This is a genomic window from Pontibacter mucosus, from assembly GCF_003054055.1.
Classification (GTDB): domain Bacteria; phylum Bacteroidota; class Bacteroidia; order Cytophagales; family Hymenobacteraceae; genus Pontibacter; species Pontibacter mucosus.
This window is the reverse complement of the sequence record NZ_QBKI01000001.1, coordinates 574,594-689,936: the sequence shown is the minus strand read 5'-3', so window position 1 is coordinate 689,936 and position 115,343 is coordinate 574,594. Positions and strand designations below refer to the sequence as shown.

General features: G+C 53.7%; 99 protein-coding genes and 1 tRNA gene (1 of these 100 running past the window's edge). 54 read left to right on the top strand and 46 right to left on the bottom strand.

Features of this window, described 5'->3' with window-relative positions; all coding sequences use genetic code 11:
- Nucleotides 1-70: 70 nt before the first annotated feature.
- Nucleotides 71-532: a GatB/YqeY domain-containing protein gene (locus C8N40_RS03110; RefSeq protein WP_108210301.1), complete on the bottom strand. Its 462-nt coding sequence runs from the start codon at nucleotides 530-532 to the stop codon at nucleotides 71-73.
- A 161-nt stretch (nucleotides 533-693) separates the two neighbouring features.
- Here C8N40_RS03110 and C8N40_RS03105 point away from each other — a divergent pair, with 161 nt between their 5' ends.
- The 6 genes from C8N40_RS03105 to C8N40_RS03080 all read left to right on the top strand — a co-directional run bounded on the left by C8N40_RS03105 (nucleotide 694) and on the right by C8N40_RS03080 (nucleotide 5,903).
- Nucleotides 694-1,407 (top strand): pyridoxine 5'-phosphate synthase, encoded by a 714-nt coding sequence (locus C8N40_RS03105; protein ID WP_092104932.1) that lies wholly within the window; start codon nucleotides 694-696, stop codon nucleotides 1,405-1,407.
- Nucleotides 1,408-2,436: a tRNA 2-selenouridine(34) synthase MnmH gene (gene mnmH, locus C8N40_RS03100; protein WP_108210300.1), complete on the top strand. Its 1,029-nt coding sequence runs from the start codon at nucleotides 1,408-1,410 to the stop codon at nucleotides 2,434-2,436.
- 2 nt (nucleotides 2,437-2,438) lie between these two features.
- Nucleotides 2,439-3,491 (top strand): selenide, water dikinase SelD, encoded by a 1,053-nt coding sequence (gene selD, locus C8N40_RS03095; protein WP_108210299.1) that lies wholly within the window; start codon nucleotides 2,439-2,441, stop codon nucleotides 3,489-3,491.
- Between the two features lie 8 nt (nucleotides 3,492-3,499).
- Nucleotides 3,500-4,150, top strand: a complete 651-nt coding sequence (locus tag C8N40_RS03090) for a hypothetical protein (protein WP_108210298.1) — start codon at nucleotides 3,500-3,502, stop codon at nucleotides 4,148-4,150.
- Between the two features lie 49 nt (nucleotides 4,151-4,199).
- A complete protein-coding gene (locus C8N40_RS03085; RefSeq protein ID WP_108210297.1) occupies nucleotides 4,200-4,970 on the top strand; it encodes an alpha/beta fold hydrolase in 771 nt (256 codons plus the stop codon).
- Nucleotides 4,971-5,186: 216 nt separating this feature from the next.
- Complete coding sequence (locus C8N40_RS03080) at nucleotides 5,187-5,903, top strand: SAM-dependent methyltransferase (protein ID WP_108210296.1); 717 nt, start codon at nucleotides 5,187-5,189, stop codon at nucleotides 5,901-5,903.
- A 182-nt stretch (nucleotides 5,904-6,085) separates the two neighbouring features.
- On the opposite strand, the gene C8N40_RS03075 is transcribed toward C8N40_RS03080, so the two are convergent.
- The 7 genes from C8N40_RS03075 to C8N40_RS03045 all read right to left on the bottom strand — a co-directional run bounded on the left by C8N40_RS03075 (nucleotide 6,086) and on the right by C8N40_RS03045 (nucleotide 22,117).
- The gene (locus C8N40_RS03075; RefSeq protein WP_170114005.1) at nucleotides 6,086-7,552 is read right to left on the bottom strand and encodes a SusD/RagB family nutrient-binding outer membrane lipoprotein; all 1,467 of its coding nucleotides are present in this window, start codon (nucleotides 7,550-7,552) and stop codon (nucleotides 6,086-6,088) included.
- 34 nt (nucleotides 7,553-7,586) lie between these two features.
- A complete protein-coding gene (locus C8N40_RS03070) occupies nucleotides 7,587-10,859 on the bottom strand; it encodes a SusC/RagA family TonB-linked outer membrane protein (protein ID WP_108210294.1) in 3,273 nt (1,090 codons plus the stop codon).
- Between the two features lie 828 nt (nucleotides 10,860-11,687).
- Nucleotides 11,688-13,124, bottom strand: a complete 1,437-nt coding sequence (locus tag C8N40_RS03065) for a SusD/RagB family nutrient-binding outer membrane lipoprotein (RefSeq protein WP_108210293.1) — start codon at nucleotides 13,122-13,124, stop codon at nucleotides 11,688-11,690.
- 10 nt (nucleotides 13,125-13,134) lie between these two features.
- Nucleotides 13,135-16,380 carry a SusC/RagA family TonB-linked outer membrane protein gene (locus tag C8N40_RS03060; RefSeq protein ID WP_170114004.1) on the bottom strand — a complete coding sequence of 1,082 codons (3,246 nt, stop codon included), beginning with the start codon at nucleotides 16,378-16,380 and terminating at the stop codon, nucleotides 13,135-13,137.
- Between the two features lie 704 nt (nucleotides 16,381-17,084).
- Nucleotides 17,085-19,238: a ferrous iron transport protein B gene (gene feoB, locus C8N40_RS03055; RefSeq protein ID WP_108210292.1), complete on the bottom strand. Its 2,154-nt coding sequence runs from the start codon at nucleotides 19,236-19,238 to the stop codon at nucleotides 17,085-17,087.
- 8 nt (nucleotides 19,239-19,246) lie between these two features.
- On the bottom strand, nucleotides 19,247-19,450 hold the full coding sequence (locus C8N40_RS03050; protein WP_092105016.1) for a FeoA family protein: 204 nt from the start codon (nucleotides 19,448-19,450) through the stop codon (nucleotides 19,247-19,249).
- Nucleotides 19,451-19,660: 210 nt separating this feature from the next.
- Nucleotides 19,661-22,117, bottom strand: coding sequence for a bifunctional UDP-N-acetylmuramoyl-tripeptide:D-alanyl-D-alanine ligase/alanine racemase (locus tag C8N40_RS03045; protein WP_108210291.1), 2,457 nt, complete (start codon nucleotides 22,115-22,117; stop codon nucleotides 19,661-19,663).
- Between the two features lie 336 nt (nucleotides 22,118-22,453).
- Between C8N40_RS03045 and C8N40_RS03040 the strand changes: the two genes are divergently transcribed.
- Nucleotides 22,454-23,401: an EamA family transporter gene (locus C8N40_RS03040; protein WP_108210290.1), complete on the top strand. Its 948-nt coding sequence runs from the start codon at nucleotides 22,454-22,456 to the stop codon at nucleotides 23,399-23,401.
- A gap of 759 nt (nucleotides 23,402-24,160) precedes the next feature.
- Here C8N40_RS03040 and C8N40_RS03030 read toward each other — a convergent pair.
- The 3 genes from C8N40_RS03030 to C8N40_RS03020 form a co-directional block, all read right to left on the bottom strand.
- Entirely contained in the window at nucleotides 24,161-24,475 is a 315-nt protein-coding gene (locus C8N40_RS03030) for a hypothetical protein (protein ID WP_108210288.1), read from the bottom strand.
- Nucleotides 24,476-24,560: 85 nt separating this feature from the next.
- A complete protein-coding gene (locus C8N40_RS03025; RefSeq protein ID WP_108210287.1) occupies nucleotides 24,561-27,152 on the bottom strand; it encodes a DUF5686 and carboxypeptidase regulatory-like domain-containing protein in 2,592 nt (863 codons plus the stop codon).
- A 106-nt stretch (nucleotides 27,153-27,258) separates the two neighbouring features.
- Nucleotides 27,259-28,137 (bottom strand): DMT family transporter, encoded by an 879-nt coding sequence (locus tag C8N40_RS03020; RefSeq protein WP_245904971.1) that lies wholly within the window; start codon nucleotides 28,135-28,137, stop codon nucleotides 27,259-27,261.
- Nucleotides 28,138-28,437: 300 nt separating this feature from the next.
- Between C8N40_RS03020 and C8N40_RS03010 the strand changes: the two genes are divergently transcribed.
- Both C8N40_RS03010 and C8N40_RS03005 read left to right on the top strand, forming a co-directional pair.
- On the top strand, nucleotides 28,438-28,923 hold the full coding sequence (locus C8N40_RS03010) for a regulatory protein RecX (protein ID WP_108210284.1): 486 nt from the start codon (nucleotides 28,438-28,440) through the stop codon (nucleotides 28,921-28,923).
- A 379-nt stretch (nucleotides 28,924-29,302) separates the two neighbouring features.
- Complete coding sequence (locus C8N40_RS03005; protein ID WP_108210283.1) at nucleotides 29,303-29,770, top strand: hypothetical protein; 468 nt, start codon at nucleotides 29,303-29,305, stop codon at nucleotides 29,768-29,770.
- 88 nt (nucleotides 29,771-29,858) lie between these two features.
- Here the strand turns inward: C8N40_RS03005 and C8N40_RS03000 are convergent, their stop codons facing one another.
- From C8N40_RS03000 to carB, 5 genes are all read right to left on the bottom strand, one after another.
- The gene (locus C8N40_RS03000; RefSeq protein ID WP_108210282.1) at nucleotides 29,859-30,494 is read right to left on the bottom strand and encodes a DUF4230 domain-containing protein; all 636 of its coding nucleotides are present in this window, start codon (nucleotides 30,492-30,494) and stop codon (nucleotides 29,859-29,861) included.
- A gap of 64 nt (nucleotides 30,495-30,558) precedes the next feature.
- A complete protein-coding gene (locus tag C8N40_RS02995) occupies nucleotides 30,559-31,461 on the bottom strand; it encodes a 1-aminocyclopropane-1-carboxylate deaminase/D-cysteine desulfhydrase (RefSeq protein WP_108210281.1) in 903 nt (300 codons plus the stop codon).
- Nucleotides 31,462-31,784: 323 nt separating this feature from the next.
- Nucleotides 31,785-34,241 carry a YfhO family protein gene (locus tag C8N40_RS02990; protein ID WP_108210280.1) on the bottom strand — a complete coding sequence of 819 codons (2,457 nt, stop codon included), beginning with the start codon at nucleotides 34,239-34,241 and terminating at the stop codon, nucleotides 31,785-31,787.
- Nucleotides 34,242-34,283: 42 nt separating this feature from the next.
- A complete protein-coding gene (locus C8N40_RS02985; RefSeq protein WP_108210279.1) occupies nucleotides 34,284-34,562 on the bottom strand; it encodes a DUF4834 family protein in 279 nt (92 codons plus the stop codon).
- A gap of 1,183 nt (nucleotides 34,563-35,745) precedes the next feature.
- A complete protein-coding gene (gene carB / locus C8N40_RS02980) occupies nucleotides 35,746-38,559 on the bottom strand; it encodes a carbamoyl-phosphate synthase large subunit (RefSeq protein ID WP_108210278.1) in 2,814 nt (937 codons plus the stop codon).
- A 268-nt stretch (nucleotides 38,560-38,827) separates the two neighbouring features.
- Between carB and C8N40_RS02975 the strand changes: the two genes are divergently transcribed.
- Together C8N40_RS02975 and C8N40_RS02970 are read left to right on the top strand one after the other, a co-directional pair.
- Nucleotides 38,828-39,064: a hypothetical protein gene (locus C8N40_RS02975; protein ID WP_108210277.1), complete on the top strand. Its 237-nt coding sequence runs from the start codon at nucleotides 38,828-38,830 to the stop codon at nucleotides 39,062-39,064.
- A 185-nt stretch (nucleotides 39,065-39,249) separates the two neighbouring features.
- Nucleotides 39,250-39,654 carry a hypothetical protein gene (locus C8N40_RS02970; protein ID WP_108210276.1) on the top strand — a complete coding sequence of 135 codons (405 nt, stop codon included), beginning with the start codon at nucleotides 39,250-39,252 and terminating at the stop codon, nucleotides 39,652-39,654.
- Nucleotides 39,655-39,667: 13 nt separating this feature from the next.
- Here C8N40_RS02970 and C8N40_RS02965 read toward each other — a convergent pair whose 3' ends face one another.
- On the bottom strand, nucleotides 39,668-40,300 hold the full coding sequence (locus C8N40_RS02965; RefSeq protein WP_108210275.1) for a DsbA family protein: 633 nt from the start codon (nucleotides 40,298-40,300) through the stop codon (nucleotides 39,668-39,670).
- Between the two features lie 228 nt (nucleotides 40,301-40,528).
- Between C8N40_RS02965 and C8N40_RS02960 the strand changes: the two genes are divergently transcribed.
- The 3 genes from C8N40_RS02960 (at nucleotide 40,529) to C8N40_RS02950 (ending at nucleotide 43,010) form a co-directional block, all read left to right on the top strand.
- Nucleotides 40,529-41,026 carry a hypothetical protein gene (locus C8N40_RS02960; RefSeq protein WP_211318030.1) on the top strand — a complete coding sequence of 166 codons (498 nt, stop codon included), beginning with the start codon at nucleotides 40,529-40,531 and terminating at the stop codon, nucleotides 41,024-41,026.
- A 66-nt stretch (nucleotides 41,027-41,092) separates the two neighbouring features.
- Complete coding sequence (locus C8N40_RS02955) at nucleotides 41,093-42,631, top strand: HTTM domain-containing protein (protein WP_245904970.1); 1,539 nt, start codon at nucleotides 41,093-41,095, stop codon at nucleotides 42,629-42,631.
- A gap of 85 nt (nucleotides 42,632-42,716) precedes the next feature.
- Nucleotides 42,717-43,010 carry a hypothetical protein gene (locus C8N40_RS02950; RefSeq protein WP_108210273.1) on the top strand — a complete coding sequence of 98 codons (294 nt, stop codon included), beginning with the start codon at nucleotides 42,717-42,719 and terminating at the stop codon, nucleotides 43,008-43,010.
- 85 nt (nucleotides 43,011-43,095) lie between these two features.
- On the opposite strand, the gene C8N40_RS02945 is transcribed toward C8N40_RS02950, so the two are convergent.
- Together C8N40_RS02945 and C8N40_RS02940 are read right to left on the bottom strand one after the other, a co-directional pair.
- Nucleotides 43,096-43,557 carry a hypothetical protein gene (locus C8N40_RS02945; RefSeq protein ID WP_108210441.1) on the bottom strand — a complete coding sequence of 154 codons (462 nt, stop codon included), beginning with the start codon at nucleotides 43,555-43,557 and terminating at the stop codon, nucleotides 43,096-43,098.
- Between the two features lie 72 nt (nucleotides 43,558-43,629).
- A complete protein-coding gene (locus tag C8N40_RS02940) occupies nucleotides 43,630-44,715 on the bottom strand; it encodes a DUF3616 domain-containing protein (protein ID WP_108210272.1) in 1,086 nt (361 codons plus the stop codon).
- A gap of 89 nt (nucleotides 44,716-44,804) precedes the next feature.
- Between C8N40_RS02940 and msrA the strand changes: the two genes are divergently transcribed.
- On the top strand, nucleotides 44,805-45,305 hold the full coding sequence (msrA, locus tag C8N40_RS02935; RefSeq protein ID WP_108210271.1) for a peptide-methionine (S)-S-oxide reductase MsrA: 501 nt from the start codon (nucleotides 44,805-44,807) through the stop codon (nucleotides 45,303-45,305).
- A gap of 73 nt (nucleotides 45,306-45,378) precedes the next feature.
- Here msrA and C8N40_RS02930 read toward each other — a convergent pair whose 3' ends face one another.
- The 3 genes from C8N40_RS02930 to C8N40_RS02920 all read right to left on the bottom strand — a co-directional run bounded on the left by C8N40_RS02930 (nucleotide 45,379) and on the right by C8N40_RS02920 (nucleotide 48,222).
- The gene (locus C8N40_RS02930; protein WP_108210270.1) at nucleotides 45,379-45,882 is read right to left on the bottom strand and encodes a hypothetical protein; all 504 of its coding nucleotides are present in this window, start codon (nucleotides 45,880-45,882) and stop codon (nucleotides 45,379-45,381) included.
- A gap of 231 nt (nucleotides 45,883-46,113) precedes the next feature.
- A complete protein-coding gene (locus C8N40_RS02925; RefSeq protein ID WP_108210269.1) occupies nucleotides 46,114-47,385 on the bottom strand; it encodes a zinc dependent phospholipase C family protein in 1,272 nt (423 codons plus the stop codon).
- 45 nt (nucleotides 47,386-47,430) lie between these two features.
- Complete coding sequence (locus C8N40_RS02920; protein WP_108210268.1) at nucleotides 47,431-48,222, bottom strand: phosphatase PAP2 family protein; 792 nt, start codon at nucleotides 48,220-48,222, stop codon at nucleotides 47,431-47,433.
- Nucleotides 48,223-48,359: 137 nt separating this feature from the next.
- On the opposite strand from C8N40_RS02920, the gene C8N40_RS02915 reads away from it, so the two are divergent.
- The 4 genes from C8N40_RS02915 to C8N40_RS02900 all read left to right on the top strand — a co-directional run bounded on the left by C8N40_RS02915 (nucleotide 48,360) and on the right by C8N40_RS02900 (nucleotide 51,130).
- A complete protein-coding gene (locus tag C8N40_RS02915; protein ID WP_108210267.1) occupies nucleotides 48,360-48,920 on the top strand; it encodes a DUF4864 domain-containing protein in 561 nt (186 codons plus the stop codon).
- 87 nt (nucleotides 48,921-49,007) lie between these two features.
- Complete coding sequence (locus tag C8N40_RS02910) at nucleotides 49,008-50,024, top strand: dipeptidase (protein ID WP_108210266.1); 1,017 nt, start codon at nucleotides 49,008-49,010, stop codon at nucleotides 50,022-50,024.
- A 144-nt stretch (nucleotides 50,025-50,168) separates the two neighbouring features.
- Nucleotides 50,169-50,354, top strand: coding sequence for a hypothetical protein (locus C8N40_RS02905; RefSeq protein WP_108210265.1), 186 nt, complete (start codon nucleotides 50,169-50,171; stop codon nucleotides 50,352-50,354).
- 116 nt (nucleotides 50,355-50,470) lie between these two features.
- On the top strand, nucleotides 50,471-51,130 hold the full coding sequence (locus tag C8N40_RS02900) for a hypothetical protein (RefSeq protein ID WP_108210264.1): 660 nt from the start codon (nucleotides 50,471-50,473) through the stop codon (nucleotides 51,128-51,130).
- A gap of 10 nt (nucleotides 51,131-51,140) precedes the next feature.
- Here C8N40_RS02900 and C8N40_RS02895 read toward each other — a convergent pair whose 3' ends face one another.
- From C8N40_RS02895 to C8N40_RS02885, 3 genes are all read right to left on the bottom strand, one after another.
- Entirely contained in the window at nucleotides 51,141-53,471 is a 2,331-nt protein-coding gene (locus C8N40_RS02895; protein WP_245904967.1) for a M20/M25/M40 family metallo-hydrolase, read from the bottom strand.
- Nucleotides 53,472-53,582: 111 nt separating this feature from the next.
- A complete protein-coding gene (locus C8N40_RS02890) occupies nucleotides 53,583-54,368 on the bottom strand; it encodes a TerC family protein (protein ID WP_108210262.1) in 786 nt (261 codons plus the stop codon).
- A 189-nt stretch (nucleotides 54,369-54,557) separates the two neighbouring features.
- Nucleotides 54,558-55,055, bottom strand: a complete 498-nt coding sequence (locus C8N40_RS02885; RefSeq protein ID WP_108210261.1) for a YajQ family cyclic di-GMP-binding protein — start codon at nucleotides 55,053-55,055, stop codon at nucleotides 54,558-54,560.
- 547 nt (nucleotides 55,056-55,602) lie between these two features.
- Between C8N40_RS02885 and C8N40_RS02880 the strand changes: the two genes are divergently transcribed.
- The 12 genes from C8N40_RS02880 to C8N40_RS02820 all read left to right on the top strand — a co-directional run bounded on the left by C8N40_RS02880 (nucleotide 55,603) and on the right by C8N40_RS02820 (nucleotide 61,856).
- Entirely contained in the window at nucleotides 55,603-56,034 is a 432-nt protein-coding gene (locus C8N40_RS02880; RefSeq protein WP_108210260.1) for a GNAT family N-acetyltransferase, read from the top strand.
- Between the two features lie 5 nt (nucleotides 56,035-56,039).
- On the top strand, nucleotides 56,040-56,594 hold the full coding sequence (locus C8N40_RS02875) for a lipocalin family protein (protein WP_108210440.1): 555 nt from the start codon (nucleotides 56,040-56,042) through the stop codon (nucleotides 56,592-56,594).
- A gap of 182 nt (nucleotides 56,595-56,776) precedes the next feature.
- Complete coding sequence (locus C8N40_RS02870; protein WP_108210259.1) at nucleotides 56,777-56,989, top strand: hypothetical protein; 213 nt, start codon at nucleotides 56,777-56,779, stop codon at nucleotides 56,987-56,989.
- Between the two features lie 318 nt (nucleotides 56,990-57,307).
- Nucleotides 57,308-57,937 carry a DoxX family membrane protein gene (locus C8N40_RS02860; RefSeq protein WP_108210257.1) on the top strand — a complete coding sequence of 210 codons (630 nt, stop codon included), beginning with the start codon at nucleotides 57,308-57,310 and terminating at the stop codon, nucleotides 57,935-57,937.
- Nucleotides 57,938-57,966: 29 nt separating this feature from the next.
- The gene (locus C8N40_RS02855) at nucleotides 57,967-58,236 is read left to right on the top strand and encodes a DUF2306 domain-containing protein (protein WP_108210256.1); all 270 of its coding nucleotides are present in this window, start codon (nucleotides 57,967-57,969) and stop codon (nucleotides 58,234-58,236) included.
- 14 nt (nucleotides 58,237-58,250) lie between these two features.
- Nucleotides 58,251-58,511, top strand: coding sequence for a hypothetical protein (locus C8N40_RS02850; RefSeq protein WP_146173499.1), 261 nt, complete (start codon nucleotides 58,251-58,253; stop codon nucleotides 58,509-58,511).
- A gap of 58 nt (nucleotides 58,512-58,569) precedes the next feature.
- Nucleotides 58,570-58,944, top strand: a complete 375-nt coding sequence (locus C8N40_RS02845; protein ID WP_108210254.1) for a hypothetical protein — start codon at nucleotides 58,570-58,572, stop codon at nucleotides 58,942-58,944.
- A 107-nt stretch (nucleotides 58,945-59,051) separates the two neighbouring features.
- Complete coding sequence (locus C8N40_RS02840; RefSeq protein WP_108210253.1) at nucleotides 59,052-59,480, top strand: nuclear transport factor 2 family protein; 429 nt, start codon at nucleotides 59,052-59,054, stop codon at nucleotides 59,478-59,480.
- Between the two features lie 150 nt (nucleotides 59,481-59,630).
- Nucleotides 59,631-60,077, top strand: coding sequence for a GNAT family N-acetyltransferase (locus tag C8N40_RS02835; protein ID WP_211318029.1), 447 nt, complete (start codon nucleotides 59,631-59,633; stop codon nucleotides 60,075-60,077).
- Nucleotides 60,078-60,208: 131 nt separating this feature from the next.
- Entirely contained in the window at nucleotides 60,209-60,655 is a 447-nt protein-coding gene (locus C8N40_RS02830) for a GNAT family N-acetyltransferase (RefSeq protein WP_108210252.1), read from the top strand.
- 26 nt (nucleotides 60,656-60,681) lie between these two features.
- On the top strand, nucleotides 60,682-61,149 hold the full coding sequence (locus tag C8N40_RS02825; protein WP_211318028.1) for a hypothetical protein: 468 nt from the start codon (nucleotides 60,682-60,684) through the stop codon (nucleotides 61,147-61,149).
- A 71-nt stretch (nucleotides 61,150-61,220) separates the two neighbouring features.
- Entirely contained in the window at nucleotides 61,221-61,856 is a 636-nt protein-coding gene (locus tag C8N40_RS02820; protein WP_108210251.1) for a hypothetical protein, read from the top strand.
- Nucleotides 61,857-61,943: 87 nt separating this feature from the next.
- Here C8N40_RS02820 and C8N40_RS02815 read toward each other — a convergent pair whose 3' ends face one another.
- Nucleotides 61,944-62,906 carry a sterol desaturase family protein gene (locus C8N40_RS02815; RefSeq protein ID WP_211318027.1) on the bottom strand — a complete coding sequence of 321 codons (963 nt, stop codon included), beginning with the start codon at nucleotides 62,904-62,906 and terminating at the stop codon, nucleotides 61,944-61,946.
- Between the two features lie 215 nt (nucleotides 62,907-63,121).
- Here C8N40_RS02815 and C8N40_RS02810 point away from each other — a divergent pair, with 215 nt between their 5' ends.
- Nucleotides 63,122-64,048, top strand: coding sequence for a glutamate--tRNA ligase family protein (locus C8N40_RS02810; RefSeq protein ID WP_108210250.1), 927 nt, complete (start codon nucleotides 63,122-63,124; stop codon nucleotides 64,046-64,048).
- A gap of 599 nt (nucleotides 64,049-64,647) precedes the next feature.
- On the opposite strand, the gene C8N40_RS02805 is transcribed toward C8N40_RS02810, so the two are convergent.
- From C8N40_RS02805 to C8N40_RS02795, 3 genes are read right to left on the bottom strand one after another with little or no spacing between them, the layout of a single operon-like run.
- Nucleotides 64,648-65,145: a GDYXXLXY domain-containing protein gene (locus C8N40_RS02805; protein ID WP_108210249.1), complete on the bottom strand. Its 498-nt coding sequence runs from the start codon at nucleotides 65,143-65,145 to the stop codon at nucleotides 64,648-64,650.
- Complete coding sequence (locus C8N40_RS02800; protein WP_108210248.1) at nucleotides 65,135-66,211, bottom strand: DUF4401 domain-containing protein; 1,077 nt, start codon at nucleotides 66,209-66,211, stop codon at nucleotides 65,135-65,137. Before C8N40_RS02800 ends, C8N40_RS02805 begins: the two co-directional genes overlap by 11 nt.
- The gene (locus C8N40_RS02795) at nucleotides 66,204-67,175 is read right to left on the bottom strand and encodes a DUF2157 domain-containing protein (RefSeq protein WP_108210247.1); all 972 of its coding nucleotides are present in this window, start codon (nucleotides 67,173-67,175) and stop codon (nucleotides 66,204-66,206) included. Before C8N40_RS02795 ends, C8N40_RS02800 begins: the two co-directional genes overlap by 8 nt.
- Nucleotides 67,176-67,715: 540 nt before the next feature.
- On the opposite strand from C8N40_RS02795, the gene C8N40_RS22385 reads away from it, so the two are divergent.
- Nucleotides 67,716-67,925: a hypothetical protein gene (locus C8N40_RS22385; protein ID WP_146173498.1), complete on the top strand. Its 210-nt coding sequence runs from the start codon at nucleotides 67,716-67,718 to the stop codon at nucleotides 67,923-67,925.
- A gap of 64 nt (nucleotides 67,926-67,989) precedes the next feature.
- On the opposite strand, the gene C8N40_RS02790 is transcribed toward C8N40_RS22385, so the two are convergent.
- Nucleotides 67,990-68,514, bottom strand: a complete 525-nt coding sequence (locus C8N40_RS02790; protein ID WP_245904966.1) for a DUF2911 domain-containing protein — start codon at nucleotides 68,512-68,514, stop codon at nucleotides 67,990-67,992.
- A 169-nt stretch (nucleotides 68,515-68,683) separates the two neighbouring features.
- On the opposite strand from C8N40_RS02790, the gene C8N40_RS02785 reads away from it, so the two are divergent.
- The 4 genes from C8N40_RS02785 (at nucleotide 68,684) to C8N40_RS02770 (ending at nucleotide 73,750) form a co-directional block, all read left to right on the top strand.
- Nucleotides 68,684-70,075 carry a mechanosensitive ion channel family protein gene (locus C8N40_RS02785; protein WP_108210246.1) on the top strand — a complete coding sequence of 464 codons (1,392 nt, stop codon included), beginning with the start codon at nucleotides 68,684-68,686 and terminating at the stop codon, nucleotides 70,073-70,075.
- A gap of 101 nt (nucleotides 70,076-70,176) precedes the next feature.
- Nucleotides 70,177-70,623, top strand: coding sequence for a PepSY-like domain-containing protein (locus tag C8N40_RS02780; protein WP_108210245.1), 447 nt, complete (start codon nucleotides 70,177-70,179; stop codon nucleotides 70,621-70,623).
- Between the two features lie 188 nt (nucleotides 70,624-70,811).
- Nucleotides 70,812-72,569: an ABC transporter ATP-binding protein gene (locus C8N40_RS02775; protein WP_108210244.1), complete on the top strand. Its 1,758-nt coding sequence runs from the start codon at nucleotides 70,812-70,814 to the stop codon at nucleotides 72,567-72,569.
- Between the two features lie 122 nt (nucleotides 72,570-72,691).
- Nucleotides 72,692-73,750: a coiled-coil domain-containing protein gene (locus C8N40_RS02770; protein ID WP_108210243.1), complete on the top strand. Its 1,059-nt coding sequence runs from the start codon at nucleotides 72,692-72,694 to the stop codon at nucleotides 73,748-73,750.
- 3 nt (nucleotides 73,751-73,753) lie between these two features.
- Here C8N40_RS02770 and C8N40_RS02765 read toward each other — a convergent pair whose 3' ends face one another.
- On the bottom strand, nucleotides 73,754-74,296 hold the full coding sequence (locus C8N40_RS02765; protein ID WP_108210242.1) for a transposase: 543 nt from the start codon (nucleotides 74,294-74,296) through the stop codon (nucleotides 73,754-73,756).
- A gap of 1,101 nt (nucleotides 74,297-75,397) precedes the next feature.
- Between C8N40_RS02765 and mfd the strand changes: the two genes are divergently transcribed.
- The 5 genes from mfd (at nucleotide 75,398) to C8N40_RS02735 (ending at nucleotide 82,741) form a co-directional block, all read left to right on the top strand.
- Nucleotides 75,398-78,775, top strand: coding sequence for a transcription-repair coupling factor (gene mfd, locus C8N40_RS02755; protein WP_108210240.1), 3,378 nt, complete (start codon nucleotides 75,398-75,400; stop codon nucleotides 78,773-78,775).
- Nucleotides 78,776-78,914: 139 nt separating this feature from the next.
- Entirely contained in the window at nucleotides 78,915-80,531 is a 1,617-nt protein-coding gene (locus tag C8N40_RS02750; RefSeq protein WP_108210239.1) for a PAS domain-containing protein, read from the top strand.
- A gap of 214 nt (nucleotides 80,532-80,745) precedes the next feature.
- The gene (locus C8N40_RS02745; RefSeq protein ID WP_108210238.1) at nucleotides 80,746-81,153 is read left to right on the top strand and encodes a response regulator; all 408 of its coding nucleotides are present in this window, start codon (nucleotides 80,746-80,748) and stop codon (nucleotides 81,151-81,153) included.
- A 160-nt stretch (nucleotides 81,154-81,313) separates the two neighbouring features.
- Entirely contained in the window at nucleotides 81,314-82,126 is an 813-nt protein-coding gene (locus C8N40_RS02740) for a hypothetical protein (RefSeq protein ID WP_108210237.1), read from the top strand.
- Nucleotides 82,127-82,324: 198 nt separating this feature from the next.
- Entirely contained in the window at nucleotides 82,325-82,741 is a 417-nt protein-coding gene (locus C8N40_RS02735) for a hypothetical protein (RefSeq protein ID WP_108210236.1), read from the top strand.
- 76 nt (nucleotides 82,742-82,817) lie between these two features.
- On the opposite strand, the gene C8N40_RS02730 is transcribed toward C8N40_RS02735, so the two are convergent.
- Nucleotides 82,818-83,402, bottom strand: coding sequence for a hypothetical protein (locus C8N40_RS02730; protein ID WP_108210235.1), 585 nt, complete (start codon nucleotides 83,400-83,402; stop codon nucleotides 82,818-82,820).
- A 139-nt stretch (nucleotides 83,403-83,541) separates the two neighbouring features.
- Between C8N40_RS02730 and C8N40_RS02725 the strand changes: the two genes are divergently transcribed.
- The 3 genes from C8N40_RS02725 (at nucleotide 83,542) to C8N40_RS02715 (ending at nucleotide 86,218) form a co-directional block, all read left to right on the top strand.
- Entirely contained in the window at nucleotides 83,542-84,120 is a 579-nt protein-coding gene (locus C8N40_RS02725) for a uracil-DNA glycosylase family protein (protein ID WP_108210234.1), read from the top strand.
- A 61-nt stretch (nucleotides 84,121-84,181) separates the two neighbouring features.
- Nucleotides 84,182-85,330, top strand: a complete 1,149-nt coding sequence (locus tag C8N40_RS02720; RefSeq protein WP_108210233.1) for a methionine aminotransferase — start codon at nucleotides 84,182-84,184, stop codon at nucleotides 85,328-85,330.
- Between the two features lie 111 nt (nucleotides 85,331-85,441).
- On the top strand, nucleotides 85,442-86,218 hold the full coding sequence (locus C8N40_RS02715) for an amidohydrolase (protein ID WP_108210232.1): 777 nt from the start codon (nucleotides 85,442-85,444) through the stop codon (nucleotides 86,216-86,218).
- Between the two features lie 867 nt (nucleotides 86,219-87,085).
- Here the strand turns inward: C8N40_RS02715 and C8N40_RS02705 are convergent.
- Complete coding sequence (locus C8N40_RS02705; protein WP_108210230.1) at nucleotides 87,086-88,282, bottom strand: PepSY-associated TM helix domain-containing protein; 1,197 nt, start codon at nucleotides 88,280-88,282, stop codon at nucleotides 87,086-87,088.
- Nucleotides 88,283-88,364: 82 nt separating this feature from the next.
- Complete coding sequence (locus C8N40_RS02700; RefSeq protein ID WP_108210229.1) at nucleotides 88,365-90,800, bottom strand: TonB-dependent receptor; 2,436 nt, start codon at nucleotides 90,798-90,800, stop codon at nucleotides 88,365-88,367.
- A gap of 238 nt (nucleotides 90,801-91,038) precedes the next feature.
- Between C8N40_RS02700 and C8N40_RS02695 the strand changes: the two genes are divergently transcribed.
- The gene (locus C8N40_RS02695) at nucleotides 91,039-91,596 is read left to right on the top strand and encodes a type 1 glutamine amidotransferase domain-containing protein (RefSeq protein WP_108210228.1); all 558 of its coding nucleotides are present in this window, start codon (nucleotides 91,039-91,041) and stop codon (nucleotides 91,594-91,596) included.
- A 344-nt stretch (nucleotides 91,597-91,940) separates the two neighbouring features.
- Here C8N40_RS02695 and C8N40_RS02690 read toward each other — a convergent pair whose 3' ends face one another.
- From C8N40_RS02690 to C8N40_RS02680, 3 genes are all read right to left on the bottom strand, one after another.
- Nucleotides 91,941-92,477, bottom strand: a complete 537-nt coding sequence (locus tag C8N40_RS02690; RefSeq protein ID WP_108210227.1) for a DUF6992 family protein — start codon at nucleotides 92,475-92,477, stop codon at nucleotides 91,941-91,943.
- 121 nt (nucleotides 92,478-92,598) lie between these two features.
- Nucleotides 92,599-93,312, bottom strand: coding sequence for a YceI family protein (locus tag C8N40_RS02685; RefSeq protein WP_108210226.1), 714 nt, complete (start codon nucleotides 93,310-93,312; stop codon nucleotides 92,599-92,601).
- Between the two features lie 120 nt (nucleotides 93,313-93,432).
- Nucleotides 93,433-94,056, bottom strand: coding sequence for a porin family protein (locus C8N40_RS02680; RefSeq protein WP_108210225.1), 624 nt, complete (start codon nucleotides 94,054-94,056; stop codon nucleotides 93,433-93,435).
- A gap of 527 nt (nucleotides 94,057-94,583) precedes the next feature.
- Here C8N40_RS02680 and C8N40_RS02675 point away from each other — a divergent pair.
- Nucleotides 94,584-95,486 (top strand): histone deacetylase family protein, encoded by a 903-nt coding sequence (locus C8N40_RS02675; RefSeq protein WP_108210224.1) that lies wholly within the window; start codon nucleotides 94,584-94,586, stop codon nucleotides 95,484-95,486.
- Between the two features lie 99 nt (nucleotides 95,487-95,585).
- Here C8N40_RS02675 and C8N40_RS02670 read toward each other — a convergent pair whose 3' ends face one another.
- The 5 genes from C8N40_RS02670 to C8N40_RS02650 form a co-directional block, all read right to left on the bottom strand.
- Entirely contained in the window at nucleotides 95,586-95,792 is a 207-nt protein-coding gene (locus C8N40_RS02670) for a hypothetical protein (protein WP_108210223.1), read from the bottom strand.
- A 21-nt stretch (nucleotides 95,793-95,813) separates the two neighbouring features.
- Nucleotides 95,814-95,993 (bottom strand): hypothetical protein, encoded by a 180-nt coding sequence (locus C8N40_RS02665; RefSeq protein WP_108210222.1) that lies wholly within the window; start codon nucleotides 95,991-95,993, stop codon nucleotides 95,814-95,816.
- A 48-nt stretch (nucleotides 95,994-96,041) separates the two neighbouring features.
- Nucleotides 96,042-96,743 carry a methyltransferase domain-containing protein gene (locus tag C8N40_RS02660; RefSeq protein ID WP_108210221.1) on the bottom strand — a complete coding sequence of 234 codons (702 nt, stop codon included), beginning with the start codon at nucleotides 96,741-96,743 and terminating at the stop codon, nucleotides 96,042-96,044.
- Nucleotides 96,724-97,851: a type III polyketide synthase gene (locus C8N40_RS02655; protein WP_108210435.1), complete on the bottom strand. Its 1,128-nt coding sequence runs from the start codon at nucleotides 97,849-97,851 to the stop codon at nucleotides 96,724-96,726. The genes C8N40_RS02660 and C8N40_RS02655 overlap by 20 nt, the downstream gene beginning before the upstream one ends.
- A 141-nt stretch (nucleotides 97,852-97,992) precedes the next feature.
- On the bottom strand, nucleotides 97,993-99,108 hold the full coding sequence (locus C8N40_RS02650; protein ID WP_108210220.1) for an NAD(P)/FAD-dependent oxidoreductase: 1,116 nt from the start codon (nucleotides 99,106-99,108) through the stop codon (nucleotides 97,993-97,995).
- Between the two features lie 174 nt (nucleotides 99,109-99,282).
- Between C8N40_RS02650 and C8N40_RS02645 the strand changes: the two genes are divergently transcribed.
- A complete protein-coding gene (locus C8N40_RS02645) occupies nucleotides 99,283-99,642 on the top strand; it encodes a T9SS type A sorting domain-containing protein (protein WP_108210219.1) in 360 nt (119 codons plus the stop codon).
- Between the two features lie 65 nt (nucleotides 99,643-99,707).
- Here the strand turns inward: C8N40_RS02645 and C8N40_RS02640 are convergent, their stop codons facing one another.
- Nucleotides 99,708-100,055 carry a hypothetical protein gene (locus tag C8N40_RS02640; RefSeq protein WP_108210218.1) on the bottom strand — a complete coding sequence of 116 codons (348 nt, stop codon included), beginning with the start codon at nucleotides 100,053-100,055 and terminating at the stop codon, nucleotides 99,708-99,710.
- Nucleotides 100,056-100,450: 395 nt separating this feature from the next.
- Between C8N40_RS02640 and C8N40_RS02630 the strand changes: the two genes are divergently transcribed.
- The 4 genes from C8N40_RS02630 to C8N40_RS02615 all read left to right on the top strand — a co-directional run bounded on the left by C8N40_RS02630 (nucleotide 100,451) and on the right by C8N40_RS02615 (nucleotide 107,561).
- Nucleotides 100,451-100,855 (top strand): hypothetical protein, encoded by a 405-nt coding sequence (locus tag C8N40_RS02630; protein WP_108210216.1) that lies wholly within the window; start codon nucleotides 100,451-100,453, stop codon nucleotides 100,853-100,855.
- A gap of 463 nt (nucleotides 100,856-101,318) precedes the next feature.
- Nucleotides 101,319-104,441 carry a SusC/RagA family TonB-linked outer membrane protein gene (locus C8N40_RS02625; RefSeq protein ID WP_245904964.1) on the top strand — a complete coding sequence of 1,041 codons (3,123 nt, stop codon included), beginning with the start codon at nucleotides 101,319-101,321 and terminating at the stop codon, nucleotides 104,439-104,441.
- Nucleotides 104,442-104,511: 70 nt separating this feature from the next.
- Nucleotides 104,512-105,954 (top strand): SusD/RagB family nutrient-binding outer membrane lipoprotein, encoded by a 1,443-nt coding sequence (locus C8N40_RS02620; RefSeq protein WP_108210214.1) that lies wholly within the window; start codon nucleotides 104,512-104,514, stop codon nucleotides 105,952-105,954.
- An 89-nt stretch (nucleotides 105,955-106,043) separates the two neighbouring features.
- Nucleotides 106,044-107,561 carry a calcineurin-like phosphoesterase C-terminal domain-containing protein gene (locus C8N40_RS02615; protein ID WP_108210213.1) on the top strand — a complete coding sequence of 506 codons (1,518 nt, stop codon included), beginning with the start codon at nucleotides 106,044-106,046 and terminating at the stop codon, nucleotides 107,559-107,561.
- Nucleotides 107,562-107,715: 154 nt separating this feature from the next.
- Here the strand turns inward: C8N40_RS02615 and C8N40_RS02610 are convergent.
- Both C8N40_RS02610 and C8N40_RS02605 read right to left on the bottom strand, forming a co-directional pair.
- Nucleotides 107,716-107,787: transfer RNA gene (locus tag C8N40_RS02610), tRNA-Arg, on the bottom strand.
- Between the two features lie 62 nt (nucleotides 107,788-107,849).
- Entirely contained in the window at nucleotides 107,850-109,055 is a 1,206-nt protein-coding gene (locus C8N40_RS02605; RefSeq protein WP_108210434.1) for a Pycsar system effector family protein, read from the bottom strand.
- A 364-nt stretch (nucleotides 109,056-109,419) separates the two neighbouring features.
- On the opposite strand from C8N40_RS02605, the gene C8N40_RS02600 reads away from it, so the two are divergent.
- Nucleotides 109,420-113,238 (top strand): BamA/TamA family outer membrane protein, encoded by a 3,819-nt coding sequence (locus C8N40_RS02600; RefSeq protein WP_108210212.1) that lies wholly within the window; start codon nucleotides 109,420-109,422, stop codon nucleotides 113,236-113,238.
- Nucleotides 113,239-113,311: 73 nt separating this feature from the next.
- The gene (locus C8N40_RS02595) at nucleotides 113,312-114,331 is read left to right on the top strand and encodes a DUF6268 family outer membrane beta-barrel protein (protein ID WP_146173497.1); all 1,020 of its coding nucleotides are present in this window, start codon (nucleotides 113,312-113,314) and stop codon (nucleotides 114,329-114,331) included.
- Nucleotides 114,332-114,441: 110 nt separating this feature from the next.
- Here the strand turns inward: C8N40_RS02595 and ppk1 are convergent, their stop codons facing one another.
- A protein-coding gene (gene ppk1 / locus C8N40_RS02590; RefSeq protein ID WP_108210210.1) for a polyphosphate kinase 1 crosses the window boundary here: on the bottom strand, nucleotides 114,442-115,343 show its end. The gene runs 1,213 nt beyond the window's last position; the window shows 902 of its 2,115 coding nt (coding positions 1,214-2,115); its start codon lies off the right edge, out of view — the gene reads right to left on this strand; the stop codon is at nucleotides 114,442-114,444.

Sequence of the window (115,343 nt, the reverse complement as noted above, 5' to 3'; positions counted from 1 at the left end):
CATACTTTGCCCGAAAGCTACAGTTGTTGCCGCCCTGGAAGAATGGCGGCAACAACTGCAAATTTATACTTTAAAAATCGGTATTATTCAGCAGGTCGCTTACTGCCTGAGAAATGGCGCGTCCGTCAGCCTGGCCGGCCAGCTCTTTGGAGGCTACGCCCATCACTTTGCCCAGGTCGGAGGGGCCGGTGGCGCCCACCCGCTGGATAATCTCTACTAGGCGTATGCGCAGGTCGCCCTCGTCCAGTTGCTTGGGCAGGTACTCTTCAATCACGGCCAGCTCAGCCATTTCTATCTGCTCCAGGTCGGCGCGGCCCTGCTGGGCGTACAGTTCTGCCGATTCGCGGCGTTGTTTGGCGGCTTTGGTCAGCAGCTTGAGCTCGGTGGCCTGATCGATGCCTTCGGTGCCGCCCTTCTCGGTTTCGGCCAGCATAATCAGCGACTTTATACCTCTGAGCGCCTGCAAGCGGGCTTTATCCTTGGCCAACATTGCCTGTTTGATGTCCGCATCGATGCGTTGTTTTAGCGTCATAGTTTTTGGTTTTATACTTTATCTGATTGAGATGCTATTGCTTACGTGGCTACCAGCTCCAAAGGCCATATCCGCCTACTGTCATCTTACATAAAATTCCACTAATTTAGTCATTCTAAACTCGTATGATAACAACAGGGCTGCGGCCCGAAAAAAGAGCCATGACAAAGCTGAGTGTAAATATAAACAAAATTGCCACGCTGCGGAATGCCCGCGGCGGCGACAGGCCAAATGTAGTGCAGGCGGCCAAGGACTGCGAGCGCTTCGGAGCACAAGGCATCACGGTGCACCCACGCCCCGACGAGCGCCACATCCGCTACCGCGACGTGTACGACCTGAAGGAGGTAGTCACCACCGAGTTCAACATCGAAGGCAACCCCACACCGGAGTTTCTGAAGCTGGTGAAGGAGATTAAGCCCGCGCAGGCCACGCTCGTGCCCGACGCCCCGGATGCCATCACCTCCAACGCCGGCTGGGATACCCTCAAGCACAAGGACTTTCTGACCGATGTGATCCTGGAGCTGAAAGAACTCGGCATCCGCACGTCTATTTTCGTGGATCCGGTGGAAAGTATCATCGAGGGAGCCGCCCTGGTGGAGACGGACCGCGTGGAGCTATACACCGAGGCCTATGCGGTTAATTACCACAAGAACCGTGAAGAGGCCATCGCGCCATACCTGAAGGCTGCCCTGAAGGCGCAGGAGTACGGCATCGGCCTGAATGCTGGCCACGACCTGGACCTGGACAACCTCAAGTACCTGCATGATACGCTGCCCGGCCTGCTGGAAGTTAGCATCGGCCACGCCCTGATTTGCGATGCGCTATACTTAGGGCTGGAGAATACGATCCAGCTCTACCTCCGCCAGCTCAAGTAGATGGTCCACAGCATCGGCATACAGGAGTTTCTGCAGAGGGCAAAACAGCTGCCTGTGCTGGACGTGCGCGCTCCCAAAGAGTATGCGGCCGGTCATATTCCTGCGGCACACTCCTTCCCTATTTTTGATGATGCCCAGCGCGCCAAGGTAGGCACCGCCTATAAACAACAGGGCCACGACCCGGCGGTACTGATTGGCCTGGATTTATTTGGTCCGCGTATGTCAGGCTTTGTGAAGGAGGCGGGCAAGCTGGCTAAAAACAAAGAGGTGCTGGTGCATTGCTGGCGTGGCGGCATGCGCAGCGGGGCGATGGCCTGGCTGCTGGGTTTTTCGGGGTTTGAGGTATACTTGCTGAAGGGAGGCTACAAAGCTTTTCGCCGCTTGGTGCAGGCCGAGTTCGAGAAGCCCCGCCGGTTGGTTATACTTAGCGGCCACACAGGTAGCGGCAAAACCGATCTCCTGCCATACTTGCACCAGCATGGCCAGCAAAGTATAGACCTGGAAAAGCTTGCCAGCCACAAAGGATCCGCCTTCGGAAGTATAGGCATGCCCCTTCAGCCTTCCACCGAGCACTTCGAGAACCTGCTGGGCACAGAGCTGCTGCAGCTGGATGCCCAGCTACCGCTGTGGCTGGAGGATGAAAGCATCACCATCGGCAAAGTACAGTTGCCCAAACCGCTCTTCGACCAGATGCAGGCCGCGCCGACCATTATGCTGCAGGTGCCCCATAAGCTCCGGGTACAGAAACTGGCCCAGGAGTATTGCCGTACCGACGAAGCCATACTTGCCACCGCCATCCTGAAAATCAAAAAGCGCCTGGGCGGCTTGGCTACCAAAGAAGCCCTGGCTGCCATCTCGGATGGGGATATGGAGAAGATGGTGGAAATCGCCCTGACGTATTACGACAAAGCCTATACTTATGACCTGGCCAAAAAGCAGCACGTGCTGCCGCTGGAGCTGCCTGGTATAGACCCCGAAGAAAACGCTGCCCTGGTGGTAGCCTTTGCCAAAAAACATAACCTGCTTTAACCATGGAAGAAACATCCACCGAAAGTATAAGACTGACCCAGTACAGCCACGGCGCTGGCTGCGGCTGCAAAATATCCCCCAAAGTACTCGATGCTATCCTGCATTCTGACATCACCTACCCCGAGGAGAAGAATTTGCTGGTGGGAAACAGCTCCCGCGACGATGCCGCTGTGTACGACATCGGCCAGGGCCGCGCCGTTATCAGCACCACCGATTTCTTCATGCCGATTGTGGATGATGCCTATGATTTCGGAAGGATTGCCTCGGCCAACGCCATTTCGGACGTGTATGCCATGGGCGGCACGCCTATGATGGCTATCGCAGTGCTGGGCTGGCCCATCGACAAGCTGGCCCCGGAAGTAGCCAAGCGCGTGATAGAAGGTAGCCGCAGCATCTGCCACGAGGCAGGTATTCCGCTGGCCGGTGGCCACAGCATCGACAGCCCCGAGCCCATCTTCGGACTGGCCGTGACCGGCATGGTGGATATCCAAAATCTGAAGCGCAACGACACGGCCACTGCTGGCTGCGAGCTATACTTAACCAAACCACTGGGCGTGGGCATCCTTTCTACCGCCCAGAAGAAAGCCATCTTAAAACCCGAGCACGCGCAGCTGGCTCCGCAGCAGATGATGCAGCTCAACAAGATTGGGGCAGAACTGGGGCAGCTGCCGCAGGTAAAAGCCATGACCGACGTCACCGGTTTCGGTTTGATGGGCCACCTTTCGGAGATGTGCGAGGGCAGTAACCTGAGCGCTGAAGTATACTTTGATAAAGTGCCCGTTATTCCGGAGGCGCTGGAGTACCTGGCGCAGAAAGCCATCCCCGGCGGCACCCACCGCAACTTCGACAGCTACGGTCATAAGCTAGCCGCCCTCACCCCAGACCAAAAGCACCTGCTCTGCGACCCGCAAACCAGCGGCGGCCTACTAGTGGCGGTTGACCCGGTAGGCCGCGAGGAAGTACTGGCAATTTTTGAAAAGTATAACCTGCAACTGGAGCCACTGGGCGTGCTAACCGAGCGGAAGAATGGCGGGAAGTTGATAAGAGTCGTGTAAGTATAAAAATGAGCAGAGGCAAGTATAAGAAGCTATACTATGTACCGGGGCTAATTAGCTTGGTCCTGTTGCCTTTGCTGTTGGTTTATTTCGGGAGGAAGGAAATTCAGAAGCTGGATTTAAGAGTTATTGAGATTAATTTCTGGAATCCAAGTTTTAGTAGTCACTGGCATTTCCCCGAACGGAATTATGAACAAGTTATACTTACAGGCAATGTAATTAAAGATAATGTTGCACTCGAGAATGCTAAGCTGTTTATCAAAAAATTATATGCTTCAGAAGATACGCTTAACGGCATTCAATTTACATTTCAAGACTCTGCTTCATATGGCTCATTTGTAGGTCTAATAAATTACTTCAAAAAAGAAGACATTAGAAGTGTTTTACCATATGGGAATAACCTTTGGGTATCTTATCCTGCTCCACCCAAGCGAGTTATGGAGGAAATTCCTATACCCACTGAATGCCTTTTATGTGATGATGTTATAGTTGTGCCGCCCGCTGCAAAACAACTAACTATTTTTGAGCAATTTCAAAACACGCTCCATACTTATAGTACAGGCATACAAAAACTTTGGCCAACTATAGCGCTTTTAGCTATCCTAATAACTTTAACTATAACTCAAATTACCAGACGACCCATAGCAACTATAGACTAATCTTACCACTTATACTTTCGTAAGCATTACCTATATTAACTACAACGAAATGAAATTACACTATAAAGAAATGGGCCACGGCCAGCCGCTGCTGATTCTGCATGGCTTGTTTGGCACATTGGATAACTGGGCTACCTTGGCCAAACGACTGGCAGAACACTACAACGTATTTCTGGTAGACCTGCGCAACCACGGCCGTTCGCCGCACAACGAGGAACACAACTACGACGTGATGGCCGACGACGTGCTGCGCCTGGTGGACGAATTAGGCATCCCTACTCCGGCTATCATGGGCCACTCCATGGGCGGCAAGGTAGCCATGCAATATGCGCTCAAGTATCCTACCCGCATTACCAAACTGATTGTGGTAGACATTGCCCCCAAGGCCTACCCGCCGCACCACGACGAGATCATCAACGCCCTGCAGTCGGTGGACCTGAGCACGGCCACCAGCCGGGGCGAGATAGATAAGCAGCTGGCGCAAAGTATAAAGGAAGAGGATGTGCGCCTTTTCCTGATGAAAAACCTCTACCGCAAAGAGGACAATACCTTTGGCTGGCGCATGAACCTGGATGCCATCTGTAACAACTACGACCATATCGCCGCTGCCATCACCTCTGATACGCCTTTTAAAAAGAACGCCCTGTTCATAAAAGGGGGCCGCTCGGGCTACATCAAGCAGGAAGACATCTACGGCAATATCGAGCACCTCTTTACGCTGGTAGAAGTAGAAACTATTCCGGGTGTTGGCCACTGGGTGCATGCCGAGGCGCCAGACGAAGTATACAACCTGGTTACCAGGTTCTTAGAAACCAACTAGGACTAAGATTTATGGGATTTAAGGATGCTAAGGATTAAAGTATAAAGCTAGATTAAAGTACAGCATCTAAGTTATACTTTGCTCACTATCCTGTTAATCTTCTAATCCTAAAGTCCGGATCCGGATAAAACTGCCACTGCCCCAAAGCGGTGGCAGTTTTACTTTGCAGCTTCTCCCAGCGATTTAGCATTCCAACAATGTAGTTACCTTTGTACTATGAAAAAGACCGGAACTTTATACTTAATCCCGACCATACTGGCAGAGGATACGCAGGACCAGGTAATCTCGCCGCAGGTAAAGGACACGGTGCAGCACCTGACCTACTTTATTGTGGAGAACCTGCGCACGGCCCGCCGCTATGTGAAAAGCATTTGCCCGGAATTGGTGATTGAGCAGCTAACATTCGTACAGGTGGACAAGGATGCCATGCCGGCCCAGGTGCAGGCTTCTTTAAAGCCACTGCTGGAGCAAGGGGTGGATGCCGGCATTATCTCGGAGGCGGGCTGCCCCGGCATTGCCGACCCCGGAGCCGAAGTAGTAAAGTATGCCCACCAGAAAAGTATAAAAGTAGTGCCCTTTGCCGGTCCTTCGGCTATACTTCTGAGTTTAATGGCCAGCGGCTTTAACGGCCAGCAGTTCTGTTTCCATGGGTACCTGCCCATCGAAAAGCGCGACAGGCTGCAGGCGCTGCGTCAGTTGGAAAAGGAAATGCAGCAGCGCAACCAGACGCAGATTTTCATGGAGACGCCCTACCGCAACAACAAGCTGCTCGAAGACCTGCTCGTCACCCTGCATCCCGACACCAAACTCTGCATCGCCGCCAACATCACCTCACCGGAGCACGAGTTTATCCAAACCAAAAGTATAAACCAGTGGCGCGGCAAGCTCCCGGACATCCACAAGCAGCCGGCGGTATTTTTGATTTACAAATAAGCAATAAGAAAGTATAGCGGGAAGAGTCCCAGAGAAAGTATAAAAATGTAAGTACAGCAAGCTCCATTGCTGAGAAAAAGAAAAGGCCCCCGGAAACCGAGGGCCTTTTTCCAATGAAGAAGACTACTACCTAGTATCTTGAATTATCTGTTTGATGTTCATGTCAGCCTGTTTAGCTCCTACTAATCAACATCCCACCACACTCTGGAGGTGTTTTTATCGGTTGCAGGCTTGAGGCCTGTGATGCCTGCATTAAAGCTTGTGGCATTAAGGGTGCGCTCGTCAATCGGGTACAGGTATCTTCTAACAATACCGCCATCGTTGAGGTAGTGCGTGGCCGGTTTAAGATTAGGATATCCTGTTCTTCTCCACTCTGCCCAGGCATCAAAGCCCTGCGGGAACAGTGTCTTCCATTTTTCTTCCCCAATTACCTGAAGCATCCCCACTCTCAAGGCATCAGCCAGACGTGCAGCAGTATAAACATTTGCATCTTCTGCAATATCTACCTCTTTGCGAGTGTCCAGGGATTCGAAGGACAGCTTGATGCCTTTTGTCAGCATCTCTACTGCAACCTCTTCTGTCCAGCCTCTTTCAGCTGCCTCAGCCCTGTTCAGGTAAGTATAAGAAGCTGTCATTAATGGTAAAGGAGCTGTCGCGGACCAAAAGTGCGTAGGAGACACCTGGTTCTTACCAGAGCCGCTGGCATCGTTAAATCCATAGGGCACTCCTTCTAATGCAGGATTCTTAGAATATACTTCAATCCTGGCATCATAGGTTTTGCTAGAAGTAGGGTTATACTCCCCACCATCTCCCTGAAATGCATCCACAAACTCAGCAGACAAGAAATAGTCAGCCTTTCTGTTTGGGTTGAAAGGGTTCTGGTATTCTGCGATGGCATCGAACTTGTACCACGCCTCATCACTCACATCCTCAATCACGCCCGCCGGGTCTGCCAGGGCAGCTCTGAACTCTTCTGCCGGGTTAATTTTTGAGGAGCTAACTTCTGATAGTTGCAGGGAAGCCTGCAGAAGCACAGAGTTCGCCAGCTTTTTCCACTTAGCCACGTCTCCGCCATAGATAAGGTCCCCTTTCGGCCCGCTAGCAGACTCATCTAACATGTCGCGGCCGGCTTTCAGGTCATCGATCAATTGGCGGTAAATGTCCTCTTGCTTGTCATAAGCCGGTGTAAGGTTCTTCAAGCCCTGCACAGCTTCTGAGAAAGGGACATCGCCCCAGGTGTCGGTCAGCCTCTTGAGCACAATGGCTCTGTAGATCATGGCCACACCCGCCTGGTTCATAGGATCACCCTGCGCCAGCAGGTTAGGGTCCAATTGGTTGTCCTCATCCATGTTATAGGAGATAACCTGGTTCAGGGCAGGCAGAATCCGGGCGTAATAGGTGTTCCAGGATGACGGCGTCTCCGCATACAGCATCTCGTCGGTATACGTTACCTGAGACTGGTACTGTACGTACAGGGTTGGTTTCAGGAAAGGATCTCTACCGGTCATGGTGGAGAACGTTTCGATAGCCCCGGCCAGCAGACCAGCCGGGTATACTTCCTTAGGACCGTTCACGTTTTCGTTCGTGTCACCAAAGTCCACAGTTTCGCAGGCAGTGAAGCTTTGTGCCAGCACAAGCCCTAATGCCATATATAAAAGTTTTTTCTTCATCTCTCAAGTAATTTTAGAATGTCAACCTAACATTTACACCATAGCTTCTTGTACCTGGCAACTGGCTGTTCTCCCCGAAGGTGTTGGAAAGCTCAGACGGGTCCCAACGGTGTCTGTTATCATCAGATACAGACATCAGCCACAGGTTTCTGCCTACCACGCCAATTGAAGCACCTTTGATCACATTGTTTTTCAGCAGGTTGTTCTTTAAAGCATTCGTAAGGTCATAAGACAGGCTCACGTCTCTGAGTTTAATGAAGCTGGCATCGTGAATGAACGGCTCTGCAATGGTATTGGCCTGGAACTGCATGTTGTAGTCCATCGCATCTACATACATGTCTACCGGCGCACCGTCAGCGGCCACACCCACTACGTGTACACCGCCACCGTCCGCAACAGCATCGCGCACGTTGTTGCCTTTATCGTTCAGCTCGGCTGTCTCCTCTGTCAGACCGGAGTACCGTCCCCATTGCTCTGTGAGGGAGAAGAATTTACCACCTTTCTGGAAGTCTACGGCGGCAACCAGCGTAAGCCCCTTAAAGCTCATCCTGTTTACCACACCACCGGTAAAGTCTGGCAGAACGCTGCCAAAGTATTGGTTCGAAACGGTTTCGTGCAAGCCTGTCTCAGGGTTCAGGATGAACCTGCCCTGATCGTCTCTTGCAAAGCCTTTGCCTCTCAGCTGGCCCCAGTTGTTGCCCAACTCATGCACTACCGTCACGAAAGCCCAATCATCGCTGCCACCAGGAGCATTGATCGCATCCAGGCCTTCGGGGAGAGCATCTACAGTAGTTCTGTTTCTGGCATAGTTCACGAGCAGGTTCCAGTTAAATCCGCTCTCTGACTTGAAGATATCACCGTCTACAGCGATTTCCACGCCTCTTCTTGAGGATTCACCGGCATTTGTGAGGTATGTTTGATAACCTGAGGCACTTGAAATACTTACCGGGATAATTTCATTCTTTCTGTTCTCATCATAATAAGTGAAGCTTGCCCCAACCCTGTTATTAATAAACCTTACATCAAAACCTGCTTCAAACGAGGTATTAGTTGCCGGCTCGATATTTGGGTCTACTAATTCGGTTGGCGTATAAACCAGCAGGTTGGAACCCTGGAACGGCTGAGGACCCAGGCCATAGATTGGGTTGATACGGAGGGCTGCCACGTCGTTACCTACCTGCGCCCAGCCAGCTCTTAACTTACCAAAAGAAAGCGGCTCGAAGTCCAGTACCTCTGAGAAGATAAAGCTCGCGCCAATACCTGGGTACTTATAGCCATTCTTATCGGAAGGCAGGGCAGAGCTCCAGTCTTGTCTGAGGCTGGCATCTAAGTATAACATGTCCTTATATCCCAGGGAAGCGTTACCGTAGATACTGTTCACCTGCTTCTCATAGATATAAGTCTGTGGTGTCGGCACGATGCCTGCGTTCGGGAAGGTATACACATCCGGGATAATCAATCCGCCTGTGTTAGCGTCAGCCGTCATTTGAGCAGAGAAGCGGCTATACTTATCCTTTCTAATGTTACCACCGATAAAGGCGCTCACATCGAAATCACCGAAGCGGTTCTCATAGCGCAGGAAGGAGCTGAAGTTATTCTCAGACTGGTTGAACTCATACCTGCCGAAGCTATTGATCCATGGGTTGTAAAGGTCCGGTGCGGCTGAGTTGGCCAGGAAAGAAGGGAAGTAGTTTTCGTACTTGTAATCAGTAACATTCCTGGAGGCTGTTGCTGACAGAGACCAGTGGTCGGTGAAGTTGTACGTAGCCGTCATGCTACCTGTCAGGTTGTCGTTAGATCTGATCTGCTTGTAACGGTCGAGGAAAGTATACGGGTTGAACCAGAAGGCAGGCTTTTTAAAGCCACCACCATAGTAAGCATAGTAGTCAGGGCCCCACCAGTTCCAGGAAGCAGAATAGCCATCCGGCGTAGTCAGGTCTTTTAACTCCCGCATGATATCCGTGTTTACCTCTCTGGCAAACCAGGAGTTAAAGGAACCGGTTGTCTGGTTAGAATAACCATCCTCTTGGTCACCGTTGATCTCCGAGGTAGTATAGCGAATGTTAGCATCTACGTGGAGTTTTTCTGTGGCGTTGAAACCGAAGTTAGCGTTAACGAAATGCTTCTTCAGGTCTGTGAAAGGCGTGATGCCCTTCTGATCCAGATTTGTATAGGACAAGCGGGCGTTATACTTCTCACCGCCGCCGCTGATGGCAACGGAGTTTTTCAGCGTTACGCCAGTATCGTAGAAGTTTTTAATGTTGTCAGGCTGTGCCTCATACTTGGCTGTTTTACCGAAATATGGGTTAGGGTTTTCTGCGGTTCCAGGCCACCAGGCATACCATGGCACATACTCCTGTCCGTCGAATTTTGGTCCCCAGCTTTCGTCAGCATAGTTATTGTCCCACAGGAAGTGACGCTTTCCATTGAATACCTGCCACTCGGCTGGGTGCGCTTCTGGGTCGAACTCAAATGGCCCAAAAGAGGCGTCCCCTTCATAGCCTCTGCCGTACAGGTTCTGGTATTTAGGCAGGTAGCCCACCTTGTCCCAGGTGGTGGAGTTGGTAAGTTCCACGGATAGTGCTCCGGAGCCTTTCTTGGTGGTGATAACAATCACACCTGCCTCTGCACGCTGGCCGTAGAGCGAGGTGGCGTTCGGCCCCTTCAGCACGTTCACAGACTCTACGTTGTTCATGTCGATGTCGTTCGGGTCCGGCGTAGGCACACCATCCACGATGTAGAGCGGATCGCTATCGCTGGTCAGCGATATGGCTCCCCTGATACGGATCTTACCGAACTGACCGAGTTTGGAACCAGCCTGACCGTTAATCTGTACGCCCGCTACCTTACCAGCAAGGGCATCTTTTACGTTGATACCCTGCGTGATATTCAGGTCTTCAGCCTCAACCTGTTGCGTGGCATACGTAACAGTCCGTTCTTCTCTTTTGATACCCAAGGCAGTTACCACAACCTCCTGTAACTGCTCAGAGTCAGTTGCAAGAGCAACGTTAACTGTGCTAGCATTGCCAATGGGCCGCTCTACGGTGCTATAACCGATAAAGCGGAAAACCAGGGTATTGCTTCCTTCAGGCACATTGATGGTATAAGATCCGTCTACACCAGACGTCGTACCTACTGAAGTACCCTTAACGATAACAGCCACGCCTGGCAGCGGCTGACTGGTAGCGGCATCCGTCACCCTACCGGTAATAGCCCTTACCTGTGCCATGGCCTGGTGCAACAGGGCCGTCACAAGCAAGAGGCTCAGAAATAGAATTTTCTTCATTGTGTTTTAGTTTAAAGTGAGAGTTAAAGTTTGATATAAGTCAAAACAGGGCTGCGGAAGCTTCATAGGATAGCCTAAGGGCAAGGCTACGCCACGCTAACTACAAAAGCATTGGTAACCTTTGCAGCAGCCGCATGCCAGCAACTCCGAAACAGGCGCAAACTCCCCTACACGCGAATATGCGGGGCAGCAGCTACACTTTTTTCAGGAGGCAGCGATTATGACGTTTTTAATAGAATGGATGGAGGTTGCCCAAAGCACCGCGAGGGTGGGGCAAGAATGAGTAAAGTGTTAATCATAAAAATTTTGTTTAGGTGAGATGATTCAACAAGTTTATTAAAAAGCAACTATAATCACAAAACTATTATTTACTTTTTTCAATATTCTATCCCTGCATTTATACTTATTGAAGCGTAAAAACCAAAACATCTGGCTGATTGTCAAGAAACAACAAGACGTGTGTTTTAGTAATTATTTGATAACACTATAACTATTCAGTTCCGGGGAGCAGCATCTTGGCAGAGTATGGCCTGTACCTGTCGCACCTCAGGACTTAGTCTACGCAGAAACTGAAGTTTGGATAACTTAAATATTTAACTATCTAATATAAACTATAAATGTGCAGCGCAGTTGCGTGTCAAATCATTAGAGACCTGCCGGTTATAATTTTAAAACAAGTACATCACAGCTCCAGATTTTTCTGCAGTGCGTTATGCTGGAAGGCAGCTCGCTTTCCCTCTGGGCTATTGCCATAAAAAAGGCTCCCGGGTGACGGGAGCCTTTCCTCAATGAAGAAGCCTATTACTTCTCTTCAACCAATCTATCCTGTTACTGAACGTCCCAGAAAAGTCGGGTACTTGCCTCATCTCCACCAATGGCAGAGGCTGCAGCGGAACGGTTCTCAGGATTAAGCGTTTGCTCATTGATAGGGTAGATCAGTCGCTTTGGAATTGTCAGAGCAGCGGCTCCCGAAATAGCCGGAGGCTGTAAGTCCGGCGCATCCAATCTTCGCCATTCCAGCCAGGCATCAAAACCACGGTTATAGAGCGCGATCCACTTCTGTGTTCCAATCTTCTGCCGCCAGTCGCCAGGAGCTGAAGTATAGCTTACCCCAGGCTGAGCCAGGTAAGCATCGGCTTCTGCCTCTGACCGGCCCCAGTAAGTAATGGACGCGGTTATAGCGCTATTATAGTGCTCCTCTGCTGTTCCTGGCACACTAAAGCCTCTCTCCACGGCCTCTGCCAGCAAGAACTCAACTTCTGAATAGTCCAGCAGCAGTGACTCAAAAGTGGGGTCGGCAATCTTCTCGCTCACCGTCGAGAAGTCCGTGTAGACGTTTTCGAAGCCGTACACCCCGCCAATAAACTCGCCGTCCACATCAGTAAAGTACTCCGGCCTTCTGGGGTCATCGAGCGCGTTCATGACGTCAACCAGCGTGTTGGCGGCGACATAATCCTCCCTGGATGTAAAGGGGCCCAGCACGTTGTCAGAGATAGGGTTATTGTTGGGGGGCGCACTCAGATAAGGGAAAACGGCGTTGTCATCGTTGCTCGTAAACACGTTGGGCGCCGCCTCTTCCACAAGCGTTCTGGCTTGTCCCGGATCCACATCGGCTATCACCATGCCCATTTTCAGCTTCAGCGAATTGCCAAACTTTAGCCACTGGTCCATATCTCCGTTGTAAAAAACGTCCCCTGCCTGGAATCCCGAAGCTGCAGGGTCTACATGCCCGATGGCGGTGTTAAGGCGAGAGATAAGGTCGTTGAATATTGCCTGGTCATCATCATAAGCGGGCAAAGCGTTCGTCGGATCTAGCGCCTCTGTATAAGGGACATCTCCCCAGGTGGTCACTATCACAAACCAGGTATACACCTCCATCATCTCTATTTGCGCCAGCTGGTTATTCTTCTCCTCGGCTTCCAGGAACTGGTCCTCGGTTACCAGCCTTTTGGCCTCCTTAAGGTCTGCCAGCACATCCCTGTACAGCTCCTGCCACATGTTCTGCGGGATCAGGCGGGAAGTCATGTTGTACCTTGGCTCATCCAGGTACTGGGTAGACGTCCAGTGCTGCACATAGAATCTGTAGTTGTTGAAGTTCACGTTAGGCGTGGTCAACGCATCCGACAGGCTCAGAACCGCATTGGTGAACAGCGTGGCAGGTGGTGCCTCTGACGTTCGCTTCGGGTCTACGTTATAATCATCTAAATCATCTACGCATGATGCTACCAGCACCATGGAGAGCAGGCATATAAGAATCTTTTTCATCTTCCGTTGCTTAAAAACTTAATCTCACATTAAATCCGTAGGTTTTGATGGCCGGGTAGGCACCACTCTGATAGCCCCTGCCTGCGTTTCCGGAACTAATACCCTCTTCCGGATCAGAGTACTTCATGTTCTTGTGGATGATCCACAGGTTACGGCCAATCAGCTGCAGGTCTACTCCCTTAATAAAGCCGATATTCTCGACCAGCGCCTGGGGCAGGGCATAGGATAGGGCCAGCTCCCTCAGCTTCACAAAGCTTCCGTCGAACACGTACCAGGAACGTGGTGCTCCCGCATAGTTATTGGCCGCATAGCCGAAGGGGGTCAAGCCGTTACCGTCCTGGTTCTCTGCATACACGTCATTGGGGCTGCCATCTTCCTTCACCCCCGACAGGAGTATACCACCGCCCTGCGCCACAGGCAGTCGCGACGGGTTACCTTTGTCGTTGAGGCCCGCTGTATGCGGATACAAGCCGGTGGCCTCTCCGTACCACTGGTCCAGCGAGAAGATATCGCCGCCTTGGCGGATATCAACCAGGAAAGCCAGTGTTATCCCCTTTACAGTAAGGGAGTTGTTCACCCCTCCCAGCCAATCGGGGTTCGGGTCGCCAATAATGTTGTTGGCCCCGGGCGTAGTCAGGTAGTAACCGTTTGAGTTAACTGTTCTCTGCCCGTTTGTATAGACAAAGTCGTTGCCTCGGATAATGCCATAGGGCTCCCCTACGGCAGCATTGAGCGAAACACCACCCTGGAAGTTTTGCAGCGGGATGTTCTGCACGTCCTCAAACAGGCTCAACACCTCGTTTCTGTTGCGCGAGAAGTTGAGGTTCACGGTCCAGGTGATATCCGGGGTATTGACAGGCGTTACAAACGCCGCCACCTCGATACCTTTGTTCTCCACTTCACCGGCATTCACAAAGCGTTGGGTGTAGCCGGATGCCGCAGTAGTGCTCACAGGTATGATCTGATCCACCGTTTTGGAAGTATACCAGGTAAAGTCGAACCCGAACAACCCGTTGAAGAACTCCGCCTCCAGACCTGCTTCAAAGCTCTTCGACCTCTCGGGCTTCAGGTTTTCGTTGTTCTTGATATCCGGGAGCGAGAAGAGCGGAATATTTCCGTAGCCAGTGGGTTTGTCGTATACATCCCGCACACTCAGCGCCGGTGCGTCGTTACCCACCTCGGCATAGTTGGCCCGGATTTTACCGTGTGTCAGCCACTCCAGCTCGAGTAAGTTCGAGAAAACAACGTTTGCCGCTATGGCTGGGTAGAAGAAAGAGTTGTCTCCTTCGGGCAGGGTAGTCGATTTGTCCCTACGGCCTGAGAGCTCCACAAACACCATTTCCTTATAACCAACGTTCGCGCTGGCAAAAATACCATCAACCCCAATGCGCTCACCTTCCTCATAAGGAGGGGTAGGTGGGTTAGCCGAGTTCGACAAGGCATACAAACGGGGCACCACCAGGCCACCGTTCGTGGTTGCCCTGATAGAGCTCATGCGGCTCCTGCGCAGGTTGGCACCCAAAAGACCCGTAAAGCTGATATCCTCTGAGAAGTTCTTGTTGAAGTTTGCCAGCAGGTCGAAGTTAGACTCGTTGAAGTCCCGGTTAAACCTGGCGTACTGGCTCACATCGGCACTGCCTATAGCCACGCGTTCTTCCTGTAAGTCCGTTGTTGTGTTAAAAGCGGCCCTGCCCACCAGGTTAAACCAGTCTGTAAACTTATAGGTGGCTGTAACATAGCCAAAGAAGTTGTCCCGGCTGTCGTTCGAGTAGTTCTCGTACCGTGACCAGTAAGGGTTATCGGTGTAGATAGGGCCCGTGTTGCTGCTGTTCCAGTTCCAGGTGATGTTCTGGCGGTTTCTGAAGTAAGCGTCCCGCTGCTCATCAATATCCACGTTGGTTTGCCACCACTGCCTGAAGGCCTGGTTGGGGTTACGGCCGTTATAGCCTGTGCCATACCTACCCACCGCTACTGTGCGCGAATAGTTAGCGGAGGCACCCACAATCAGCTTATCCGTAGCGTCATAGGACCCGTTGAAGTTGAACAAATCTTTATCGATGGTACTGTTTGGCAGGTTACCCTTGATATCGTTGCGGGTATAGCCCAGGTTAAAGGTAGTCCGGTCGCCGCCGCCGCTTACTACTATACTTTGGTTGGAGTTAACGCCTGTCTCGTAGAAGCTGCTCGGGTCATTTTCAGCCGCCACCCAGGGTCTTGTTTGGCCAAAGTTTGGATGGAAAGGGTCAATGGCGTCCCACTGGTATACTTGCAGGTTAGGGTCGAAGCGGGGACCATAGGAAGCGTCGTCCTGGAACCTGACAACCGGAGCTTCTCCGCTACCCAGGTCCTGTGGGGTACGGAAGCCCTGAAAATAGCCGGCGCCGTACTCTTTCTGGTAGCGGATGAAGGTACTTTTATCTATCTCACTCCATGTAACACCGCTGTTCACAACAATGTTCAGGCTGTTTTTGCGGCCCTTCTTGGTGGTAATCATGATTACGCCGTTAGCCGCACGGGAGCCATACAAGGCCGTTGCCGCCGCGCCTTTCAGCACGTTCACCGATTCGATGTTATCGGGGTTAAGGTCCGCTGCAGCGTTGCCCCAGTCGGTACCGACACCGCCAGCCTGCTGGTTGCCAAAGTCAGGGTTCTGCTGAGCTGTTCGGACGTTTGTGTTGTTGTTGGCATTGCTTACCGGCACGCCGTCTATTACAAACAGCGCCTGGTTGTTACCAGTAATAGAGGAGTAACCTCGGATCACCACGTTGGTAGAGCCGCCCATGGTGTTGTTCGATCTAATATCGAGGCCAGCCACCTTGCCTGAGAGCGTGTTTACGAAGTCGGCAGACCTTGTTCGGGTAATCTGCGCACCGCTAACCTCTTGCGCTGAATAGGCCAGCTCGTTTCTGGTGCGCTCAATACCCAAGGCGGTTACCACCACCTCCTGCAGTTGCTCTGCATCTGTAGCCAGGGCCACGTCAATGGTAGAGGCGTTGCCAATAGTGCGATCTACACTTTGGTATCCAATAAAACTGAAACTCAGAGTGTTGCTGCCTTCGGGCACGTTCAGGGAATAGGTACCGTCTCCGGAGGTAGCCGTACCCACGGTGGTACCCTTCACCAAAACAGTAACGCCCGGCAGCGGCTGGTTGGTAGCAGCGTCCGTTACCCTACCGGTAACAGTTCTTCCCTGCGCCAGGCCCTGGTGTAGCAAGACCGTCATGAGCAGGAAAGTCAGTAATATAATTTTCTTCATTGTGTTAGTACTTTAGGTTTAGTGAGAGTTCAGTGCTTAAGACTGAGTGACAGAAGAATACACAAGACAGAGAAGCAACTGCAGAACGCCATGCTAGGCCAAGGCTTATTAAAAAGGTATAGGCGGACTGGATTACAGAAAGGTGGCAGTGGCAAAAGCAGGCATCACCTCTTGCGGCAGCACAAACACCCTGTGTTACATGCTTCCGAGCTTAATCCTTATATATGGTTATACTTTTACTTTATTACTTTATGGAATTGAACCGGTAGAACCCGGGCTCAGTCGTAATGGAGCGTAAAATTCAGTATCATAACAACTGTAGCTTAAATAAAATATTATAATAGTACAAAAACATAACAACCAAAATTATCTCCCGCCTAAAGGCCGGTAACGGGGTGTCCAATGCGCCGGAAGCCACAATATTAACTATATGATAATCAATATCTTAAAATACATTCATCTGCAAATAAAGGTCATATTTCTTTGCAGAGGCATTTTCCTCCAGAGCACCATTAAATTGGCAAAATCATATAAATATTATACGAAAACGAAGAAATATCAGGTAACAATGGGTAGATATTAAAGCAGCTGCAGAGGCATGAACTGACGGAAGGCAAACAATCTATATTGAAAAAGTATAAAAGCAGCGAAGCCTGGAAGAATATCCCCCAGGCTTCGCTGCTTTTATACTTTTGTGCGTAAGGCTAACGCAGTAGTTGGTAGGTGATAAAGGCCATCACATAGGCCAGGCCGCTCATGTAAACCAGTTGCGCTGCAGGCCAGGTCCAGCTCTTGGTTTCGCGGCGCACAATGGCCAGGGTGCTTACGCACTGCATCGCGAACAGGTAGAAGATCATGAGCGAGAAACTCCGTGCCGGAGAGAAGAAAGGCTCCCCGTTATCATCCTTCACCGTGGCGAGCTTCTCTTTGATGGTGGTTACGTTTTCTTCCTCGCCTATACTATAGATGGTGGACATGGTACCCACAAACACCTCGCGGGCCGCAAAAGAGGTAAGCAGCGCAATGCCAATCTTCCAGTCGTAGCCCAGGGGCTTTATAACAGGCTCTATAGCCTGCCCGAACCTGCCGGCGTAGGACATCTCCAGTTGGTGCGAGGCTATTCTGACTTCGGTCTCTTCCTCGGTTAGGCCCTCATTCTGTGCCTCCACAAGCGCTTGCTGCTCGGCACGCTCGAAGCTATCGCCCGGGCCGTAGGAGGCCAGTACCCAAAGTATAATGGAGATGGCCACGATGATTTTACCGGCCTCAAACACAAAGGCCTTTACTTTCTCCACTATCGTCAGGCCCACATTCTTCCAGCGCGGCATTTTGTAGGTCGGGAACTCCATGATGAAGTAGCTGCGCTCGCGGGCTTTGAGGATAACCTTCAGGAGCCAGGCAGAAAGTACTGCCGCCACAAAGCCAATCAGGTAAAGCGCCATGAGCACAAGGCCCTGCAGGTTCAGGAACCCGAAGTAGTATACTTCCGGCACCACCAGCGCAATCAGCACCGTGTACACCGGGATACGGGCCGAGCAGCTCATCAGCGGTGTCACGAAGATGGTAATCATCCGGTCCTTCCAGTTCTCAATGGTCCGCGCAGACATCACAGCCGGCACAGCACAGGCTACCCCTGAGATCAGCGGCACCACACTTTTACCGTTCAGACCGAACTTGCGCATCACCTTGTCCATCATAAAGGTTACGCGGGCCATGTAGCCGGTCTCCTCCAGGATGGCGATAAAGGCGAAAAGGATGGCAATCTGCGGTATAAATATCAGCACGCCGCCCAGTCCGGCAATAACGCCTTCGGTTAGCAGGTTGATAAGCGGCCCCTCAAAGTTGCTCTGGATCAGCGCATTCAGGTTGGCAATACCCAGGTCTATGAGATCCATCGGGTAGCTGGCCCAGGCAAAGATGGCCTGGAAGATAAGGAAGAGCAAGCCGAAGAAAATGAGGTAGCCGTACACCTTGTGCGTCAGGATCTGGTCGAGGCGGTTGCTGAACTTCTCGTCCTTGTCGGCTTTCTCCACGCGCACCACATCCAGCAGGAGCTCGTTGATGCGGGTATAGCGGGCAATCGTTTCCTCTGCCTGGCGGGTGTTCGATTTAAAGCCTGCGCTCTCCAGTTGTTCGCCCATCCAGGCCACGTCCTCTTCCTTCAGGAATTTAAGGCTCTTGTAAAGGTGCGCGTACTGCAAGGCCAGGTAATCGTTGCTAAGGCCGAAGCGGGACTTTATACTTTGGAGCAGCGGCTGAAGGTCGGAAGGCAAAGTATAGAAAGCCTTCTGCGGCGCAGTCAGCTGCTGCGTCATCACAATCTTCAGGGCCGCCACGCCGGCTCCTTTTCGGGCGTTCATCGGGATAACGGGCACCCCCAGCTCGCGCTGCAGCGCCTCCATGTCAATCTTTACGCCTTCCTGCTCGGCCACGTCCACCATGTTCAGGGCCAGCACCGCCGGCAGCTGCAGGTCGGCCAGCTGCGTGAACAGCAGCAGGTTTCGCTTCAGGTTAGAGGCGTCTGCGGTAACAACAATCAGGTCAGGAGATTGCTTGGAGGCTGGATCATGGAGCAAGTCAGTTATCACCCGCTCATCCAGCGACTTGGGGTAAAGGCTGTAAGATCCCGGCAGATCTATGATTTCGGCCCTGATGGAAGGCGTAAGCTGTATAAAGCCCGATTTCTTATCTACTGTAACCCCCGGAAAGTTGCCAACCTTTTGGTTAAGGCCGGTAAGCTGATTGAACAACGATGTCTTGCCGGAGTTAGGATTACCAATAAGGGCAATTTTCACTTCTGCCGGCTTGGCGATCTTCCGCCCTGCCGGTTTAATCTCAGGTTGGGTAGCTACAGTCATGTTAAGGTCTACGGCTTGAGTAAAATAGTCTCTGCTTCATCTAGGCGCAGGGAGAGCGTATAGTCGTTCACGATGATGGTGATCGGGTCGCCGAGAGGGGCACGGCTGTTCATTTTGATTTCTGCACCGGGTATACAACCCATTTCAAGCAGTTTCAGGCCCATTTCAGGGTCATTCAGGCTAGAGATCACGCCACGCTCGCCTATCTCCATGTCGCGCACCGATCTGCGCACCGCTTGTTTTTCTGCCTTATGTTCCACCTCTATTCGCTCTTTATTTAGACTGTTTATAAACAACTGCAAGTTACGAGGTGTTCAACTTTAAAGCAAAAGAAATAGGAATTTGAGCCGTCCGCAAAGCTAAATTCTGAAAATGAGGCAGTTATTTCCTGAAAGCGTTCAGGTGCAAAGTGATGTCCTGGCTTATTCCGAGTAGAAAATCCGCTTTACCCGGGTGCTCACGTTGGTGAGCAGTTCGTACGGGATAGTGCCGATGCGCTGCGCCAGCTCCACCAGCGTCAGCTCCGGGCCGAACACGGTAACAGCGTCCCCAGGCCTTACCGGCACGCCCGTCACGTCTACCATGCACATGTCCATGCACACGTTGCCGATGATGGGACAGCGCCGGCCATTGATCAGCACCTCCCCCACCCCGTTGCTGAAGCGGCGGTCGTAGCCGTCGGCATAACCAACGGCAATAGTAGCCGTGATTTTGTCCACATCCGCAATCCCTTTGCGGCTGTAGCCCACCGTATCGCCCTGTTTTATACTTTTCACCTGGGAGACTGTGGTCTTGAGCGTACTCACCGGCCGCAGCGCCTCCTGCTCCGAGCCCGTGGCCTCCACCCCGTACAGGCCAATGCCCAGGCGCACCATGTCCAGCTGGTGCTCCGGAAAGCGCACAATGCCCGCCGAGTTGAGGATGTGTTTGATGATTTTATACTTTAGCCGCTCCTCCAGCGCCGTGGCCATACTTCTGAAACGGGAAATCTGCAGTTGCGAGAAATCGTTGTGGATGGCCTCATCGGCCCCGGCCAGATGTGAGAAGGTGCTGGCCACCTGCACCTGCGGGTGCTGCGCCAGCAAGGCGAACAAGGCCTCAAAATCCTCGTTTTCAAAGCCCAGCCGGTGCATGCCGGTATCGAGCTTCAGGTGGATTTTATACTTTGCCTCCGGCTCCAGCGAGGCGACAAAGGCCTGCAGCTGCTCCAGTGCGTAGATTTCGGGTTCCAGGCTGTACTGCCGCAGTTTGGGGAAACTGTCGGGTGAGGGGTTCATGACCATGATTGGCAGCGTGATGCCGTTCTCGCGCAGGGCCACGCCTTCGTCCACATAAGCCACGGCCAGGTAATCCACCCGGTGGAACTGCAGCAGGTTGGCCACCTCGAAGCTGCCGCTGCCATAGGCGAAGGCCTTGACCATCACCATCAGCCTGGTGTCCGGGGTGAGTTTGGCGCGGTAATAGTTGAGGTTATGCACCAGCGCGTCCAGGTTCACCTCCAACACCGTGCCGTGCACCTTCTGTTGAAAAGCCTGCACAATCCGTTCAAACCCGAACACCCGCGCCCCTTTCACCAGAATCACCTCGTTGCGGAAGGCATCCGGGTTAAACGCCTTCAGAAAATCTGTCGTGGAAGTATAAAAATCCCCCTTCGGAAACAGGTGGCTATACTTACGGATAGTAGGCCCGATGCCGATGAGCCGCTGCACCTGGTGTGCCTGCACCAGCTCGGCCACCTTCCGGTACAGCTCCGCCTCGGGCAAACCCGACTCCAGCACATCGGAAAGTATAAGCGTGTGCTGCCCCCGCTGCGGTTGGCTGGCCTGCAGGTTCAGGGCGATGGTGAGACCGGCCAGGTCGTTGTTGTAGGTATCGTCGATGAGGTAGCAGCCGTTGATGGCCTCCTTCATCTCCAGGCGCATGGCCACGGGGTGCAGGCGGTCCAGCCGGTCCTGAATCTCGGAGAGCGGCAGGCGGCGGTGCAAAAGTATAGCCAGGCAATGCAGCGCGTTCTCTACCGAGGCCTCATCAGTGAAAGGCAAGGCCAGGCGCTGCTTCTCCCTCGCGAAAGTATAAACTACGATGGTTCTGTGGCCGGCGGTGGTGGTGGCGTTGATGTAGAGGTTGGCCTCCGGATGCTGGCGGCTCCAGGTAAAGGAGTTTATACTTTGAAGAAGTACAGCTTGGTGCAGCAACTCGAAATCGGAGCAGTAAAAGAGCAGCTCTACCTCCTTAAACAGCTTCAGCTTTTCCTGCACCTTCTGCTCGCGGGAGGCAAAGCCCTCATCGTGGGCCGTGCCGATGTTGGTAAAAATGCCGAGGGTAGGCCGGATGATGGGCTGCAGTTTCTCCATCTCGCCGGGCTGCGAGATGCCCGCCTCAAAAATGCCCAAGGTATGGTTGGGTTGCAGTTGCCACACACTCAGCGGCACCCCCAGCTGGGAGTTGTAGCTGCGCGGGCTCTTCACCACCAGTTCGTCCGTGCTCAAAAGCTGCGAGAGCCATTCTTTTACAATCGTCTTGCCGTTACTGCCTGTTATCCCGATTACGGGTATGGCGAACTGCGCCCGGTGCCAGGCCGCCAGCTTCTGCAGCGCCTCCAGGCTGTTTCTGACCAGCAGGATGTTGGCCTCCGGGTACAAGCGTTTCAGCTCCTCCGGCTCGCCCTGCTCCAGCACAAAGGCCCTCACCCCTTGCGTGTACAGCTGCGGCAGGTAGGTATGGCCGTCGTTATACTTTCCGTGGATGGCGAAAAACACGGAGCCCGCTGGTTGTGAAAGCTTGCGGCTGTCAGTGAGCAGGTGTACGATGGGCAGTGGCCGCACAAATTGTACTTCCTTGCCCTGGGTTATACTTTGTAGTTGCTGAAACGTGAGCATGTGCAAAGTTAGAAAGTTGGGAAGTTAAAAAGTTAGAAAGTTGGGGAAGTTTGGGAGTTTAGGAGTTAGAGAGTTTGGGAGTTAAAAATTTGTAGGGGCAGGTCGCGACCCGTCTACTGAGGACAGCAGCTATAGCACTTATACTTCTGCATCAGTAACCACCCCTAGCCCCTCCTTGGCCAAGGAGGGGTTAGGGGTAGTTGGACCCGGTACCACAATCCTGTTCATCCTTCCATCCTGCAAATCCTGATTCAGATAATTTACCCACCCACCAATAAGCAATTAACAGCCAACAATTCTATACCTTTGCTCGCTTGACCCTTTTTCCGGCTTTTCATGGAAACAACGAATACAAAACCCTATTATGCGGCAGGCCTGGCAGCATTTATTATCTGGGGCTTTATCCCCTTTCCGCTCAAGGCGCTTGCAGAGTACCCCAGTGGCCAGATTTTATACTTTCGCGTGGCGATGTCGGTAGGGTTGCTGCTGCTGATCTCACTACTTTTCCGCCGCAAGCAGCTGCTGGCAACGCTATCACAGGTGAAGAACTCCAGGGCCCGCGAGAAGCGCCTGTTTATACTTTATACTTTCCTAGGTGGCGTACTGCTCACCACCAACTGGCTCTCGTTTATCTACGTGGTCAACCACATCGATATCCAGACTGGCTCTTTTTCTTACCTGCTCTGCCCTATACTTACGGCGGTGCTCGGGTTTTTATTGCTGAAGGAGAAACTTCGGATAAATCAATGGCTGGCCATCGGGCTGAGTGCCCTGAGCTGCGCCCTGATTGGCAGCGGAGAGCTGTCGAGCCTGCTCTTTAGCTTGCTGATTGCCCTGAGCTACGCCTTTTACCTCATCACGCAGCGCCTCATGAAGGCCTATGATAAGATTGTGCTCCTGAAACTGCAGTTGCTGCTGGCTTTCGCGTTCATCGGGCCGTTTTATACTTTCTTTACCGGCGGCAATGCCCGGCTAGACGCGCACTTTTTTATGCATGTAGGTTTGCTTAGCGCGGTGTTTACGGTGCTTCCGCTATTCCTGAACCTGTTCGCTCTTAAAGAGCTTACTTCAGGCACCATCGGCATCCTGATGTACATCAACCCGATCATCAACTTTTTGATGGCCTTTCTATACTTTGGCGAGCACACTACGGGCACCAAAGTAGCGGCCTACATCCTGATTTTCATATCCGTCATCATTTATAATATTAACCTGAAGGGCCGCAAGAAGCGGGGCGATGGGCTGGTGATACCCCCGGTTGGCACTACGGCGGTAGTGAAGTGAGGAGAGCCACAAGGTTGTAGGGGCGCAGGTTACTACCTGTTTCTGCTATACTTCATAGCTATTACTGGCGCAAGCGTCCGCTTCTGCCCTTTTATTCTTTAGCTATACTTTTATACTTACTGTATTGCCGCTGTTCCGGACATCCTTGTCCGGAACTTCTCTGCTGCGGACTTCCGAGTCCGCGTAAGCCATACTTTTATACTTCTGCTATACTTTTATACTTAATCTTGCGCAAGCATCCGCTTGTGCCGCTATTAGCCGCTGTTTCCTGCAACTTGAACCAAGCTATTCTTGCTAGTCTCCGTTCATCCTCCAGACTTACATAAGCTACTGTTGCATCTCCTGCTTTGGCTCCCTCCCAGGCCGGGAGGCCTCGTTTTCCTGCTCGGCGCTGTGTTCCCTCCTGCCTTCGCTGCGCTCCGGCTGCCCTTGACGGGCACCGGATCTCACAAGGCGCCTCCCAGAAAAACTGGGAAGCTTTCGATAGCCGAAGCCTTTGCTATGCAACATGTACAAACTGTCCCCTTGAGGGGACTACAGGGGTGTAACAACCAGTATCACTTACTACAGTGCGTAAAATCCAGCCACAGCAGTTACAGGCTCCCCGCCTTAGATAAGGAGGGGCAGGGGTGGTTGGACCCGGTGCTGCAATAACTCCCTCCCCTGTTTTTAGAGGAGGGTTGGGGAGGGGTAACTCGCCCAAAAACAAAAGCTCCTCACCAACTATCGCCAGTGAGGAGCTTTTCATACTTTTTATACTTAATTCGTGGTGGTGCCGCGTTGCTGCTGCTGTCGCTGCTTATCCAGCTGTTGCATTTCGCGGGCGGCAGTGTCTACGTTGGGCGGCAAGTCGCCGAACTGGTCGGCTTGCTCACCGGTTACGGCTGTGTCGCCAATAGGGGCCGGACGCGGGTTGTTTAAGTTCGCAGCGGCGTCATTCCCCTCTACAACCGCCTCCGAGGTGCCTATGTCGCGCTCCTCTTGCTCGGTGGTGGCGCTATTTCCACAGCCAAAGCCTACGACACTCGCAAAAGCCAGGGCCAAACTTGATTTCAATATATCCGATGTCTTCATGATTCTTGTTCGTTAGTTCACTGGCTTTTTTAACGGCCCTGGCACTTATTTGGTTATCCAGCAGCAATTACGCTGGTTCACTGCCTCAAAACCCAAAGCCCACCAGCACCCCTGTTCTGGCTTTGTTGCCTTCCTGGAAAGAGGTCACGAAATCCACCCGGAATACCTTGAAAATATGCTCTATGCCCAGCCCCAGCTCCAGGTAGTGCCGCGACTCCTGCGTGTTCAGGTAATTCAGACTCACCACCTCCTGCCACTTCAGCTTGCGGAACAGCGGTATCTTATTGAACAAAAAGCCATTGAAATGATGCTCGTAGTGCGCCTCCAGGTAGCGGTTGTTGGTGCTGTAGCGGTAGTAGTCGAGCAGCTGGAAGCCTTCGTAAGTGCCTGCGATAAAGGTGCGGTTGCCGTTGAAGTGCTTGTAATCCAGCAGGCGCATATCTTCCTTGCCCCAGAACACAGCCCCGAGTACGCTGTACTTGCTGCGCCCCAGCAGGCCGAAGCTAACATCGTCGGCTATACTTAAGCCCGCCGTATTATACTTCACATCGCCTCCCAAGGCCTGAAAACCGCCACGGTAGCTCAGGGTAAAGGTGGGGTACTTAGAGGGCAGGTTGATTTTGTTATCGGGGCGGGAGATATAGCGCTGGCCCGGCCGTATACTTAGCGCAGCCATAAAAGTCAGGGCCTGGTGCGGCGTGAAGGAGGCATCCTCCAGTTCGACGTTTACCGGCACGTTAGAGGTGAAGCGGCTCGGCTCATCAGTGCCGCGGTCCCTGAAGCTGAAGTCGGTGGTGTTCTCCAAGGGCATGCGGTGCGCGTAGTTCAGGGATGTGCTCAGCCTCCAGCCGTTCCAGAGCTCGCTGCGGTAGCTCACCTGCCCAAAGTCGCGCTCGTAGAGTTTGAGGTAGTTGCGCTCGGCAAACAACGTATAAAGCGTATTGACGAAAGGCGAGATAGGGTTCTGGCTGTTGATCTGGGCTACGTAGCGACCGCCCTCCACACTGATAGTGCTGTTTTTGATGGGGTCGTACTGATAACTTAGCAGCAACTTGGCGTTCAGCTTTTCATTACTAAATCCGTAGCGCACCGTCGGTTCTACCTGGTAGTAGGTCCGGTCCTCGAACGTCTGGCGGTAATTCACGCGCACATCGGTAGCCACGCCCTCCACGGTGTTATACTGCAGGATGCTCGGCCCACCCGTCAGGCTCAGCAGCGGGTCGAAACGGTAAAACCTGCGCTCATAGCTCTTCGAGTACGTATAACCGCCCATCAGAAAACTGCCGAAGGAAGGCTTATTGCGCACCGCATCGAGCGAGTCCTGGTAGGGTTTAGAGTTACGGATTACCTCCAGGCTATCTTTTTTGTGGTAATCCACCACCTCCTCCTGCGTAAGCGGCACCGGCCGGATGGAAGCCCAATAGGCAGAGTCGCGCTTGTTGGCGTCTTTCTCCACCAGCAGCACCTCCTTGCTAAACAGCTCATCGCTTACCACGGGCTGTGCCGGCGGCGTAGCCTCCTGTGGCGCTACTACTTTATACGTTGGTTTTTTGGCTGGCCTGGCTGCAGCTACTTCTGCTTGCGGGGCCGGCTCCGGCTCCACTTCCTCCACCCGCGGCGGGGTGGCATAGGCGGGTTGCACTTTGTAGTTGGAGTATACTCCCATCGCGTAGCCACTGCCCTTAAAGCCCAGCCCCGCACCCTCAAAGCTAAAGCGCTGTGACACCGGCATCCATACTTCCCCGGCCACCGGCGCGTATACTTGCCGCACCCGTATCCAGTCCACAAACTCAATCCCGGCATCCTTGGTGAGCCTCAGGTCGGTGCTGTGGATGCGCCAGCTGCCGTCTACAATGTAAATGTTGCCCGAGAAAACCGGGTCGTGTTTGCGGCGGGGGATGACTTTTATCTTGTTGATGGTGCGGCCGTTCTCCTGAAAGGTGCCCAGGTACTCGAAGCGATAAAACATGAAAGCGTTGTTGGCAAGCGGCGACACAAAGCCGCGTTCGCTCAGCCCCTCCACCTTCAGCAGCGGGTCGTAAAAGCTGATGTTCATCTCGGAGGCCTGGTTAAAGCTGAAACCCCGCTTCTGCCCGCTCACCTTGCTCGATATCATCCGCTCCGACACCTTGTTAGGCTTTTTAAACGCCAGCTCCGACACCGACTCCGACAAGTATACAATGCCCGTATCCACATCCACAATCTTGATTCCCAAGACTTTTGCAGGCACTTTATCCATGCGGGCCACGCCCTTCATGTACACGCGAGCACTCCAGGCGTTTACTTCGTCGCGGTGGTATTTGCGCAGCCGGATGGTGTTGCGCATGATGGCGTTGGCCGGGTCCTCGTCGGAGGCTTTCACCACCACCTCTTTCAGGTTGAGCACCTCGGGCTGCAGCTGCACGTTCAGCTCCTGCGCTGCCTCGCTAATGGTGACGGTTTGGGTATGGGCACGGTAGCCGACGTACTTAAACTCTAAAGTATAAGTGCCGGGGCTGAGCTGCAGCTGATACAGGCCCTGATCGTTGGTGGCGGTGCCGCTGGCGGTTTCTTTGATGTAGATGCTGGCGAAGGGCAGCCCCTTGTTGTTTTCATCCGTGACGCGGCCGCGCAGGATGCCCGCCATACTTAGGGCAGGCAATAAGAGCAGCAGCAAAAGCAGGTAGGTGTGGCGCATGTGCTAAAGGGTTAGTAGCAAACATATCAGCTAAAAAGATACGCAGGAAACCCTTATTCGTCAGCACGAAACCGTAATTTTATACTTTATGGCGCGGGGCTCCTGCTTACTTAGAGCCGGATTCGGTGGCCAGGGTTGCATTTTTGCTAAGCCTGTTTTTGTACTGCACGTTCAGGATAACGCCCAGCAGCACGAGCGCCATGCCTACGTAGGTCCAGACATTTAGCATCTCCCCGAAGAAAAAGAAGCCGAACAGCAGCGCGTAAATAATGCCAATGTAAGTGAGGTTGGCTACTTTGGAGATTTCCTCGTTTTGGTAAGAGAGCGTCATGTAGTACTGCCCCAGCTGTGTGAACAGGCCCACCAGCAGCAGCACAAGCCAATCCCAGCCCTCGGGCTGCACCCAGTTAAACAACGTATAAACGCCCACCACCGGCAGCGTAACCAGCGGAAAGTAAAAGATGATGACCAGCGGGTGCTCCTGCACGTTCAGCCTGCGCACGATACTATAGGCCACGCCCGTAAACACGGCGCTCGCCACGCCCAGCCACAAGTATAAACTATCCACGTTCGTCTCCACGCCCTCGATTACCAGGATGCCCACAAACGACACCAGGAAGAAAAACCACTGCCACGGCCGTACCCGCTCCTTCACGATAAAGATGCCCAGGATAGCCGTGAAAATGGGCGAAAGGTATTGGATTGTGGCTGCCGTAGCCAAGGGTATATTTTGGAGCACGTTGAAGTAAAGAATCAGGGCCACCGCCCCGAAAGCCCCTCGCGCCAGCAGCCATTTGCGGTTGTTGCCCCACACACTCACGCCCGCCCTGCGCAAGAACCACAGGCTTATCGCCAGCGAGATAAGCGAACGAAACACGATAATTTCCTCGGCCGGAATATGCGGCACCCACTTCACGCACACCTGCATCAACGCAAAAAAGAACGTCGACAACAGCATGTATACCACTCCTTTTGATAACTTCATCTTGTACTTTCCTGCCGCAAAGGTAAGCTTAATTGCTCGTCTGGATCAGGATTTTCAGGATTTTAGGATAGGCAGGCTTGCAGTACCGGGTCCAACCACCCCTGCCCCTCCTGGGGGTAGGGGGCCCTCGATAAAGGCTAAGGCGGGGAATCTGTAACTACTGGTGCAGAAGTATAAGTGCTATAGCTGCTGTCCTTGCGCGGACAGGTCGCGACTTGTCCCTACAAATATTTAACTCCTCAACTCCCAAACCCTCTAACTCTTAAACTTGTTTATCTTTGTAAAAGCTGATTTATACTTTTGAAACGCGACAAGAAGCAGAAAACCTACACCCCCAAGGAGGCGCTGATAAAAGCGGCCGCCTATTGCGCCTACCAGGACCGCACCCAGCAGGAGGTGCGCGACAAACTCTACTCCTACGGCCTCGAACCCGACGACGTGGAGGAGCTAATCGTGCGCCTGAGCCAGGAAAAACTCATTGATGAGGAACGTTACGCCCAGAGCTATGTGCGCGGCAAGTATGGCCTGAAAAAGTGGGGCCGCCGCAAGATTATGCAGGGCCTCAAGAGCAAAGGCATCTCCGACTACTGCATCAAGCAAGGCCTGAAGGAAATTGACCCCGAAGTATACGAGCAGAACCTGCTACACCTGCTGGAGAAGAAGAACGCCACCGAAAAGGAGAAAAACCCCTTCGCCCGCCGCCAGAAACTCACCTACTACCTCATGAGCAAAGGCTATGAGAACGACCTGATACAGGATGCGCTGAAGGGGCTGGAGAAAGAATAGAAAAGTATAATCTGCCGCAAGTTTAGCGCTAGCGTAACTTGTGGCTAAAATAGTGTTGGGTTTGCAACTCAACTGCCCCGGAGGGGCATGCTAAAGCGGCAAAGTTCGGTAACAGTCTGCCTTTCAAAAAGTAATTGATTACAGCTAATTACTCGCTACATTCAAGAAGAAATGCTTTCAGCAAGCGTATATTTTTCTGCTCCGCAGAAAGCAAGTTGCAAACTTGCAGCCATGCACAGCCACAAGTTACGCTACCGCTAAACTTGCGGCAGGAAGAGGGTAGAGTTCACTATATTTTGTTTATTGGTTGAGAACTTAGTATATACAAATATACTCCATTTATAGTGCAGATAAGCATAGGTATACGTTTATCTAGAAGTTGGCACAAATTGAAAGTAACTCAAAGCAGGAAATGCCAAGTCACAAGCCTTTAAAAGGTGTATCACACAATTTCGGTCATTCATTTATTAGTCTTATGAACTACATAAATGATGACTACTTCCTAGGGCATTTGTTGAAGCAAGCAAGAACAACAAATCTAAATAGGCTTGAAGTAGATATTATGAACAATTCAGCAAAGCCAGAAGAATTGCTAACTGAACCGGTTCGTAATTCAATAGATAGTTGGAATAAACGGTTCCCTAATTTGGTTGAGAGTAGTGGTTCAACAATGGAATTTGTTAAAGAAGCAACAATGGTTGTAGAATTTGACCTCCAGAAACAAAGAGCTTATGCAGGGAATAGTAACTTATTAGAGAGTCCTTTTTACTGCGAAATAAGAATAGTTGACGACAGGGGAAAAGTATACATGCATAGACATGAAGGCTGGTGGTTTCCCGAATCATAAAAGAACAACTTAGTGCCAACATGGTATATAGGCTACACTTCAGCTACGCCTCGTACGCCTTTTATACAATCCGTTAAGCAACCAAACCCTACCGCTTCGGCCCCATCTCCGGGTTTTGGATTCTGCGCTGGGGCACCAGCACCACGCGGCGGCCGGTTATCTCCTCCAGCATCGGCTTTAGCACTTTCTCAGCGTTTACCTTCGTTTGGTTCAGGATGCCGGAGTTTAGGGCCGCCTCCTTCACGTTAGCCTCGGCGTAGCGGTAGCTCTCCTGCACCAGGTCCGCATCCTGAAAATAAGTATTCTCTTTGTTGAAGACCTTGGACTTGTTGTGGTCGATTTTGTAATAGCAGATCTCCGGCTCCGGCATGGCCACCTGCACCACCGAGTCGCCCACGAACTCGATGTCGGCCTCCGTTATTTTCGTAAAATCCAGACAGCCAACGGCCTCACCGGACACAATCAGCGCCACCTTTGAGTTAGGAATCCACCGCGACACCTCCTTCTCATACTCCACCACATCCTTAAAATTGTAGCGCACCAGCTCCATGCGGCCCAGGTCCTCCACTGAGGTAAGCACGGTACTGAAGTTTAACACCACCTTTGGCTCCTCTTCCACGTCCGGTTTGCTGAAGTAGTCGCCGACGGTGCGCCACAGAAAGACGCCGAGCCAGACAAGTATAACCAGGGGAAGTAATTTGAATAGAAAACGAAGTAAGGGCATGTAGAACTTTATCTGTTTTTAAATACAGATACGGAGATACAAATATTGTGCTACAAAATGCGCCTTATACCTGCAGCCCCAGCCGCTCCTTAAAGCCAGCATTGCCCTGCAGCCCGCCCGTATGCACCGCCACAATCCGGCTACCCCGCGCAAAAAAGCCTTCCCGGATGAGGTCAAACAAACCAAACATCATTTTGCCGGTATACACAGGCTCCAACGGAATATGGTGCTTTTGCCGGAACTCCTCCATAAACGCCAGCAACTCCGGCTTTACCTTGGCATAGCCCCCAAAGTGGTACTCAGTGATAAGTTGCAAGTTGCAATAAGTATAGCCGCTGTAAGCCTGCACCAGCTCCTCTACTTCCTGCTTTAGAAACGCCCCTCCTTTCAGTGCCGGAAAACCGAGCACCTGCTTCTCCCCTTCCAAACCCGCCACAATGCCTGCCAGCGTCCCGCCCGTGCCCATCGCACTGCAGATGTAATCATACTTTATGGGGATGTCCTGAACAATCTCGGTGCAGCCTTTTACGGCAAGCAGGTTGGTTCCGCCCTCGGGCAGCAAGTATACTTGGCCAAATTGCTGTTGTAGTCCTTCCAGAAAATCCGGATCAGCTTTCAGTTTATACTTCTCGCGGCTGATGTAGTGCAGCTGCATGCCGCAGGAGGTAGCAAAACTGAGGGTAGGATTGAGCGGCAGATGCTCCTCGCCCCGGATAATGCCGATGGTTTTGAAACCATACTCCTGCCCGGCCGCTGCCGTGGCCGCAATGTGGTTGGAGTAGGCCCCGCCGAAAGTTAGCAACGTATGATGCCCCTGCCGCCTGGCCTCCTGCAGGTTATACTTGAGCTTGCGCCACTTATTGCCTGAGATGTGCGGGTGCAGCAAATCCTCGCGCTTCACCCACAGCTCCACCCCCTGCTTTTGTAGCAGCTCGTCCTCCAGTTTCTGTAACGGTGCCTCCTCCATACTTACAATATTGGCAAAAAAAGAAGCCCCGGCAAAAGCCAGGGCTATACTTTATAAATCGTCTGAATCAGGATTAAGGTAGCGTGGTCCAACCACCCCTAACCCCTCAGAGCTTCGCTCGCTACCTTCGAACTCCCGTTCTCGGTAGTCCAAGGAGGGGAGCCTGTAACTACTTTGGCCGAAGTATAAGTTTTATAGCCTCAGTTCTCGCGCGGACAGGTCGCGACCTGTCCCTACAAAACAGACTCTCTAACTCTTAAACTCTCTAACACCTAAACTTCCCCAACTTTCTAACCTTCTAACTTTTTAACTTTCTAACTCAGTTATACTTTCTCCACAATCGGCTCCTCCACGGGCTTGGTCTTTACGGCGTAGAAGATGGCGCCTGCCACTACCAGCACAAGTATAATGGAGGAGATAAGCGATACGGTGTTGCCGGTGTAGTACGACTGCGGCGCGAACTTGAACTCGATGGTGTGCTTGCCTGCCGGCACTTCCATGGCGCGCAGCACGTAGTTAGCGCGAATGTGGTCTACCGGCTCCCCGTCCAGGTATGCTTGCCAGCCTGCAGGGTAGTAGATTTCTGAGAACACCACCAGTCCTTCTTTGGCCGCCTCATACTCATACTTCAGGTAGTTTGGCTCGTACTCCGTCAGTTTGATATTGGCGCTGTCAGCACTGAAGAAGCGGCGTTCAATCGGGAATTTCTTCACATCAATCACAGCAGTGGCACCGGCATCGAACATGGTCAGGCCATCCAGCTCCGCATCCGGCGACTCTACCGGCTGCACTTCCTCTACAAACCAGGCGTTACCCAGGGCGTCTGGAATGCGCTGTACCGGCTGCTGCTGGTTTCCTGTGATGGCATAGCGGGTGTTCAGCATACGCAGCACCTCCAGGTTGTTCTGGGAGATGTGGCGGTCAATCAGGTCCTGGTAGCGGCGCAGCTTGGCGCCATGGTAACCGCCCACCGACTTGTGGAAGTAGGAGGTGCGGGCATCGTTAAACGGATTTGGCAGGTAAATAACGCGGTAGCTCAGGCCTCGGGCAGGATCCTGCGTATCCTGCAGGATAGCCTGGTCGGCCGGGGTTGGCCGGAAGTAGTTCGCCTCTACCTGTGGCTCAAAGTCGCCGTTGTTCAGGTAGCGCTGATCCACTGACCACAGATCCACCAGCACCAGGATGCCCACACCGGCCATGGCCACCGTAGCCGATACTTTGTTCTTCACATAGAAGTATAGCAGGCCAGCTGCCAGCACGATAAATACCAGTGAGCGGAAAGCATCGGAGCGCATCATGCTTTCTCGGTCGGCGCGGATGGCGTCGATCGGGAACTGCGCCTGTATCAGCCTTTGGTCGGTTTCGGACATGAAGCTGGCCGTGCCGGCAAACAGCCACACCAGCAAGCAGATGCCCGCCGTAATGCCGCCCGAAATCAGCAGTTTTTTATCCAGGTCTTTGATTTGGCTGCGCTCGTTCAGCAGCTTCCAGAGGGCAAGTATAGCCAGGAACGGAATCGTGATTTGGGCAATTACGAGCGCCGACGACACTGCCCTGAATTTGTTGTAAAGCGGGAAGTAATCGAACATGAAGTAGTTGAAGGCTTCGAAGTTCTTGCCCCAAGCCAGCACGATGGAAAGTATGGTGCCGGCTACCAGCCAGCTCGTCCAGCGGCGGTCCACGATGAACATGCCCAGCACAAACAGGAATATCACCACAGCACCCACGTAAACCGGGCCGCTCGTCATCGGTTGCGGACCCCAGTACATTGGCAAGCCCTGCTGTACCAGTTGCTCGGCCTGCGCCGGGGCGGCTCCCATTTTCAGGAAGGCGTTATAGGTCTCAGAATCCGTGTCGAGCGGAGCGCTGCTGCTGCCACCGTAGAAGTCTGGAATCAGCAGGGTCATGGTTTCGCTCACGCCGTAGCTCCAGTTAAAGGCATATTCGCGGTCCAGGCCGGTGCCTACGCCGTCGCCACTGTTTGGCTGCGTCAGCTCCGATTTACCCCGGATGCTGTACTCGCTGTACTCGGCAGTCGTATAGAGTCTGCCAAAATTGACGCCTACGGCAAGAATGGCAGCCACCAGCAGCACCACACCGCGCTTTAGCAGCTCGGCAAAAGTACCCTGCTTAAAGGCATAGATAATCTCCACCACAGCGAACACTAACACCAGCAGCAGCATGTAGTAGGTCATCTGCAGGTGATTGAAGTGCAGGTTCATCGTTAAACCCACCGCAAACAGGGCCGCCCCAATCCAGAGGTTCCGGCGCAGCGCGTAAATCAGGCCAGCCAGTACCATCGGGATGTAGGCAATGGTTAGGGACTTGGTGTTGTGCCCCGCCTCAAGGATGATGAGGTTGTAAGACGTGAAGGAAAAAGCCACTGCGCCTATAATGGCCAGCCAGGAGCTCATGCCCATGGCTACCAGCAGGATATAGGCACAGACCAGCGTGATGAAGATGTTACCCGCCAGGGCTGGCAGGTCGAATGTTAGTACTTTGTGGATGTAGCCCGACCAGTCGCCGGGAAACTTGGTTTGGATGAGGTACGCCGGCATGCCCCCGAACATGGAGTTGGTCCAGAGGGCTTCCTCGCCGGTGCGCTCACGGTAATCCTGAATCTCCTTGGCGCCGCCTTTAAACTGCAGAATATCGTGCTGGGCAAGGCCTTTGTCCTGAAACAGGACCGGCGAGAAGTAGACCGCCGTCAGGAAGAGGAAAATAAGTACCGCGATGGCGTGTGGCAGCACATCACGCTTAAAGTTGAAGGAAGTTGTCATAATCTTTCAAAAACCCGGAATAGAGCTTGAAAGATAGTAGTTTTATTTTACTTCTTCATAATCCACATACTCGCCGCCGTTGAAAGTCTTGCCCTTTGGCTGCTCCGGAATGTAGTCGATCTTGATATCACCTTTTGCGCGCCCATTGCCGTTCTGGCTTTGCTGCTGTTGTGCCTGCTGCTGGTGCATGTTGGTGTAGAAAAAAGTCCCGTTGCGCATTTTTTTCCGGATAAACATCCCCAGCAGCCACCTGAACAGGGTCGGGGCTACCAGGCGTATGAAGAAAATAATGAGTAACGTGGTTAATATGAATTTGATCATCGTAAAGCTTTGTCTTTTGGTGATGCGTACTGCAAAAACAGCACCTATTCCTTAATACAACTCTCTTGCCAGCCTTTTGTTGCCTGACTTTTTGACGGTTAATGCAAAGATAAGGAGGAAATCACTAAAATTCCGGCTTCTCCGGGTTTGTTCCGAAGCAGGAGTTATACTTTATACTTCTGCTCTATACTTTTATACTTATCTCGCTGTTCCGGACATTCTTGTCCGGAACCTTCTCTGCTGCGGACTTCCAAGTCCGCGTAAGCTATACCTTCATCCACTCACTGGCGCGAGTTTATAACTTGTGCCCACTATGAGATTGGGCTTGCAACCCAACTGACTCGCAGAGCCATACTTTTATACTTGCTGATTTATACTTCAGTTTATACTTTCCTAGCCGCCGCTTCCTTCCACTTGAACCAAGCTATACTTTCAAAACACAGCTGTTCCTCTAGTTCCCACAAACCTATCTTTCCATAGCCAACTTTCTGCCCTCCCAGGCCGGGAGGCCTCGTTTTCCCGCTCGGCGCTGTGTTCCCTCCTTGCCTCGCTCGTACCTCGGGCTGCCCTTGACGGGCACCGGATCTCACAAGGCGCTCAACCCAAAGGCTGGGAACGGGTTCGATAGCCGCTGCTGATGCAACAGGAACCAAGTCCCCCTTTGAAGGGGGTAGGGGGATGATAATCGCCTGCGGATAATTCCTCGGAGGGGCAGGGGTAGATTTATACTTGTAGGGACAGGTCGCGACCTGTCCGCGCGAGAACAGCAGCTATAGATCTTATACTTCAGCAAGAGCAATCACAGACTCCCCGCCTTAGCTAAGGAGGGCCAGGGGTGGTTGGACCCGGTACTGCAAAGTACCCTCCTTGTTAAAGGCTAAGCCTAGGACACAAGTATAGCAGCGGCATTTCTATGCTTTAGGCTTCCAGCCTGGAGCGCAAATGAGGCTTGTTTTCAGTTCGCGAGCGTACGTACAGCTGGCACTTTATACTTTCGCCAGTTGAAAACTGGCCCCATAATAGCTCCAAGTTGAAAACTTGAAGCAGCAATGGACTTGGGTCCTGAGCGTAATCTTAGGGGAGGGCTGGGGTGGGGTTTATACTTAAACCAAGTAAACCCCGCCCCAAAAACAAAAAGCCCTCTCCTGTTTCCAGGGGAGGGCTTGAGTATGATTTATACTTCTTACTTACTCAGGTACAGATTCCTTTCGGAGTAAACTTTAGTGAAGTAATCGTCGTGCAGGTCGTCGATGAAGTAGATGGCCTCGCCGGTAGACTTCATCTCAGGGCCAAGCTCCTTGTTCACTTCCGGGAACTTGTTGTAGGAGAACACCGGCACCTTAATGGCATAACCGTTCTTGTGCGGCTTGAAGTTAAAGTCCTTCACCTTGGCGTGGCCCAGCATGATCTTGGTGGCGTAGTTGATGTACGGCTCACGGTATGCCTTGGCAATGAACGGGAAGGTACGGGACGCACGCGGGTTAGCCTCAATCACATACACAATCTCGTTCTTGATGGCAAACTGAATGTTGATAACACCCACCGTGCCCATCGCCACGGCTATTTTCTTCGTGTGGCTTTCGATCTGCTGCATTACGTTCTCGCTCAGGTCGAACGGAGGAAGCACTGCGTAAGAGTCGCCGGAGTGGATACCAGCCGGCTCGATGTGCTCCATGATGCCGCAGATGTACACGTCCTCGCCGTCGCAGATGGCGTCGGCCTCGGCCTCGATGGCGTTGTCAAGGAAGTGGTCAAGCAGCACCTTGTTGCCCGGGTGGTCCTTCAGCAGGTCGATTACGTGGGCCTCCAGCTCTTTCTCGTTTATCACGATCTTCATGTTCTGGCCACCCAGTACATAGCTTGGGCGCACCAGCAGCGGGAACTTCAGCTCCTTGCACATTTCCAGCGCCTCTTCTGCTGTTTCGATTACAGCAAACGGCGGGTAAGGAATGCTCAGGTCGCGCAGCAGCGAGGAGAAGGAGCCACGGTCTTCGGCCAGGTCCAGGGCCTGGTAGCTCGTACCCATCACCTTGATGCCGTAGCGGTCGAGCTTCTCGGCCAGCTTCAGGGCCGTCTGGCCACCCAGCTGCACGATCACGCCCTCCGGCTTCTCATGAAGTATAATTTCGTAGATGTGCTCCCAGAACACCGGCTCAAAGTATAACTTGTCCGAGATGTCGAAGTCTGTGCTTACCGTCTCAGGGTTACAGTTGATCATAACGGTCTCGTAGCCCAGCTCTTTGGCCGCCAGCACACCGTGCACGCAGCTGTAGTCGAACTCGATGCCCTGGCCGATACGGTTTGGCCCGGAGCCCAGCACGACCACTTTTTTCTTATCGGATACCGTGCTCTCGTTCTCGCCCTCAAAGGTGCTGTAGTAGTATGGGGTACGGGCCTCAAACTCGGCCGCGCAGGTATCCACCATCTTGTACACGCGTTTGATGCCAAGGTCCTGGCGCTTGTTAAACACCTCGCTCTCCAGGCAGCGCAGCAGGTGCGCGATCTGGCGGTCGGCGTAGCCTTTTACCTTGGCCTCGCGCAGCAGCTCGGCCGGGATGGTAGCCAGGCTATACTTCTCGATCTCCTTCTCCATCTGGTCCAGCTCCTCAATCTGCGCCAGGAACCATGGGTCGATCTTGGTCAGTTTCTGGATGGTGCTGGTCGGGATACCGATGCGCATGGCGTCTTTTACGCTGAACAGGCGGTTCCAGCTTGGGTTCTTCAGGCTGTCAATCAGCTCGTTGTAGTCTGTCTTCTCTTTTCCGTCCGCCCCGATGCCGTTGCGCTTGATCTCCAGGCTCTGGCAGGCCTTCTGCAACGCCTCCTGGAAGGTACGGCCGATGCCCATTACCTCTCCCACGGACTTCATCTGCAAGCCCAGCGTGCGGTTCACGCCCGGGAACTTGTCGAAGTTCCAGCGCGGGATCTTAACAATCACATAGTCCAGGGCAGGCTCGAAGTAAGCGGAAGTTGTTTTGGTGATGGCGTTCTTCAACTCATCCAGGTTATAGCCGATGGCCAGTTTGGCCGCGATTTTCGCGATAGGGTAACCGGTTGCCTTAGAGGCCAGGGCCGAAGAGCGCGACACGCGCGGGTTAATCTCGATGGCGATGATGGTGTCATCGTCGGGGTTAACGGAGAACTGCACGTTACAGCCGCCGGCAAACTGCCCGATGCCGTTCATCATTTTGATGGCCAGGTCGCGCATGTGCTGGTACACCGTGTCTGGCAGCGTCATGGCCGGAGCCACAGTGATGGAATCGCCGGTGTGGATGCCCATCGGGTCGAAGTTCTCGATGGAGCAAATGATGATCACGTTGCCCAAGTTGTCGCGCAGCAGCTCCAGCTCATACTCTTTCCAGCCCATGATGCTCTGCTCCACCAGCACCTCGTGTGTGGGCGAGGCATGCAGGCCGCGGGTAAGGGCCGCGTCGAACTCCTCAGGGGTATTAACAAAACCGCCCCCCGTACCACCAAGGGTAAACGAAGGGCGAATCACCAGCGGAAAACCGATTTCCTGGGCTATCTCCTTGCCTTCCAGGAAAGAGGTAGCCGTTTCTCCCTTGCAAACATTTACGCCGAGCTCCAGCATTTTCAGGCGGAAAGCCTCGCGGTCTTCGGTCGTTTCGATGGCCTTGATGTCCACACCGATAATGCGCACGCCATACTTCTCCCAGATGCCGGCCTTATCGCACTCGATGGCCAGGTTCAGGGCAGTTTGTCCGCCCATGGTAGGCAGTACGGCGTCGATCTTATGCTTCTCAAGAATCTCTATGATATACTTCTTCTCCAGCGGCTTCAGGTACACGTTATCCGCCGTAACCGGATCGGTCATGATGGTGGCGGGGTTGGAGTTGATGAGCGTTACCTCTATACCCTCTTCCCTCAGGGAGCGGGCGGCTTGGGAGCCAGAGTAGTCGAATTCGCAGGCCTGCCCGATAACGATGGGACCGGAGCCTATGATGAGAACTGATTTTATCGAAGTGTCTTTAGGCATTGGGTTGGTATGTATAAATTGCCCAAAGTTACGGCGAAATGTTGGGGCTCGCAACGTAAAATATACTTGATGGCAATTTAATTTCTGACGGGAAGGCTGTTGCCGGGGCGCACGGGGCCCTTTGGTTGCACTGCAGCAGCGCACTCCTTAAGTATACTACCAGCCATAAATGGCCTTTGCTGCCTGTTTTTTCCCTTAAAATGAATGCCTCCGCCAAACTAAAACGGGCTGCTGCGTACCTATAAGTATAACCTACAATTTTATACTTATGGATACACCAAGAGAAGACGATATCATTACCAATGCCGATGAAAGCAAGCGCCTGCCCGACGAGAACCCCGAGCCACTGGAGGGGGTGAAGAAAGACGAGGTGGAAATTAAGTCGGTGGATATTTTTGAGAACGAACCGGAAGGCAAGGAAGAAGGCGGCAACGTGGCCGCTAAAGACGAGGAAGATACCCGCGAGCTGGATGGCAGCAATGCCAATAACCTGCGCACCAAGTAATGGGTAGGCTAATGGCTGTCGCCCCGGCTGCATCACAAGAGCCGGGGCGACAGGTTAGTTACAGCAGCAAATATATAGTGTTTTTTATATATACTTTTTTAATAATTCACGCTGGCCTCTCTTGTATTTGAGCGTACAATTTTTTAACATTAAATGATGTAAGCGTACACTCCAAACAGTGGCCTATGGTTCTATCCTCTACCCCGTTTCACCACCTCGAGCACTACCCAGCCCACAATGTTGTGGTGAGCCAGTGGTATGGGCCATGCAGTAGCCAGGAATACCGCGATACGCTCCTGCAGTTCCTGCACCTGATAGAGACCATGCACATTCCTTACGCCATCGCGGATCGCCGCCTACTGCCCGGCATCCCTGCCGAAGACGCCCACTGGACGCTAAACGAGTTTACGGAGAGGTTTATAAGGTTACCGCTCAAACGCTTTGCCCTGCTCAACGCCTTCGATCCCCTCGCTGAGGAGCAAACCAGGCGCTTCCTGGAGAAAGAAAAGGGCATGTTCCCCTTTGAAATAAAGTTGTTCGAAGACCTTACCTCCGCCTACGACTGGCTCATTACCGAGAAAAAAGCGTAAAATTGGCTACTTGTTAAGCCTCCTGCTGCAGCTTTTGCAGCGTGGCGCTCAGCTGCTCATAGGGCTGGTACCCGCGCGCTACCAGGTATAGTTTTTCCCCGCTTTGGCATACCACGGCCGGGAAGCCGCTTATCCCCCAGTTCTCCACCAGTTTAAATTCCTCCTGCGCTTTTTCCAGGTAGCTTCCGTCTGTAAATTTCCTCCTGAAGTCCTCCTCATTTGCCCCAAACTCCCGCACCACCGGCAGGTATGTTTCCACCTCGTTCAGGTCCAGGCCCTCCACAAAGTGGAGGTTTTGTATGGCAGCTGCCAAGGGCACCTGCTGCTCCGGAAACTGCTCCTTAAGTATGGCCATGGCCACGGCTGGCGGCTCTGAATTGCTTATGTAGGTGCCCTTGTCCAGAATTTCGCGGTGGTAAGCCTCCGTCATCTTCACGCCGGTGGTTTCCTCGAGCCTGGGTGCCACCTGCTTTATGTAGTCGGCCATGCCTTTTATGGGCCGTACGTTACTGCCCCGGATCATCCCCCCGCTCAGCACCTCCATGTCATGCTTCTGTTCCTCGAACAGGCGCGAGATTACCGGGCCCATGCCATAACACCAGCCGCACAAGGCATCCTGCACGTAAAATACTTTCAGCTTTTTCATTAAATAAAGGTTTACGATTTCCTTCTTTTAACCACCCCGGTGCCTAAAGGTTTGGCCCCACAGCAGTACAATTCTATACTTGCCCTGCTCTTCATCAGCGACGGCAAACGGGCCTTAAAGGTGGCCCCAAAGTATGGGAAGGTAAAATAAGGCCCATAAATTATACTTTTTTCTAAATAGTGCGTAGAATCAATGCTAAACAAACATGTATAACAAACATTTAATGCTATGAAAAAGAACTTGATAACTTTCTGCGCGACTGCCTTTGCGGTTACTGCTCTTACCTTTGGCTGCACCACTTCCGATAGCACGACCGATAGCGACGCGACAGATATGGATACAACTGAAGATACTGACTACGGCACCACGACTGGTACCACTACAGGAACCACTACTGGTACAACAACCGGCACTACTACAGGTACTACTACAGGTACTACCACAACGGGCACAACCACTGGAACCACGACCACGGGTACTACTACTGGTACTACCACAACGGGCACAACCACCGGTACCACGACCGGCACGACAACTGGTACTACCACGGGGACCACAACCGGTACCACCACAACCGGAACTACGACTGGAACCACTACTGGTACGACCACCGGTACTACTACGGGTACAACAACCGGCACCACTACAGGTACAACAACCGGCACCACTACAGGTACCACCACTGGAACCACTACCGGCACTACCACCGGTACCACCACTATGTAACGAAATATTCTTTGACCCTATAACAGAAAGGCAGACACCATCCCGGTATTTGCCTTTCTGCTTTTCATGCAATACCCTGCGCAGATGAAGCACCTGGAGCGATACCTGAGACGAGTTTTTACCGTGGACCTGCGGGCGCTGGCCCTCATGCGTATCTGGTTAGCTAGTATCGTACTGCTCGACCTGGCCATCAGGGCCACCGACATGGAGGCGCATTATTCTAACATGGGTGTGTTGCCGCTCCATGTGCTGCACCAGCACCTGTGGCTGCCGCAGTTTTTCTCGCTGCACGCCCTCAGCGGGCTTTGGCAGTTCCAGTTGCTGCTGTTTATACTTGCCGCCTGCTTTGCCTTCTGCCTGCTGCTGGGCTACAAAACGCGCCTCGCTACTGTTGCTACCTGGCTACTGCTGCTCTCGCTGCAAAACCGGAATCCGCTTATAGAGCAAGGGGGCGATGACCTGCTGCGCATGCTGCTCTTCTGGGGCATATTTCTGCCCTGTGGCAGGTTTTACGCAGCCGATGCCGTGCGGGAGCGTACGCTGGAAACTGCAGCGCCAGCGACCCAATACTTTAGCGCGGCCACTGCAGCCTACATCCTGCAGGTGGGGCTGGTATACTTCTGCACCGCCCTGCTCAAGGACTCTCCGGAATGGCGCACCGATGGCACCGCCCTCTACTATGCCCTCAGCCTCGATCAAATCCTGATGCCCTTGGGCCGCCTGATTTACCCTTATCCCGAATTGCTGCGCACCCTTACGCTTATCACCTGGTACACCGAGCTGCTGCTGCCCTTCCTGCTTCTCATTCCGTTTTACACTTACTTTTTCAGGATGGTGGTAGTGGTGGTGCTGGTGGGTTTCCACATCGGCATCAGCCTGACGCTTTTCGTGGGGCTCTTCTACCTGATAAACATTGCCTCCGTGGCCGGGTTGCTGCCCGCTCCGGTTATGGATTGGCTTGACAGGCGCGTGCTGCGCTCATTCCGAAGGCCGAAGCTCGGGCAGTTTAAGCAGATCTTCAGCAAACTGAGCAGTCCGGTAAGTATAAACGTGCAGGTGAACTGGCAAAAACCGGGCATCCCAACGCACGCACTGTCGCCTGTGCGGAACGGGGTAGTGGTAGCCCTGCTGTTTTACTGCATCTGGTGGAACTTCAGCACCACCAACCTGCCCCTCCGGAAAATACCGGACAGCAGCCGCTGGCTTGGCTACCTGCTCCGCCTGGATCAGCATTGGGGCATGTTCTCGCCGGTTGTATTTAAGGATGATGGCTGGTATGTGCTGGAGGGCTATACGTCCAGCGGCACCAACATCGACCTGAACCAGGAGGGCAAGGAGGTAAACTACAGCAAGCCGGCCTCTGTGGTCTCGCTATTCAAGAACGACAGGTGGCGCAAGTACTCAGAGAATTACCTGTTCGTGCACAATGCCCACATACGGCCGTACTACTGCAACTACCTGGTGCGCCGCTGGAACGAGGCCCACCCTACACAGCCTATCCGCCAGTTGGAGGTTGTCTACATGAAGGAACCATCCCTGCCGGATTATGAGCTGGCCGTGCCAACCCGGGAGGTGCTGTGCAGCTGCGCCAACGCGCCGGAGTAAAAATTGCACTAATTTTCTTATTACCTCTTTTAGGTGGGCTACGTAAAAGTTACTTTGAATCAATGTTTAACAAAACCTGAAAGCTATGAAACGAACATATGCATTTGTACTTGCCGGCTCTTTGCTGGCTGCCACCGCACTTACGGGCTGCGGGTCGGATAATACCACCGGCGTAGAGACGCAAAACGAAGCCACCGATACAGATATGAACAACGACGCCACCATGGAGGACAACACCATGATGGACGATACCACTATGATGGACGACACGACCGGCACAACCACCACTGGCACAACCGGTACAACGACTGCTGGCACGACCACCACTGGCAACACAACAGGCTCTGGCACTACTACCGGCACTACTACCGGACAGTAGTCGACGCCTGATAGGATGAACCAACAAAAAAGGCAGGTGCTCTGGAGTGCCTGCCTTTTTCTATACTTCTAGCATCGAAGGAAATTTATACTTCTTCCGCTGCTTCCTCATCGCCGCTGAGGGCGTAGCCTACTGCCGCCGCAACCATACCGCCCAGCAGGTAGTACCCTATCGTCATGGCCTGGGTTTTGGTGGTGCGGTTACTGGGTGCCTCGCCCAAGCCCATGGGGCCCGGCAGCAGCACCGCCCCGGCCCCGGCTGCTGCGCCAAGTATGGCGCCGCGCCACCAGGCATCCTTGCCCGTGCCTGCCAGGCTGTAGTATACCGAGTTGGAAAGTATGTCTCCGGCCAGGGTCCAGTTGTGGAGTTCCTTTTCATCCTGTGGGGGCTCCTCACCAGCCATATTCATTAGTTTGGAGATGGCCCGCATGCCCAGCACATCCATACGTGGGGCATCGGGCACAAAGCGCCGCAGGGTCTCGTGCAGCAGCGTGAGGGCGCAGGCTCCGGCCACACCGCCTGCCACAGCTTTTATCACATTGTTCATAGCTTTATCTGTTTTGGTTATCAGCTTAGGGCTGTTTACCAAGTATAGCCATATAGCGGCTATAAGGTTACGTTAGGTTACCACACGCAGCACATCGGCCCACACGGCATGATCCCCCTGCTTGCGCTCATCCACCGGGCTATCGAACACCACCAGCACATGGTGCTCGTCCAGCACGGCCAGCCCCTCGGCCTTGTCTTTGCTACTGTTGGCGCCGGCACCGTGCGGCACCTCCTGCAGCCGCTCCAGCTCGTTGTTGTGCACCATCTGCTCCGGCTCCCCCACTGCGTTGGGCCAGCGGTAAATGGCTATCACACCGTCCAAATCCATGGTAGGGCCAGCCAGCAAGTATAAATCTTTGCCAAAGAAGCGGAGTTCGCGGATGCCCTTGCCCTTCAGGTTCAGGAAGTGCTTTTTGTAGGCCTTGCCGTTCTCCAGCTTTTTCAGGTGTAGTTTCCCCTGCGTGTCTTCCTCTGCCTCTACCTCCAGCACCATGGCCCAACCGCGCAGCACGGGGCCACGCAGCCCAATGAAAATCCGCTTGCCATGTATCGCCAGCCCCTCTATATCAAAGCCGTTATCCTTGCCGGGGATGCTCATAAAAGGACCCACATGCTCGTCGTCGGCCAGTAACTCGGTAAGGATGCTGCTGTGAGTATCGCCGTGCAGCTGGGCCGCCAGCAACGTATGGCCGGGCTGGTCGGGGTCTTCGGCCTCCGGGTGCAAGGTATAATCGCCGGTTTTTTCGTCCTGAAGTATAGGGATGCGTGCCAGCAGGTGGCGGTTAGGGTCGTTCTTTACCTTGGCCAGCCGCTTCATCTGCTTCGACACCGACTGATGGCGCTTGGGCTTGCTGCGCTTCAGGCTGTGCGAGCCCATTATCCAGAGGTAGTTGTCGGCTATCCCCATCCCCTCAATGTCCACTTCGCTGTTGCCTTTGTCGGGCAGCTCGATATAATCCTCCAAGTTAAAAGATTTATGGTGACCATAGGAGCCGTCCGGCTGCCGGGTCAGGCGCTCTATAGTGGTTCTCTCATCGCAACTGACCCACAGGTTGTTACCGGTGCAGAGGGCGGCAGAAAGGCCATCACGGACATGCTTCCCCTCGGTGTTCAGGCTCAGTTTGGGGGCAAAGTCAAGTAAAACTTTATTCTTCATTTTGCGATTTAAAGTATGTATAAGGCAGTTTTACGTATCCCGCACCTGTAGGTGGTGTGCCTGGCCACGGGATAAGCAGCAGTATAACTATGAAACCATCAGTAAATAAGCGATTAGAGAAGGCCACATTCGGGGCGGGCAGCTTCTGGGAGCTGGAAGAGGCGTTCAGGACTGTGCCCGGCGTGGTGCATACCGAGGTCGGGTATATGGGCGGGCACGTGCCTACCCCCACCTACCAGGAAGTATGCTCCGGCCGCACAGGCCATGCAGAGGTAGTGCAGGTAACCTTTGACCCGCAGCAGGTAAGCTACGACCAGTTGCTGCAGGTGTTCTGGCGATCGCATGACCCGACGCATATTGACAGCTTGGAAAACGCCATAGGCTCGCCATTCCGCTCCGTGGTGTTTTTCCACCACAACGAGCAGCGGCTGATGGCCGAAACCACCAAGGAGAACTGGCAGCAGTCGCCGGAGTTTAGCGGCCGCCAGATTATGACCGCTATCTTGCCGGCCGATACCTTTTTCCGGGCAGAAGAGCACCACCAGCAGTACCTGTTAAAGCGGGGCGCGGCAGGCTGCCGAACCAGCTAGTTTTTATACTTATTGCACACAAAAAAGCCGGGCCTCAGTGGCCCGGCTTTTTTGCTGTTTAGCTTACCTCGGCTTACTTTACGCGGGCGTTGGTGCCCGATGATGAACTCGTGGAGCTGCTGGCAGTCATGTTGGAGCTGCCTGGTTTGTTCTGCTGCTGCTTGGCATTAACATTATGCAGGGCATCTTTGGCAGAGGCCGCCGCAGAGCTTATCTGGCTCTTGATTTTGTTCTTGTTCTTCTGGCTCATGGCCATCCAGCCTGCGCCTAATGCCAACACTGCGCCACCTACCATGGCTTTCTGCGTAGTGGTCAGGTTGTTAAATTTGGTAGCTGCAGTGCTGCCAAATCCGGAAAGCTTGCTCTGTATGTCCTTTAAGCCGCCCTTGCCGGTCGTGGCGCTCTGGTTGCTGCGGCCCTGCATGTTCTGGCTGCTGCTACTGCTGCGCGACTCAGAAGAACTGCTCTGGTTCTGGTTGGAGCTGCTTGGGTTATTTCTGTTCTGGGCGCCTGAAGACATATTTCCTGTGTTGGATTGTCTTTGCGATGTCTGGTTACTATTCTTGTTCGTTTCCATTTCTCTTATACGTCTAGTTAAAAATGATCCAATTTTTACGGTACACGCATAGCTGCAATTACTACAGCCAGACGGTGGCCCGTAACTATATCTATCGTTAAAATCAAAGCTTAGTTGCGTTTGTTACAATATTTTTACACTCTTACCCCCTTCTCTAAGCAGGTAATAGGCCTCACCTGTTGTTACAGCGCGTACACGAACAAGTGCAAAATCCTTACAACGCGCAGCCGCTTAGCTGCCGGCATGCAACCGCTGCAGTTGCAGCAGGTACTCCTGCGTTTCCTCCCACTCCTCCAGCGCTTCCTCATCGGTACCATCGGGCGCCTGTGCCTTCTCAAAGTATAAAAGCAGGTGCTGTTGCAGCTTTCGGTCGGCTTGCTTAAACTCTGCCTTGGCCAGCTTCTTCAGCAGGCCGGCGTAGGTTTCGTCGGTGAGGGGGTAAGTGCCGGGGCGGGCGGGTTTCCCTGTATCGAGGTGCAGGTTCTGCAGCTGCGGAGGGCGCTGCCCGAGCTGTTGTATCATGGCGCCATACTTATCAACCGTAACGTTAAAGCTTTGCATGTAAAGTTCTTCGGCCTTCGGGGTTGGCGGTATAAAGGCCAGCGGGCGCAGCGGGCCAACCTTGGGCAGCACCTTTATCACCCAGGCCGCTGCACGGGCCAGAAAGTGCGGGCGCTCATACTCCCGGCCCCACTGTTCATGAAAGCTGGCCCGGCTCATGCGGTACATAAACTTGCGCCGGCTTATACCAGGCTGCGCCTCCTGTATCTCGCTTTTCTTTGCCTGCCAGGCCGCCTTTGTCAGCTCCGGGAAAATACCGCGTATAGTATAGCGGTAACTGCCGATGGCCAGCGGCAAACTGGTAAACACCTCCCCCAGTTCCAGGCCGTAGGTTTCCAGAAACGCCTCCTCCAGCAGCTCTTTGGCCACCTCAAAACCGATAAACTCCTGGTAAGCCTCCGGAGCGTAGTTGCCGCGCGCCACCTGCAGCACATCGAAGCCAAACTCGGTTTTTATATGCGATATGGCATCATCGGCGTAGGTAACGGTATGGCCATGCTCCTGCCGCACTTTAGGGTAAACCAGTGGCACTGCCCTGTTTGTACCAATTGGATGGCCGTAAATATCTGCGTTGAAGTGCGCCATCGCCCCCAAGGCAAAACCCAATTCCTCTATGGTGTCGGCGTGGCGCAGCAAGCTCTCCACAAAATCGCCGCTGCGCACATAGTGGGTGAGATCGGTAAAGAAGGTGTTGCCGAAAGGGTAGTAACCCATGTCCTGCACAATAGAGCCGCCGTAGGCGTGCGCGTGGGCTTTTTTTAATTCTTCTTCCGTGGCGTGGGGGTAGCGACGGAGCAGCAGGGGCTTCAGGTTCTTTTCCCATGCGGCGTCTATCACCGCCTGGTGTGTGAGCACACCGTAGGCCTTCGCGGTAAAAGCCGGCAAGAGGGTGAGCACCAACAGGGCGAGGCTCAGGAAGAATCTGTAAAGGTGAAGTTTCATGGTTGTTAAAGTACAAGTTATCTCTTTGGATGCATGACCCGGACTTTAACGTAAGTTATTGGACTGCTGTTTGTGGTATTCCATCACCTCCACAATGCTGATGCCCACCAGCAACCACAAGCCCCCCAGCAGGAAACCCGCCAGCACATCCGAGAAGTAATGCACGCCCAGGTACATGCGGCTGAAGCCAACCATTATGACAAGTATAGTGCCCACTACTACCATCAGGCGACGTAACAAGGGCGTCTCCTGCTGGCGGTACAGGAAGTATACCAGCATCCCGACTAGCGCCAGGGAGGTGGTTGCGTGCCCGCTCGGAAAAGAGAAGTGGTCTACTATGTAGTAGGCCATATCCTGTGCGGGGCGGTCGCGGCTGATGATCTTTTTCCCGAACCTGACGGACAGGCCCACCCCGCCCATCGCTACCCAGTAAGCGAGTATAGCGGTCCACTGCCGGCGCAGCAGGAGGACTATGGTAGCCAGGGCACCCAGCACAAAGACAGCCTGGCGGTCGCCCAGCCAGGTGATGGTGTAAAAGACCCGGCTGACCCACTCCGATCGGATGCTATACAGCAGGTTGTTTAGCTTTTTATCCACCTGCACCACCCACTCGGCCTCCACCACGCTTTCGGCAAGGTTAGAGAGCAGCACCAGGTTCAGCAGCACTGCCAGCACAATAAGGGTAAGGGGCAGGCCCACAAAGTAGTTCGTATTAAAACGATCCGTTATAAAGGTGGCAGCCCTCGGGAATCGCTGCCTCAGGCGCACCACCGGCGGCTGGCGAACCAGCCACACCAGGCCTCCCCTTACTTTATCTGTCAGGACTTGTCTCTTCATAATATGCTGTGGTAGGAATATACGGAGCAACTATCTTTTGTGGTGGCATTTTCATCGTTGGCAGTCAGAAGCCGTCCGTCTGCCCCAAAAGCAGGTAGTTTCACAACAAACGGAGCCTAAATAAAGTACATATTCATATGAGGGCGCGAGACAATATATTCGACAAGATTATGCTGGCCATCGGGGTGCTGCTGCTCGGTATGTTCTGGTTGCAGTTTCCGGCCACCCCTACTGCCGGCGAGCACCACTACGCCTCCTACACCTCGGCCAGCACAGACATCGCCCATACTTCTAAATGGACTTATCTGAAGCCTGACAAGGCGCTTTCGCCCCACCAGGTCATAGACATACAGCTGCGCGCGCTGCAGCAAAACGACCCCGCCGACAGCGGCGTGATTACCCTGTTCAACTTTTCCTCGCCTTCTAACAGAGCCTACCTTGGCCCGCTCAAGCACTTCCGCCTGATGGTACGGGAGCCATCTTTTCGTCCAATTCTCAACTTCAAAAGTTACAAAACAGGACAATTGGTGGTGGACGGTAAAAACGCGTATCAGCTGGTGGTGGTAGAGACATCCGAAGGCCGCCAGGAAGCCTTCATGTTTATACTTACCAAGCAGCGCCGGGGCACTTACAAAGACTGCTGGATGACCGAGGGGATAGCGCGCATGGAGACCAGCCACTTCACCAGTCAGCTATAGCACCTAATTTCCTGCACAGGCTGTTGCCTCCTCAAACGCAATCAGCTAACTTAGCTTATCCTGAGCCCTTAACCCATACCCCAGCTTATGAGCCTTACGCCCGCTGCCCGACTGCCCATCATAGACCTGCACTGCGACTTACTGGTATACCTGACCGACGTGCCCAACGCGGACATGGACCGGATAGAGGAAATAGGCTGCGCCGTGCCGGCCCTGGTAGAGGGCAACGTAAAGCTGCAGGTAATGGCGATTTTCTCGGCCACCGCCCCCGGCAGCACCCGTTTTGCCGAGCTGCAGTGCCAGATGTTCCGCCAGCTGGCCGACAATGACAACTGCCTGACCGCCGTTACCAATGCACCCCAGCTGCAGCAGGTTTTGCAGCAACCCGGAAAAACGGGGATGGTGGCAGCCATTGAGAACGCCGCCGGCTTCTGCGAGGAGGACGAGCCGCTGGAGGAAGGCTTTAAGCGCCTGGAGAAGATGATAGAAGTATGCGAGCGCATCCTCTACATCAGCTTTACCCACCACACAGCCAACCGTTTTGGGGGCGGCAACTCCTCTGCTCCCACGCATGGCATTACCACCGATGGCCGCATGCTGCTCGATTACCTGCACGGCCGCCGCATTGCCGTGGACCTCTCGCACACCAGCGACGCACTGGCCTTCGATATCCTCAACCACATCGACACCGAGCGGCTAGACATTCCAATTATGGCCAGTCATTCCAACTTCAGGCCAGTGTGGCCACACGAGCGCAACCTGCCTGCTGAGCTGGCACAGGAGATTATCCGGCGGCAGGGACTGATAGGGATGAACTTTCTGCGCAAGTTCGTGAACACCGAGGACCCGGACGCCCTGCTGCAGCACATCCACTACGGCCTTGCCCACGGGGCGGCAGATGCCCTCAGCTTCGGGGCAGATTACTTTTACTTTGCCGATGAGCAGGACCTGAGCCGCTTTCCCTTTTACTTTAAAGAGCATGCGCTGGCCAGCACCAGCTATACTTACCTGCTGGAGCAGCTGCAGGGGCAATACCCACCGGAACTGTTGCAGAAACTGGCCTTTGCCAATGCACAGCGCTTTATCAAGCGCCTTTGGGCCTGAAAGCGCGCTAAGCACATGGCCAGCCAATGATATATTATGTATAGGATTTCCTGGATTTATACTTTCTGATTGCTATATTTAGCAAAGCGTATATTTATACTTTGCCTTTATAAATTATACCTTCCACTAAAAAAAATAGCAAGTATGAAATTTATAGGATTATTCCTGCTTCTGGCGGGGCTGGCATCGCTTACGCTGGAGCTTGCTGGCGCTAACTTGCTGGCATTAAACTGGTTAAATAACTTCGGCGAAACAGGGAGCTGGGCCATTCGCATTGGGGTAACGCTGGTAGGGGGCATTATTTACTACCTGCGCCGCCACGATGACTGACCTGAGATAAAAATTTGTATATATATTATTTCCCATGTGAGGGAAAACTGCGTATACGAATTTAAGTACCTACACTGGTTCTGCGCTACAGCCCAAACTATTAAGCCGCTAACGCCATGGATGCTCAGGAATACGCACCGCGCTATGTTCAGATAAACGAACTATACATCGACACAGTGGTGATTGATGACACAGAATTTATAACGCTCTGGTGCTTTACAGTGCTGGACGATGAGTATAAGTTTGTGTACCTGGGCTGTGACTTCTGCCAGTTTAACCAGATCCTTATCGCTGCCGGCGAGAAAGGAAAAGAGATTGCCCTGCACATGGCCGAGGTGCTGGACAGGCCTTACGACTCGCCTACGCTTATCCCGATAAAAGAGAAGTTTGAGGAGTACCTGGAGCTGACCGGCCACGACATCATCGTGTATGAGCCGCTGGCGGTGGAGGACGACCTGGGCGTGCTGGAGGAGGACAACGAAGACCTGCCCCTGGAGCAACTGTTTAGCGGCAAGCAGAATAAGACCCGCCAGAAGTACCTCATTTACCAACTCGATAAACTATACCCCTCTAAAGTATTTGAGCCGGAGAAAAAGCCTACGGAAGAGCTTTCCGAGTGCTTCGAGGACGACTCGCTAGAGCTGGCGCAGCTCTACTACGACTACCTGAATGCCATCGAAAACGGCTACTCCGACTGCGAAGCCCGCCAGGTGGCCGGCTTGGAGCGCGAGCTCTTCTTCCGGATGGCCCGCAAAGCCTCCGAGTTCTGGAGCTGAAAAACCCTGTTTAGAAAGTATACTGCTGCCGCACCACGGTCAGGTTGCTATCGCGCCCCTGTGAAGGGATGATGTGGGGTGGCATGGGCTGCCTTACCAGCTCCTGTGGCAACGCCAGTGTATGGTCGTAGAGCAGCAGGTGAAGTGGCACCCCGGTTTTCAGGCGCACTTCCAGTTCAGCTTCTTTCCTAATGGGTAACCCGTAATACCGGATGTGGAACACATTGCCCGATGGCGCTGAAATAGGCTGCGGGTGTAGCGCCTTGCCGCTGAGTTTTATACTTTGCAAGGTATCGGTAGTGCCCGGCTGAAGTATAACCTCCAGGTGTGCTGCACCCCGCGGGGAAGATAGGCGCAGGCGCAGCAATCGCTCATCCCCTACAACAGAATCGGCAAGCACTTGTGCGACAGGCGGTGCTAGGGCAAGCGGCTCTGCCTGGTTTTTAAGCTGTCGCCGCTGGGCATGCGGGTATACTTCTTCCAGCGGACCGGCCTGGGCGGCGGTAAAAAACTGCTGCTTCCACTCATCAAATTGCTCCGTACCCGAGACCCAATAAGCCTTTCCAGCATCTGCATTCAGGTAGTAGGCCACCTGGCTGTGCAGAGGCGTTTCTGCGGAGGGCTGCTCTCCTGCTACGGCACGCCATACTTGCAGCACACCAACAACCAGCAGCACCAGGGGCAGCAGCGGCACAAAGCGCCAGCGGTAACTTCGCTCCAGCAGTACCAGAAGCGGCAGCAGCAGGCCCAGCAACAGCGTCAGCAAAGCCATACTTGCTACCGGCATCTGCAGCTCAAACGCCAGGAAAACCGAATACGCGATCGGCATGATGATAAAGACAGCAGGGAGCGCGGCGAGCAAAAGTATAAGCGCGTAGCCCCAACCCCTGTCCGGCTTTTGATGCAGCTCCTGCAGCAGCACCAGCAACACTCCACCCATGCCAAACAGCAGCGGGAAGAGCAGCAGGTAGGCTGCAGCCGGCACCAGCAGCGCCAGCACGCCCATCAGCACAAACTGAAGTATAAACACCCCGAGCAGCAGCGGGAATAGCGGCAGCCAGCGCAACACCAGCCAGCTTAAAAGTATAAACAGCCCCACTGCCAGCAGCAGGTAAGCTATAAAGAACTGATCAGCCCCGTAAACCCCGCCAAGGCCACCCGATGGCAGCAGCGACAGCACCAGCCCGTTTACAGGTACAAACAAGCCCGCCACGGCTACCAGCAGCAACAGGTAAGCTCCTACTCCAGCTATAACCTGCCTTCCGGTAGCCATTTTCTTTCGCTGAGCCACTTTAACGGTAGCCAGTAACAGCAGCGCACCCAGGGCCACAAAAAACACATTAAGCCCCAACCGGTAATGTATCACCCAACCGTTGATGAAGTTAAAGAAGACGATATCAGGTGCCTTTGTTTGGGAGAGGCTAAGCTGCCCGAAGTGCCGTACCAGCGCCAGCATGTTGCTGCCGTGGTGTTGCAGGCTTTCCCGGCTGAGGTTTTCGGGGGAGTCGGTGGCTTTGTGGTAGTGCGCAAGCCCGCCTATAAAGGCTGAGTTAAGCCCGGTGTAGCCCGCATCCTTAAAAATGGTGAAGTCGGTATCGTTAGGCATGCGGCTGTATATCTCGTAAGCCAGGGAGCTTACAAACGGATAAGGCGCCGCCTCTATGAACCGCCGGGCAATCCAGCCGTTCTGCGGGCTCAGCTCAAAGGTCATACTTGGGCCCTTGTTGCCGCGCGCCTCTACGTTCAGCACCAGCGCCACCTCCCGGGCCCAGGGGTGCTCCAGGAAGGCCCTCGCGCCAAACAAGCCATACTCTTCCCCATCGGTCAGCAGCACAATCACGTCCTGCTGCAGCGGCTCGCTGTGTTTCAGTGCCCGCACGGTTTCCAGTATCGCGGCCACGCCGGCGGCATCATCCCCGGCACCCAGCGTGTTAGGCTGCGAGTCGTAATGGGCCACTAAAAGTATAGCTTCCCTGCCTCCACCAGTGCCTTTCACGCGCCCCAGCAGGTTATACACGTAGCCCACATTGGCAACGGCCCCCTGATCCTCTGCAGCCAGGGCTTCCTGCACCTGCGGGTTAAGGCCGAGCTCCTGCATTTGCTGCAGCAGGTAGGCCCTCACCTGGGCGTGCGCGGCTGTGCCCATGGCATGCGGCTGCGCCGCTATCCGGTTTACGTGCTGCATCGCCCGCTCTGCAGAGAATTCAGTCGCAGGCGCTGTAGCCGGTACCGGCTTGGGCGGCATCAGCAGGAAAATGCTTAGCAGGGCCAGCCCCGTCAGGGCAAGCAGTACGAAGGCGGCAAGGACAGAATCACGGTGGCGCATAAGGTAGTGAGGCAAAAGTATATATAGCTCTCCGAATATACGTATTTATACTTTCCCCGGGCGCCGCCGGCAAATAAAAAAGGCTCCCGGCGCATGCCGGAAGCCTCTGAGAAAGCTATCTTTTCTCTACTCTGCAGCAGTATATTTATCTTCCTCCACAATGGTGTTCTGGCGCAGGTGCACCGGCTGCGTCTTTTTGCGAAGTCGCATGTTGAGCATCTCCACCAGCAGCGAGAAGAACATGGCAAAGTAGATGTAGCCTTTCGGGATGTGCTGGTGCAGCGCCTCCACTACCAGCATAAAGCCAATCAGGAGCAGGAAGGCCAGGGCCAGCATTTTTACGGTCGGGTGCTTGTTCACAAAATCACTCACGTACTTGGCGAAGATCAGCATAATCACCATCGCCAGGATTACGGCGATGATCATGATGATAACCTCCTGCGCCAGCCCCACGGCCGTCAGGATGGAGTCGAAGGAGAACACAATGTCGATCAGGATGATCTGCACAAGCACCTGCCCCAGCGTGGCGTGCACCTTGCCCTCACCGTGCGTTTCCTCTTCGCCCTCCAGCTTGTTGTGGATCTCGGTTACGGACTTGGCCAGCAGGAACAGACCGCCGGCAAAAAGTATAATATCACGCCACGACACCGGGAAGTCCTCGTCCGTAAACGGCAGGTTGATGGAGAAGATCGGGTCGGAGGCGCTCACAATCCAGGAGATGAACAAGAGCAGGATAACGCGGAACACGAGCGCCAGCGTCAGGCCGATGTTGCGCCCCTTGGCCTGCTGCTCCTTGGGCAGGCGGCTCACGATGATGGAGATAAAGACAATATTGTCGATGCCCAGCACCACCTCCATAAAGGTCAGCGTCAGCAGGCTTATCCAGGTATCCGGATTGGCGAAGATTTCCATAGTTTACAGGCGAAGTTGTTGGATGGTTAAACAGTCAAAGGTTGTCTGCTTAGCAGTATAATCGTTAAACCTATGCTCATACGGATTAATAAAGAAGCAGGTGCAGCCGGGAGGGAAGAAAGCCTGCCCGTGTACACCCCTCCCTGATTAAAACAACCCTACCATTCAACCAGCTCGCAATTCAACCATTTAACTCTTCATGTTCACATACTGCAGCGGCATGCCTATTTCCTCGGCGTTGGTGCGCAGCACGGCAATCACGCTCTGCAGGTCGTCTATCTTTTTGCCCGTCACCCGGATGGTTTCGTCCATAATGGCCGGCGATACTTTCAGCTTGCTGTCTTTGATGATCTTCATGATCTTTTTGGAGGTATCCTTGTCGATACCGGCCTTCACGCGGATCTCTTTCTTCAGCATCGCCCCCGATTGCTGGGCCTCTTTGGTGAAATCGAGTGCGGTGGCGTCGAGGCCCTGCTTCACCATTTTGCTGATGAGCACATCCTCGGTATGCTGCACGCGCATGTCGTTCTCCATCGTGATGGTGACCACGTTGTTTTTCTTGTCATACTCCAGGCTGCCCTTGGTGTCGCGGAAGTCGTAGCGGTTCAGGATTTCCTTGCGGGCCACGTTCACGGCGTTGTCCATGGTTTGGGGGTCTACCTTGCTTACAATGTCGAAAGATGCCATAGTTTTATACTTATACTTTAGAAACTGATTTACTTAATTACCTCAACAAAGTTATTGTTAATTACCGGAATGTTGAATTGCTAAATTGCGGCACGGTTGCGCGTAAATAGCCAGCAGGCGGGCACGTATAGTGTCAGCAGGCTGTAAAGTACAAAGCAAAGTATAAATAAGCGGGACGGGCGGAAGTATAAGCAGGGCGTGCCGGCACAGCCGTCGGGCTCTCGCGGCTCGCTCTCCGAAAGCTTTCGGAGGAGCTCAGACAACCGCTCCATCCCTCACGCAAAAGTACGTTACCGGTTAACAGTTTTTAGTTATTAGCTCAAGTTGCGATCAACTCATCCCTTGGAGCTACGCTCGCTACTTTCGAACTCTCGTTCTCGGCAGTCCAGAGGAGGGGAATGATATTACACATGCAGAAATTCCCCTCCTCGGAGGGGCAGGGGTGGGTTTACACCTTCACTCCAAAACAAACCGCAACTTAGATTTATTAGTTATAGGTCAAAACAATAAGCAACATCATAATAGTCAACAATTCAGCCATTACACCATGGAAATCATAGAGCCCACCACCCCCGAACAGTTTGAGCACTACTACCGCCTGCGCTACCAAACGCTGCGCCAGCCCTGGGGCCAGCCCGAAGGCAGCGAGCGCGCCGACGACGACGCCTCCGCCATACATGCCATGCTCGTAGATGATGCCGGCGAGGCCGTGGGCGTTTGCCGCCTGCACCTGCACACGCCGCAGGAGGGGCAACTGCGCTTTATGGGCATCCGAAGCGACCAGCAAGGCAAACGCCTGGGCGACCAGCTGTTGCAGCACATGGAGGAGCGCGCCCGCGCCCTGGGTGTCGAACGCATGACGCTGCAGGCCCGCGAAAATGCCGTGAACTTTTACCGCCGCAACGGGTATGAAGTAGTAGAGAAAACACACCTGCTGTTCGGAACCATACAGCACTACAAAATGGAAAAGCACCTATGAAAACGATGAACAAGAAAACAAGACTACTGCTGATAGCGGGCACTGTGCTGGCCGGCGCGGCCATACTTAGCACGCGCAACCGCAAACACGCTCCCCTTAAAACAGTGCCGCACGTAGACCTGGACCGCTATCAGGGGCGTTGGTACGAGATAGCCCGGCTGCCGCAGCGTTACGAAAAAGGCTGCCACTGCGTGTATGCCGAGTACAGCCAGAACCCCGCCGGTTACGTGGAGGTGAAAAACGCCTGTCGCAAAGGTGGGCCAAACGGCAAACTGAGTGTATCCGAGGGCAAGGCCTACCCCGTAGAAGGCAGCGGCAACAGCAAGCTGCGGGTAGAGTTCTTCTGGCCTTTCCGGGGCGATTACTGGGTCCTGGAGCTGGACCCCGACTATGCCTACGCCCTGGTAGGCGCGCCCGACCGCGAAAGCCTCTGGATTCTCTCCCGCACCCCCACCCTGGACCAGGACGTGCTGGAGCGCCTCGTGCAACTAGCAGACCGCAAAGGCTTCCCGGTGGAGCAAATGCTGCTAACCGACCAGAGCTGCTTTACGCAGGGCTAGCTATACTTGCTGATTTTATACTTTAAAGAGCAGCTGCCAAGGTTTTTATACTTTGGCAGCTGTTTTTATTTTGTCCGAAAGGCAATGCCATAGTATAAATTCTTAGATAGGTGCCATACTTTCATCCGGAATTCCTTATATTGTTAAAGCGTAATATCCAGAGCCCCTAAACAAGAAAACCCATGGCTTTAACCTTCAGGGACATTTGGCTTGCCATTAACAGCGTCCTCACCATGATCAACTCCACATTACTTGCCATTATCCTGGGAGGCTCGCTGTATAATCCCAAAAAGAAGCAATATGCCAAGGTTCCGCTCGCAGCCAACATCATCCTGCTGTTGGTGCTGGGCACTGTGGCAGGCGCCTATTTCTACAAGTTTTTTATAGCCGACTAAGTAGGAACATGCATTCTAAACGCACAACTTTTATTTCGCTTCTCATCACCTATGTTCTTGTAAAAGTAGTGCACAACCTGGCTGGGTTTGAGTATGCTATTTTCAGTGAGGGTATACTTAACCTGAAGTTTTTGGTAGACATGGCATCCTGGGCTATCGTATACGCGGCAGTTTATTTCCTACTAAGGAAGTTGCTGCCCCAGAGAGGCGCTACGGCTGGTTAGAAGTAGGGAGGGGTTTCTTGAGGGAAAGTGCAGATCTATGGAGAGTGTAGATAAGCGTGGGTTTTAGTTTATCTGGTAGTTAGCAAATAATTGAATGATGAAACTTCTAAAGAAAATATCCAAAGAGAAGTATTGGGACTACTTTATACTTGCAGCAAGGTTTCTTATTGGATGGACTTTCCTTAGGTACGGCTACAGCAAAATGGTGGATGGTCAGTTTGGTATAAGTGAAGCAGAACTGGCAACACCGTTGAAGGATTTAGACTTATTTCGTGTCTCATGGTACATGTTCGACCAGCAACCCTTCAAGGCATTCATTGGCATCTCACAGTTGATTTGTGGCGCTCTCTTAATCATTAACAGAACCGCCCTACTTGGAGCGTTCCTTTTCCTTCCGATAGTAACTACAGTTTTACTCATCGACCTGACTTTCATGCCGCCAGATATGGCTAATGCCTTTATATGGCGCCTTTCATTTTATATTTTGCTGGACTTTTTGATTCTATGGCACTACAAGAGCAAGATGGAAGTCATTTGGAATGAAGTATGGCAAAACGTAAATACTAAGTTCAAGTACCCGATTTGGCTATATTTATTATTACCTATTGTTGCACTAGCCATTGAAATAGCTAGTGTATTACCAAAAGCTTTGTTCTACACCATCCTGAATCCAGAAAATGCATGGTCAGGAGTTCAAGGAATATTGAATAAAATCATTAGCTAACCACACCCATAAGCCAGCTACGCTGCCTTATGGCTAAGTCCGTGGAACCGGAACTAAAGAAGATAACGATGTATGGCTTTGTAAACTCTAGCTTAGGTTGGTTTCATTTGATTATGGCTTTATTAGCTATGATGGCGGGTGCTTTTGTGCTCGCTGCAAAAAAAGGGACAACGCAGCATAAAAGAGTCGGCTATAGCTATGTCGTCGCCATGATTATGGTTTGTGGTTCTGCGCTAGGTATCTATAACTTAACGGGGAGGTTCGGCTTGTTCCATATCAGGCCATTGTCAGTTCCCTGACATTGGCATTGGGAATGATTTCTTTGCTCTTAAAGCACCTGCCCCAAAAGTATAAATCCGTGCATATCTGGTTTATGTACTACTCCGTTCTGGGGCTTTATGCGGCCTTCGCATCCGAATTAAGTGTGCGCATTCCCGAAAAGCCATTCTTTGCCATGGTCGGAATTGCGACAGCCACAGTGTTTGTAGTTGGAACGGCTTTCATTCTGAAGAAGGAAAGAGTCTGGGCCAAATACTTTGAGCAGAAGCGCTACTGCCAACAAGGTGCCTTATAAAGGCTTTGCCATGCCGCACCCACATTATGCAACACCTATAAAACAAAACACTAGCGAAATGAAAAAGCCATTAGAACTAAAGAAGGAGACATGGCAACTATTGCCATATATTTATTTCATCGCCTTAGTCGCCTTCTGGTTTTTAGGTGATCTATTTATGATCCAGAACTTCAGCTTTATAGCTTTAGGTCTCCTGGCAGGTCTTATTATCCAGGCAAAAATGCAGCATAAAGTAATAGGCACTGGCATAGGCATAATTGCTGCTACAGGAAGTTTATATGGCTTTTTAGCTGTGGTGTCTGAGTTTAACGACTTTGAAACCGTTAATAACAGCGCCTTAGTAATGATTTCGGTAGGTTCGGTATTAACGTTAAGTGGGCTTGCCATGGGAGTTATGCTGGCCTTAGCTTACCTGAAAAGGCTGGCAATTTGAAGAACCGGTTTTCCTAATCCTGTGTAGTTTTAACCTTTACTGCGCAGCTGGCTTCGGTGTGAAAGGATACTAAGCATTCCGATATGAACAACTAAACATCCTTTAAGATGAGTATGACAGGAGATTCTCCCATGCAGGGCCTTATCCAACGGTTCTTCCAACTGCTTGCGCAAAGAGACTTAAACAACTTACCTGAGCTTTTTGCTGACGAGGTGGATTGGCATATACCTGGAAACGAAGCCGTTGCTCCATGGTTAGGCAGAAGAAAGAGCCGGCAGGAAGTAAGAGACTGCTATCAGTTATTATGGCAAAACACAGAGCCCCTTTCTGCGACAGTGGATAAAATCTTCATCGATCAGGAGGATGCCGTCATATCAGGAGAGTTTTCAACCAAAATGCTCCAGACAGGGCAGATAGTTAACTCCTTGTTTTTCATTCAAATCGGAATAAAGGATAACCTAATAGTAAAATACAAGCTGTTAGAAGATAGCTACGCTGTATCCATGGCCTTGACAGAGAACCCAAAAGCCAACTGAGTCAGAAACAGACGGCAAGATCGCTGGCATGGGGTTGGCCATAATCCGGCTAAATGGTTTCGGGTGGAGCAGATGGTCACTATTCCATTTCAGTTTTCCAGGCCGAGCTCAGGTACAGTTGCCTCAAAACGAATTGAGAACGAGCATTTAATGGAAATCAGAAAATTAACCGGTAAAGACATTGAACAGTTCGTTGAGTTGATCCGGGTGTTTGAGGACGTCTTCGAGATGCAGAACTTCCAGATGCCGCAGAAAGAGCATTTGCTCAGCGTGCTGGCACAACCGGGGTTTCTCGTTTTTGTCGCCGTAGAGGATGATGCCGTTGTAGGTGGCCTAACGGTGTACACGCTGCCTCAATATTACGCCACCAAGCCACTGGCCTATATCTATGATTTGGCCATCCGGAAAAACCGGCAGCGGCAGGGAATAGGCCAAAAGCTGATAGCTGAAGTAAACAGGTATTGTCTTGAAAATGGTTACGAGGAGGTGTTTGTGCAGGCAGATAAGGTGGATGACTATGCAGTGGATTTTTACCGGTTAACAAAGCCCACGAACGAAGAGGAAGTGGTGCATTTTTACTACACGCTGGGTAAGTAGCGCGGTCAGAAAATTCCCTCTCCATCAAACACAAAGTATAAAACCACACTGTCCTTTCACCTATAAACGCTACCATGAAACAGTTCAGGCAACCGATTGAGCTACTGAACGAAAAGTAAGTTATACTTCCCATGATCCGTCCCTACACCCCCGCAGACAAAGCGCAGCTTTTATACTTGCTTCGGCTCAACATCCCAACCTATTTCGCACCGGAGGAGGAGAGCGACTTTGCCGGGTACCTGGAGAAGGAGGTAGAAGATTACTTTGTGGTGGAGGAAGCCGGAGAGCTGCTCGGCGCGGGCGGTGTCAACTATTTTCCGGAGGAAGGAGTAGCCCGCATTTCCTGGGATGTCATCCACCCCAACCACCAGGGCAAAGGCATCGGCAGCAGACTGCTGCAGCACAGAATCAACATCCTTAAAGCTAAGCCAGGTATAAACACCGTCATCGTCCGGACGACGCAGCTGGTATACAGATTTTATGAGAAGCAGGGCTTTGCGCTGGAAAAAACCGAAAAGGACTTCTGGGCCAAAGGCTTTGACCTGTACCAGCTGCGCCTGCCGCTAACCAAAGTATAAACTATATCACCCTAAACCCTACCCCCATGAAAAAACTTATACTCTCCCTGAGCGCCGCTGCCCTACTTGCCGCCTGCGCCGGCCAAAAGCAGAAGGCCACGACCAACCAGGGCATCGGCGACACCCGCACCGCGCCCGTGGAGTACCTCGACGACAGGACTTATAAACTGACCACGAAAACGGACGACAAAACCTATGGCTATGAGCAGCAGAATGCGATAAAGGTAGGTGGCGCACGCGACCAAAGCGGCCCGATGAACGAGCGGCGCTTTCTGAACGCGCTGCTGGGCCCTAACGGGGAAGCAGTGGGCTATTTCCGCGAGGGCAGCTGCTGCGCCTTCGATACACCAAACGGCCTTTTCGGCAATGCCGGCCTGCTGGACCTTTACAAAGTATACTGGGAAGGAGGCACCGATACCCTGAGCTTATACTTAAATATGTACGACGAGGGCGATCTGCTAATTCCGGTAGGCTTTACGGCCAGGGAGGAGTAAAGGCATTGGAAATATAAACTTTTTGTTATATTTTAAAGTATAATTTCTTGTACGCTAACCCCCTGCTAATCATGACGAAAACAATACTACCTCTGCTGGCGATCTGCCTCCTGCTACTCTCCGGTTGCGCTACTCCTTCCACAGCTATTAAGTTAGACAAGAACCGTGACTACTACTTTGGTTTAATGTCTCTTGTTTTAGAGACTAATGAAGACTTTAAACAATTAGACTCAATTACCTACGAGAATCACATAAGAGGTAAGTTCAATAATCTTGTGAGTTCTACTTATCGGAATGAAGTAGAAAAAGCCCTAGGCAACAAATTTTCTTTTGATAATGCCCAGATACGTTTAGTTAAATCTTCAGAGGTTTTCGAGATAAATAAAGATGTAAGTTATAGCCAGTTCCTTCAGAAAATGAAAGATACAGGAGTAGACGGCATTCTCTTTGTCAATAAGTATAACATCTCTCAAGTACAAAATTATGACACAAGACACTATCAGCATAGTAGCTCCTCCTCTGTGGTTGGCACAGAAGAGAAAGCACGCTTCAACTCATATATTATAGATGTAGAGACACTTAAACCTGTTTGGTACACTGATACCCATGTTCAGAGCGAATCTGCCTATATTATGAATAAGCAATTAGCTGAGTCTGTTTTCAAGAAACTTCGAAAAGACAAGTATATACTCACAAGAAACTATTAAGTATAGCCGCCCTGTAGAAGGCATCATAAAACGGTTCCCAAGGTATAGTTTTTATACTTTGGGGCCCGCTCTGTTTTTAACTACCCTCTAAGCCACCAACTCTGGCTGCGCTTCTTTTTGGGCAGGCATGGCTTTCTTCTGCTGCTCCCACTCCTGCTGCAGCATTTTGGAGGTTTTGCGGCTGCCGTCGTGGCTCCAGCCCGGAGGGCCGAACACGTACATAAACTTCGCCTTCCACGATTTTACGCTGCGCACATCCTTCCAGATATCGTTAAACTCATGAAAGTTGAGCGTGATGGGGTCGTGCTTGGTGGGCGGGTGCAACACCCCGAACTCCGTCTTCATGTGCTTGTCCTTATCCATGTAGGTGCCGAACAGCTTGTCCCAGATAATCAGGATGCCGCCGTGGTTGCGGTCGAGGTACTCTATGTTACGGGCGTGGTGCACCTGGTGTACCCAAGGTGTGTTAAACACCTGCCCGAACACCGGAATCTTTGGCACCAGCGTGGAGTGCAGGAAGAACTGGTAAATCGAGTTGAACGACATGCATAGCGCAATCATCACGGGGTTAAAACCAAGTATGGGAAGCCAGATCCAGTAAATGGGTTTGTAGAGGAAGATGGTCCAGCCGTTGCGGAAGGCCGTGCCGAGGTTAAACTTGTCGGAGGAGTGATGCACCAGGTGCGCCGCCCAGAACAGCCGGATGGTATGGCAGAAGCGGTGGTGCCAGTAAAAGTTAAAATCGTCACCGATGAGGCAGAGCACCCACACCCACCAGGCCCAGCCCAAGTTATCGTAGCCCAGAAATTGGATGCGCAGCGGCTCAAAAAGCTGGTAAAACACGAAAAACAGACCAATCTGGTAGGCTTTGGTCAGGGTGTTGAATACGGCTGCCCCAATGCCCACCCAGGTGCTGGCCAGAGAGTCTTTCAGGCTGTAAAGCTCTTTGTCCTCGCGGTAACTGATGTAGGCCTCACCTGCGATCAGCAGAAAAAACAGGGGCACAAAATAGGTAAAGGGATTCGGCATTTCGCTGAACAGGATCTCCATAAGCAGAAGGCGGGGTAAGAAGTAAAACAAGGAGCGCCACAGAAACGGGCACTGCAGAATTTTCTAATTTACGTAAATTTATGCCCAGGAACTATTCTGGGCGGCCAGATAAACCAAACATAACAAAGGATCAGCAGGCAGAAGCACCGTAAATGCTTGTACGTAGGACCTGTTAAAAGTTATAACCTTCCGGCAGCAAATTTAAAGTATAGCCCATGCCCCAACCGCTGAAAACCCGCATCGCCCCTACTCCCAGCGGCTACCTGCACCTGGGCAATGCACTTTCGTTTGCTATTACGTGGGCGCTGGCAAGGCAGCAAAACGGCACGGTTATACTTCGCATCGACGACCTGGACAATGCCCGCTTCCGGCCAGAGTACCTGCAGGACATTTTCGACACGCTGCACTTTATGGGCCTGGATTACGATGAGGGCCCTGCCGATGCTGAAGACTTTGTGAAGAATTATTCGCAACTGTTGCGTCTGCCGCGCTACCATACGTTGCTGCAGCAACTGGTGGAGCAAGGCCAGGTATACGCCTGCCCCTGCTCGCGCAAGCAGCTCTCGAGTTTACCCAGCAGCGCCTGCCACCTGCATACCTGTCGCCACCAGTTGCTGCCCCTGCACGAGACCGGTATTGCCTGGCGCCTCCGCATTTCCGAGGGCACGGAGGTTACCTTCCAGGATCAGCTGTTGCAGACCTGCACGGTAAAACTAGCCGAGGAGATGCCCGATTTTGTGGTGCAGCGCAAGGAGGGCATCCCAGCCTACCAAATCGCCTCGCTGGCCGACGACCTGGACATGGGCATCAACACCATCGTGCGGGGCGAGGACTTACTGACGTCCACCGCGGCGCAGCTGTACCTGGCGCAGCTTCTTGGGGCAGATGCTTTCACAAGTATAAATTTCGTGCACCACCCGCTCGTTTCGGACCCTGCAGGCGGCAAGCTCTCCAAGTCCCACGATTCGCTCTCGCTAACGGAGATGCGCAAAAGTGGCCTCAGCAGCAAAGCCTTTTGGCAAACCATCGCCCGCATGTTAGGTCTGCAAGAGGCAGGTATCGTGGATGCCCGGAGTTTTCTGGAGAGGTTTAACCTAGAGGATCTCCGGAAGATGAGCAGGAAGGGGTTGGAGGCAAGGTAAGATCATGGCAGCGCCTGGTCCAACCACCCCTTTATCCCCTCCTTGGCTAAGGCGGGGAGTCTGCTACTGCTGATGCTGAAGCATAAGCTTTGTAGCCTCAGTTCTCGTGCGGACAAGTCGCGCGACCTGTCCGCACAAGTATAAACCCACCCCTGCCCCTCCTCGGAGGGGAATTTATACTTGCCACACTCTTTGTCATCTCGAGCAGCGCGAGAGATCTATCGGGAATTCTCTTCAGATCTCTCCCAAAGGTCGAGATGACAAAAAGCAGTGGCTATCGAACTGCTTCCCAGCCTTTGGGTTGAGCGCCTTGTAGATTTCCGGTGCCCGCTAAGGGCATTGCGACCGAAGGGTAGCAAAGGAAATGTAGACAGCGCGATGCCCGAAGGCGAGACCTCCCGGCCTTGAGGGCAGAAAGTATAAATGCAACAGTAGCATATGTAAGTCTAGAGGATGAACGGCCGCTAACAAAGATAGCTTGGTTCCAGTGGAAGGAAGCGGTGGCTATGAAAGTATAAGCCGGCAAGTATAAAGTATAGCAGAAGTATAAAGCATGCCTTATACGAAGCCGATATACTCAGAACAGAAGTAGTAAACTATTACTTCCGCTCCGGCAGTATCAGCTTTCGCTGTGCATCATACAGCCCGATAAGGATGCTATTGCCTTTTTCATCTATCTTCAACCCGCCATACTCGGCTGCTTCAAATGTCTTGGCCTGGCCCTCCTCAAAAAAGTATGACTCTGCGCCTAGGTTAATGCTCCATTCGCCTTTGGTATACTTTAGCAGGTGCTCCTGTGGGTGCAGCGGTGTTTTTTCTTCCTGATAACGGACAAGGTGCGCCACCTGCTGCGAATCGAGCTTTACGACCGCGTAGCCTCTGGCAGGCAGCTTGTCCAGCTCCTCTGTTTGGCTGATGGCGTAACTCAGGCGCATGTAGTCGCCCTGCATGAGCGAGCGCGGGTCTACGGGGGCCAGTTTCAGCAGCACCATCTCGCCGTTTTCCAGCACCTCCTCCTTTTCCGATACCGAGAAGTTAAACATCACCAGCAGCAGCACCAGGTTGGCAAGTATGATGATTGTGCGTTTAGTCCACATGGCTTTTAAGGTAATTGTTGAGAAGTATAAAGCCGCCCAAAAACAGCAGCCCACTTGCCACCAGCACCCCGGACTTGGCCAGCAGCGTCATGTTCAGGTCGTAGTAGTAAAGGATGATGAAGTAGGCGAGCGCCAGCAGCCCCACCCAGAAACCAGGTTTGTGGCCAATGTAAAAGCTGGCCAGCAGTATAAGCAGCGCCCCCGGCACCGACGGCGTCAGTATAAACGGCGCCAGCAGGAGCACCGCGCAAGTATAAATCACCAGCTTTGTCTTCGGGCTAAATATAACCACATCGCGCAGCACACGGTACACGAGCAGCAGCAGGCAGGCAATCAGAATGAGACTGGATACCCAGAAGTAGGTGATGGTGGTGGAGAAAAACTTCTGATGCACAAACAGCGCCAGCGTGATCACCAGCGAAAAAATCACGCCCATCCGTACCGGCCCCAGCACCAGCGCAAAGCGGCGGGAGGCGGCAATCAGCCTGGCCTCGTTCAGGCTCAGGTAAGTAAGAACAAGGGCAAGCAAAGCAATCAGGCCGTGCGTGAGCGGGTATACTTCGTGGCTGAAGATCAGGCTCAGCAGGCTTCCGTTCAGTACCAGCACCGCAATAAACACCCCCATCGCACTCACTGAAACAGCGATGGCCACTACCGATGCGCAAGCCAGCGCCAGCGCCGCCCCCGTGATACCGTCCGTAAGCTGCCCGACGCCCACAGCCAGCAGCGCGTACCCTGTGATATAGAGCGAAACGCCGATAGAATCTCCTGCGCCTTCTTTGTTCGTCCGGATAAGCAACTCCGCTCCCACCAAGCAGCACAGGCCAAAGAAGAGCATCCCAAAGCCGGAGTTATACAAGCCTGCCGCCAGCAGAAATCCGATAAACGTACTCATCCCAAGCAAACCACCCAGAATGGAGAGAGCCTTCATGGGCACGCGCTTCAGCAGCGAGGCCGTGAAGGTGTTTTCCGCCACCATGCTGTCCCGGTCGTAGGTGAAGCCGGGCTGCTCCTGCGCTATCTCCTGCAGCAGCGCGTCGAGCGGTGTGTTGTCGTTATTAACCATGCCACTGTCGGTAAAGGTTGCCCAGATACTGCACCAGTAAAGTAATACTGCCAATCACAAATACCGTGGCCAGCATCAGCATCAGCTCCGGCAGGTTCTCCCCGATTCTGATGATGAGCGCGGTGAAAAAAGCGATGGCGCTAAAGGGTACAGCCGTGAGGTAGAACAGCTCGCGCTTCCGCATGCCGTACCAGATGGCCGCGCCATACATGCCGAAGCCCAGAAGGAGCGCCAACCCGTAGTCTTCCCTGAAATCATTAAAGTTGTTATAGAGGAGCGAGATCATGCTGATAGTGATAAATACAATCGCTGCCAGCCCCACAATCCGCGGGAACCACCTGTGCTGCACATTTACCTTTCCTTTTGCCTCCAGCGCCTCCCACACCACTACGGCCACGGCGTTAAGTATAAACAACGCATCCAGCACCAGCGCAAAGCTCCAATGCGTGGCAACCTGCTGCGTGTAAAGTATAAACGTGGTATTGAGCAGCGCCAGAAAAATAAACCACAAGGGCTGAAAGTTTGCCACCAGCACCCACAGCACCACGCAGTAGGTCCAGCCCCAGAAAAAGTCGAAGGCGTTGGCTCCGGTTTGGTAGATCTGCCCATACACAGCGAACAGCACACCCACCAGCACGGCGCTGGCCGTGAGCAGCACGTTCCGGATGGTTTTGCTGAACCTGGGCACCAGCGCGGCAAAAGTGATAGCCAGCAGCAGGAACTGCAGCAGGCCCAGCTTCACGAACTTGTGCATGTCGGTCCAATTGTAGGCGAAAAAGAAGACGATGCCCGCCAGCGTAAAACTCGCACCCGTGCCCAGCAAAAACAGCCGGGCAAAAGTAGCCCAGTTGCGGGGGGTGGCGTAGAGCCCCTCGCTCCGGAGTTTGCGCTCGATACCGGCTGCCTGCCAGTTGCTGTGCCGCGCAATGCTGTAAATCAGCTCCCGGGTGATGTTCTGTTTCATAGGCCTTGGGCTTTGCAAATAGAAAAGTACAGAAACGGCAGCTCGGAAACAACACGGGTTTATACTTTGATTTTGGGAGGTTTTGGGAGGGATATTTAAAAGTACCGGGTCCAACCACCCCTACCCCTCCTTATCCAAGGAGGGGAGTCTGCTACTGCTGATGCTGAAGTATAGGTTTTATAGTTACTGGTTTCGCGCGGACAGGTCGCGACCTGTCCCTACCAAGTATAATCCCACCCCAGCCCCATCCAGAGTGGGGAATTGCCTGCAGACGATTACATCCCCATACCCCCTTCAAAGGGGGACTTTGGCTGAAGCTCCGTCAGCAGCGGCTATCGAATTTATCCCAGCCTTTGGGTTGAGCGCCTTGTAGATTTCCGGTGCCGCAGGCAGCCCGAGGAACGAGGGCAGGAAATGTACACAGTGCGATGCCCGAAGGCGAGGCCTCCCGGCCTGGGAGGGCACCAAAGCCAGAAATGAAACAATAGCTTAAGTAAGCCTGGAGGAGGAACCGTAGCTAGTAAGGATAGCTTGGTTCAAATGGAAGGAAGCAGCAACTATGAAAGTATGGCCGGCAAGTATAAATCAGCAAGTATAAGTATGGCTTTTCTAGCCAACCGGGCTGCCCTGTCCCGAAGCATTTCGGGTAAACCCAACCTCATCGTAGGCACGAGCTGCAAGCTCGCGCCAGCAGGGGAAGCGGCGGTTCATGGAAGGCACAAGCGGACGCTTGCGCCAGAGAAAGTATAAAGTATAATAAACAGGGGCAGCTGCTACAATGCAACTGCCCCTGTGCTCATGGCTTATACCAACCTTATTTACCAGCCGTGATCTTCACCGGCACTTCCAGGTTCTCCCAGCTCAGCAACAAGCCCTCCTTCGTCACATCATACTTCAGGCGCTCGTTCATCTGGCCGGATTTGCGTGGCGTAACCTTTACGCGCAGGGCATCCTCTTTCTCGTCATACTGCGTGCCCCATTGCTTCGCCTTTTTGTTGAAGATCACGGTCCACTCCTCCTCGCTGGGCAAAGTATAGAAGCTGTAGGTACCGGCCGCCAGTTTCTGGCCTTCCACCATCACGTCTTTATCAAAAGTGACGGTGGTCGCCTCGTTGGCCCCGGAGCGCCACACCTGCCCGTAAGGCACCAGGCCGCCCCAGATGTTGCGGTCTTTTACCGATGGGCTGCTGTAGTTAACGGTTACGTTTACATCGCCTATCTTACCCTCGGCTTTAGCCGCCGGGCTGGCTTTCGGCTTTGTGTCCTGCGCCATTACACTAAAGGACATCAGCATGCACACAAACAGCATGCACAGTGTCGTTAGATTTGATTTGTTCATAATAGTATAGTTTTAGTTCAAGGCATGAATACGTAAAAAGCCGCTGCAGGTATAAGTATAGATTGAGCAAATCCTCTAAAGTATAAACGCAGGTAAAGGAGCCGGCACCAGAACACCAGCAGCAACCTGCGTATAGGGGAAGAAGTATACTTGAAAGCAGCCATTGCCCATGCCATCATCTAACTACGATAACAGGAACCCCGGAAGACCCGGCCGCTCAACGTCGCGCAAGCCCACGTACGGCAGAGCCCGCTACTCCGCAGCACCTGACCAAGCTTACAGCACAAACCGTAGCCCCCAGTCCGCCGGGAAGTATATCCGCAAGACCCGCCGGCGCCAACGGGTAAGAAGCGGCTCTGCGGTGCAAGGCGCCAGAAACAGACTGAAAAGCTTCCGGCAAGCCACCATTCTGGCCGTGGCTGTTACAGGCTTCATGATGCTGCTGTTTGCCCCCAGCGAGGCAGGGCTGGCCCAGGGCGGAGAGCAGGACACCATTGACACGGTAGCGGTGATAGAGAAGGTGGCCGTATCCGATTTGCTTTCCCCGGATTCCGTTGCGGCTAAAGACACCACGCAGGTACTGTCCTCGAAAGAGGCCGCCGACGAGGCCATCAGCGCCCTGCAAAGTATGTGGGACAGCTTTTTTTACAACCTGCCCAAGATGCTGATTGCCCTCGGCACCTTGGTGCTGGCCTGGGGAGCGGTGCGCCTGCTCCGGCTGCTGCTTCAGAAGATTTTAGGCCGCTGGGAACGCTCCAACGCTATCATCTCCCTCTTCTCCATTGCCATATGGCTGCTGGCGATAGGCATTGCCATTAGTGTGGTGGCCGGCGATATCCGGGCCATGCTGGGCTCACTGGGTTTAATTGGCCTGGCACTGTCGTGGTCGTTGCAGACACCTATTGAAAGCTTTACGGGCTGGCTGCTCAACTCCTTTCAGGGCTATTACCGCGTGGGCGACCGGGTGCGTGTGGGCGATGTTTTTGGCGATGTGTACCACATCGATTTCCTGACCACTACGGTGTGGGAGATTGGGGCACCGTACCAGCCGGGCTTTGTGATGGCAGAGCAGCCTACCGGGCGGCTGGTTACTTTCCCCAACAACGAGATTCTCACCGGCACGGTCATCAACCTCACCCGCGACTTTCCTTATGTATGGGATGAGCTGGCTTTTGGCGTGGCTAACGAGTCGGATATTCCGCTCTCGCTGGAGGTAATCGGAGGGGTGGCCGAGGAACTGCTGGGCGATTATATGGTAGAACCTGCCAGGGAATATACGGCACTACTCGAACGTGCCGGCCTCGATTTCAACATCGCAGAAAAGCCGCAGGTTTTCATTTCTCTGGAAGAGTCCTGGACCAACATCATCATCCGTTACCTGGTGGGTGCCCGGGAGCGCCGTAAATGGAAGAGTGAATTGTCGCTGCGCCTTACCATAGAAACAGCCAAACCCGAATACCGCGGCCGAATCATACCTGTGTACCCACGGCAGCAATTGCAGTTTTTCAACCCGGACGGTATGCCTGTACAAAGTGGCTTTCAGGGCAACGACAAAGTATAAATTCCCACATCTATTTACCAATCAACCACATAGTTCAGATTTTCTTCAGATTCGAAGCGTACGTTTGTACCTCAACCATTTTAAACTAAAAGCTAAGAACCATGAAGAAGATATTAGTTGGATTTGCCCTTGTTGGAGCTTCGGTTATAGCCGCCCAGGCACAGGACGTTGCCGCCAAGGATGTGCCACAGGCAGTATCGGCTGCCTTAACCCAGAAATATGCTAATGCCACCGACCTGGAATGGGAAAAGCACGGCGAAAACTACGAGGCTGATTTTGATGTAGACCGCATCGACCACGCCGCCATGATTGACCCGTCCGGCAAGATACTCATGACCAGACGCGACATCATGAAGAAAGACCTGCCTGAGGCTATCACCACAGCCATTGCCCAGCAATACAAAGGCATGCGCCTGGATGATATGGAGCAAGTAGAAAAAGACGGCAAAACCTATTACCAGGTGGAGCTCGACCAGAAAGGCCAGGATAAAAAAGTAGTGTTCTCAGCGGATGGCAAAGAAGTGACTGAGCCTGCCTACTGGGATTAAGCACAAAGTATAAAAGTATAGATAAGCGCCTGGAGCTACGGCTTCAGGCGCTTTTTTATTCTTTCCAGCTCTGCCCGCCCGCGCTGTTTTTACCTCCGGCCTGCCAGTGTACTTTCCCCGGGCCACAAGCCGGATGCACCCACTCCCCACACCGCCCGTACGTATAAGCCGTACAAAACCTCCCATGAATGCGCGTTCTCTGGAACTACCTGCAGCCCCACCGCGGGCTGGTTATACTTTCGCTCATACTTGCCGGCATAAGCCAGGTGCTGGCTCTGGTCGATCCCATCATCTTCGGCAAGATCATCGACAATTACGCCACGCCACCCTTTACCATGACGAGCGAAGAACGGGTAAAAGGTGCCTTGTGGCTGATGTTGCTGGCCGTGGCGGTGGCGTTGCTCTCACGTTTGGCCAAGGCGTTTCAGGAGTACTTTACCAACCTGGTGGTGCAGAAATTTGGGGTGCAGATATTTAACGACGGCCTTAAGCAAACGCTGCGCCTCTCCTACCAGGAGTATGCCGACCAGAACAGCGGCGAAACGCTTTCCATCCTGCAGCGGGTGCGCCGCGATACCGAGCGCTTCATCAACTCGTTTATCAACATCCTGTTTTCGTCTTTGGTAGGAGTCGGCTTTCTGGTGTGGTATGCAGTAACAAAGCACTGGGCGCTGGTGCCGATATTTTTAATTGGGATGGTGGTGCTGGGCGGCCTGACAAGTATACTTAGTGCTAAAATTAAAACCATGCAACGCTCCATCAACAGGGCCACGAACAAGATGTCGGGGGTGATAACGGAATCGCTGCGCAATATTGAGCTGGTAAAGAGCCTGGGCCTGACCTACCCTGAAATAAGGCGGCTGCGCGCGCACACCGAGCGGATTTTCGAGCTAGAGATGGAGAAAGTGAAGCGGGTGCGCACGCTGTCTTTCCTGCAGGGCACTGCCCTCAACCTGCTCAAGCAATCCATACTTTTCACGCTACTCTGGCTCATTTTCCGGGATGTGCTCTCCACCGGCGAGCTTATCTCGATGCAGTTTATCTCGGTAAGTATCTTCGGGCCGCTGCAGGAAATGGGCACCATCATACTTACCTACCGCGAAGCCGAGGCCTCCCTGCATAACTTCGACGAGCTGATGAACAAGCCTGTGGAGACACGGCCGGAGTCGGCCATTGATGTGGGGCCTTTGCAGCAACTGCGCTTTGAGGACGTGGTTTTCCGGCACAAGGGCGCGCCGCAGAACTCCGTGGACGGCATCTCGTTTGAGGCCAACACGGGCGACACCATTGCCTTTGTGGGGCCATCGGGCTCGGGAAAATCCACGCTGGTAAAGCTGCTGGTGGGTTTATACTTGCCTGATAGCGGGGAGATATACTACAACGGCACGCCCGTAAAAGAAATCTGGCTGAACGAGGCGCGCCGCCAGCTGGGCTTTGTAACGCAGGAGACCAACCTGTTTTCGGGCACCATCAAAGAGAACCTGCAATACGTAAAGCCCGACGCCACCGACGAGGAAGTGCTAACCGCCATGCGAAAAGCATCGGCTACAAACCTGCTGGCCCGCTCCGAGAAGGGCATCCATACCCAGATAGGCGAGGGCGGCCTGAAAATGTCGGGAGGGGAAAAGCAGCGCCTTTCCATTGCCCGCGCCCTAATCCGCAACCCGCGCCTGCTCATCTTCGACGAAGCCACCTCCGCCCTCGACTCCCTTACCGAAGAAGAGATCACAGCCACCGTGCGGGAAATATCGGCCCTGCGCGAGCAGATCACCATCCTGATCGCCCACCGCCTCTCCACCATCATGCACGCCGACACTATTTATGTGCTGGAACGCGGCAAGATTGTGGAGCAGGGCAACCACGTGGAACTGGTAGAACAAAAGGGGTTATACTATGCCATGTGGCGCCAGCAGATTGGGGAGCGCAAGGTGGATCTGATCCGGTAAGACCCGCAGCATGGGCAGCTGTAGGAGCTCTGAAGTATAGCTAAAGTATAAACCTGTGCTTTCTACTCCCCCGATAAAAATTTATACTTTCGTACTCAGTCTATACTTCTTATACTTTTGGCATGCCAAGCTCCAACAAACCTGTCCCCTCGCTCACCCCACAAATCACCTCTCCTGCCAACCGGAAACTGAGCAAGCTGCAGCAGGAGTTTAACCAGAAAACGGAGCAGATTGAGCAACTGAAGCAGGAGCTAACTGCCCGGCGTGAAAGTATAAACCTGGCCCAGAAGCGCATCGAAAAAGAACTGCGCCCCATCATTGAGCAGCAACTGGAAAAACGCGTGGAGCTGGCCTACATACTAGATGAGGCATATGCCCTTGCGTTCTTCAGCTTCCGCGAAAAAGAGAAACTGGCAGCCCTGATTGAAAACATCACCTTTGACCTGATCTCCAGCTACGAGCGTCAGGACATGGTAGAGCTACACGACAAGTATGCCGAGTTTACGTATGCCGAACGCACCTCCTTTGCAGCAGAAGATTTGGAGGAGGTTATACTTGAGGAGCCGGAAATAGAAGATGCATTTGAGGACCTGGATGATTTTGAGCGCATACAGGCCCAACTGGACCGGGAAATGGAGCAAAGGGAACGGGAAAAGCAAAACCGCCAGAAAAGCCGCAAAACCAAAGCGCAGCTAGCCAAAGAAGCCCAGGCAAAAGCCGAGCTCAGCAACATCAGCAAAGCCAGCCGCCGCGTGTATACCGAGCTGGCCAAGCAACTGCACCCCGACCGGGAGCAGGACGAAACCAAGCGCGCCTGGAAGGAAGAAGCCATGAAACGTGTTACCCAAGCCTACCACCACGACGACTTTTTTGAGCTGCTGCGCCTGCAGCTAGAGTTTATGCAGGAACAAGGCCAGGCACTGGATACCCTGCCCGACGAGCAACTGCAGTATTATGTAAAGATTCTGACCGACCAGGTTGAGGAGCTAAAATCAGAGCTGCATGATTTTGTAACTGGCCCGAACGCCGGCTTTTACACCCGTTTCTGCGGCACTCCCAAACAGATGGACCAGAAGTTCAAATCCGCCAAAGAAGACCTGAACCAGGAACTGGAGCAGCTAAAACAAAACCTCCGCACCCTGCAAAACGACCCGCAGATGATCCGGGTGCTGTTGAAGTAGGATTTATACTTGCTGGTAAAACACATCTTCAGGCCATTTTTCAGGGTTGCTCAGAATATAGTCCCTGATCTTGCAATAAGCCTTCTCATTCCGAATGATGTGGTCATGAAAGGATCGCTGCCAGGAAAAGTCTGTTAGTCCTGCTGCCTTTATTAGTTTAGTAGTGGTGGTCTTGTAAGCCCCAATCAGTTGCGACAGGGTTTTAATTTGGGGAGACGAGGAAGAGAACATTCCTGTTTCTCCTGCAGGTCCTAGCGTGGACAGGTCGCGACCTGTCCCTACAGCATCACGGTCAATTTCCAGGATACCATGCACATGGTTTGGCATTACCACAAAAGCATGAAGCACCACATATGGATATTGTTCCTCAAGCCAGGTCCATTGCTGTTCTGCAATAAAGCCATACTTGTTTAGCTGCATGATTTCGTTCACCACCTCGCCAAATACACATGCTTTATCCTGCACACAGGAGGTTACAAAGTATAGCGCATCCTTGCTGTAGTCGAAGCCATTTAACCTGTTCTGTTTCCGCTCTGGCCATTTCATGAGGAAAGTATACGGCAGCAACCTCCATTTGATTGAATTAGAAATCCCCCTGTAGGGACAGGTCGCGACCTGTCCGCGCGATAGGCCGAACGATGAAAGAGGGACAGTTAATGTAGCAATGCCAGATGCTGAAAATCCTGGTTCAGATAAAATTATCAGGAATAAATGCCTGTGCACGATTCGGACAGGTCGCGACCTGTCCCTACAAGAACTATCAAGTTGTACGCAGAGTATCTGGTAGTAATGTATGCCTACATGCTTAACTAATGCCACTGTAGGAGTCGGATTACAAATCCTCGCAGGAAGTGCTTTCGGATTGCAAATCCGAAAGAGCGGGCATTAAGAGATGAATATTTATACCTGTCTTCATATATTGCCAGAACATGGCATATGCTGATAAACTACCCGCACCCGCTTTACAATTCTTCAGATGGTTTAACGCCGGCTGCTTACTATTTGTGGTAGTTGCCCTTCTTGACGTTTTTGTTTTGCCACATAGAATCTACACTGAAAAGATACTCTCCAGACAGGAACTATACCATACTGGACGCTCTAGATTCAGTAGCCGTAGCTTCACAACTCAATTGGACAACATCATCCTTCATACTGAGAATAACCGGTACGCTTATCACAAAGCGCAACGATTTAGCCCAAAGGAAGCTGACTCGGCTCGCTTGGTTACTACCCGGATATTTAAAATTGTGAGAACTGCCCATGTAAAAATTGATGGTGAGGAAAGGGAGTTACGGCAAGGTGCGAGTATGTTTGGCTCTTTCATATTTGTACCTATTACATTTGGTTTGATAGCCATTCTCGGAATAGCCATGCGGCATAATAAAGAGCAACTGCTGAATGCTACGGTCATGAATATAATTCTAATCATAATACAGCTTTGGATGCTAAAGTATCTTTAGCACCATTTTCATACTTTAGGCTGGTGCAACCTACTCACCCAATAAATTCCCTTCCCCCGCAACCTTCTCCTCCTGCTCAGTGTTCTAATAAACCATTAACATGTAGTATCTTTGTGATAAAGAAGTAGCAGAACGCGACTTGGCAAAAGTCCTGTGTTCTGCCTTTGTTGTTTCGTGATAGACCTGAATGAAAGTAACTGACTTTTTAGAACTCTACCGCCTCGACAGCGTGGTGCAGACCATTGCCGAACGCCTCAAGGCCAAAGAACCTTACCGCCTGCAGCTCAAAGGCATGGCAGGCAGCCTGGACGCCGTCATGGCTTCGGCAGTTTATACTTTAAATCCGCAGCACCAACTCTTCGTGATGCACGACAAGGAGGAGGCTGCTTATTTTTATACCGACCTCAAAAACCTGCTCGGCGAAGAGAAGGAAATTCTGCTTTTCCCGACGTCCTACAAGCGCCCTTACAGCTTCGACGATACCGAGAATGCCAACATCCTCATGCGCGCCGAGGTGCTCAACCGCCTCAACTCAAAATCGGAAAAAGGTGAGTTGATCGTGACATATCCTGAGGCGCTGACCGAAAAGGTAATCAACAAGAAATCGCTGGTAGAGAACACGCTGGGCGCGAAGGTGGGTGCCAAGCTGGATGTGAACTTCCTGAGCGAGATGCTGGCCGAGTATGGCTTTGAGCGCACCGAGTTTGTGTACGAGGCGGGCCAGTACGCCGTGCGCGGTGGCATTGTGGACGTATTCTCTTACGCCAACGACCTGCCCTATCGCATCGAGCTTTTCGGCGACGAGATTGAAAGTATAAGAACCTTCGATCCGGACACGCAGCTATCGGTGGAGACGAAGAAATCCATCTCCATCATCCCCAACGTACAGACGAAGCTGCTGCAGGAAACGCGCGAAGCTTTTCTGGACTTCCTGCCGAAGAACACCAACCTCTGGTTTAAGGACGTGCGCCTGACACTGGACGTGATTGAGGAGTACTTCGACAAGGCTTCGCACAACTTCGAGAAGATGATGGCCGGCAGCGGCGGCACTCAGATCGTGTCGGACCCGGAGCAGCTGTTCCAGACGCCGAAGCAGTTCAAAAAGCTACTCGACAACTTCAACGTGGTGGAGATCGGCAAGCGCTTTCACTTTAAATCTGCCGAGGTAATACAACTGCAGGCCAAGCCGCAGCCTTCGTTTAACAAGGATTTCAAGCGACTGGTAAAGGACCTGCACGAGCACCAGGGCGACGGGTTCGTGAACATCATCGCCACCGACTCACCGCGCCAGGTGAACCGCCTGACCATGATCTTCGACGAGCTGGACCACGACGTGCGGTTCCAGCACCTGGGCATTTCACTGCGCGAGGGCTTCATCGACCATACCTTAAAGCTGACCTGCTACACCGACCACCAACTCTTCGACCGCTTTTATCAGCACAAAGCCAAAACCGGGCACTCCAAGCAAAAGGCCATGACGCTGAAAGAGCTGCGCTCGCTGCAGCCCGGCGACTACATCACGCACGTAGACTACGGCATCGGCCGCTTTGCCGGCCTGGAGAAAGTGGAAGTGGGCGGCCGTTTGCAGGAAGCGATTCGCCTGGTATACCGCGACGACGATTTGCTCTATGTCAGCATTCACTCGCTGCACAAGATCTCCAAGTATAGCGGCAAGGAAGGCGGTCCGCCAAGTATGAGCAAGCTGGGCTCGCCGGAGTGGGAGAACAAGAAGAAGAAGGTAAAGAGCAAGGTAAAAGATATTGCCCACGAGCTCATCAGCCTGTACGCCAAGCGCAAGGCCGCGCCGGGCTACGCCTATTCTAAAGACGGCTTCCTGCAGGCCGAGCTGGAATCGTCGTTTATTTACGAGGATACTCCTGACCAGGCAAAATCTACCGAGGATGTAAAGGCCGACATGGAGCAGCCGCACCCGATGGACCGCCTGGTGTGCGGCGACGTGGGCTTCGGCAAAACCGAGGTGGCCATTCGCGCTGCCTTCAAAGCGGCCTGCGACGGCAAGCAGGTGGCCGTGCTGGTGCCCACAACTATACTTGCCATGCAGCACTTCCGCACCTTCCGCGACAGGCTGGAGCAGTTCCCGATTACAGTGGACTACATCAACCGCTTTAAAACGGCCAAGGATACAAAAGAAACCCTGAAGCGCGTGGCCGAGGGCAAGGTGGATATTTTGATCGGTACGCACCGCATCGTGAGCAAGGACGTGAAATTCAAGGACCTGGGCTTGCTGGTGATAGACGAGGAGCAGAAGTTTGGCGTGAAGACGAAAGACAAGCTAAAGGAGATGCGCGTGAACGTGGATACCCTCACGCTGACTGCCACCCCGATCCCGCGCACGCTGCACTTCTCGCTGATGGGCGCACGCGACCTTTCGGTTATCGCTACGCCGCCGCCAAACCGCCAGCCGGTAAAAACAGAACTGCACGTGTTCGACGAGGTGCTGATTCGCGACGCTGTGGTGAACGAGATGAAGCGCGGCGGGCAGGTCTTCTTCGTGCACAACCGCATCAAGGACATCGAAGAAATGGCCGACATGATCCTGCGCCAGGTGCCGGACGCCAAGGTAACCTACGCCCATGGCCAGATGGACCCCGAAACACTCGAAAAACGCATGATGAAGTTCGTGAACGGCGAGTATGACGTGCTGGTAAGTACCAACATCATCGAGTCGGGCCTGGACATTGAGAACGCCAATACCATCATCATCAACCGGGCGCACATGTTCGGTTTGTCGGACCTGCACCAGATGCGCGGGCGCGTGGGCCGCTCGAATAAAAAAGCTTACTGCTACCTGCTTACCCCGCCCGTGGCCGGTCTGCCGACCGATGCCCGCAAGCGCCTGAGCACCCTGGAAGAGTTCTCCGATTTGGGCGAGGGCTTTAAAATCGCCATGCGCGACCTTGATATCCGTGGGGCTGGTAACCTGTTGGGCGGCGAGCAAAGCGGCTTTATCTCCGACCTGGGCTTCGAGATGTACCACCAGGTGCTCGACGACGCCATCAAGGAGCTGAAGGAGACGGAGTTCCGGGAGCTTTTCCTGGGCCACAACCTGGAGGAGTTCATCGAGCCGGTGCGCGAGTGCAACATTGAGACGGACATGGAGGTGCTGATTCCGGAGACTTACGTGGGTAACATCTCCGAACGCCTCAACCTCTACAGCAAGCTCGACAGCGTGAAAAGCATGGATGAGCTCGAGAAAATCTGCGCCAGTATCGTGGACCGTTTCGGGCCGATGCCGGAGCAGGTGCAGCAGCTGGTGGAGATCGTGAAACTGCGCTGGCAGGCACAGCAGCTGGGCTTCGAGAAGCTCACCATCAAAAAGGAAACAATGAAAGGCCACCTGCCCAGCGAGAACAACGACAAGTACTTCCAGTCAGACGTGTTTGGCAATATCCTGAAGTATGTGCAGCAACATCCGCGCCGCTCCCGCCTGAAGGAAGCCAAGGACAAGCTGATCGTGATCGTGGAGGACATCCAAAGTATAAAAGATGCCAAAGAAGTGTTCGAAGGATTTGGCGTGAAGGAAATGGCAGCAGCCAAAGTATAAATTCGCTGCTATACGGCTAGAACTGCCTGGGGCAGCATCCTTTAAAAAAGAGGTGCCGCCCCAGGCAGTTTTTTATTTCCCCGGATCGTATACTACTCTGATCTGATGATTAGACCCTGATTTTAAAGTCCGCTACTCCATGCCATCAACCGATAACCAACTTTCCCCAGACTTTGCCCTTGTGTTCAGAGCATTGCCTGGCTTATACCTGCTCATGTCCCCGGAGCTGAAGGTGCTGGATGCCACCAGACTATACGCCGACACATCCCACTTTAAGATAGAGGAAATTGTCGGGAAACACATTTTGGACACCTTCCCTGAAAACCCCGAAAAAACAGACGAACACAGCAAACAGAACGTGATGGCATCTGTGAACTTTGTCTTGGCCAACAAGAAGCCACACATGATGCCCGTCGTGCGCTATGATGTTCCGCTGCAGGAGGGCGGCTTTGAGCGCAGGTATTGGCGCACGGGCCACACCCCTATCCTTGATCCGGCCGGTAACTTGGTGTACATCCTGCAGGAAGCCCGCGATGTGACGGCCACCGTACTACAGGAGCAGCTAAACGAGCAAAACAGGGAGCGCCTGTCGATGTTGACCAATACCCTGCATGCCGTTACCTGGGACTACGACATAGAGAACAACAGGATGAGCTGGGGTGTCAATTTAAAGGAGGCCTTTGGCTACTCGCCCGAGGAGATGGGCCAGCCAAACACGGGCAACAAGGGCTGGTTGAGCAGGGTACACCCGGACGATGCCGCCGCCGCACTGGAGAGCCTGCGACAGGCTGCCGAGGCCGGGCACAAATACTGGTCCTGCGAGTACCGTTTCCGGAAAGCAAACGGCACCTACGCCTATGTGCTGGACCAGGGATACTTCATCTACGACGACAACAAAAAACCTGTCCGGCAAGTGGGCGCCATGATCGACCTGACCGAGAGCAAGCAGTCGGAAGAGACGCTGAAGGAAACCAACGAGCGCTTCTGGCACCTGCTGGAGAAGCAGCCCTACATCTCCTTCATGGCCGATGCCAAGGGGCGGCTCATCTACTTTAACGGCAACTGGTACGAGTATACCGGGATCCCGAAAGGGCAGGTAGACGGCTGGAGCAACGCCGTTCACCCCGAAGACTCGGCTCATGTACTCACGTCCTGGAACGAGGCAACCAGGTTCGGGCATGTGTTTGAGCAGGAGTACCGCATCCGTAGCCACATCGACGGGCAGTACCGCTGGTTCCTGGACAGGAGTGTGCCGATGTACGACGAGCAGGGCAAGGTAAAGTTCTGGATCGGCACGCTTACGGATGTAGACGAGTTGCGGGAGGCCATTACGCAGATTCAGCTGAAAGACCAGCAGATCACCAACATCCTGAACCTGCTGCCGGCTCACCTTTGCCTGCTGATGGGGCCGGATCATACCTGCCGCTACGCCACCCACGGCATTTACCAGATCTACGGCAACCGGCACTACCTGAGCAAGCCCGCGCGGGAGATCTGGCCTGAAACAGAGCCAATCAACTACCCGGAGGTGCTGGACAAAGTATACCAGCAGCAGGAGCCGGTAAGCTACAAGGAAATCAAACTGCCGATTACGCGGCACTACGGTTCGGCCTGCGAAGACGCGTATTTCAACCTTCAGTTTCAGCCCCTTTTGGATGCCAACCTGCGCATAGAGGGCATCGTTATGTCGGCGGTAGAGGTAACGGAGCTGGTATTGTGTAAGCAAAATGCACAGAAAAGTAGTCCCCCCGATTAATCGGGTGCCATCAAAGCACTACTTTTAAACAAATCGCGTTAACTTTTGTACTACCTTTACGGATAGAGAACCACAGGCAAGCCAAAAGTATAAAACAGCCTGAGCCGGCATAGCGTAACCAACCTTACGCAGTCTGTTGCCGCTGACAACAAAGTATAAAACAGCACGGGCTACTTCCCTGATACTTCTAAAGAGATAACTTATAAAAGGCGTAATGAAAGAGCTGAACACCATACTTTTGATTGACGACGACGAGACTACCAATTACCTGAACCACCGCCTGCTGGCCCGCATGGGCGTAGCCCCCGACATTAGGGTGGTGATGAACGGCGAAGAGGCGCTGGAGTACCTGGAGCACGCCTTCGCCAACGTGGAGGGCTACCCGCGCCCGGATCTTATCTTCGTGGATATTAAAATGTCGGTGATGGATGGCTTTGAGTTTCTGGAGGAGTATCAGAAGTTCACGCCGGAGCAGAAAGGCGGAACGGTGATGCTCATGCTTACCTCATCGGCCAGCTTCTACGACCTGGAAAAACTAAAGCAGTTCCCGGATGTGCGCAGGCATTACTCCAAGCCCCTGGCCGAGGGCGACGTGCGCGAGATTATGCAGGAGTATTTTTAACCAAATCCATACGTGTTGCGGCAGCGGCCTCCTTGTTAAAAGGGGGCCGCTGCTTTTTTATTATCCCTGCCGCTGTTTAACTATAGTTCCTGCAAAGCCGTACATAATAAACCCACAGCTATGTGGCCAACGCTTTTATAAATCATTAGCATAGAATACGATGGCAAACGAACCAATGAACAGCAACGACAGCGCCCGAAATAACCAGCAGATAGGCAAGGACCTTTATAAGAGAGACCAGCAGCAACAGCAGGGGCAAAACCCGCAGCGCTACGGCTACCGTGGCAACCCGGACAGCAGCCAGTGGGGCGAGGGCAACTTCTTCCACACCGGCCCAAGCCCGCGCGGCGCCCAGGACTCTAACGAGCGCAAGTATGGCGAGAACTACCGTCACAACCGCAACTCCACCTACGCCCAGGACCGCAACGCGCACCTAAGCGACCACTACGGCAGCCGCTCCAGCAGTGCCTACCGCAACGAGGGAAGCCAGCTGGACCACGGCCAGCGCGACCAGTACCAAGAGATGCGCCGTCCGCAGACACCGGGAGGATCGCTGCAGGGCAACTACAGCGACATGAACGAGCGACGCGGCAGGATTGATGACCGTACCCGCTACAAGGAGGACGACTTCCGCTACGGCAGCGGCTCGCACAACTGGTACCGCGAGGGCCGCTACACCCCGGACAGCGACGCAACAGCGCCCTATCCGCCCGACAGCCGCGGCTTTATGGAGCGTGTAAAGGATACCTGGAACGACATCTGGCACTCCGACGACCCGGATTACCGGCCACGCCACCACTATACCAGCCCTGTCGATCGCCTCGATTCGCATAAGCGATACGGCTCAGAGCCTTACCGCGACCGCAGCTTCGACAGAGGCTATGAGGGCGGCCCGCGCTGGGCCGACGAGACAGACTCCGGCAGGGACAATTATTACGATGACACCGATAGAGGCCAACGCTATCGCCGCTAAACCGTATAGGCAGTAGATTAGGTAGATTTGGTAGTAGATTAGTTTTAGTTAGTGAAAAAGCAAAGCCAGCCCACGCAGCTGGCTTTGCTTTTTCCGGGCTATTTGCCTATCTTAAAAAGGAACCTCCTGATTATCATACCGTACACTTAGGGGCCGCACCTACCAAGTATAGCTATTAACCACCTTAAGACACACAGCATGCAGCACGAAGAGCAAGACCCAAGACACCACCCGCACCACTGGGAGCATCGGCAGCACCGCCGCCATCCGGACCATCCGAGCCACTTTCAGGACTTCAGGAGCCGCTGGGGCGAACCCATGCCGCCGCTGCCCCCTCACCAGGCCTGGTACCCCGACGAGACAGAGCAATATGCCCGCAGGCAACGCTACCTGCAGGAGGAGTGGCTGCCGGAGCAGCGCTATGAGCGCCAGCCCCCCGCCTGGGAGCAAAGGCCTCCGCGCAGCGAGCGCCCCATGCCATTCCAGCGCGACGTCCATTTCGACCCGAGCAACCAGCGCGTGGAGGACCGTTGGTTCGAGGACCCGCTGATGCCGCACCCCCGCCGCCGCCCGCCCCGCCACTACGATGGCTTCTGGCAGGACTATGAGGATTAGGTGCAGCACCATCAAAGTATAAAGAAGAAGGCCGGATTACCGGCTTTTCTTGTTTTTATACTTTATTCTTCAGCTACTAGAAATGCCGCCGCAGCCCTACCCCCACCGACAGCAGCTCGGGTATGCCCGGTATCAGGTTCACCGATAGGTCAGTGGCTGGTCCAAGCGCATAGTTATACTCAACTTCGCCGCCATACCAGAAGAACCTGTATTGCCATTGCCCGTGCCGCTCAAAATAACCATCGTCGTGGTAGTCTGCTATCTGGTTCCAGTCTTTGCGGTACAGGAGCGTTGGCCCGATGCCTCCGTTTACCGAGTGCCTGCCCCTGCGCAGCATCACGCCCCGCCAGCCCAGGTGCGTGAACCCGGCCAGTTGTGCGGCGCAGTCGGCATAAAGCCCCTGCTCTACCCGCACGCTCAGTTTGTCGCCCAGCACAAAGCGCTCATACCCTATAATACCGCCTAGATCCACCACCAGTGTACCGTTGCTATCCAGCCGGTTCGGGAAAATCTGCGGGTGCGGGCTCTTCTTCAGGTGGGCCGATAGGCCGAAGAACTTTACCGTAAACGCATTTTTATACATCTCCTGCCGTTGCGCCATCACCCGCCACACGGGCAGCAGCACACACAGCAGCATCAGGGGCAGCCTGGCTTTATACATAGCACCTGTTACAATTGCCTTTTATACTTGCGGGCGCAAAGGTAAAGATTTTGTGTTGTCTGGCCGTAGTTCCTTGTTTACCTCAATGTCGCCGCACTAGCTGTCTTATACTTCATTTATACTTTGTAATTTTGCCCGGATGGAGGATTTGGAGAGTTTACTGCAGCAGGTACGGGCCTGCCGCATCTGCGAAGAGCACCTGCCCCTGGGGCCGCGCCCCGTGCTGGTTGCCGGCAGCACGGCCAAGCTGTTGATTGTGGGGCAGGCACCGGGCACCAAGGTGCACGCCAGCGGCATCCCCTGGGATGACCAGAGCGGTAAGCGCCTGCGGCAGTGGCTGGGGCTAACGCCAGAAGTGTTTTACGATGCCAGCCAGGTGGCCATCATCCCGATGGGCTTCTGCTATCCGGGCAAGGGCAAATCCGGCGACCTGCCGCCGCGCCCCGAGTGCGCCCGGCACTGGCACCAGCGCCTGCTGGGCCAGCTTCCCAACATCCAACTCACGCTGCTGGTTGGCAAGTATGCGCAGGACTATTTTCTGGGCAACCGCGCCAAAGCCACCCTGACCGATACCGTGGCCGCCTGGCATGAGTACCTGCCGGAATACATGCCCATGCCGCACCCCTCGCCGCGCAACCAGCTCTGGCTGCGGCGCAACCCCTGGTTCGAGGCCGATGCTATCCCGTACGTACAGCAACTAGTGCAGCAACTTCTGTAGAGATATTTGTATATTGAGTTCCTGTAGCACGAGTCACAAACCCTTTGCCCTGTAATACTATATGATATCCTACCCCATAAGCAAGCTCCCCGACGTAGGTACCAGCATTTTTACCGTGATGTCGGCGCTGGCCAACGAGCACCGGGCCATTAACCTGTCACAGGGCTTCCCGGACTTTAACTGCCCGGAGCCGCTGGTAAACCTGGTGACCAGGTATATGCAGGAGGGGTTTAACCAGTATGCGCCCATGGCCGGCATGCCACAGCTTCGCCACAAAATCAGCCTGAAAACGGAGAAGCTGTACGGGTACCGGCCGGATGAGGAAACAGAAATCACCGTGACCTCCGGCGCTACGGAGGCCCTGAACGCGGCCATTACCGCCGTGGTAAAACCCGGCGACGAGGTGGTGGTGCTCGAGCCCTGCTACGACAGCTACGCGCCTGTTATCCGCCTGTGCGGGGGCTCCCCCATTTACGTGCCGCTGGTGCTGCCTGATTTCTCTGTGGATTGGGACCAGGTGAAGAAGCGCATCTCCTCCCGCACCCGCATGATTATCATCAACACGCCGCATAACCCTACCGGGGCCATCATGAGCAAGCCCGACATGGACCGGCTGGCCAATCTCCTCAGCGGGAGCGACATCCTGGTGCTCAGCGACGAAGTATACGAGCATATGGTCTTCGACGGAAAACAGCACTACAGCGTGCTGCAGCACCCGCAGCTGCGCGAGCGAAGCTTTGTGGTTTCCTCGTTTGGCAAAACCTACCATACCACCGGCTGGAAGGTGGGCTATACCATTGCCCCGCCGGCACTTACCAGAGAACTGCGCCGGGTGCACCAGTTCATTACTTTCTGCACGCCTACGCCTTTTCAGCTGGCCATCGCTGACTTTATGGATGAGGCGGCGCACTACCTCGAGCTCCCGAGCTTCTACCAGGCCAAGCGCGACTTTTTTGTGGAGCAACTGAAGCAGACGCGTTTCGAGGTTGTCCCTTCGGCGGGCACGTACTTTCAGCTGGCAAAGTATAGCGGCATCACCGATGCCTATGACTTGGACTTTGCCAAACAGCTGACCATCGAAACCGGTGTGGCGGCCATCCCTGTGTCGGCTTTTTATCACAACAAAACCGATAACAAGTACCTGCGCTTCTGCTTTGCCAAGAGCGAAGAGACGCTAAAAGCGGCCGCCCAGAAGCTGGCTGAAGTATAACCTTGGATAAAGGATAGTTTGACAAAAGACAAAAGACTTTTTTATACTTTGCCACAGTAAGTGTACTTATACTTTCACCGATTAACAAAATACGAGTAACGAATAACGATAATGGATTTACGCGTAACCATCGTACAGACAGACCTGCACTGGCAGGACGCTGAAGCGAACCGCCGCATGCTCAGCGAGAAGCTAGCCGCAGCAGCCCCCAAAACCGACCTGATTGTGCTACCCGAGATGTTCACCACCGGCTTTAGCATGACCCCGCAAGGCATAGCCGAGCAAGCCGATACCACTACCCTGGGCTGGATGCAGGAAGAGGCGAAGCGGCACCAAGCTGTGCTGACGGGCAGCGTGATGGTGCAGGAAGGCGAGCGCTTTCTGAACCGCCTCTACTGGGTGCGCCCCGACGGCACCTACGCCCAATATGACAAGAAACACCTGTTCCGGATGGCCAGGGAGCACGACACCTATACCCCTGGCAATGAGCGCCTGATTGTGGAACTGAAAGGCTGGAACGTGTGCCCGCTGGTGTGCTACGACCTGCGCTTCCCGGTATGGAGCCGCAACACCGACAACGCCTACGACCTGCTGCTGTACGTAGCCAACTGGCCCAAAGTGCGCCGCCAGCCCTGGAGCACGCTGCTGCAGGCCCGCGCCATTGAAAACCTGGCCTATGTGGTAGGTGTCAACCGCGTCGGCACCGACAGCAACGACCACGCCTACTCCGGTGACTCTGCCATCATCCACCCCAAAGGCTACCATTTGCTGGAAACAGCCGAGGTAGAAGGCATCCATACAGTAACTCTAAGCAAGAAAGAGCTGGAAGATTTCCGGGAAGCTTTTCCGGCGCATCTGGATGCGGACAGGTTTAGTTTGGAGGGGTAAGTGTTTATACTTGCTGGTTTTGAGGCATGCCTGTATCCTTGTAACGTAGAAGCTATTTGTACAGGCTCCGAGCAGCACTACGAAGTATAAACTAATCCCCTCCTTTTCTAAGAGCAGGAGTTTAGCAGTACCGGGCCCAACCACCCCTAACCCCTCCCCAACCCTCCCCTAAAAACAGGGGAGGGAGTTCTGCTACTCCTATTGTCATCTCGAGCAGGGCGAGAGATCTATCGGGAGTCCTAACCAGATCTCTCCCAAAGGTCGAGATGACAGCAAAGGCAGCGGCTATCGAACCTGTTCCCAGCCTTTGGGTTGAGCGCCTTCTAGATTTCCGGTGCCCTGAAAGGGCATTGCGACCGAAGGGCAGCAAAGGAAATGTACATCGCGCGATGCCCTTATCGAGGGCCCCTACCCCTAAGGCGAGCCCTCTCGGGCTTGAGAGCTCCAAAGCCAGAGGTGCAACAGTAGCTCATGTAAGGCTGGAGGAGGAACGGCAGCTAGCAAGGATAGCTTGGTTCAAGTTGCAGGAAGCAGCGGTTAGAAAGTATAAACTGAAGAGTTAGAAGTATAGCCCAAGTATAAGGTATGGCCTTTCAAGCCAGTCAAGTTATAAACTTGACCTCATAGTAGGCACGGGTTGCAAACCCGCGCCAGCGAGGAAGCTATAGAACTATAGCCGAAGTATAAGAGGGCACAAGCGTCGAGAAAAGCATAAAAAGTATAGCTCACGTATGGTCTTCTAAAAGGTTAAGCCTGCATCAGAATGAAAAGCAAACAAAACCGCCACGGCTTAAAGTATAAACCGTGGCGGTGGCTGGAAAGTATAGTCTGATCCCTCTCCTCCTGAATCTTGAGAAAGGAATGCTGTTAGTTGACTAAGGTAGCATGTGCCGCAGTATGGACAACCTTACCCGGCTTCTTCTTTTTGCGCAGCTTGTTGATCCAGATCAGCGTGCCGGTGATGGGCAGGCTGGTGGCTACAAGGCAGGCGATAAAGTATAAAATCTTGGAGAAGGTGCCGTACACGTTGCCCAGGTGCAGCGGCTTTACCAACCCCACAATCTGCTCATTCAGCGGCTTGTCTGAGAACTTCTCCACCTTCAGCGGCTCGGCGCTGTGCTTGTTCAGCTGTACTTTATCAGAGGCAGCCAGGGCAAAGAAGCCTGTTTTGCTTTTCTGGATAACTACGGCTGTGGTATCGTCGGTTGGCAGCGAAAGGCGCAGGTCGCCGGTGTAAGGCAGCAGCAGGTTGGCTTGCTGGATGAAATCCTCCGGCGTGGCGGTGGAGTTTGCGGCGGCAATGGTCATGGGCTTTTCCTTGCGGCCCTTAAACACCTCGGCCCCCATCACGCTGCTCAGGCCGTCGCGGTACCACTCAAACGACCAGCAAAGGCCGGTAAGCGCCATAATCAGCAACAGGATAGAAGAGTAAAAGCCCAACGTGTTGTGCAGGTCGTGGTTAACGCGCTTCCACTTGGCGTTAGTCTTTATCCTGAGCCCCTGCTTCCAGTTTTTGCGCTTTACGGGAAACCACAGCACCAGGCCCGTCAGTACCAGGAATGTAAAGATGATCGTGGAAACGCCCACTATCACACGGCCCACACTATCGCCTAGCAGCAGCCAGCGGTGCAGCTTCATTACCGTGGTGAAAAACTCTGCCGTAGCGCTCTCCGGCGTGCCTACTACCTGGCCGGTGTAAGGGTTAACATAGTAGGTAGCCGGTCTTCCGCCCCCGCCGCCTTTGCCTTGCTCACTACCCTCCGGACCCTTTGCCGGCGCAATCCCCACGCTGTAGGTGCTGGCCTTGTCCTCCGGTATGTTCAGACTGACCACATCGCCCTTCAGTTCCTGCTCCAGCTTGGCAATCAGCACATTAGGGGCCAGGGGCTGTGCATTGGCTGGCACCTCCACGCTGTACTTGCCGGGGTCCATCAACTTCTCTACCTCGTCCTTAAAAGTATAGATAGTGCCCGTGAGGCAGACTACAAACAGCACCAGGCCGCTGGCAATGCCCAGCCACAGGTGTACATCATTGAAAAGCTTGCGCCAGGTATACTTTTTCATGGTGTTGTGAGGTGTAGGGGTTAGGTCAAAAAAAGCTACCGGTAAATATCGGTAGCTTTTTTGTTATTTGGAATCAATCTAATTAAAACTTATAGGTAACTACCCCCGAAAAGTTTCTGGGCTGTATCCTGTCGATGAAGCTGGTGCGGTAGGCATCGTAACCCACAGTGTCGAAGATGTTGTTGAACAGCGCTCTTACGCCCCAATGCTTCTTAAACTCGTAGCCAAGCTGGGCATTCACGATGGTATAAGCTTTATTGTACCAGGGCGCGGTGTTCGGCTCGATGTTGTGGTACTGCACGCCTTCCACGGTCCAGTCGTTGTAAGGGCGCTCGCCCAGGTAGTAGGCGCCGGCACCGATGTTAAGGCCCTGCAGCAAGCCGCTTCTCAGGGTATAGTTGGCGTAGGCGTTGAACGTATGCTTTGGCGTGTTGTTCGGCGCAGAGCCTGGCACAAAGGTCGTGTGGTCTTTGTACTGCGCGTCGATGTAGGAGTAGCCGGTTACGAGCTCCAGGTTCTCCAGCACCCGGCCTGTCAGCTCTACTTCTATACCTTTACGCTCATCGTTACCGCCCTTGATGTAGTAGCCGGTTGGCAGCACCACCCCATTCTCGTCCACGGTAAAGGCCTGCAGGTTCATGTCCTTGTTGTTGATTTTGAAGAAGGTCAGGTTAAAGCGCAGGCGGTCGTTGAGCCACTCTGATTTAATACCCGCCTCCAGCTGGTCGATGCGCTCGGCACCCAGTGCTTCTCCGTTCACGTCTACCACAGAGGCAGAGCGCGGGTTGGTACTGTTGGTGTAAGATCCGAAGACGTTCAGGCCGTCTTTGATGGTGAACATCACCCCGGCCAGCGGGTTCCAGAACTCTGTGGTGGCACTGTTCTCGCCGTTATCCCGGGTTTTGTTTGTGCTGTAACGCACGCCACCGTATACTCTGGCCCATTTAGTAAGCTGAATCACGTCCTGGAACGTGGCGCCGAAGCGGTAATCGTAGGCGCGGGTGCCGCCCGTGCGCTCAAAGGCTGGCAGGTTCTCGGGAAGTGTATTGCTCACCGTGGCCGGGTCGAACACGTTAATTTCGTCGATGGCGATGGAGTTATAAGTAGGCTGGAACAGGTCGATGTAGCGGTAGTCCACGCCCACCTGGAAGGTATGGTTGATCTTGCCGGTCTCTATTTTGCGGCCTACCAGATCCAGCTGCAGCACGGTGCTGTTATCTTCACGGGTAGAGTTGTGGGCAATGGATCGGCGCCACCAGTTCACCTGGTCCACGTTCACGCCTGTCTCCTTGTTGGCTTTCAGGGCCGCCAGGTTCGTTTTGATGGCATCGTAGTTATAGTTGGAGTTGAAAACAGCGGCGCGCAAGTATAAATTGTTCGTGAAGTTATAGTTGTAGCGGGCCGTGTAAGTCGTGTGCTTCAGGTCGGTTTTATCCGACTCAAAACCCAGGAAACGCTCGGATGGCAGGTCGTAGATCTTGTTCTCCTTGTTGCCCACCGACAGGTTTACGGTGCCCGCGTCAATGCCCTGCTCCTCTCTGAAGTAGTCCATCTCCAGCGTTAAGGTACTGCGGTTGTTTGGTCGCCACTCCAGGGATGGGTTGATGTAGAACGACTCATTGTCCATGTGGTCGCGGAACTTGCCGCCGTTCTCATAAGCACCGTTGAGACGGATGGCCACTTTGTTGTTCTTGTCCAGCACGCGCTGCACGTCGAAAGTTGGTCGGATGAGTCCCCAGCTGCCCACGCGCATCGATACGGCGCCGGAGTTTTCAAACTTAGGTGTTTTGGTCACGATGTTCACAATACCGCCCGGGCCGCCCAGGTCGGTAGAGGCGCCCATAGTAATAGAGCTGGCTCCTTTCAGCACCTGCACGCTCTCCACGCCCTGCATGTCGGTAGAGAAGCCCTGGCCGCGGAAATCTGTCATTACGCGCACGCCGTTCTTCAGCGTCGGGATGCCGCGGAAACCGCGCGAGGAAATACTCTCCCGTACCCCGCCGTAGGTGGCGTAAGTATAAACGCCCGGCACGTTGCGCACGCCCTCAATCACAGTCAGCGCGCCCTGCTGTTCAATCAGCTTCTCAGAAATCACGGAGATGCTCTGGATCTGCTCGCTGGGCTTCAGGGGCAGGCGGGTGATGGCGTCCAGCTTTTCGGGCTGCTTGTCCCGCACGCCAAACACCTCTACTTCTGAGATCTGGCTGGCTTTCTGTTGCAGCGAAAGTATAACTTCCTCCGTCTCGCCCTGCGCCAGTGTTACCTGCTGCGGCTTGCAGTCGAAGCCCAGAAGTATGGCGCGCACCTTGTAAGTACCGTTATGGATACGGTTGATCTCGAAGTTGCCCTGATCGTCGGTCATGGCGCCGTAGCGGGTGTTTTCTATCACCACGCTGGCAGAAGATACCGGCTTGCCGTCTTCACCGATTACTTTGCCTCTGATGGAGGAAGTGCTTTGCGCCCAGGTTACCTGGCAGAGTGTTAGCAGAAAGAGTAGAAAGGTATATTTTTTAAACATATCTGAGATGATGTATGGCTCGCGGGCAGTACGTTGCCCTTTGAAAGTTTATTTAGACTAATTACAAATAGTGATGCAAACTTATACCCTCCGCTCTTTAGGCGCAAGCAAATCCGGAAAAATATTTGGCGGGATGAATACTTATTAAGCAGAAGTGCTGCCACGGCGGGTTAACAAAAGACGTCTGAACCCGTTACTTACCTAGTCACATGTTTAACCACAAAAAACAAACTTACACATGGCTAATAAACTAGAAGGAAAGAAGATAGCTATTCTGGTAGAGGAAGGATTTGAGCAGGTGGAGCTGACGGAGCCGCTGAAGGCGCTGCAAGCCGAAGGTGCCGAGGCGCACATCATCTCGCCGAACAAGAACAAGGAGATAAAAGCCTGGAACCACACCGACTGGGGTGACTCCTTTAAGGTAGACAAAAAACTGAGCGAGGTGCAGGCGGACAGCTACGACGGGCTGCTGCTGCCTGGCGGCGTGATGAACCCCGACCACCTGCGCGGCAACAAGGAGGCCGTGAGCTTCGTGAACAAATTTATGGAGAGCCGCAAGCCGGTAGCCGCCATCTGCCACGGCCCCTGGACGCTGATTGAAACCGGAAAGGTGAAGGGCCGGAAAATGACCAGCTACCCAACGCTGCAAACCGACCTGAAGAACGCCGGCGCCGAGTGGGTGGACCAGGAAGTGGTGGTAGACCAGGGCCTGGTAACCAGCCGAAACCCCGACGACATTCCGGCATTTAACCGGAAGATGGTTGAGGAGTTTGCCGAAGGTAAGCACGACCGCTAAGCGATCTATAACTTATACTTTGCAGGCCGCACTTTACACGTTAAAGTGCGGCCTTGCTTTTACCAGCAAGTATAAATCAACCTCTGTTTCTATGCTTCTGCAGTTTATACTTTCCGGGAGAGGTGGCGGGACGCCGTCACATTTTACACAGTCGGCGGAGGCGAGCGAGGGCAAAGCAAGGTGTATTTACCCGAAGCCACTGCTTTTGCCAGGCGGATTTTAAATCCGCTGTTCCATACTTTCGGATTGCAAATCCGAAAGAGCAGAGGGGGGTAGGGGTGGGTTAATCACAAGCAGGTTTATACTTTAGCAAGGGCAGCGTAGCGCATTTATACTTTGTGAACCTACGGCACCATCCGGAACAATGGCCCGGCGTAATTCTCCAAAAGTATAACCAGCACCAGGTTCAGCAGCAGCAGGAACATCCCCTGAAACATAATCGACTGCCCCCAGCCCTGCAGCTGCTCCGTTTTAAATGATATGCGCGCCCGCTCTTTCAGGAAGGCGCCCAGAAGTATAAACCCAGCACTCAGGCCAAGGCCCAGGTACAGTGCTTTCTTAAACGAATCGTGCAGCTGCAGGCTCTCGCTCAGGGCAAGGGAGGTACTGTCTTTGGAAAGGATAACGTAGAGGGCGTAGCTGGCCACCAGCAGGTTCATGATGTTCCAGTACACGTTCATCTGGTAAAGGTATTTCCTGCTACGGGTGGCTTTGGTGAGCTTAAAACTGCTGTAAAGGATGTTCGCGATGGCCCACCCACCAAGTATAAACATGCCTGTTTCCAGCACATTTGCCTGCCCCCGGTTCAGTTGGTTCAGGCTTTGGGCACTGGCTGTCAGGCTAAGCAGAAGCAGGGAAAGCAGGTAAAGGTATTTTCTCATAAGCAAGGCTTGGTTTCATGAGTAGGAACGCACCAACAACAGCTTTAGCATACCGCCACCGCTGTTTATGCCTGCAACGCCGCCGGCCATACTTTGTTGCAGCAGTATAAACCGCTGCCTGTCAGGGCTTTTGGTGCACAGCCACGATATCCAGCCCCAGGTTCACCTCCGGTCGGATGGTTTTGTCGCCCAGCGAGTTGTCAGAGCGGTATACCAGGCCCCACTGGGTGCGGTCTATGTTAAAATTGGCTTTGGCGCGCAGCAGGCTATCCTCCAGCGTTACCCGTGCCGGAAACGACACGCTCCTGGTGCGGCTGCAGATGGTGAGGTTGCCGGTAATGCGGTGCGAGGGATTCTTTACTTTATACTCGCTGTACTGGGGGCTCACCCTGCTGTTTTGCTCAGCGGTGCTATCGTAGGGGGCGATGCCGGTAAGCTCGAAGCTTGCGGTGGGGTGCCGCTCCGTGTCGAAGAAATCTTCGGAGCGCAGGTGGTCTGTCAGCTTCTTATTGCTGTTGGCGTCTATGGATTTGTCGGTGGCACGCACAGTGGTCATGTCAAATCCGATAAGGCCGCCGGTCAGGAGCCCGTCTTTCATGTACAGCTCGCCGTGCTGTATGTCGATAAGCCCGTTGTGCCGGCCCGTCATTTTGGCGCCTATCCAGGTCAGTTCGCTGCGGCTGGTATCTATTACAAAGGTATCGGTGGGCAGGGTGCGGTTCTTCTGTACGATGGCATCCCCTATCAGCGCCTCGTCTGTTTTAATGGTAGTATCGCAGGCGCAAAAAAGCAGAAGTATGCAAAGCAGCAGCCGGTGTCGGAAAGGCTTGCCCATATGAGAGTTACAATTGGTGATAACAGTTTTTCCTTAACTGGTACGCTGGCAGCCGCTAAAACGATATTATCTATACTTCGGGAGCCTTGTCCCGCGCACCTGAATCACGTCCGGGCTTGCCTAGAGGCTAACTCCCAGGTATACCTGTATCACCCCGTTTCCAGCTTCCGAGCTGATGCTGTTGCCGCCCGCGTCACGCTTCAGCAAATCGCCGAGGCCGTGGGCGTAGCGGGCACCCAGCCTGAACCGCCCCATTTTCCCCTCCAGGCCGGCGGCAAAGCCGTAGTCAAAGGTGTGGTAGCGCTCCAGGTCCACCTCTTTCCCCTCCTCCTGCGCCGTCATCATCACCCCCACCTGCGGCCCCAGGTGCGCGCTCAGCTTATCGGAGATGTTGAACACGGCCAGCACCGGCGCCTCCAGGTAATCCAGCCGGTGGGCGATGCCCTCCCGCTCAAAGCCCTTGCGCGAGTATAGCAGCTCAGGCTGCAGGGAAAAGAAATTGCTGATGCCGAGCTGGGCAAACACACCGGCGTGATACGAGGTAAGGCTGTTGGTGGAGCCGAAGCGGTCTTTGTCGCTGCCGTGCAGGCTGGCGAAGCTAACACCGCCCTTAACGCCGATGCCTGAGTTGGGGGAACGACTGAGCAGGTTGTGGTTCTGCATAAACCGACCGGGTATCTCGGTGTCCTGGGCGAAACCGGTAGCGGCCCATAAGAGCAGCACCGCAAGAAGTAGCTTTTTCATGGTTCGGGTGACTGGGTGAGTAGTTGGCAAATAAAGCATGGCATATATATAGCACTTATACTTTATACGGATGCATAAGTTATACTTCTGAAGTAAATTATACAACTTAATAAGAAGGGTTAAATCACCACCTGCTGCCTCATAATAATTGTGCTTTTCTCAGGACACAAAAAGTACAATCTGAGCAAAAGCATGTGTTGCAACATCTGCTGCGTGTGTGGATAATTTCCACACCTCTGCTGATTTTCACTGAAGTATAGCAAAAAAGAGTCGATTTCCACCGGAAGTTCACAGCTTTTGGTGGATAAACCCGGGTAATCAACACAGTTATCCACAGTTATCCACCAAAAATCGGCCTGAATCTATATACTAAGGCACAATTTAAAATGGTTACATAAGTTATCCACCAGCAGTGCCAAGTACGCTATAAATTGGATTAATTTTTGTTTCAGAACCTCAACCCCGGTTGCCTTGTTTATACTTCCCCGGGCTTGCTTTAGAGGCGGGGTAATTATTAGTTTTGTGCTATGCTGAAGATTGCCTGGTCTGAGATTTTTGCCCACAGCCTGCCCGAGGGCCACCGCTTCCCGATGGCCAAGTATGATTTGCTGCCCGAGCAGCTGCTCTACGAAGGCACCATCACCCAGGACAATCTGTTTGCCCCGGAACCCCTGCAGGAGCAGTTCATACTCGACACCCACGCCCCGGATTACTGGCAGCGGTTGAGCAACCTGCAGCTTACGCCTTCGGAGGTGCGCAAAACGGGCTTCCCGCTTTCGGAGCAGCTGGTGCAGCGCGAGGTGGTGATTATGAACGGCACTGTGCAGGCCAGTTTGTTTGCGCTGGAGTATGGCATCGGAATGAACATTGCCGGCGGCACCCACCACGCCTTTACCGACCGCGGCGAAGGCTTCTGCCTGCTCAACGACATCGCCATTGCGGCTAACCACCTGCTCAAGTACAAAAGTATAAACAAGGTGCTGGTGGTGGATTTGGACGTGCACCAGGGCAACGGCACGGCGCAGATTTTCGAGCACGAGCCGCGCGTATTCACCTTCAGCATGCACTGCGGCCACAATTACCCGTTCCACAAGGAGAAATCGGACCTGGACGTGCCGCTGGCCGAGGGCACCGACGACAAAACCTACCTGGCTATACTTCGGGAAACGCTTCCGCGCCTGCTCGACGAGGTAGAACCGGAGTTCGTGTTTTTCCAGTCGGGGGTGGATGTGCTGGCCACGGATAAGTTGGGCAAGCTGGGCATGAGCATCGAGGGGTGCAAGGAACGCGACCGCACGGTGCTGGAGCTGTGCCGGAAGAACAAGCTGCCGGTAACGGTAAGTATGGGCGGCGGCTACTCCAAACAGCTGGCTCACATCGTAGAGGCGCACGCCAATACCTTTAGATTGGCGCAGCGGCTGTGGTTTTAACGAGGAAATTTTGGATGAGTGATTGAGCGAATGAGTGAGTTTTTAATCTTTTAAATCCTCAAATCATATTACTCCCTGAAATCTCTGGAATCACCGGTCTTAGTCCCTTTCCCGCAGCTTATCTTCATCGCGCTTCTTAATCGGGAAAAACATACGGAGGATGAGGTAAATGATGGGGGCCAGGGCCAGAGTTAGGATCACAATCAGGATGACTTTCAGCGCCTTGAAGAAGATGGTGATGGCCAGAGCCGAAAGAATAACGGAAACCGAGAAAAGGATCCAGAAGTTAATGGTTTGTCTGCTCATGCCTATACTTTAAAAAGATACTTACGAGGTCGGGCGCTCGCCGGTGGCAACCCGGCTGGCATACATAAAGAGCGGGAAGAGGTAGATCAGCAACTCCGGCAGCGTAGGCACCGTGCCTTTTTTAGCGACCAGCAGAAGCGCGAGCAACGTGTAGGCGAATGCCAGCCAGAGGTGCAGTCGTAGCGGGAGAAACCTGTTCATCGGCTTTTTCTTTTAATATACCACAAACGAAGTATAAACAAGCAGGATTTATACTTTATACAGCAACAGTTGCCACCTGAAAGCCCACATCCACCGCAATTTATATTTGGTGATGCCTGCCTGCCGCACCAGATCATCCAGCTCCTGCCTCCGGAAGGCCCGCCACACCGAGAGCGGCGCATCGTTCTTTACGAGGCGCGACCTGGAAAAAGCCGCAGTAATGTACTTGATGGCATAATAAGCCAGCCAGTGCCGGTGCAGATCGTTGATGATGACGGCTATACTTGCCTGGTTGTGCAGTTGCCGGAACATACGCACCAGATCAGCATCAGAAAAGTGGTGGCAGAACAGGCTGCAGACGATCACATCATACTTTTGCCAGGCGAACTCTTCGGAGAAAACGTCGTGCTGCTGCACCTGCACTTCCGGGTAGCGGCTGCAATGGCGCCGGGCATACTGCACCATAAAATCGTTTGCGTCCACCCCTACCAGCTCCACATTTATACTTTTGCGCCGGGCCCAGCGGGCTATACTTTTGAGCGTGTCGCCGCCGCCGCAACCGATGTCGGCGATACGCAGGTGCCGGGGTTTATACTTGGCCACCAGCCTGTCCAGCGCATCCAGCACCACCTTGTGCCCGCCCAGCCAGTTGTTGATCACCTCCAGCTCAGCCAGATTCTGCCGCAGCTCCTCACCCGTCAGCGTCAGGTCGTCCATCAGCTCCGGCTCGTCAGACCGCTGCCTCAGCATGTGCATAGTGTACTTTGAGTAACATCGATTCGAGAGTGAGGCCGGGGCCGAAGGCGAAGCTCAGTACCGGCTCGTCCTTTTCCTGCGGCGTGAGGGTCTGCATCAGCTCCTTGAGCACAAACAGCACCGTGGCCGACGACATGTTGCCGAAATCGCGCAGCACCCGGTAGGCAAAGCGGTTGTCGTGCGCTGTCATGCCCAGCTCCTGCTCAATCACCTCCAGAATGCGACGCCCGCCGGGGTGTATGGCAAAAAGCCTTATCTCAGAAAGGGTAGTCTTGAGCCCCTGCAGCAGCCGCTCAGTCAATTGTTTAATGCCGTTTTTGATAAGGTCGGGCACGTAGGAGGAGAGCGTCATCTCAAAGCCGGTGTCGCCGATGTGCCAGGCCATGTCGCGCTTGCCCGCCGGGGCCAGGTCGCAGTGGAAGGACTGCAGCTCCAGGCTCACCTGCCGGCAGGGCTGCCCCTGCATCAGCACGGCGGCCGCCCCGTCGCCAAACAAGGCGTTCGACACGAGGTGGTCCTGCTCGGGGTTTTTCTGGAAGTGGATGGTGCAGATCTCGGTGCAGACAAGTATAACTTTTGCCTCCGGGTTGGCCCGGCAGATGGAGTCGGCCAGTTTGATGGCGTTAAAAGCGGCGTAGCACCCCATAAAATTCACCGACGTGCGCTGCACACAGGGCGAGAGGTTCAGCCGCTCCACCAGCTCAATATCCAGCCCCGGCGCATACATGCCCGTGCAGCTTACCGTAATCAGGTGCGTCAGCTCGCTTAGCTGCACCGGCCCGGCCTGCTCCAAGCAGCTTCGTATGGCTTTCTCCGATAAATCCACCGCATGTTTCCGGTACACGTCCATGCGCTGCTGCACCGTCGGGAAAGGCTCCAGGGTAGGCGTGTTCGGGTAGAAGGAGAAACTGCCATTCTGCCGGGTATAGTCCTCCAGCACGCTGTAGCGCTGCCCAATGCCCGACACGCGGTACAGCGCCCGCAGCTTGCGGGCATCCTGCTCCCCGAACTGCAGGGCGGCGGCCATAAAGTCCGCTACCTGCATCTGCGGTATCTTGTGCGGTGGGGTAGCCGTGCCAATGGCGCAAATGTAGCTTTTCATGGGGTTGAGGTTACGGGTATAAGGCTTGCGGCCCTGCATCCTGTGTGCCCGTAAAAAGTATGGGATGCAGAAAGTTAGCCGTGCCGCCTAAGTATGGAGTAAGTACGGAAGCAGCTGGCAGTAAGATTTAAGCGGGATATTTTAAAAAGGCTTTCCGTGGGTTTGGCGCATCACCAGCTGCACAGCTGGCGGCACCACCTTCAGCAGTCCCACCGCCACCTCCGACAGCAGCGGCCCGCCAAACAAGCCCTGCACGGCCCGGCCCAGCCGCAGCCGGCCGGCAAACTGCTGCTCCCAGTCCAGGGTATACTGCTGCTCCAGCTCCTGCCGCGTCAGGTTGCCTTTAAAGTATAAAAGCACCTTTTCCGTCGCGATTTTAGCTGCATGTATCGCCATGGCCATGCCGTTGCCGCAGAGGGGCGTAATCATGCCGGCCGCATCGCCGCACAGGAGCATGTGGTTCTCCACACAGGTTTTGGTAGCAAAGGAGATCTCGTTGATAACCTCGGGCTGCGGGTAGAGAAACTCAGCCTCCGCGAAAATACGCCGCAGGTGCGGGTTGCGGCAAAGTATGGCGCGCTCCATGGCCGGTATGGAGCCGTGCGCTTTCAGGTTGTTGCGGGTGGTGAGGTAGCAGAAGCAGTACTTGCCGTCCTCTATGGCCGAGGTGCCGGCGTAGCCATCCTGAAAGTTATGCAGGGCAATCAGGTCGCGGGGGAAATCGTGGGTGATGTGGTACTTGACGCCAATGTAGGGCGAGCGTGCCCGGAAGAAGCTTCGCTGCAGCTGCCTATCCAGGTTGGAGCGCTTGCCGAAGGCCCCGATAGCCACACGCGCTTTTATACTTTTCCCATCTGACAGCAGGAGCGAAAAATGGTCGTTTTCAAAATTTACCTCTTGTACTGTTTGCTGCAGTATAAACTGCACCCCCTGCTGCTGCGCCAGCCCATAAAGGTAAGAATCCAGCGTATAACGGCTCAAACCGAAGCCGCCTAAATCCAATTTTGTATGCAGCGTATTTCCGGCGGGGGAGCTCAGCAGGAAGCGGCTGATGTAGGCGGGCTGCAAAGTGTTTACCTCAACGCCCAGGCTGTGCAGGTAAGGCAACGCCTCATTGGAAATATACTCCCCACACACCCTGTGGAACGGATAGGCCTTTTTCTCGACGAGCGCCACCTGCAGCCCGGCCCTTGCCAGCCCCAGCGCAGAAACCAAGCCAGCCAAGCCGCCGCCAATCACCGCCACGTCTTTTTCCATTGAGAGGAGAATTCTGTTGGATATTAAATTTATACAAATTTACTTTGCTAAACTTAGTGAACACCCCTGTTTTAGGGGGTATATCGCACGAACAAAAAAATATTGCCCGCGTTTTTAATAATGGAACGACTTTTGTCCTTTACTTTACGTAAAGACATTCTACATCAGAATTATATGAAACAATTTATACTTACTGTTCTCACATGTTTCACTGTACTGTTGGTGCAGGCGCAGGGAGGCGCCACGCAGCAAACAGATAAAAACCCGCTTGGGTTAGTGGAGGAGGAGGATGTGGCCATCTACCCAAACCCGAGCAACGGGGTGTTCACCATCTCTGTCTCCAACCTGCATGCGACGCAGGTAGAGCTTACCATCCTCAACGTGATCGGTAACGAGATATACCGTGAAACGTTGAGCAACAATGAGCCAAAACTGAGCAAAACCATCAACCTGGACCGCCACGCCAAAGGCCTGTACTACGTCAAGCTGGAGGCCGATAACTACAGCGCTGTCCGGCGTGTGGTGATTAAATAGCAATTCGATAACAAATTAATGAAAGCGGCTATCCCACCTAAAGGATAGCCGCTCTTGTTTTGCCCTTACTCTTGGGCACGCGCCGGAAGTATGGTTTTGGGCACATAGCCGGTGTACTGCACCGTATCCTGCCGGATGCGGGCTTTCGCAAACATGGTATTGGAGGTATCCAGCACATAGATTTGCTGCGTGGTGTCGAAGTATGCCACAGGTACCGCCTCAAAGTCGGGCTGGCTGTAGAGCTTGCCGTGGATGAGTGGCCTGGCAGTATAAATGATGTCTGGTGGCAGCGGCAGCGGGATTCCCGTTTCGCTGGCGATCACGGCCTGCCCCTCTTCGGTTGCATGGTCTTTTTTGCCGGAGCACGCGCACAGGCAAAGCGAAACCAGGGTGATGGACAGGAGTCTCTTCATGAGAGTAGGTTAGTAGTATAGAATGATATATATGTAGCCGGGACGTATAATGTTACAAATACATCAGAAAATACACCTACCCGCCTGCCGCTTCGACCAAAGAGGCCCCATCCCGGACAAGTTTCCTCCCTTTCAGCAGATGCTGCGCCTAAAGAGCAACACAGCGGCAGGTACACGTATAAACAGCGGCCTGCCCCAACAGGAACAGGCAGAAAATGCTTTTTCTGCTTTCTGCTTGAACAATAGCGAAGCAGCATTGCTTACGTATACAATTCCTGTGGCGCTGCAGGCCTTTTCTACCAGGGTTGCTTTAACCCAATGGGATAAGGGCCGGGTCCCCCAAGAAATTTTTTGTTATTCACACCTTTGCACAACACATACTTCTATTTAGGGGAATGATTGCTGTATCAAACAACCAATACTACGGACTAAATTACGACCGCACTAAGAACCGTGTCTACCTTAGAATTAACCACTACTGGAAATCGCCTGAAGTGGTGCCAACTTACCTGAGCGACTGGGATCAGGTAATAGAACTGGCTAAGCCCGGATTTACCCTGCTGGCAGACTTCCGCAACATGCTCACGCACCCGACTTCTGTGAAAGAATTGCACGAAGCTGTCGCCAACCGCCTGGCCGAATCAAACATCTCCTACGTAGCCGAAGTGTCGCCTACAGACCGGATAGCCGTGCTGCAGGTAAGCGGCGTGTGGAAACAGATTGGGAAGGGAAGTATAAAAGTAGCCGACATTGTACTGGGCGAAAACATTCTGGATCAGCTTGCCAATGCGGAGGAATAGGAAATAAGCCTCCGGGCAGGTGTGGGCAAAGTATGAAGTATACTTAGCCCACACCTGCCCGTTTCCACTTCAAGTATAACTCCATAAAAAAGGACCGGATAGGCGGTGCTGGCAGAGGCCCGTGTTCATACGCTTCCAAAGCTTCATCAATCAACCAGTTATTGGCGCCGAAAGAGGCCAGGATGCCTCCGTTGCGCTAACGCACAGCCGTTCGGAGTTAAAACATAATCATTCAGCGCAACACGAATTTTTAAGAAGATGCCTTGTTACGTAATCATTACTTCATTTCTTGTAAAACAGGACAATCTTTAACCTTTAGATATAACTCCAGTAACATTCCGGTAACCTCATAGGGATAGCTTTGCGGTCAAATAACCAACCGACCAAAATGCTATTAAAAATTTCTACTCTTATTAAGAAGAGGCATATAGCGACAGTGTTTCTGCTGTTGCTGTGTTGCCAATTGGCTGTAGCGCAGTCGCTTACCATTCAGGGCAAGGTGTCTGACACCAAGGGCATGGCGCTTCCGGGCGCTAGTGTGGCTGTTAAAGGGACCGCTACGGGCACCGTTACAAACATGGACGGGAGCTATACCCTTAGAGTGGGCGGCGCTGAGGATGTACTGGTAGTGAGCTACATCGGTTTCCAGACAAAAGAAATCCCGGTAGGAAATCAATCCACCATTAACATAACCCTGAGCGAGGACAACAACAGTCTGAACGAGGTGGTGGTGACGGCCCTGGGTATTGAGCGGGAGGAGAAGGCCCTGGGCTACGCCACTCAAACCGTTTCCGGCGAGAGCCTGACCAATGCCCGCTCCAATAACTTCGCGAGCGCACTTTCCGGTAAGGTGGCAGGTCTGAGCCTGGTGTCTCCCGGTTCCGGGCCGGTGAACTCCACACGCATCTCCCTTAGAGGGGATAACTCTCTGGATCCTAACGGCAACAACGCCCTGATCGTGCTGGACGGCGTGCCGCTGAACAGCGACATGACCAGCTCCGGCGTGGACAACGCCTACGGGGCGGGCTCGGGCAACGACATCCCGGTGGACTTCGGCAACGGCATCGCCGACATCAACCCCAACGACATTGAAAGTATAACCGTGCTGAAAGGGCCAAGCGCGGCGGCACTTTACGGTAGCCGCGCCGCCAACGGCGTGCTTATCATTACCACCAAGTCCGGCAGCAGCAGAAAAAAAGGCCTGGGCGTGACGGTGAACTCCAACTATAGCTTTAACGATGTGCTCCAGTGGCCGGATTACCAGTATGAGTATGGCCAGGGAACGCATAACCTGAACAAAGAGGGTATACCTTATTACTCCTACCATGCCTCCGAGGATGGGGCTAACACAGGCAGCACCAGCAGCGCCTACGGACCTAAGTTCGACGGGCAGTACTTCTACCAGTATGACCCTACCCTGGAGGGACAGTCGGCGGAGCGTCAGTTGTGGAGACCTTACAAGGACAACATCAAGGGCTTTTTCAGGACAGGCTCCACCATCACCAACAGCGTAGCCGTGGATGGGGGCAATGATCGCGGCTCGGCCCGTGCTTCCCTGACCCACTCCAAGAACGAGTGGATTATGCCCAACACTGGCTTTGAACGCATGACGGCGGCCCTGAGCCTGAACTACAAAGTATCAGACAAGCTGAAGCTGAACTCCAAGGTCAACTTCACACACAAGAAAAGCGACAACCTGCCGGGCACCGGTTACAGCAACCAGTCCATCGCCTACTTCATGATTTTCCAGAACCCGAACGTGGATTTGGCCTGGTATGAGCCAAGATGGAAAAAGGGCAAGGAGCAGCTGGAGCAGATACACCCTTTCAGCTCTTACATCGACAACCCGTATGTGATTGCCTATGAGATGACCAACGCGCTCAACAACTACTCCACCGTGGGTAACCTCTCGGCCACGTATGAGTTCTCCCCGAAACTGGACCTGCTGGTACGCTCCGGCATTACGACAAGCCAGGAAGACCGCGAGCAGCGACGCCCGTTCAACACGGCCAACTTCCCCTCGGGCTACTACAAAGAGCAGAGCATCTTCGACTATGAGATTAACACCGACTTCCTGGTAACCTACAAGGAGCAGATCGGCAGCGACATCGACATCAGGACTTCGTTTGGCGGCAACACCAGACGCGAGAAGTACCGCCATACAGCCGGGGTGCTGGACGGCCTGGTGATTCCGGGAGTATACAAGCTCTCCAACGGTATCGGCAACCCGATGATGACGACCGGGCACAGTGAGAAGCAGGTAAACAGCCTTTACGGCCTGGCCACTTTCTCTTACCAGGACAAGGTGTTCGTGGACGTGACGGGCCGTAACGACTGGTCGTCCACGCTGCCGGTACAGAACAACTCCTTCTTCTACCCTTCTATCAGCTCCAGCTTTATTCTGAGCGATATCTTCACCCTGCCGCGCCAGGTGTCTTATGCCAAGCTGAGACTCTCCGCCGCGAAAGTAGGTAACGACACACGCCCTTACCGAACCAGAAAATATTATGGACAGAGCGACTTCGCCGGCTCCGGTTCCATGCCTACTATACTGCACAACGCGGATTTCAAGCCGGAGCTGACCACCAGCTACGAGGCCGGCCTGGAGTACAGGTTGTTCCAGGGGCGCATCGGCATGGATGTAACCCTGTACCGCAGCTTCACAGAGAACCAGATCCTTGAAATCCCGCTTGACCCTACCACCGGTTACAGCAGAGCGGTGATGAACGCAGGCAAGGTGCGCAACCAGGGCATCGAGCTGATGGTGAACGCTACCCCGGTAGAGACAAGAGACTTCCGCTGGAACACCTCCGTGGTATGGTCTAAGAACGATAATGAGGTGATGGAACTGGCCGAGGACCTTGGAGCCGATGCGCCTCAGGTAATACACGTAGGTGGCCAGGCCAGCATCATCGCCAAAGTGGGCGGCACTACGGGTGACATCTACGGCTTTGGCTTTGTGAGAAGTCCTGATGGGCAGATCGTGTACGACAAGGCGGGCCTGCCAGCCTACCCAGCCGAGACGCAGTACATCGGCAACGCCTACGCCGACTGGAAGGCGGGCTTCAACAACGAGTTCTCTTACAAGAACTTCCGCCTGAACGTGTTGCTCGATGGCCAGTACGGCGGCATCATCTACTCCCAGACGCACCACAAAATGGCTGAGCAAGGCAAACTGAAGAGCACGCTGATGGGCCGTGAAGATGGCTTCATCATCGGGGATGGCGTGGTGGACAACGGCGACGGAACCTACTCGCCAAACACCACCAAAGTAACGCCTCAGGCCTACTATACCCGCTACTACCGCCGCGCCAACGTGGAGTCCAACTCTTTTGATGCCTCTTACCTGAAGCTGCGCGAAGTGCGCCTGGAGTATAACCTGCCAAAGGCGCTGCTGACGAAGACCGGGTTCCTGCAGGGGGCAAGCGTGGCCCTCTACGGCCGCGACCTGGCCATGATCACCAAGTTCCCGATCTTCGATCCGGAGACTGCGGCTCTGAATGGCGGCACCATCATGCCGGGCGTGGAGATGGGGCAGATGCCTTCTACAAGAACTTTCGGCGTGAACGTTACCCTTCAGCTTTAACTCAATCCCTTAAAAGATAGCCAGGGCCGGCCTGGGGCAGCTCAGGCCGGCTTTCCAAAGTATAAACGCAATGACAAGAAGTATAAATAAGTTTCTGGCAGTTCTGGTGGCCCTGAGCTGCGTTAGCTTCTCCTGTACCGACGACTTCGAGGAGATCAACATTGACCCGAACCGGATAGAAAAAATCAGTCCGGGCACGCTGCTCAACCCGATTATCTATGAGGTGACCAGCTTTAACTCCTCCCGAAGCAATGCCTTCACGTTTGATATCATGCAGGTGGCCCTGCCATTCCCGAGCCCATCCGGCGGCGTGCACCGCTATGACATTGGGGAGAATACCGGCAGCTCTACCTGGAACACCTACTACCGCTGGCTTGCCAACATCAAAGAAATGGAGGCGGCAGCCGTAACAGCGGAAGACCCGAACTATGAGGCGATTGCCCTTACCCTGAATGCCTGGGTTTACTCGCTGCTAACCGACTCCTTCGGGGATGTGCCGATGGAGGAGGCATCCAAGGGCGAAGAGGGGATCTTCTACCCTGCCTTTAACACCCAGCAGGAAGTATACACGAAGATACTGGCCGACCTGGACCTCGCCAATACCCTTTATGTTCCTACCAGAGGCATGGTGTACGGCAAGGATATCCTCTATGGCAGCAATGTGGCCAACTGGAGACGCTTCACCAACTCGCTGCGCCTGCGCCTGCTGCTTAGGGTGTCCAATAAGTCTGAGATGAACGCCGAGGCCCGCATGGCCGAGATCATCAACAACCCGGAGGCAAACCCGGTGTTTACCAGCAATGAGGAGGCTGCTATCCTCGAGATTACCGGCATCCCGCCACTGATTTCGCCGTGGGGCCGCGCCGTGGACTTTAGAACGGGCCGCGCCGCCTCTTCCTTCTTCATCGACAACCTGAACGCGCTGGATGACCCGCGCCGGCCAAAGTTCTTCGGGGAGGCCACCTCTACCGACGGTAAAACCAAACTGGGCTACAAAGGTATCCCGAGTGGCTACGACAGCAACGATGCGCAGTTCGACTACTCTCCGTCAAGCCCTAACATAGCATTGGTGACTTCCCCCATGATTGCCGTGCTGATGAGCTATGCGGAGGTAGAGTTCATCAAGGCGGAGCTGGCGCAGAAGGGCATCGTGAGTGCCGATGCACAGGCGCATTACGAGAAAGGCGTAAAGGCCGCCATCGAGCAGTGGGGCGCCGTGGTGCCTGCCGATTACTTTGAGAACCCTGCCGCTGCCTACGACGGCACCTTGGAGCGCATCATGCTGCAGAAGTACCTGGCTTTATACTTTACCGATTACCAGCAGTGGTTTGAGCACCGCCGCACAGGCCTGCCCGTGTTGCCTAAAACGGCAAGTATGATGAACAACCAGGAAATGCCTGCCCGCTTCCGCTACCCGTCTAACGTGCAGCAGATGAACAAGGAGAACTACAAGCAGGCCGTGGAGCGCATGGGCGGCGATGACATCAACACCAAAGTATGGTGGCAGAAATAAGCAATAGCTAAGAATATCACACTTTTCATACTATTGAGGCGGGCGCCGCAGGTACCCGCCTCTTTTCCTTACTGTTAAGCATACATCACATGTTCCAAAAAAGAAGATCCTTTCTGAAGTCGCTGGGCCTGGCCGGTCTTGGCCTTACCTTAACTCCGGGCGCGTTGCAGGCCAGTCCGAAGCAGCCTGCCAATGGCCAGGACTTTTCTCCCGTAACCCTGTCCGGCAGAGTGCAAAGCGGAGGCAAAGGCGTGGCGGGTGTGGCTGTAACCGATGGCTACAACGTGGTGCTGACCGATGCCGGCGGCAAGTATGAGCTGCAAAGCAACGCCACCGCGGATTTTGTATACCTCTCTACCCCGCGCGGCTACGAGTTCTCGAACCAGAACGGCATCACCCGTTTTTATAAGCGCATCGAGGCCAGCCGGAGGCGCTTCAAGGCTGATTTTGAGCTGCAAAAGCTTACGCAGGACGATACCCGCCACACCTTTGTGGTATGGGCCGACCCGCAGATCATCTCCAAGGAGGATGCCGAGGAGCTCAAAACCAAGTCTGCCCCGGACCTGAAGCAACTGGTGGCCAGCTACCCCAGCGGTACCCTGTTCCACGGCATTGGCTGCGGCGACCTGGTATGGGATAAGTTCGAGCTGTTTGAAGACTACCAGCAGGCACTGGCCATTTCCGGCATTCCATTCTTCCAGGTAATCGGCAACCACGACATGAACCTGGATGCCCGCACCGACGAAGGCTCTACCGAAAAGTTTAAGGAACTCTTCGGGCCTACCTATTACTCTTTTAACCGCGGCGAGGTACACTATGTGGTGCTGGATGACGTGTTCTTTATCGGCACGGCCAAAAAGTATATCGGCTACCTGACGGAGCGCCAACTGGCATGGCTGGAGCAGGATTTGGCTACGGTGAAGCCCGGCTCCACGGTGGTGGTAAGTCTGCACATCCCGGCCTATACCAACCAACACACCCGCAACAAGGAAAAAGAACCTTCGCTGGGAGGAGTGGTGTCGAACCGGAAGGAACTGTACCGCCTCCTGCAGCCTTACAAAGCGCATATCATGTCGGGGCACACGCACTTTAACGAGAAGGTATTCGAGGGGGATAACATCATCGAGCACGTGCACGGCACGGTGTGCGGCGCCTGGTGGACAGGCCCCATCTGCTACGACGGTACGCCAAGCGGCTATGGCGTGTATGAGGTGGAAGGCCCGGAGCTGAAGTGGTACTATAAATCCACGGGGCTGCCGAAAGATCACCAGTTGCGCGTATACCCTGTCGGCGCTTTGGAAGAGAGGCCGCAGCACCTTGCCGCCAACGTCTGGAACTGGGACCCCTCCTGGAAAATAGAGTGGCTGGAGGACGGCAAGCCGATGGGTGAGATGGAGCGCATCACGGCGCTTGACCCGCTTTCAGTTGAGCTGCACCTGGGAGCCTCCAAGCCATCCAGGCACAAATGGATAGAGCCGCACCTGACGGATCACCTCTTCCTGGCGCAGCCCTCTGCCACGGCCAAGGCCATTACCGTGCAGGCCACCGACAGGTTCGGGCAGGTCTACAAGGTTACCAGCAACCTTAGTGAGTTAAGCCTTAAGTAATCGGGCTTTGCCAAGTATAACGTATAAACAGCGAGCGCCTGCACACTTAATGTATGCAGGCGCTCGCTGTTTATACTCTGGTGGCTTTTCAAGCTCTCTGGGGAAATAAGCCTATGTCGAGAATCTGTGCCGGAAGCGTTAAAACTTACTTTTGTGGCCGCGCCAGGAATCGAACCTGGATCTAGAGTTTAGGAAACTCCTATTCTATCCATTGAACTACGTGGCCGTTTATTTATACTTTGGCATGCAAATTTACAGGATTCTATTCCACAAAACAAGCCTGCCTCATTAAGAAGCTGAGGAAACCACGGCGTAAACAAAGCCTGCCACCGTAAGCACCAGCCCTATCATAAAGATGGTATAGGAGACGCGCAGGATTTTATACTTCCTGTCAAGCACCTCACCCAGGTAATAGATGTCGGTTATCATGTTGTTGTAAAGCGATTTCTTGTCGCGCATGATATCGTTCATTCCCGCCTGGAAATCCTCGAGCGGCAACTTGGTAAAGTTACCGAAAAACAGCAGGCTCACCTTACGGGTATCCTGGCGCTGGTCTTTCTTTTTCTTCATCCTGAAGCTGGTAACCTCTGGCTGCGCCGATATAATGGCAAACACCACGGAGCCCAGCGTGGTGAGCAGCAGGATGCTTATCGGGATGATAAAGGTGCGGTGCGTGGCGTAGTCGGTACCGACGGTAGAGGTTTTGGCGCTCAGGTAGGTGATGATCACCGAGATAATGATGGCGTTGAGGCTGATCATCATGTTGGCCTTGTTATCGGCGATGGCGCTCAGGTTAAGGTGAGTACGGTAAGTGTTGCGGAACATCGTTTCGATGCCCCGCTTGGGCTGGGCCAGCGTTTTACGGCTCTTCTTCTCCTGCTCCTTCTTCTTTTCGAGCTGCTGGCTCAGGCGGCTGCGCTGCTCCTGTATGTTCAGCCCCAGCTGTGCGGCAAACTTACGCTGCGCCTGGTTGGTATGGAAAGTGGTGGAAAGCAGGAAATCCATCTGAAACTGCTCCCACTCGCTGTCGGAGTAAAACTTATCGCGGAAGATCTCCCACTCCACGCGCAGAAGCTCGGCGGTGGCAAAGAAGGTTTCCTTCCCGATGTTCGACATGTCTGCATCTACCAGCAGCTCCTGCAGCAGCGTTTCAGGCTCCAGGTCGTGCCGGGTAGCCATAATCATGCCCGCAATCCGGTCGATACGCTCCTGGGGGTAGCCCTTCTCCTGCAGCCATTCCGTGGCGATGCGGATGCTCTCCTCCTCGTGCCCGTCGTAGGTGTTCACATAGCCTGTGTCGTGGAACCAGGCGGCTAAGGCCAAATCCTGCAGTTGGTCGTCGGTGAGTTTGCTGTGCTGGCCGAGCTCCTGCGCCTCAGCCACTGTCTCGAACGTATGTTTGTAGTTATGGTAAACAAGCTTCTTGGAGAGCCTGTCTTTGAAAAGCCTGAACACATACTCGCCGGCTTGCTTTACTATCGTTTGGTCTTCCATAATCGGTTTTGTAGCGGCGTCGGGTGCGCTGTTGGCAGTGTAGGGTAATCCCGGCGCAGGGTGCATTGTGTGTGGCACTACGTAATTTGCGGTTACGGTAAAATCTGCTTTTTGTTAGTAAACGTCATATATCCCGGGGCTGTTTGGCGGCGCACGGTAAGGCAACAACTAAAAGCAAAGCCGTCTCGTTTATGAATCTCAGCTCTGCCGCCCCTGTGGTAACAGCTTTGTGTAAGTAAGGTTGCGGGCTTACCGCGTTTCCTGCGCATGCCTTGGCCCAACCTGCGTATACTTGTACTTTAGGGGTAGCCGGCAACCTGAAGTATGTGCCTCACCGGCAGGTATAGAAAGCCAGAACGAAACTATGATTAAACCATTACAGCAAACACATCGGCTGCTGGTGCGCCACGGGTGGTGTGTGCTGCTGAGCCTGCTGTTATCAGCCTGTGTCTCATCCGAACCCTTTTACAACAGCACCGCCCTTACCTGGGAGCAGGAGGCTCCGGCACCTGACAACGACGTACTCTACACCGTGTTTCTGATAGGGGATGTAGGCGCCCCGGAACCTAACGGGGAGCCTTCGCTGCAGTTGATGCGCAGGATGATGATGGAGACCGGGGAGAACAGCGCCACCATTTTCCTGGGCGATAACGTGTACACGAACGGCCTGCCGCCAGAGGGCAGGTTCGACAGGGAAGTATCCGAAAGGCGCCTGAAAGACCAGCTCGACATCCTCAAAGGTTACCCCGGCGAGAAGTACATGATACCCGGCAACCACGACTGGAACCACAGCGGCCGGGGCGGGCTGGAGTATGTGATGCGGGAGCAGCGCTTTGTGAACGAGTACCTGACGGAGGAGAACATTGTGGTGGGCGGCGACTTCTACGTGCCCGGCAATGGCTGCCCCGGCCCTTACGAGGTGAAGCTGAGCGACGATCTGGTGATGATCGCCCTGGACTCGGAATGGTGGCTGCACCCCTTCGACCGGCCCTACGGCGATAACAGCAACTGCAGCAGCGCCACCGAGGGCGAGATGCTGGTAAAGCTGGAGGACATCATCGAGAAGAACAGCGGCAGCGACATCCTGATTGTGGCCCATCACCCCCTGATGACGCGTGGCGAGCACGGCGGTTTTTTCACCCTGCGCGACCACATTTTCCCCATCAGCATGCTCCGCGACTGGGTATACCTGCCGCTGCCGATCATAGGCTCCATCTACCCCTTTGCCCGCAAGTATGGCGGCATTCTGCAGGACATTCCGCACCCGCGCTACCAGGCTTATATCCAGGGCCTGCTCGATATCTTTGACAAGTATGACAACATCGTTTACGCGGCCGGACACGAGCACTCCCTGCAGTACTTTAAGTATAACAACCTGGCGCACATCGTCAGCGGCTCAGGCTGCAAAACCGACTACGTGAAGCCCGGGGTGGCAGAGTATGCCCACAAAATAAAAGGCTTTGTGAAGACAACCTACCACCAAAACGGCGAAGTATGGGCTGAGTTCTGGACCCCGGAAGGGAAGGGAGAAACAGGGAAGGTGACTTTCCGCACCCTGCTCTACTCTAAAAAGCCGCGCCAGCCGCGCCAGCGCCCGCAGGATAACACCAACTACACCGACAGCACCATTGTGGTAGCCGCCAACTCAGGTTACCAGGCCAACGGCTTGCATACCAAGCTCCTGGGAGAGCACTACCGCCGCGAGTGGGCCACCCCCGTTGAGGTGCCGCTCCTGGATATGAACACCGCACGGGGAGGCCTGACACCCTACCAGAAGGGCGGCGGCAAGCAAACCGCCGTGCTGAAAGTGCGCACACCGGAGGCCACCGAGTATAGCCTGCGCACCGTCGATAAGGACCCGACCATGTCGCTGCCGCCATACTTGCGCGAGACCGCCGCCCGCACCCTGCTGCAGGACCAGATATCGGCGCAGCACCCCTACGGTGCCCTCATCATTCCGCCCCTGGCCGATGCCGCCGGTATCTACCACACCAACCCTGAGCTGGTCTACATCCCCAATACACCGCTCCTGCGGCAGTACCGCGACGAGTTCAGCAACACCCTGGCCTTCCTGGAAGAAGATGCCGACGAGAACCACGAGAACACGGCCAGCCTGGGTTACGCCAAAAACCTGGTGGGCACCGACAAGGTGCTGGACGAGCTGATGGAGGATAACGACCACGAGGTAGACCAGCGCGCCTATGTGCGGGCGCGCCTCTTCGACATGCTCATCGGTGACTGGGACCGCCACGAGGGGCAGTGGCGCTGGGTGGAGGAGGACAAACCAGACAAGGGCAACCTGTACACCCCCGTGCCCGAGGACCGCGACCAGGCTTTTTTTAAAGCTGATGGCGTACTGCCGTGGCTGGTTACGCGCAAGTGGGGCATCCGCAACATCCAGAACTTCGGCTACGACTTTGAGGACGTGGTGGGCCTGAACCTGAGCGGCATCACCCTGGACCGCACGCTTACCTCTAAGGTTACCCGCCAGGAGTGGCTGCAGATAGCCGAGGACATCCGCCAGCGCATGACCGACGAGGTAATCGAGCGGGCGGTGCAAGAGTGGCCTGAGCCCATCCGTGAATTATCCGCCGCCGAGGTAACGGCCAAGCTGAAGGCAAGGCGCGAGAAGCTGCCGGAGGTTGCCGCCGAGTATTACGACTTTCTGGCGCAGTACGTGGACATCATGGGCAGCAACAAGCACGAGCGCTTCCTCATCAACCGCCTCAACGACGAGGAGCTGCAGGTGATAGGCTACAAGACCTCCAAAGAAGGAGAACTGCGCACCGAAATTTTTAACCGCACCTTCCTGACCAGCGAAACCAAGGAAGTACGCATCTACGGCTTGGGCGGCCGGGACGAGTTTATACTTTCCGGGGACGTGAATAAAAGTATACTTGTGCGCATCATCGGGGGCAATGATGAGGACATCATCACAGACAGCTCGCACGTGCGCGGCCTCAAAAAGCACACAGTGGTATACGATACAAATGAGGGCAATCAGTTTTCCTTTGGCAGCGAAACCAGAGACAAAACCAGCCCTGACTCCGAAATTAACCTCTACGACCGCGACAACTACAAGCTGCCTTACCTGGGCCCGCGCCTCTCGGCGGAGTATAACATAGAGGATGGCGTGTTTCTGGGTGCCGGTATACTTTGGCGCACGCAGCGGTTCCGCAAAAGCCCCTATGCGGCGGAGCACCTGCTGGAGGCCAACTATGCTTTCCGCACCAGCTCTTACAACCTACGGTACACGGGCGATGTGCGGCAGGTGGTGGGCCACTGGCACCTGGGCCTGGACGCGCATATGCAGGGCCCGCAGTTCCAGCGCAATTTCTACGGCCTGGGCAACGACACCCGCAAGGCCCCTGACGTGGACAACAGCTACTACCGTGTCCGCTACGAGCGCCAGTCGCTGAGCGCGCTGTTTTACCGGGAGCCTTTTGCTTTTATAAAAGTGGGTATCGGCCCCACCTACGACAGGTTCAGGATTGACGACCCCGATGGCGAGAGCTTTCTGATAGACCAGGCATTTTCCGGGCAACTGGAGGAGGGCACTTACAACATAGAGAAGGGCAGGTTTGAGGTGCAGCACTACCTGGGCGCCAAAGCCTTTTTTAACCTGGAGGTGCTCGGCAGCGGCAGCACCGAGGCCAACCCGCGCATCGGCATGCGCTGGTACAACTCCATCCACTACAACAAGCAGCTGGGTGCCGAGAAGCTCGATTTCACTAACCTGAGCACCGAGTTCCGCTTCTATCTCACCCCTAACTTCCCCTTCAAGCTTACCTGGTCGGGGCGGATTGGGGCAGCGCACAACATCGGCGACTTCCGCTTTTACCAGGCCAACACCCTTGGCGGCACCGAGAACCTGCGCGGCTACCGCCGCACACGCTATGCCGGGCGCAGCAGCCTGTTTATGAACGGCGAGGGGCGCCTGCACCTGCTCGACTATAACCTATACTTAACCCCGGCCAAACTGGGCCTGCTGGCGCACATAGATGCCGGCAGGGTATACTATGATGGCGACCGGGAGAGTGGCTTCCTGCGGGAGCTGCACATGGGCTACGGCGGCGGCGTGTGGATGGACCTGCTAAACCGCACAGTACTGTCGCTCACCTACTCCGTCGGGGACGATGACGACGATGACCTGTGGATGCTAAAGTTCGGCTTCTTTTTCTAACACAAAACCGAATTGAAAGTATAAACGGGGGGAACAGGATATCTCCCTGTCATGAAGAATAAACACAAAAACTATGAAAATCAGAAAGCTACTAATTATACTTTTAACGATACCGATTTATGTGGCCCAGGCGCAAACACCGGAAACAGAGGCCCTGGAAGAGTTCGCCTCGCCGGGAGTGCGCGGCATGGGCAGGTCGCAGGGCGTGGAGATCCGCTACGAGCGCCTTCCCAACTTTAAAATCGACTCTGACTCGGATGATCCCAGGCTCGGCAACGGCTCCGGACGTATTGACCGGCACAACAAGTTCGCCCTGAAAGCTTACGCCCCGCTCCTGAACAAGCCGCAGAACAAGGTCGTCCTCGGGTTTAATTACGAGCTGGAAGAGTTCAACTTCGAGAACCTCACCCCGGCCTCCTACGACCTGTACCGCTACCTGGAAGACAAGAACCTGAAAAGTATAGGCGCGCAGCTACTGTACCTGCACTCCATCAACCAGCGCAACTTCTACTTCGTCCGGGTAAAGGGCGAGCTTAACGGCGATTACTCCCGCGATGACATCAAAGTATCGGACTACCTGAAGGGTACTGTTGACGTGGCCTACGGCTGGAAAAAGTCGCCGGACTACGTGATTGGGGTTGGCTTGCAGTGGGGCTATACGTTCGGGCGGCAAAGGGTGTATCCGGGCATCCTCTACAACCGCACCTTCAACCCTAACTGGGGGGTGGAGTCCATCTTCCCGGCCAATGCCAGGCTCAGGTATAACCTGAACGAGAAAACACTGTTCTACACCGGTTACCGCATAGAGGGCGCCAGCTATAACATGTACGTGAACGAACCACCGCTCTCGGAGTTTAAGGAGCTGGAGCTGCGCCGCACCGACATAAAAGGCCTGCTGCGCATGGAGCGCGAGATCTACGATTTTATATGGTTTGCCGTGGAGGGTGGCTTCAGGCAGTACTACCGCCACCGCGTGTATGACGACATCGGCTCCAGAAACGAAATCATCAACAACGACCTGGCCGGCTCAGGCTATGTGGCCGTGGAGCTATACCTGGTGCCGCCCCGAAAGTTCACTGAGAGAAACAGGTAATTCCCTTACCACCTACAAAGCAAGGCCCCGGCTATAAAGTATAGCCGGGGCCTTGTGGTTTCTGCCTGTGCAAAGTATAAAGTATTCTTTCGGGGTCGGATTTATACTTTCTATTCCTCTTCCGGCTGATAGGCTGCGGTGGCGCCGGAGGGCACCAAACTGCGCAGGTAATCGTAGGTGGCGTACTGGGCTCGGATGTTGGCGGGCTCGTCGGGTTTTACGTAGCGGTTGTCCACGTTGCGGGATTTGGTGTCGTCTTGCAGCTGCAGATCGATGATGTGGCGCACCTGCTCCACCAAATCCGGCTGGTAGAGCGGAAAGGCTACTTCTACGCGGCGGTTCAGGTTGCGCGTCATCCAGTCGGCAGAGGCGATGTACATCTTCTCCTCCCCGTTGTTATGGAAAATGTACACCCGCGCATGCTCCAGGTAACGGTCCACAATCCCCCGCACTTCAATGTTCTCGCTCACGCCTTCCACCCCCGGCATTAGGCAGCAGATGCCCCGCACCAGCAACTGTATCTTTACACCAGCCTGGCTGGCCTCGTACAGCTTCCTGATCATGCGGGCATCCTGTAGCGCGTTCATCTTCAGAATCATACTTGCCGGCAGCCCTTTTTTGGCGTTCTTTATCTCGCGGTCCACCAGCTTCACGAAACCCTGGCGCAGGTTGATGGGCGCCACCAATAAGTGCTCGAACTTCTTGTCCGTTTGCCGATCAATAAAGAAGTTAAACACCTGTTCCACTTCCTTCGTCAGGCGCTTGTCAGAGGTAAAGAGGGCATGGTCGGCGTAGATTTTAGAAGTAGTCTCATTATAGTTGCCGGTGCTCAGGTAAGCATAGTTCACCAGCTTGCCGTTCTCGTTCCGGGTGATGAGGCCCAGCTTGGAGTGTACCTTCAGATCAGAAACGCCGAAGATAACGTTGGCGCCCGCCTTCTGCAGCTTGCCGGCCCAGTAGATGTTCGACTCCTCGTCGAAGCGGGCTTTGAGCTCCACCACCACCGTTACCA

Coding starts and splice junctions, on each gene's coding strand:
- C8N40_RS03110 (WP_108210301.1), bottom strand. CDS start 532: ATGACGCTAAAACAACGCATCGATGCGGACATCAAACAGGCAATGTTG.
- C8N40_RS03105 (WP_092104932.1), top strand. CDS start 694: ATGACAAAGCTGAGTGTAAATATAAACAAAATTGCCACGCTGCGGAAT.
- mnmH (WP_108210300.1), top strand. CDS start 1,408: ATGGTCCACAGCATCGGCATACAGGAGTTTCTGCAGAGGGCAAAACAG.
- selD (WP_108210299.1), top strand. CDS start 2,439: ATGGAAGAAACATCCACCGAAAGTATAAGACTGACCCAGTACAGCCAC.
- C8N40_RS03090 (WP_108210298.1), top strand. CDS start 3,500: ATGAGCAGAGGCAAGTATAAGAAGCTATACTATGTACCGGGGCTAATT.
- C8N40_RS03085 (WP_108210297.1), top strand. CDS start 4,200: ATGAAATTACACTATAAAGAAATGGGCCACGGCCAGCCGCTGCTGATT.
- C8N40_RS03080 (WP_108210296.1), top strand. CDS start 5,187: ATGAAAAAGACCGGAACTTTATACTTAATCCCGACCATACTGGCAGAG.
- C8N40_RS03075 (WP_170114005.1), bottom strand. CDS start 7,552: ATGGCATTAGGGCTTGTGCTGGCACAAAGCTTCACTGCCTGCGAAACT.
- C8N40_RS03070 (WP_108210294.1), bottom strand. CDS start 10,859: ATGAAGAAAATTCTATTTCTGAGCCTCTTGCTTGTGACGGCCCTGTTG.
- C8N40_RS03065 (WP_108210293.1), bottom strand. CDS start 13,124: ATGAAAAAGATTCTTATATGCCTGCTCTCCATGGTGCTGGTAGCATCA.
- C8N40_RS03060 (WP_170114004.1), bottom strand. CDS start 16,380: ATGAAGAAAATTATATTACTGACTTTCCTGCTCATGACGGTCTTGCTA.
- feoB (WP_108210292.1), bottom strand. CDS start 19,238: ATGACTGTAGCTACCCAACCTGAGATTAAACCGGCAGGGCGGAAGATC.
- C8N40_RS03050 (WP_092105016.1), bottom strand. CDS start 19,450: ATGGAGATAGGCGAGCGTGGCGTGATCTCTAGCCTGAATGACCCTGAA.
- C8N40_RS03045 (WP_108210291.1), bottom strand. CDS start 22,117: ATGCTCACGTTTCAGCAACTACAAAGTATAACCCAGGGCAAGGAAGTA.
- C8N40_RS03040 (WP_108210290.1), top strand. CDS start 22,454: ATGGAAACAACGAATACAAAACCCTATTATGCGGCAGGCCTGGCAGCA.
- C8N40_RS03030 (WP_108210288.1), bottom strand. CDS start 24,475: ATGAAGACATCGGATATATTGAAATCAAGTTTGGCCCTGGCTTTTGCG.
- C8N40_RS03025 (WP_108210287.1), bottom strand. CDS start 27,152: ATGCGCCACACCTACCTGCTTTTGCTGCTGCTCTTATTGCCTGCCCTA.
- C8N40_RS03020 (WP_245904971.1), bottom strand. CDS start 28,137: ATGAAGTTATCAAAAGGAGTGGTATACATGCTGTTGTCGACGTTCTTT.
- C8N40_RS03000 (WP_108210282.1), bottom strand. CDS start 30,494: ATGCCCTTACTTCGTTTTCTATTCAAATTACTTCCCCTGGTTATACTT.
- C8N40_RS02995 (WP_108210281.1), bottom strand. CDS start 31,461: ATGGAGGAGGCACCGTTACAGAAACTGGAGGACGAGCTGCTACAAAAG.
- C8N40_RS02990 (WP_108210280.1), bottom strand. CDS start 34,241: ATGACAACTTCCTTCAACTTTAAGCGTGATGTGCTGCCACACGCCATC.
- C8N40_RS02985 (WP_108210279.1), bottom strand. CDS start 34,562: ATGATCAAATTCATATTAACCACGTTACTCATTATTTTCTTCATACGC.
- carB (WP_108210278.1), bottom strand. CDS start 38,559: ATGCCTAAAGACACTTCGATAAAATCAGTTCTCATCATAGGCTCCGGT.
- C8N40_RS02975 (WP_108210277.1), top strand. CDS start 38,828: ATGGATACACCAAGAGAAGACGATATCATTACCAATGCCGATGAAAGC.
- C8N40_RS02970 (WP_108210276.1), top strand. CDS start 39,250: ATGGTTCTATCCTCTACCCCGTTTCACCACCTCGAGCACTACCCAGCC.
- C8N40_RS02965 (WP_108210275.1), bottom strand. CDS start 40,300: ATGAAAAAGCTGAAAGTATTTTACGTGCAGGATGCCTTGTGCGGCTGG.
- C8N40_RS02960 (WP_211318030.1), top strand. CDS start 40,529: ATGAAAAAGAACTTGATAACTTTCTGCGCGACTGCCTTTGCGGTTACT.
- C8N40_RS02955 (WP_245904970.1), top strand. CDS start 41,093: ATGCAATACCCTGCGCAGATGAAGCACCTGGAGCGATACCTGAGACGA.
- C8N40_RS02950 (WP_108210273.1), top strand. CDS start 42,717: ATGAAACGAACATATGCATTTGTACTTGCCGGCTCTTTGCTGGCTGCC.
- C8N40_RS02945 (WP_108210441.1), bottom strand. CDS start 43,557: ATGAACAATGTGATAAAAGCTGTGGCAGGCGGTGTGGCCGGAGCCTGC.
- C8N40_RS02940 (WP_108210272.1), bottom strand. CDS start 44,715: ATGAAGAATAAAGTTTTACTTGACTTTGCCCCCAAACTGAGCCTGAAC.
- msrA (WP_108210271.1), top strand. CDS start 44,805: ATGAAACCATCAGTAAATAAGCGATTAGAGAAGGCCACATTCGGGGCG.
- C8N40_RS02930 (WP_108210270.1), bottom strand. CDS start 45,882: ATGGAAACGAACAAGAATAGTAACCAGACATCGCAAAGACAATCCAAC.
- C8N40_RS02925 (WP_108210269.1), bottom strand. CDS start 47,385: ATGAAACTTCACCTTTACAGATTCTTCCTGAGCCTCGCCCTGTTGGTG.
- C8N40_RS02920 (WP_108210268.1), bottom strand. CDS start 48,222: ATGAAGAGACAAGTCCTGACAGATAAAGTAAGGGGAGGCCTGGTGTGG.
- C8N40_RS02915 (WP_108210267.1), top strand. CDS start 48,360: ATGAGGGCGCGAGACAATATATTCGACAAGATTATGCTGGCCATCGGG.
- C8N40_RS02910 (WP_108210266.1), top strand. CDS start 49,008: ATGAGCCTTACGCCCGCTGCCCGACTGCCCATCATAGACCTGCACTGC.
- C8N40_RS02905 (WP_108210265.1), top strand. CDS start 50,169: ATGAAATTTATAGGATTATTCCTGCTTCTGGCGGGGCTGGCATCGCTT.
- C8N40_RS02900 (WP_108210264.1), top strand. CDS start 50,471: ATGGATGCTCAGGAATACGCACCGCGCTATGTTCAGATAAACGAACTA.
- C8N40_RS02890 (WP_108210262.1), bottom strand. CDS start 54,368: ATGGAAATCTTCGCCAATCCGGATACCTGGATAAGCCTGCTGACGCTG.
- C8N40_RS02885 (WP_108210261.1), bottom strand. CDS start 55,055: ATGGCATCTTTCGACATTGTAAGCAAGGTAGACCCCCAAACCATGGAC.
- C8N40_RS02880 (WP_108210260.1), top strand. CDS start 55,603: ATGGAAATCATAGAGCCCACCACCCCCGAACAGTTTGAGCACTACTAC.
- C8N40_RS02875 (WP_108210440.1), top strand. CDS start 56,040: ATGAACAAGAAAACAAGACTACTGCTGATAGCGGGCACTGTGCTGGCC.
- C8N40_RS02870 (WP_108210259.1), top strand. CDS start 56,777: ATGGCTTTAACCTTCAGGGACATTTGGCTTGCCATTAACAGCGTCCTC.
- C8N40_RS02860 (WP_108210257.1), top strand. CDS start 57,308: ATGATGAAACTTCTAAAGAAAATATCCAAAGAGAAGTATTGGGACTAC.
- C8N40_RS02855 (WP_108210256.1), top strand. CDS start 57,967: ATGGCTAAGTCCGTGGAACCGGAACTAAAGAAGATAACGATGTATGGC.
- C8N40_RS02850 (WP_146173499.1), top strand. CDS start 58,251: ATGATTTCTTTGCTCTTAAAGCACCTGCCCCAAAAGTATAAATCCGTG.
- C8N40_RS02845 (WP_108210254.1), top strand. CDS start 58,570: ATGAAAAAGCCATTAGAACTAAAGAAGGAGACATGGCAACTATTGCCA.
- C8N40_RS02840 (WP_108210253.1), top strand. CDS start 59,052: ATGAGTATGACAGGAGATTCTCCCATGCAGGGCCTTATCCAACGGTTC.
- C8N40_RS02835 (WP_211318029.1), top strand. CDS start 59,631: ATGGAAATCAGAAAATTAACCGGTAAAGACATTGAACAGTTCGTTGAG.
- C8N40_RS02830 (WP_108210252.1), top strand. CDS start 60,209: ATGATCCGTCCCTACACCCCCGCAGACAAAGCGCAGCTTTTATACTTG.
- C8N40_RS02825 (WP_211318028.1), top strand. CDS start 60,682: ATGAAAAAACTTATACTCTCCCTGAGCGCCGCTGCCCTACTTGCCGCC.
- C8N40_RS02820 (WP_108210251.1), top strand. CDS start 61,221: ATGACGAAAACAATACTACCTCTGCTGGCGATCTGCCTCCTGCTACTC.
- C8N40_RS02815 (WP_211318027.1), bottom strand. CDS start 62,906: ATGGAGATCCTGTTCAGCGAAATGCCGAATCCCTTTACCTATTTTGTG.
- C8N40_RS02810 (WP_108210250.1), top strand. CDS start 63,122: ATGCCCCAACCGCTGAAAACCCGCATCGCCCCTACTCCCAGCGGCTAC.
- C8N40_RS02805 (WP_108210249.1), bottom strand. CDS start 65,145: ATGTGGACTAAACGCACAATCATCATACTTGCCAACCTGGTGCTGCTG.
- C8N40_RS02800 (WP_108210248.1), bottom strand. CDS start 66,211: ATGGTTAATAACGACAACACACCGCTCGACGCGCTGCTGCAGGAGATA.
- C8N40_RS02795 (WP_108210247.1), bottom strand. CDS start 67,175: ATGAAACAGAACATCACCCGGGAGCTGATTTACAGCATTGCGCGGCAC.
- C8N40_RS22385 (WP_146173498.1), top strand. CDS start 67,716: ATGGAAGGAAGCAGCAACTATGAAAGTATGGCCGGCAAGTATAAATCA.
- C8N40_RS02790 (WP_245904966.1), bottom strand. CDS start 68,514: ATGAACAAATCAAATCTAACGACACTGTGCATGCTGTTTGTGTGCATG.
- C8N40_RS02785 (WP_108210246.1), top strand. CDS start 68,684: ATGCCATCATCTAACTACGATAACAGGAACCCCGGAAGACCCGGCCGC.
- C8N40_RS02780 (WP_108210245.1), top strand. CDS start 70,177: ATGAAGAAGATATTAGTTGGATTTGCCCTTGTTGGAGCTTCGGTTATA.
- C8N40_RS02775 (WP_108210244.1), top strand. CDS start 70,812: ATGCGCGTTCTCTGGAACTACCTGCAGCCCCACCGCGGGCTGGTTATA.
- C8N40_RS02770 (WP_108210243.1), top strand. CDS start 72,692: ATGCCAAGCTCCAACAAACCTGTCCCCTCGCTCACCCCACAAATCACC.
- C8N40_RS02765 (WP_108210242.1), bottom strand. CDS start 74,296: ATGAAATGGCCAGAGCGGAAACAGAACAGGTTAAATGGCTTCGACTAC.
- mfd (WP_108210240.1), top strand. CDS start 75,398: ATGAAAGTAACTGACTTTTTAGAACTCTACCGCCTCGACAGCGTGGTG.
- C8N40_RS02750 (WP_108210239.1), top strand. CDS start 78,915: ATGCCATCAACCGATAACCAACTTTCCCCAGACTTTGCCCTTGTGTTC.
- C8N40_RS02745 (WP_108210238.1), top strand. CDS start 80,746: ATGAAAGAGCTGAACACCATACTTTTGATTGACGACGACGAGACTACC.
- C8N40_RS02740 (WP_108210237.1), top strand. CDS start 81,314: ATGGCAAACGAACCAATGAACAGCAACGACAGCGCCCGAAATAACCAG.
- C8N40_RS02735 (WP_108210236.1), top strand. CDS start 82,325: ATGCAGCACGAAGAGCAAGACCCAAGACACCACCCGCACCACTGGGAG.
- C8N40_RS02730 (WP_108210235.1), bottom strand. CDS start 83,402: ATGTATAAAGCCAGGCTGCCCCTGATGCTGCTGTGTGTGCTGCTGCCC.
- C8N40_RS02725 (WP_108210234.1), top strand. CDS start 83,542: ATGGAGGATTTGGAGAGTTTACTGCAGCAGGTACGGGCCTGCCGCATC.
- C8N40_RS02720 (WP_108210233.1), top strand. CDS start 84,182: ATGATATCCTACCCCATAAGCAAGCTCCCCGACGTAGGTACCAGCATT.
- C8N40_RS02715 (WP_108210232.1), top strand. CDS start 85,442: ATGGATTTACGCGTAACCATCGTACAGACAGACCTGCACTGGCAGGAC.
- C8N40_RS02705 (WP_108210230.1), bottom strand. CDS start 88,282: ATGAAAAAGTATACCTGGCGCAAGCTTTTCAATGATGTACACCTGTGG.
- C8N40_RS02700 (WP_108210229.1), bottom strand. CDS start 90,800: ATGTTTAAAAAATATACCTTTCTACTCTTTCTGCTAACACTCTGCCAG.
- C8N40_RS02695 (WP_108210228.1), top strand. CDS start 91,039: ATGGCTAATAAACTAGAAGGAAAGAAGATAGCTATTCTGGTAGAGGAA.
- C8N40_RS02690 (WP_108210227.1), bottom strand. CDS start 92,477: ATGAGAAAATACCTTTACCTGCTTTCCCTGCTTCTGCTTAGCCTGACA.
- C8N40_RS02685 (WP_108210226.1), bottom strand. CDS start 93,312: ATGGGCAAGCCTTTCCGACACCGGCTGCTGCTTTGCATACTTCTGCTT.
- C8N40_RS02680 (WP_108210225.1), bottom strand. CDS start 94,056: ATGAAAAAGCTACTTCTTGCGGTGCTGCTCTTATGGGCCGCTACCGGT.
- C8N40_RS02675 (WP_108210224.1), top strand. CDS start 94,584: ATGCTGAAGATTGCCTGGTCTGAGATTTTTGCCCACAGCCTGCCCGAG.
- C8N40_RS02670 (WP_108210223.1), bottom strand. CDS start 95,792: ATGAGCAGACAAACCATTAACTTCTGGATCCTTTTCTCGGTTTCCGTT.
- C8N40_RS02665 (WP_108210222.1), bottom strand. CDS start 95,993: ATGAACAGGTTTCTCCCGCTACGACTGCACCTCTGGCTGGCATTCGCC.
- C8N40_RS02660 (WP_108210221.1), bottom strand. CDS start 96,743: ATGCTGAGGCAGCGGTCTGACGAGCCGGAGCTGATGGACGACCTGACG.
- C8N40_RS02655 (WP_108210435.1), bottom strand. CDS start 97,851: ATGAAAAGCTACATTTGCGCCATTGGCACGGCTACCCCACCGCACAAG.
- C8N40_RS02650 (WP_108210220.1), bottom strand. CDS start 99,108: ATGGAAAAAGACGTGGCGGTGATTGGCGGCGGCTTGGCTGGCTTGGTT.
- C8N40_RS02645 (WP_108210219.1), top strand. CDS start 99,283: ATGAAACAATTTATACTTACTGTTCTCACATGTTTCACTGTACTGTTG.
- C8N40_RS02640 (WP_108210218.1), bottom strand. CDS start 100,055: ATGAAGAGACTCCTGTCCATCACCCTGGTTTCGCTTTGCCTGTGCGCG.
- C8N40_RS02630 (WP_108210216.1), top strand. CDS start 100,451: ATGATTGCTGTATCAAACAACCAATACTACGGACTAAATTACGACCGC.
- C8N40_RS02620 (WP_108210214.1), top strand. CDS start 104,512: ATGACAAGAAGTATAAATAAGTTTCTGGCAGTTCTGGTGGCCCTGAGC.
- C8N40_RS02615 (WP_108210213.1), top strand. CDS start 106,044: ATGTTCCAAAAAAGAAGATCCTTTCTGAAGTCGCTGGGCCTGGCCGGT.
- C8N40_RS02605 (WP_108210434.1), bottom strand. CDS start 109,055: ATGGAAGACCAAACGATAGTAAAGCAAGCCGGCGAGTATGTGTTCAGG.
- C8N40_RS02600 (WP_108210212.1), top strand. CDS start 109,420: ATGATTAAACCATTACAGCAAACACATCGGCTGCTGGTGCGCCACGGG.
- C8N40_RS02595 (WP_146173497.1), top strand. CDS start 113,312: ATGAAAATCAGAAAGCTACTAATTATACTTTTAACGATACCGATTTAT.